The 115343-nt window shown below is 59.1% G+C and carries 110 protein-coding genes (2 of these 110 running past the window's edge); 33 read left to right on the top strand and 77 right to left on the bottom strand.

The genetic code is table 11. The features are described from left to right. Positions 1-1170 carry the 5' portion of a C4-dicarboxylic acid transporter DauA gene (gene dauA, locus ABD013_RS01060; RefSeq protein WP_343800950.1) on the bottom strand. The gene continues 564 nt to the left of window position 1, outside the view, so the window shows 1170 of its 1734 coding nt (coding positions 1-1170); its start codon is at positions 1168-1170; the stop codon falls past the left edge of the window. Positions 1171-1286: 116 nt separating this feature from the next. Here dauA and ABD013_RS01055 point away from each other — a divergent pair, with 116 nt between their 5' ends. The 8 genes from ABD013_RS01055 to ABD013_RS01020 all read left to right on the top strand — a co-directional run bounded on the left by ABD013_RS01055 (position 1287) and on the right by ABD013_RS01020 (position 8362). After that, positions 1287-1478: a CopG family transcriptional regulator gene (locus tag ABD013_RS01055; RefSeq protein ID WP_343800948.1), complete on the top strand. Its 192-nt coding sequence runs from the start codon at positions 1287-1289 to the stop codon at positions 1476-1478. An 81-nt stretch (positions 1479-1559) separates the two neighbouring features. Beyond that, positions 1560-1769 (top strand): DUF2788 domain-containing protein, encoded by a 210-nt coding sequence (locus tag ABD013_RS01050; protein ID WP_343800947.1) that lies wholly within the window; start codon positions 1560-1562, stop codon positions 1767-1769. Positions 1770-1843: 74 nt separating this feature from the next. After that, a complete protein-coding gene (locus tag ABD013_RS01045) occupies positions 1844-2416 on the top strand; it encodes a LemA family protein (RefSeq protein WP_343800944.1) in 573 nt (190 codons plus the stop codon). A gap of 6 nt (positions 2417-2422) precedes the next feature. Continuing rightward, positions 2423-3352: a GIDE domain-containing protein gene (locus ABD013_RS01040; RefSeq protein WP_343800941.1), complete on the top strand. Its 930-nt coding sequence runs from the start codon at positions 2423-2425 to the stop codon at positions 3350-3352. 70 nt (positions 3353-3422) lie between these two features. Next, positions 3423-3827, top strand: a complete 405-nt coding sequence (locus ABD013_RS01035) for a hypothetical protein (RefSeq protein ID WP_343800938.1) — start codon at positions 3423-3425, stop codon at positions 3825-3827. A gap of 35 nt (positions 3828-3862) precedes the next feature. After that, positions 3863-4711 (top strand): 3-deoxy-8-phosphooctulonate synthase, encoded by an 849-nt coding sequence (kdsA, locus tag ABD013_RS01030; RefSeq protein ID WP_343800935.1) that lies wholly within the window; start codon positions 3863-3865, stop codon positions 4709-4711. 96 nt (positions 4712-4807) lie between these two features. Continuing rightward, the gene (locus tag ABD013_RS01025; RefSeq protein WP_343800932.1) at positions 4808-6913 is read left to right on the top strand and encodes an SUMF1/EgtB/PvdO family nonheme iron enzyme; all 2106 of its coding nucleotides are present in this window, start codon (positions 4808-4810) and stop codon (positions 6911-6913) included. Between the two features lie 12 nt (positions 6914-6925). After that, positions 6926-8362 carry a DUF4139 domain-containing protein gene (locus tag ABD013_RS01020; RefSeq protein WP_343800930.1) on the top strand — a complete coding sequence of 479 codons (1437 nt, stop codon included), beginning with the start codon at positions 6926-6928 and terminating at the stop codon, positions 8360-8362. On the opposite strand, the gene ABD013_RS01015 is transcribed toward ABD013_RS01020, so the two are convergent. After that, on the bottom strand, positions 8352-8789 hold the full coding sequence (locus tag ABD013_RS01015) for a tetratricopeptide repeat protein (protein WP_343800927.1): 438 nt from the start codon (positions 8787-8789) through the stop codon (positions 8352-8354). The two genes, ABD013_RS01020 and ABD013_RS01015, sit on opposite strands and share 11 nt — an antisense overlap. Positions 8790-9019: 230 nt before the next feature. On the opposite strand from ABD013_RS01015, the gene cysK reads away from it, so the two are divergent. After that, positions 9020-9988 carry a cysteine synthase A gene (gene cysK, locus ABD013_RS01010; protein ID WP_343800924.1) on the top strand — a complete coding sequence of 323 codons (969 nt, stop codon included), beginning with the start codon at positions 9020-9022 and terminating at the stop codon, positions 9986-9988. Between the two features lie 79 nt (positions 9989-10067). Here cysK and ABD013_RS01005 read toward each other — a convergent pair whose 3' ends face one another. The 7 genes from ABD013_RS01005 to ABD013_RS00975 form a co-directional block, all read right to left on the bottom strand. Then, positions 10068-10265 carry a hypothetical protein gene (locus ABD013_RS01005; RefSeq protein WP_343800921.1) on the bottom strand — a complete coding sequence of 66 codons (198 nt, stop codon included), beginning with the start codon at positions 10263-10265 and terminating at the stop codon, positions 10068-10070. 114 nt (positions 10266-10379) lie between these two features. Continuing rightward, on the bottom strand, positions 10380-11267 hold the full coding sequence (locus ABD013_RS01000) for a patatin-like phospholipase family protein (protein WP_343800918.1): 888 nt from the start codon (positions 11265-11267) through the stop codon (positions 10380-10382). A gap of 128 nt (positions 11268-11395) precedes the next feature. Next, positions 11396-13342 (bottom strand): S8 family peptidase, encoded by a 1947-nt coding sequence (locus ABD013_RS00995; RefSeq protein ID WP_343800915.1) that lies wholly within the window; start codon positions 13340-13342, stop codon positions 11396-11398. 291 nt (positions 13343-13633) lie between these two features. Continuing rightward, complete coding sequence (locus ABD013_RS00990) at positions 13634-13852, bottom strand: VF530 family protein (RefSeq protein WP_343800912.1); 219 nt, start codon at positions 13850-13852, stop codon at positions 13634-13636. A gap of 20 nt (positions 13853-13872) precedes the next feature. Next, positions 13873-14298: a DUF3010 family protein gene (locus ABD013_RS00985; protein ID WP_343800909.1), complete on the bottom strand. Its 426-nt coding sequence runs from the start codon at positions 14296-14298 to the stop codon at positions 13873-13875. Between the two features lie 97 nt (positions 14299-14395). After that, positions 14396-15322, bottom strand: a complete 927-nt coding sequence (locus tag ABD013_RS00980; protein ID WP_343800906.1) for a Dyp-type peroxidase — start codon at positions 15320-15322, stop codon at positions 14396-14398. A gap of 24 nt (positions 15323-15346) precedes the next feature. After that, positions 15347-16624: a tryptophan--tRNA ligase gene (locus tag ABD013_RS00975; protein WP_343800903.1), complete on the bottom strand. Its 1278-nt coding sequence runs from the start codon at positions 16622-16624 to the stop codon at positions 15347-15349. Between the two features lie 160 nt (positions 16625-16784). Between ABD013_RS00975 and ABD013_RS00970 the strand changes: the two genes are divergently transcribed. The 3 genes from ABD013_RS00970 to yaaA all read left to right on the top strand — a co-directional run bounded on the left by ABD013_RS00970 (position 16785) and on the right by yaaA (position 18239). Continuing rightward, positions 16785-17063: a hypothetical protein gene (locus ABD013_RS00970; RefSeq protein ID WP_343800900.1), complete on the top strand. Its 279-nt coding sequence runs from the start codon at positions 16785-16787 to the stop codon at positions 17061-17063. Positions 17064-17148: 85 nt separating this feature from the next. Continuing rightward, positions 17149-17382: a DUF2789 domain-containing protein gene (locus tag ABD013_RS00965; RefSeq protein WP_343800897.1), complete on the top strand. Its 234-nt coding sequence runs from the start codon at positions 17149-17151 to the stop codon at positions 17380-17382. Between the two features lie 74 nt (positions 17383-17456). After that, on the top strand, positions 17457-18239 hold the full coding sequence (gene yaaA, locus ABD013_RS00960) for a peroxide stress protein YaaA (RefSeq protein WP_343800894.1): 783 nt from the start codon (positions 17457-17459) through the stop codon (positions 18237-18239). Between the two features lie 42 nt (positions 18240-18281). On the opposite strand, the gene ABD013_RS00955 is transcribed toward yaaA, so the two are convergent. The 5 genes from ABD013_RS00955 to ABD013_RS00935 form a co-directional block, all read right to left on the bottom strand. Beyond that, positions 18282-20432, bottom strand: a complete 2151-nt coding sequence (locus ABD013_RS00955) for a methyl-accepting chemotaxis protein (protein WP_343800891.1) — start codon at positions 20430-20432, stop codon at positions 18282-18284. Positions 20433-20630: 198 nt separating this feature from the next. Next, on the bottom strand, positions 20631-21500 hold the full coding sequence (locus ABD013_RS00950) for a Tim44 domain-containing protein (RefSeq protein ID WP_343800888.1): 870 nt from the start codon (positions 21498-21500) through the stop codon (positions 20631-20633). Continuing rightward, the gene (locus ABD013_RS00945; RefSeq protein ID WP_343800885.1) at positions 21488-22405 is read right to left on the bottom strand and encodes a DMT family transporter; all 918 of its coding nucleotides are present in this window, start codon (positions 22403-22405) and stop codon (positions 21488-21490) included. The genes ABD013_RS00950 and ABD013_RS00945 overlap by 13 nt, the downstream gene beginning before the upstream one ends. After that, complete coding sequence (locus ABD013_RS00940; RefSeq protein ID WP_343800882.1) at positions 22405-24105, bottom strand: potassium channel family protein; 1701 nt, start codon at positions 24103-24105, stop codon at positions 22405-22407. Before ABD013_RS00940 ends, ABD013_RS00945 begins: the two co-directional genes overlap by 1 nt. A 4-nt stretch (positions 24106-24109) precedes the next feature. Continuing rightward, entirely contained in the window at positions 24110-24493 is a 384-nt protein-coding gene (locus ABD013_RS00935) for a DUF6394 family protein (RefSeq protein ID WP_343800879.1), read from the bottom strand. 169 nt (positions 24494-24662) lie between these two features. Between ABD013_RS00935 and ABD013_RS00930 the strand changes: the two genes are divergently transcribed. Further along, complete coding sequence (locus ABD013_RS00930) at positions 24663-27503, top strand: insulinase family protein (RefSeq protein WP_343800876.1); 2841 nt, start codon at positions 24663-24665, stop codon at positions 27501-27503. 20 nt (positions 27504-27523) lie between these two features. Here ABD013_RS00930 and ABD013_RS00925 read toward each other — a convergent pair whose 3' ends face one another. Together ABD013_RS00925 and sbcB are read right to left on the bottom strand one after the other, a co-directional pair. Continuing rightward, the gene (locus tag ABD013_RS00925; RefSeq protein ID WP_343800873.1) at positions 27524-28030 is read right to left on the bottom strand and encodes a hypothetical protein; all 507 of its coding nucleotides are present in this window, start codon (positions 28028-28030) and stop codon (positions 27524-27526) included. A gap of 55 nt (positions 28031-28085) precedes the next feature. Beyond that, positions 28086-29540 (bottom strand): exodeoxyribonuclease I, encoded by a 1455-nt coding sequence (gene sbcB, locus ABD013_RS00920; protein ID WP_343800870.1) that lies wholly within the window; start codon positions 29538-29540, stop codon positions 28086-28088. A gap of 89 nt (positions 29541-29629) precedes the next feature. Between sbcB and ABD013_RS00915 the strand changes: the two genes are divergently transcribed. The 3 genes from ABD013_RS00915 to ABD013_RS00905 all read left to right on the top strand — a co-directional run bounded on the left by ABD013_RS00915 (position 29630) and on the right by ABD013_RS00905 (position 34013). Beyond that, positions 29630-30058, top strand: a complete 429-nt coding sequence (locus ABD013_RS00915) for a YchJ family protein (RefSeq protein ID WP_343800867.1) — start codon at positions 29630-29632, stop codon at positions 30056-30058. A gap of 66 nt (positions 30059-30124) precedes the next feature. After that, positions 30125-31264 (top strand): hypothetical protein, encoded by a 1140-nt coding sequence (locus tag ABD013_RS00910; RefSeq protein WP_343800864.1) that lies wholly within the window; start codon positions 30125-30127, stop codon positions 31262-31264. Positions 31265-31403: 139 nt separating this feature from the next. Beyond that, positions 31404-34013, top strand: coding sequence for a DUF349 domain-containing protein (locus tag ABD013_RS00905; protein ID WP_343800861.1), 2610 nt, complete (start codon positions 31404-31406; stop codon positions 34011-34013). A 101-nt stretch (positions 34014-34114) separates the two neighbouring features. Here the strand turns inward: ABD013_RS00905 and ABD013_RS00900 are convergent, their stop codons facing one another. Both ABD013_RS00900 and ABD013_RS00895 read right to left on the bottom strand, forming a co-directional pair. Then, entirely contained in the window at positions 34115-34447 is a 333-nt protein-coding gene (locus tag ABD013_RS00900) for a DUF7352 domain-containing protein (protein ID WP_343800859.1), read from the bottom strand. Positions 34448-34523: 76 nt separating this feature from the next. Then, the gene (locus ABD013_RS00895; protein ID WP_343800857.1) at positions 34524-35438 is read right to left on the bottom strand and encodes a LysR family transcriptional regulator; all 915 of its coding nucleotides are present in this window, start codon (positions 35436-35438) and stop codon (positions 34524-34526) included. 264 nt (positions 35439-35702) lie between these two features. Between ABD013_RS00895 and arsS the strand changes: the two genes are divergently transcribed. The 4 genes from arsS to ABD013_RS00875 are packed head-to-tail and all read left to right on the top strand — an operon-like array spanning position 35703 to position 40129. Further along, positions 35703-36668, top strand: a complete 966-nt coding sequence (gene arsS, locus ABD013_RS00890; RefSeq protein ID WP_343800855.1) for an arsenosugar biosynthesis radical SAM (seleno)protein ArsS — start codon at positions 35703-35705, stop codon at positions 36666-36668. After that, a complete protein-coding gene (locus ABD013_RS00885; protein WP_343800852.1) occupies positions 36665-38815 on the top strand; it encodes an FAD-dependent oxidoreductase in 2151 nt (716 codons plus the stop codon). The genes arsS and ABD013_RS00885 overlap by 4 nt, the downstream gene beginning before the upstream one ends. A 1-nt stretch (position 38816) precedes the next feature. Beyond that, complete coding sequence (locus ABD013_RS00880; protein ID WP_343800849.1) at positions 38817-39503, top strand: TIGR04283 family arsenosugar biosynthesis glycosyltransferase; 687 nt, start codon at positions 38817-38819, stop codon at positions 39501-39503. Beyond that, positions 39500-40129: a TIGR04282 family arsenosugar biosynthesis glycosyltransferase gene (locus tag ABD013_RS00875; protein WP_343800846.1), complete on the top strand. Its 630-nt coding sequence runs from the start codon at positions 39500-39502 to the stop codon at positions 40127-40129. The genes ABD013_RS00880 and ABD013_RS00875 overlap by 4 nt, the downstream gene beginning before the upstream one ends. Here the strand turns inward: ABD013_RS00875 and ABD013_RS00870 are convergent. Genes ABD013_RS00870 through ABD013_RS00850 form a run of 5 tightly spaced genes read right to left on the bottom strand, consistent with a single transcriptional unit; the run spans position 40126 to position 44692 of the window. Further along, positions 40126-40917 (bottom strand): alpha/beta hydrolase family protein, encoded by a 792-nt coding sequence (locus ABD013_RS00870; RefSeq protein ID WP_343800843.1) that lies wholly within the window; start codon positions 40915-40917, stop codon positions 40126-40128. The two genes, ABD013_RS00875 and ABD013_RS00870, sit on opposite strands and share 4 nt — an antisense overlap. Beyond that, the gene (locus tag ABD013_RS00865; protein WP_343800840.1) at positions 40914-41729 is read right to left on the bottom strand and encodes an ABC transporter ATP-binding protein; all 816 of its coding nucleotides are present in this window, start codon (positions 41727-41729) and stop codon (positions 40914-40916) included. The genes ABD013_RS00870 and ABD013_RS00865 overlap by 4 nt, the downstream gene beginning before the upstream one ends. A 16-nt stretch (positions 41730-41745) precedes the next feature. Further along, positions 41746-42771, bottom strand: coding sequence for a FecCD family ABC transporter permease (locus ABD013_RS00860; protein WP_343800838.1), 1026 nt, complete (start codon positions 42769-42771; stop codon positions 41746-41748). After that, a complete protein-coding gene (locus ABD013_RS00855) occupies positions 42768-43745 on the bottom strand; it encodes a FecCD family ABC transporter permease (RefSeq protein ID WP_343800836.1) in 978 nt (325 codons plus the stop codon). The genes ABD013_RS00860 and ABD013_RS00855 overlap by 4 nt, the downstream gene beginning before the upstream one ends. An 8-nt stretch (positions 43746-43753) precedes the next feature. Beyond that, positions 43754-44692: an ABC transporter substrate-binding protein gene (locus tag ABD013_RS00850; RefSeq protein ID WP_343800833.1), complete on the bottom strand. Its 939-nt coding sequence runs from the start codon at positions 44690-44692 to the stop codon at positions 43754-43756. A gap of 139 nt (positions 44693-44831) precedes the next feature. Here ABD013_RS00850 and ABD013_RS00845 point away from each other — a divergent pair, with 139 nt between their 5' ends. Both ABD013_RS00845 and ABD013_RS00840 read left to right on the top strand, forming a co-directional pair. Further along, positions 44832-45488: a GntR family transcriptional regulator gene (locus tag ABD013_RS00845; RefSeq protein ID WP_343800830.1), complete on the top strand. Its 657-nt coding sequence runs from the start codon at positions 44832-44834 to the stop codon at positions 45486-45488. Positions 45489-45720: 232 nt separating this feature from the next. Further along, positions 45721-47799 carry a TonB-dependent receptor family protein gene (locus ABD013_RS00840; protein ID WP_343800827.1) on the top strand — a complete coding sequence of 693 codons (2079 nt, stop codon included), beginning with the start codon at positions 45721-45723 and terminating at the stop codon, positions 47797-47799. A gap of 67 nt (positions 47800-47866) precedes the next feature. Here ABD013_RS00840 and ABD013_RS00835 read toward each other — a convergent pair whose 3' ends face one another. The 4 genes from ABD013_RS00835 to ABD013_RS00820 all read right to left on the bottom strand — a co-directional run bounded on the left by ABD013_RS00835 (position 47867) and on the right by ABD013_RS00820 (position 50260). After that, on the bottom strand, positions 47867-48379 hold the full coding sequence (locus tag ABD013_RS00835; RefSeq protein ID WP_343800824.1) for a M48 metallopeptidase family protein: 513 nt from the start codon (positions 48377-48379) through the stop codon (positions 47867-47869). 23 nt (positions 48380-48402) lie between these two features. After that, positions 48403-48708, bottom strand: coding sequence for an MTH1187 family thiamine-binding protein (locus ABD013_RS00830; protein ID WP_343800821.1), 306 nt, complete (start codon positions 48706-48708; stop codon positions 48403-48405). A gap of 197 nt (positions 48709-48905) precedes the next feature. After that, entirely contained in the window at positions 48906-49529 is a 624-nt protein-coding gene (locus ABD013_RS00825; protein WP_343800819.1) for a glutathione S-transferase family protein, read from the bottom strand. A 32-nt stretch (positions 49530-49561) separates the two neighbouring features. Then, on the bottom strand, positions 49562-50260 hold the full coding sequence (locus ABD013_RS00820) for a helix-turn-helix transcriptional regulator (protein WP_343800816.1): 699 nt from the start codon (positions 50258-50260) through the stop codon (positions 49562-49564). A 295-nt stretch (positions 50261-50555) separates the two neighbouring features. On the opposite strand from ABD013_RS00820, the gene ppiC reads away from it, so the two are divergent. Continuing rightward, complete coding sequence (gene ppiC / locus ABD013_RS00815) at positions 50556-50837, top strand: peptidylprolyl isomerase PpiC (protein WP_343800813.1); 282 nt, start codon at positions 50556-50558, stop codon at positions 50835-50837. A gap of 131 nt (positions 50838-50968) precedes the next feature. Here ppiC and ABD013_RS00810 read toward each other — a convergent pair whose 3' ends face one another. The 5 genes from ABD013_RS00810 to ampD all read right to left on the bottom strand — a co-directional run bounded on the left by ABD013_RS00810 (position 50969) and on the right by ampD (position 54437). Beyond that, the gene (locus ABD013_RS00810) at positions 50969-51622 is read right to left on the bottom strand and encodes an AraC family transcriptional regulator (RefSeq protein WP_343800810.1); all 654 of its coding nucleotides are present in this window, start codon (positions 51620-51622) and stop codon (positions 50969-50971) included. A gap of 106 nt (positions 51623-51728) precedes the next feature. Beyond that, positions 51729-52190 carry a carboxymuconolactone decarboxylase family protein gene (locus tag ABD013_RS00805; protein WP_343800808.1) on the bottom strand — a complete coding sequence of 154 codons (462 nt, stop codon included), beginning with the start codon at positions 52188-52190 and terminating at the stop codon, positions 51729-51731. Between the two features lie 177 nt (positions 52191-52367). Then, positions 52368-52646, bottom strand: a complete 279-nt coding sequence (locus ABD013_RS00800; protein WP_425543373.1) for a helix-turn-helix transcriptional regulator — start codon at positions 52644-52646, stop codon at positions 52368-52370. A 121-nt stretch (positions 52647-52767) separates the two neighbouring features. After that, complete coding sequence (locus ABD013_RS00795) at positions 52768-53823, bottom strand: ABC transporter ATP-binding protein (protein ID WP_343800805.1); 1056 nt, start codon at positions 53821-53823, stop codon at positions 52768-52770. Positions 53824-53882: 59 nt separating this feature from the next. Continuing rightward, the gene (gene ampD, locus ABD013_RS00790) at positions 53883-54437 is read right to left on the bottom strand and encodes a 1,6-anhydro-N-acetylmuramyl-L-alanine amidase AmpD (RefSeq protein ID WP_343800802.1); all 555 of its coding nucleotides are present in this window, start codon (positions 54435-54437) and stop codon (positions 53883-53885) included. Positions 54438-54524: 87 nt separating this feature from the next. Here ampD and nadC point away from each other — a divergent pair, with 87 nt between their 5' ends. Further along, entirely contained in the window at positions 54525-55370 is an 846-nt protein-coding gene (gene nadC / locus ABD013_RS00785) for a carboxylating nicotinate-nucleotide diphosphorylase (protein WP_343800799.1), read from the top strand. A 108-nt stretch (positions 55371-55478) separates the two neighbouring features. Here nadC and ABD013_RS00780 read toward each other — a convergent pair whose 3' ends face one another. The 19 genes from ABD013_RS00780 to mraZ all read right to left on the bottom strand — a co-directional run bounded on the left by ABD013_RS00780 (position 55479) and on the right by mraZ (position 78512). Next, a complete protein-coding gene (locus ABD013_RS00780; RefSeq protein WP_343800796.1) occupies positions 55479-56414 on the bottom strand; it encodes a Nudix family hydrolase in 936 nt (311 codons plus the stop codon). Positions 56415-56434: 20 nt separating this feature from the next. Then, positions 56435-57652 (bottom strand): bifunctional glutamate N-acetyltransferase/amino-acid acetyltransferase ArgJ, encoded by a 1218-nt coding sequence (argJ, locus tag ABD013_RS00775; protein WP_343800794.1) that lies wholly within the window; start codon positions 57650-57652, stop codon positions 56435-56437. Positions 57653-57686: 34 nt separating this feature from the next. Beyond that, the gene (gene secA / locus ABD013_RS00770) at positions 57687-60437 is read right to left on the bottom strand and encodes a preprotein translocase subunit SecA (protein ID WP_343803932.1); all 2751 of its coding nucleotides are present in this window, start codon (positions 60435-60437) and stop codon (positions 57687-57689) included. Between the two features lie 203 nt (positions 60438-60640). Continuing rightward, complete coding sequence (gene lpxC, locus ABD013_RS00765) at positions 60641-61555, bottom strand: UDP-3-O-acyl-N-acetylglucosamine deacetylase (RefSeq protein WP_343800791.1); 915 nt, start codon at positions 61553-61555, stop codon at positions 60641-60643. A gap of 97 nt (positions 61556-61652) precedes the next feature. Further along, positions 61653-62831 (bottom strand): cell division protein FtsZ, encoded by a 1179-nt coding sequence (ftsZ, locus tag ABD013_RS00760; RefSeq protein ID WP_343800788.1) that lies wholly within the window; start codon positions 62829-62831, stop codon positions 61653-61655. Between the two features lie 84 nt (positions 62832-62915). Then, positions 62916-64199 carry a cell division protein FtsA gene (gene ftsA / locus ABD013_RS00755; RefSeq protein ID WP_343800785.1) on the bottom strand — a complete coding sequence of 428 codons (1284 nt, stop codon included), beginning with the start codon at positions 64197-64199 and terminating at the stop codon, positions 62916-62918. After that, positions 64189-64947: a cell division protein FtsQ/DivIB gene (locus ABD013_RS00750; protein WP_343800782.1), complete on the bottom strand. Its 759-nt coding sequence runs from the start codon at positions 64945-64947 to the stop codon at positions 64189-64191. The genes ftsA and ABD013_RS00750 overlap by 11 nt, the downstream gene beginning before the upstream one ends. 4 nt (positions 64948-64951) lie before the next feature. Next, entirely contained in the window at positions 64952-65884 is a 933-nt protein-coding gene (locus ABD013_RS00745; protein ID WP_343800779.1) for a D-alanine--D-alanine ligase, read from the bottom strand. A gap of 11 nt (positions 65885-65895) precedes the next feature. Further along, on the bottom strand, positions 65896-67302 hold the full coding sequence (murC, locus tag ABD013_RS00740) for a UDP-N-acetylmuramate--L-alanine ligase (protein ID WP_343803928.1): 1407 nt from the start codon (positions 67300-67302) through the stop codon (positions 65896-65898). A gap of 41 nt (positions 67303-67343) precedes the next feature. Beyond that, complete coding sequence (gene murG, locus ABD013_RS00735) at positions 67344-68426, bottom strand: undecaprenyldiphospho-muramoylpentapeptide beta-N-acetylglucosaminyltransferase (protein WP_343800776.1); 1083 nt, start codon at positions 68424-68426, stop codon at positions 67344-67346. Beyond that, positions 68423-69655, bottom strand: a complete 1233-nt coding sequence (gene ftsW, locus ABD013_RS00730) for a putative lipid II flippase FtsW (protein WP_343800773.1) — start codon at positions 69653-69655, stop codon at positions 68423-68425. Before ftsW ends, murG begins: the two co-directional genes overlap by 4 nt. Beyond that, positions 69652-71001: a UDP-N-acetylmuramoyl-L-alanine--D-glutamate ligase gene (gene murD / locus ABD013_RS00725; RefSeq protein WP_343800770.1), complete on the bottom strand. Its 1350-nt coding sequence runs from the start codon at positions 70999-71001 to the stop codon at positions 69652-69654. The genes ftsW and murD overlap by 4 nt, the downstream gene beginning before the upstream one ends. 15 nt (positions 71002-71016) lie before the next feature. Beyond that, positions 71017-72099: a phospho-N-acetylmuramoyl-pentapeptide-transferase gene (mraY, locus tag ABD013_RS00720; protein WP_343800767.1), complete on the bottom strand. Its 1083-nt coding sequence runs from the start codon at positions 72097-72099 to the stop codon at positions 71017-71019. A gap of 4 nt (positions 72100-72103) precedes the next feature. Beyond that, a complete protein-coding gene (locus ABD013_RS00715) occupies positions 72104-73477 on the bottom strand; it encodes a UDP-N-acetylmuramoyl-tripeptide--D-alanyl-D-alanine ligase (RefSeq protein WP_343800764.1) in 1374 nt (457 codons plus the stop codon). Then, positions 73474-74988 carry a UDP-N-acetylmuramoyl-L-alanyl-D-glutamate--2,6-diaminopimelate ligase gene (locus ABD013_RS00710; protein ID WP_343800761.1) on the bottom strand — a complete coding sequence of 505 codons (1515 nt, stop codon included), beginning with the start codon at positions 74986-74988 and terminating at the stop codon, positions 73474-73476. Before ABD013_RS00710 ends, ABD013_RS00715 begins: the two co-directional genes overlap by 4 nt. Beyond that, positions 74985-76703, bottom strand: coding sequence for a peptidoglycan D,D-transpeptidase FtsI family protein (locus ABD013_RS00705; RefSeq protein ID WP_343800759.1), 1719 nt, complete (start codon positions 76701-76703; stop codon positions 74985-74987). Before ABD013_RS00705 ends, ABD013_RS00710 begins: the two co-directional genes overlap by 4 nt. Beyond that, positions 76690-77001, bottom strand: coding sequence for a cell division protein FtsL (gene ftsL / locus ABD013_RS00700; RefSeq protein ID WP_343800757.1), 312 nt, complete (start codon positions 76999-77001; stop codon positions 76690-76692). Before ftsL ends, ABD013_RS00705 begins: the two co-directional genes overlap by 14 nt. A gap of 98 nt (positions 77002-77099) precedes the next feature. Beyond that, the gene (gene rsmH / locus ABD013_RS00695) at positions 77100-78038 is read right to left on the bottom strand and encodes a 16S rRNA (cytosine(1402)-N(4))-methyltransferase RsmH (RefSeq protein WP_343800751.1); all 939 of its coding nucleotides are present in this window, start codon (positions 78036-78038) and stop codon (positions 77100-77102) included. 21 nt (positions 78039-78059) lie between these two features. Further along, a complete protein-coding gene (mraZ, locus tag ABD013_RS00690) occupies positions 78060-78512 on the bottom strand; it encodes a division/cell wall cluster transcriptional repressor MraZ (RefSeq protein ID WP_343800746.1) in 453 nt (150 codons plus the stop codon). A 518-nt stretch (positions 78513-79030) separates the two neighbouring features. On the opposite strand from mraZ, the gene ABD013_RS00685 reads away from it, so the two are divergent. Continuing rightward, positions 79031-80416, top strand: a complete 1386-nt coding sequence (locus ABD013_RS00685) for a dihydrolipoyl dehydrogenase (protein ID WP_343800743.1) — start codon at positions 79031-79033, stop codon at positions 80414-80416. A 39-nt stretch (positions 80417-80455) separates the two neighbouring features. Here ABD013_RS00685 and ABD013_RS00680 read toward each other — a convergent pair whose 3' ends face one another. The 16 genes from ABD013_RS00680 to ABD013_RS00605 all read right to left on the bottom strand — a co-directional run bounded on the left by ABD013_RS00680 (position 80456) and on the right by ABD013_RS00605 (position 95855). After that, positions 80456-82108: an electron transfer flavoprotein-ubiquinone oxidoreductase gene (locus tag ABD013_RS00680; RefSeq protein ID WP_343800740.1), complete on the bottom strand. Its 1653-nt coding sequence runs from the start codon at positions 82106-82108 to the stop codon at positions 80456-80458. Then, positions 82105-82758 carry a TetR family transcriptional regulator gene (locus ABD013_RS00675; RefSeq protein WP_343800737.1) on the bottom strand — a complete coding sequence of 218 codons (654 nt, stop codon included), beginning with the start codon at positions 82756-82758 and terminating at the stop codon, positions 82105-82107. Before ABD013_RS00675 ends, ABD013_RS00680 begins: the two co-directional genes overlap by 4 nt. A gap of 12 nt (positions 82759-82770) precedes the next feature. Then, a complete protein-coding gene (locus ABD013_RS00670; protein WP_239041784.1) occupies positions 82771-83526 on the bottom strand; it encodes an SDR family NAD(P)-dependent oxidoreductase in 756 nt (251 codons plus the stop codon). Between the two features lie 65 nt (positions 83527-83591). Then, complete coding sequence (locus ABD013_RS00665; RefSeq protein ID WP_343800734.1) at positions 83592-84797, bottom strand: acetyl-CoA C-acyltransferase; 1206 nt, start codon at positions 84795-84797, stop codon at positions 83592-83594. Positions 84798-84808: 11 nt separating this feature from the next. Beyond that, the gene (locus tag ABD013_RS00660) at positions 84809-85279 is read right to left on the bottom strand and encodes a MaoC family dehydratase (RefSeq protein ID WP_343800731.1); all 471 of its coding nucleotides are present in this window, start codon (positions 85277-85279) and stop codon (positions 84809-84811) included. A gap of 11 nt (positions 85280-85290) precedes the next feature. Then, positions 85291-86076: an SDR family oxidoreductase gene (locus ABD013_RS00655; RefSeq protein ID WP_343800728.1), complete on the bottom strand. Its 786-nt coding sequence runs from the start codon at positions 86074-86076 to the stop codon at positions 85291-85293. Positions 86077-86087: 11 nt separating this feature from the next. Beyond that, positions 86088-86972 carry an SDR family oxidoreductase gene (locus ABD013_RS00650; protein ID WP_343800725.1) on the bottom strand — a complete coding sequence of 295 codons (885 nt, stop codon included), beginning with the start codon at positions 86970-86972 and terminating at the stop codon, positions 86088-86090. A 71-nt stretch (positions 86973-87043) separates the two neighbouring features. After that, positions 87044-88198 carry an acetyl-CoA C-acetyltransferase gene (locus tag ABD013_RS00645; protein ID WP_343800722.1) on the bottom strand — a complete coding sequence of 385 codons (1155 nt, stop codon included), beginning with the start codon at positions 88196-88198 and terminating at the stop codon, positions 87044-87046. Beyond that, on the bottom strand, positions 88198-89259 hold the full coding sequence (locus ABD013_RS00640; RefSeq protein WP_343800719.1) for an acyl-CoA dehydrogenase family protein: 1062 nt from the start codon (positions 89257-89259) through the stop codon (positions 88198-88200). Before ABD013_RS00640 ends, ABD013_RS00645 begins: the two co-directional genes overlap by 1 nt. Positions 89260-89267: 8 nt before the next feature. Next, positions 89268-90434, bottom strand: coding sequence for an acyl-CoA dehydrogenase family protein (locus ABD013_RS00635; protein ID WP_343800716.1), 1167 nt, complete (start codon positions 90432-90434; stop codon positions 89268-89270). A gap of 8 nt (positions 90435-90442) precedes the next feature. Next, the gene (locus ABD013_RS00630; RefSeq protein WP_343800713.1) at positions 90443-91195 is read right to left on the bottom strand and encodes an enoyl-CoA hydratase family protein; all 753 of its coding nucleotides are present in this window, start codon (positions 91193-91195) and stop codon (positions 90443-90445) included. 1 nt (position 91196) lies between these two features. Continuing rightward, a complete protein-coding gene (locus tag ABD013_RS00625; protein ID WP_343800710.1) occupies positions 91197-92291 on the bottom strand; it encodes an NAD(P)H-dependent flavin oxidoreductase in 1095 nt (364 codons plus the stop codon). After that, complete coding sequence (locus tag ABD013_RS00620; RefSeq protein WP_343800707.1) at positions 92288-93244, bottom strand: enoyl-CoA hydratase; 957 nt, start codon at positions 93242-93244, stop codon at positions 92288-92290. The genes ABD013_RS00625 and ABD013_RS00620 overlap by 4 nt, the downstream gene beginning before the upstream one ends. Before the next feature lie 13 nt (positions 93245-93257). After that, on the bottom strand, positions 93258-94067 hold the full coding sequence (locus tag ABD013_RS00615) for a CoA-transferase subunit beta (protein ID WP_343800704.1): 810 nt from the start codon (positions 94065-94067) through the stop codon (positions 93258-93260). A gap of 14 nt (positions 94068-94081) precedes the next feature. Next, positions 94082-94954: a CoA transferase subunit A gene (locus ABD013_RS00610; protein ID WP_343800701.1), complete on the bottom strand. Its 873-nt coding sequence runs from the start codon at positions 94952-94954 to the stop codon at positions 94082-94084. 10 nt (positions 94955-94964) lie between these two features. Next, complete coding sequence (locus ABD013_RS00605) at positions 94965-95855, bottom strand: VOC family protein (RefSeq protein WP_343800699.1); 891 nt, start codon at positions 95853-95855, stop codon at positions 94965-94967. A 276-nt stretch (positions 95856-96131) separates the two neighbouring features. On the opposite strand from ABD013_RS00605, the gene ABD013_RS00600 reads away from it, so the two are divergent. The 4 genes from ABD013_RS00600 to ABD013_RS00585 all read left to right on the top strand — a co-directional run bounded on the left by ABD013_RS00600 (position 96132) and on the right by ABD013_RS00585 (position 99331). Then, positions 96132-96368 (top strand): helix-hairpin-helix domain-containing protein, encoded by a 237-nt coding sequence (locus ABD013_RS00600; protein WP_343800696.1) that lies wholly within the window; start codon positions 96132-96134, stop codon positions 96366-96368. Positions 96369-96420: 52 nt separating this feature from the next. Next, positions 96421-96849 (top strand): N-acetyltransferase, encoded by a 429-nt coding sequence (locus tag ABD013_RS00595; protein WP_343800694.1) that lies wholly within the window; start codon positions 96421-96423, stop codon positions 96847-96849. 18 nt (positions 96850-96867) lie between these two features. Beyond that, positions 96868-97263: a hypothetical protein gene (locus tag ABD013_RS00590; protein ID WP_343800689.1), complete on the top strand. Its 396-nt coding sequence runs from the start codon at positions 96868-96870 to the stop codon at positions 97261-97263. Positions 97264-97405: 142 nt separating this feature from the next. Next, positions 97406-99331, top strand: a complete 1926-nt coding sequence (locus tag ABD013_RS00585; RefSeq protein WP_343800687.1) for an FAD-dependent monooxygenase — start codon at positions 97406-97408, stop codon at positions 99329-99331. Positions 99332-99575: 244 nt separating this feature from the next. Here ABD013_RS00585 and ABD013_RS00580 read toward each other — a convergent pair whose 3' ends face one another. From ABD013_RS00580 to ABD013_RS00550, 7 genes are all read right to left on the bottom strand, one after another. Then, the gene (locus ABD013_RS00580; protein WP_343800684.1) at positions 99576-100508 is read right to left on the bottom strand and encodes a hypothetical protein; all 933 of its coding nucleotides are present in this window, start codon (positions 100506-100508) and stop codon (positions 99576-99578) included. Positions 100509-100619: 111 nt separating this feature from the next. After that, on the bottom strand, positions 100620-101492 hold the full coding sequence (locus ABD013_RS00575; RefSeq protein WP_343800681.1) for a hypothetical protein: 873 nt from the start codon (positions 101490-101492) through the stop codon (positions 100620-100622). 282 nt (positions 101493-101774) lie between these two features. Next, positions 101775-102707: a bifunctional OB-fold nucleic acid binding domain-containing protein/MaoC family dehydratase gene (locus tag ABD013_RS00570; protein WP_343800678.1), complete on the bottom strand. Its 933-nt coding sequence runs from the start codon at positions 102705-102707 to the stop codon at positions 101775-101777. Positions 102708-102710: 3 nt separating this feature from the next. Continuing rightward, positions 102711-103922 (bottom strand): thiolase family protein, encoded by a 1212-nt coding sequence (locus ABD013_RS00565; RefSeq protein ID WP_343800675.1) that lies wholly within the window; start codon positions 103920-103922, stop codon positions 102711-102713. Positions 103923-103939: 17 nt separating this feature from the next. Continuing rightward, positions 103940-105769 (bottom strand): long-chain-acyl-CoA synthetase, encoded by a 1830-nt coding sequence (locus ABD013_RS00560; protein WP_343800672.1) that lies wholly within the window; start codon positions 105767-105769, stop codon positions 103940-103942. A gap of 38 nt (positions 105770-105807) precedes the next feature. Next, positions 105808-106437 (bottom strand): nuclear transport factor 2 family protein, encoded by a 630-nt coding sequence (locus ABD013_RS00555; RefSeq protein ID WP_343800669.1) that lies wholly within the window; start codon positions 106435-106437, stop codon positions 105808-105810. 7 nt (positions 106438-106444) lie between these two features. Continuing rightward, positions 106445-107176, bottom strand: coding sequence for an SDR family NAD(P)-dependent oxidoreductase (locus tag ABD013_RS00550; RefSeq protein ID WP_343800666.1), 732 nt, complete (start codon positions 107174-107176; stop codon positions 106445-106447). Between the two features lie 225 nt (positions 107177-107401). On the opposite strand from ABD013_RS00550, the gene ABD013_RS00545 reads away from it, so the two are divergent. The 4 genes from ABD013_RS00545 to ABD013_RS00530 all read left to right on the top strand — a co-directional run bounded on the left by ABD013_RS00545 (position 107402) and on the right by ABD013_RS00530 (position 111976). Further along, complete coding sequence (locus ABD013_RS00545; RefSeq protein WP_343800663.1) at positions 107402-108232, top strand: alpha/beta fold hydrolase; 831 nt, start codon at positions 107402-107404, stop codon at positions 108230-108232. Between the two features lie 51 nt (positions 108233-108283). After that, complete coding sequence (locus ABD013_RS00540) at positions 108284-110413, top strand: oxidoreductase (protein WP_343800660.1); 2130 nt, start codon at positions 108284-108286, stop codon at positions 110411-110413. A gap of 251 nt (positions 110414-110664) precedes the next feature. Beyond that, entirely contained in the window at positions 110665-111375 is a 711-nt protein-coding gene (locus ABD013_RS00535) for a hypothetical protein (RefSeq protein WP_343800657.1), read from the top strand. Positions 111376-111610: 235 nt separating this feature from the next. Continuing rightward, complete coding sequence (locus tag ABD013_RS00530; RefSeq protein ID WP_343800654.1) at positions 111611-111976, top strand: DUF2846 domain-containing protein; 366 nt, start codon at positions 111611-111613, stop codon at positions 111974-111976. Between the two features lie 5 nt (positions 111977-111981). On the opposite strand, the gene ABD013_RS00525 is transcribed toward ABD013_RS00530, so the two are convergent. From ABD013_RS00525 to ABD013_RS00515, 3 genes are all read right to left on the bottom strand, one after another. Next, positions 111982-113655, bottom strand: a complete 1674-nt coding sequence (locus ABD013_RS00525) for a methyl-accepting chemotaxis protein (RefSeq protein ID WP_343800651.1) — start codon at positions 113653-113655, stop codon at positions 111982-111984. Between the two features lie 151 nt (positions 113656-113806). Beyond that, the gene (locus ABD013_RS00520) at positions 113807-114940 is read right to left on the bottom strand and encodes an acyl-CoA dehydrogenase family protein (protein ID WP_343800648.1); all 1134 of its coding nucleotides are present in this window, start codon (positions 114938-114940) and stop codon (positions 113807-113809) included. Beyond that, on the bottom strand, positions 114937-115343 hold the final stretch of the coding sequence (locus tag ABD013_RS00515; RefSeq protein WP_343800645.1) for an acyl-CoA dehydrogenase family protein. It continues 814 nt past the right edge of the window; only the last 407 of its 1221 coding nucleotides appear in the window; its start codon lies beyond the right edge, outside the window — the gene reads right to left on this strand; it ends in the stop codon at positions 114937-114939. Before ABD013_RS00515 ends, ABD013_RS00520 begins: the two co-directional genes overlap by 4 nt.

Here is a 115343-nt window from a genome sequence, read left to right as displayed (position 1 = left end):
GGCCACCATCAGCAACAGTGCGGCCATGCTGGCCATCGGCAGCCAGGCCAGCAGCGGCGCCAGCACCAGCAGACCGGCCAGCACCACCAGCGCATGCACCATGCTCGCCAGCGGCGAACGAGCGCCGGCACGGTAGTTGGCGGCCGAGCGCGCCAGCGCTGCCGTGGCGGTAAAACCACCCAAAAAGGGCGCCACCAGATTGCCCAACCCCTGCCCCAGCAGCTCACCGTTGGCATGGTGTCGCTTGCCGGTCATACCATCGAGCACCACAGCACAGAGCAGAGACTCGATGGCCCCCAGCATGGCGATGGAGAACGCGGCCGGAAGCAGCTCGCGCACCAGTGACCAGCTCATTTCGAGCGGCTCACCACCGGGACCGGGTCGATCCCAGGGCCAGGCCAGTTCAGGAAAAAACGGTGGAATGCCGGCACCCAGGGTGCCGTCCGGCAGCAGATAGCTGAAGCGACTGCCGATGGTTTCCACCGAGTGGCCCATAAGCCCGGCAAACCAGGCCACCGCCAGTCCAACCAGCAACGCCGGCAAGTGCCCCGGTATCGGCAGGCGCAGGCGCGGCCAGAGCACCAACACGGCCAGTGTCGCCAGCGCCACGGCCGTAGCCGCCGGGTCCAGTGCCGGCATCGCCGTAGCAAGGCTCGCCACTTTCTGCCACCAGTGCTCAGGCAGCCTATCCAGGCTAAGGCCAAAGAAATCCTTTACCTGCAGGGTCGCGATGACAATGGCGATCCCCGAGGTAAACCCCAGGGTCACCGGTTCGGGAATATATTCGATCAGCCGCCCCATACGGGCAAAAGCCAGCCCGAGCAGGATCAGCGCGGACATCAGGGTGGCAATCAACAAGCCGGCAAGCCCATAAGTCTGGGCAACGGGGTACAGGATCACCACAAAGGCGGCGGTGGGACCAGAAACGCTGTAACGCGAGCCGCCCGTCAGAGCGATTATGAAACCGGCAATAATCGCGGTATAGAGGCCGTATTCGGGCTTGACGCCACTGGCGATCGCCAGGGCCATAGACAAGGGAATGGCAATAATGCCAACACTGAGGCCGGCCATCAAGTCCTGAGTCAGCGCTCGGCGGTCATACCCCTCCTTCAGCGTTTCGCGCAACGCGCTGGCAAAGGAAAGGGAGTGGAGCCGGGCCTGCCTGGACATGGGGACGATCCTTCTCTGATCACGAATTGTCCACATACATTAACTGTTCATCATATATGATTCAATGTTAATATCATTAACATGCTATTCGCTCCCGCAATACAAGAGGTCCTATCATGGAAAACCGCACTGCCCGCCTGACCCTGTTGATCGATCCGAAAAAGAAAGCCACTTTCGAGCAACTCTGCAGTCAGCAGGACGTGACCCCCTCGCAGATGGTGCGCAAGTTCATTCGTGACTTCATCGAGCAGGAACTGGGGCAGGATTGGCAGGATCAGGTATTCGGCAAGGACGACACGCTCGGCTGAGGTTTTCCTTAGCATCCATCGGTATTTGTAACCGGCAAATTGATGTATCATCCGCTCATTATTTAATCAGGAGGTTTTTGCATGCGTCTCGCCGAAATCGAAGCCATCATGCTTAACGTGGGTCTGTTCGTCTTTGCCGGTGCCGTCTTCTTTATCATCTATGACCTGGCCAAGAAATCGAATGCGGGCCGCTTCGGCACTTTCATCCTGTTCTTCGCTCTGGGTTTGGGCCTGGCCGCATTCCTGATCAAGACGGTAGTCGTAGAGATGATTGGCGGCGGCGGCATCTGACCACCAGAGCCTGTTTCACTGTCAGCTAAACGCGGTATAGTGTCGGAAAGGATTCTGGCAAGGTAGCTCGCAACATGGATACCACACTGATCATTCTGCTGGCGATCATCGTCGTTGCCGCGCTCTACTTCATCTCCCTCTATAACCATCTGGTGCGCCTCAAGCACGGCGTCTCCCGCGCCTGGGCCAATATCGATGTACTGCTGAAACAGCGCCACGACGAACTGCCCAAACTGGTCGAAACCTGCAAACAGCACATGGGCTATGAACAGGCCACACTGACCGCCGTTATCGAAGCCCGGTCTGCTGTTGCCAGTGCTCGTGAACGTGGTGACATCGGCGCTCTGGGACAGGCCGAAACCCAGTTGAGGCTGGGACTGGGCAATCTGTTTGCCGTCGCCGAGGATTACCCGGAACTGACCGCCAGTGACAGCTTCCACCACCTGCGCAGCCGCATCACCGGACTGGAATCCGGCATCGCCGATCGACGCGAGTATTACAACGACTCGGTCAATCTGCTTAATGTGCGCATCGAGCAATTCCCGGACGTGCTCATCGCCCGTCGCTTCGGCTTCAAACCGTCCCAGTTGCTGGAGTTCGACGAGGCTGAAAAAGCCGATGTCGACATGCAACAACTGTTCAGCTGATCCGCCATGTTACTGGACCTGGCGCCCCTGGAAAGCGGGGAAAAACTGTTGTTCTTGCTGATCTGCATGGCCGGCACCCTGGCATCGCTCTGGTTCGTATTCAGCCGGATGACCCGTTACCGGCTGATCGCTGACACACCGACCGCCAAGGTACGCTCTGCCCCCCAAGGCTATGTCGAACTGATCGGCCATGTCATTGCCGGTGAGGATGGCATGCTGGATGCTCCCCTGTCCGGCCGCCCCTGCGTCTGGTACGACTACAAGGTCGAGGAGCTTGATGATGACGATGGACGCAAGCGCTGGCGCTCCGTACGCAGCGGTCGCTCCCAACACTGGTTTCAGATCAACGACGGCACCGGTACCTGCCTGATCGATCCGGAAGGGGCCGAAGTCAGCTCCCAGCACAAGCACAGCTGGCGTGGCCATAGTGCCTTCCCCGGCGGCCAGAGTCTGGACTCAAACGCGGTCGCAGCATTTTTCAGCACTCAGATTGGAGCCGGGCAGTATCGCTTTACCGAACGCCTGATCTTTGAGCATGAGCAGCTGTACGCCCTCGGTCACTTTCATACCGTTGGTGGCGGCCGCGACCAGCTGAACATCAAGGATGCCGTGCGCGACCGACTGCGCAGCTGGAAGCGAGACCCGGAGCAACTGCTGGAACGTTTCGACAGCAACGGCGACGGCAAAATCAGCCCTGACGAATGGCAGGCCGCACGCCTGGCCGCCGAGCAGGAAGCTCAACAAGAACAGCAGCACCTGCACGCGCTGCCCAGCATGAACGTGCTGACTGACCCTCAGGCCTCTCGCATGCCGTATCTGTTATCGACCCATGACGAAACACAGCTGATCCAACGCTATCGCTGGCTGTCAGCCGGCTGCCTGCTCGGCGCGATGCTCTTTTTCTGGTTTTTTCTCGAAGTCCTGCTGGCAAATTGAGCCAAAAGTGCTCAAGCTGTAACTAGAAACGCCGATAAATGAATTGTCATCTGCGTTTGAGGTTGGGATTATGATTGGCCCACAACGCTATCTGCAGCATCCAGAGCAGATCGAACTCGAATTAAGCCCCCTTCTCAAGGCACCCGCCGCCTCCAGCTCCTCTATACCTCTTGGACTCCTGTTGCACTGCCACCACTACTATCCCAGTGGCAAATGGCTGCGCATCCAGGCCCCCGCTCTAACCGAAGAGTTGAGCATCGATGCCCGCGTGGTTGATTGTGATCGAGGCCAGCAAGGCGATTACCTGCTGAAACTGGCTTTCCCGGATCAGGAGCAAATGTTCCGTGCCCGCATGCTGGAACAGCTGTGTCAGATCTGCATCTATCAACGACACGATCCGGACAAGGACCTGAATCAACAGGCGCTTGAGTGGATCGAAGCGGAGGCGGCACATTTCCCGTCGAATGGCTTATAATTGCAATTTTGCCAAGCCAGTGACGAGAGGTTGATATGCAGCAGAAGGTCGTACGCGCCGGATCCATCGAGATCGGCAACGACAAGCCGATGGTACTGTTCGGCGGTATGAACGTACTGGAGTCCCGTGATCTGGCTCTGAGCATCGCCGAATACTATGTCGAAGTGACCCAGCGTCTCGACATTCCCTATGTCTTCAAGGCCTCCTTTGACAAGGCTAATCGCTCTTCGCTGAACTCCTTCCGCGGGCCGGGCCTGGACGAGGGTCTGAAGATTCTCGAAGAAGTGAAAAACACCTTCAACGTACCGCTGATTACCGATGTACATGAACCCTACCAGGCCGCCCCCGCAGCCGAGGTGTGCGACATCATTCAGCTGCCGGCCTTCCTGTCGCGCCAGACCGACCTAGTCAGCGCCATGGCCGCTACCGGCGCCGTAATCAACATCAAGAAGGCCCAGTTCCTGGCCCCTCAGGAGATGAAGCACATCCTGCACAAGTGCGAAGAAGCCGGCAATGATCGACTGATCCTGTGCGAACGCGGTACCAGCTTTGGCTACAACAACCTGGTCGTCGATATGCTGGGCTTCAGCATCATGAAGGAGTTCGGCTATCCGGTGATGTTCGACGCCACCCACGCGCTGCAGATGCCCGGCGGGCGCGCCGACTCTGCCGGTGGTCGCCGCGCACTGGCGGCCCAGCTGTCCCGAGCCGGCCTATCCCAGGGAATTGCCGGGCTGTTCCTCGAAGCCCACCCAAACCCCGATGAAGCCAAGTGCGATGGCCCCTGTGCCCTGCCGCTGGATCGTCTGGAGCCCTACCTGGCGCAGATGAAGGCTGTTGACGAACTGGTCAAATCCTTTCCGCCACTGGACACCAGCGCCTGACCCGGTCGCAGTCCTGCCCTCCTGGCCGTTACCCCTGACAGGTGACGACCAGGAGTCCGGCGGCCCTGAATCAGGTTACAAGGAAGCAAAGGACTGATGAATACGCCTACCGATTCTGCTTACGCCGCTCTCAAGGAAGAGCTTGTCATCGGCCCCAGCCACCACCGCTTTCAACTGGTACGCCACCAACGCGACCACTTTATGGGCGCCATCTGGCTGGCCGAAGATATCTCCACCGCGTCCCGTACCGAAGTCAGCCTGCTGATCCTGCGACCAGAGCTGGTCCGCCAGCCGGGCTTTTCAGACAAGTTGCGCAAGCGCATCACCCGCCTGCGCCCAACCCTGGACTTCCCGCATATCGCCGCCTGTTACGGCTACTTCAGCTGGCGCGGCCTGGAATTTCTCTCCTACGAAAAGCTCAACGGGCAAACGCTGTCAGACCTGTTGGCGCGCAAGCAGGCCAGTAAACTGAAACCACTGCAGAAGCAGGGCCTGCTGACCCAGCTGGCCAAGGCACTGGACTATAGTCAAAACCGCGCTCACATCCCTCACGGCCTGTTGGCACCAGATCTGGTCTTTCTCAACACCGGGGGAGGCGTAAAGCTGCTTGGACAGGGATTGCGCGACCTGATCGAGCCCTTGCATACCCTGCTGCCCAAGGCACCCGAATACCCACGCTACCAACCTCCGGAAGCCTTCCACCAGCAGCCCGCTCATGCCGGGCACGATGTCTTTGCGCTGGCGGTGATCGCCTGGGAAGTATACAGCGACAAACAGGCCTTCCAGGCCAGTGATCCCGAATCCTCACGCTTTCAGCGCGAGCTCAGGGCCCCCTCAGGACTCAACAAACAGCAGTGGCATATTCTTTCTCGCGCCCTTAGCCCCGATGCCGAGCAACGGCCGTCAAGCTGCACTGAACTGGTACGCGAGCTGTATGCTCCCCCGGAGGAGCCTGCAGCAGAATTGATCGAAGAGGTGCTGAGCAGCATCTCGGAGGCAGAGGAGTCTGACTCAGAGACCACTCCTGCTCCCGGCGCTTCCCCACAGGGCACAACCTCGGAAGCGCCGCCCGAGCCAGCGACATCAGCCGAACCAGCCGCCACTACGAAACGCTGGCGACTGAGCAATCCCTGGCACGCCCTGAGCAGGCCGGCCAAACGCTGGTTGCTGGCAACGCTGATCTTCGGGCTTGGCTTTGCTGCCGGCGTCTGGGCCGCTCTGCTGCTGATGCAGGGGCAACTCGACTCGGTCAGCAGCCAGGCCCTGAGTCAAATGAAGAACAACCGTGAATTACGCGCCGCCTTCGAATCACTGGAGCAGGCCCACGAGCAGCTGCAACGTGCTCACGAAGCCAGCTTGAAAGCACAAGTGAACAAGCCCGCTGCCGCACCTGCACTCGATAACGACATCGAGTCAGCCGACGACCTGCGCGATGCACAGCAGCCAGCCGCCAACCTGACCCTGTTTCAGGATGAACTTAACGATGGCGGCCGTGGTCCACAGATGGTCATCATTCCGGCAGGCCGCTTCCGCATGGGTGACCTGCACGGCCAGGGGGACGATAACGAATACCCCGTCCATGAGGTGGTCATAGCCCACAGCTTCGCACTGGCACGCCATGAAGTGACCTTTGCCGAGTATGACCGCTTTGCCCAGGCAACCGGCCGCCCCCTGCCCGAAGATGAAGGCTGGGGACGTGGTCAGCGCCCGGTCATCAACGTCAGCTGGCAGGATGCCGACGCTTATACCCACTGGCTGAGCGAGCAGACAGGGCAACCCTACCGCTTGCCGACGGAAGCCGAGTGGGAATACAGTGCCCGCGCCGGTACCGAAACGATGTACTGGTGGGGCAACCAGGTCATGGACGGTTTCGCAATTTGTGACGGCTGTGGCTCCCAATGGGACGGTCAAAGCACCGCGCCAGTAGGCAGCACCCGGGCCAACCCCTGGGGGATACACGACCTGAGCGGCAACGTGGATGAATGGGTGCAGGACTGCTATCAGTCCGATTACCGGAACGCCCCCGGGGATGGCAGCGCCGAACAGGCAACCGGGTGCCATCAGCGCGTCATGCGCGGCGGCTCCTGGTTTGATATACCGCGATTGATCCGGCCGTCCAGCCGCTATCGGCACCCGGCGGATACTTCTCGTAACAGCTGGGGGTTCAGAGTTGCACTCGACCTGCCAGCCAGCATGCACTAAGGAGAGCCTCATATGCTGAACCACCCACGCACGCACTTTCTTTCTCTGCCGCTGGGGCTTGGCCTGGCTTTGTTGACTTCACCGAGCTGGGCAACCGAAACGGGAGGGCACTACCTGGATGAAACCACCCGCAACCAGCTGAGCTTGACGCTTTACCAGCAAAACCTGGCCCTGGTGGAAGAACAGCGCAAGATCCCCCGGCTGACCGCAGGTAGCCGCGTCGTGCTTCAGGGTATCAGTCCACTGATGCAGGCGGAGACGTTGCAGATCGCCGGTGCGGGTGTGATCACCGAGCAGAATCTGGAACAGAACCTGCTTAGCCTGGCGCAGCTGCTGCAACGCCACAGCGGTAAAATGATCACCCTGGCCCGATTCAACAGTGTTACCGGTGCTGAAACCCGGCAACAGGTGCGCCTGTTGAAAGCGGAAGGCAACCAGGCGATGGTTGAAAACAGCGAGGGCCAGATCGAAACCTTGCCTCTGAACCACAGCGGCTGGCGGATCATCTTCCCGGCCCCCGCTGAGGGCTATCAGCTCAAGCCCCGGCTTTCGTTTGTCAGTGAAGGACTGAGCCAGCCCGGCAGCGCGCGGTTGCGTTACCTGACCCATGGCCTCAGCTGGAGCATGGACTATGTCGTCAACCTGAACAAGGCAGGCGATACGCTTGGCCTGCAGGGTCTGGCAACCCTGAGCAACCAAAGTGGCCTGGCCTGGCCTGAGGCCAGCATCAAGCTGCTGGCCGGCAGCGTTAACCAGCCGTCAAACTATCCGCGCCCTGAAGCCTTTGGCCTCATGCGTGCTGCCGCCATGGACAAAACCGGCGGCCAGGCGGCCCCAAGCAGTGTACAGGACTACCACCTCTACACCCTGCCCCAACCACTGACCCTGAACGATCAGCAGCAGAAGCAGATACCGCTGATCGCTCGCGAGAAGATCCCCGCCGAAATTCGCTATCACCACCAGATCCAGGTCAACGCCCACCAGCAACTGCCACCGCAGCAGCATAAGGCCAGCATCCAACTGACCTTTGATACCCCGAAAATGGAAGGTGACAAGACGCCTTTACCGGCCGGGCAGGTGCGGGTATTCCGCCCCGATGCATCAGGGCAGATGCAGTTCATCGGTGGCAGTCACTTGAGCGCTACAGCGCCGGGGGACACTGCCCGCCTGCAGCTGGGAGAAGCCTTCGATGTGGGCGTAGAATATACCCAAACCGCGTTCAGGAAAGTGTTCGACGGCTACGAGGTCAGCTATGAGGTACTGCTGACCAATCGCTCTGACAAGGACAAGCCGTTCAACCTGAACGCGTTGATGCCGATGCCGTTCAGCCTGCAACAATCCAGCCTGAAGCCGGCGGAAGAAACCGCTGCATGGGTTGAGTGGGTGTTCGACCTTAAGGCCGGAGAAGAGAAAACGCTGACATTCAGCGCCAAACTGATCAGGTCCTGACCGCTTCCTCGGGCAGGGACGCCTGGCGCTTGCGCCAGCACTCTGCCCGCGCCGGATCAATCACCGCTCCCAATGCCCCCTCATCGTAGACCGCGATCATCCGCTTGACCGCCAGCGGGTGTTTCTGCTCGCCCGCCAGCCGATAGTACGCCAGCGCCTTGACCGGATCCGGCCGGAAATAATGCTCAAACCCCTGCTCATAGATACGTCCCATCTGATACTGAGCCTTGGCATCGCCCAGATCTGCCGCCCGCTCCAGATAGATACCTCCCTGAATACGGCTGGCGATATCTTCGCCACGAAAGTGCAGCAGGTGTCCGTAAGTAGCGAGTGCGGCACGGCTGCCATGCTCGGCCGCCCAGCGATAGAGGCGCATCGCCAATTGATGACGTCGGCGCGAACCGCGCCAGAAAGGAAGGTGAAACAACTGTCCGGCTAACCTATTGATCAGAGGCGCTGTTTGCCGCATCAGCCAGCCCATATATATCCCCTGGAAATTAATCCTGTTATTTTTATAACAATATGATAAAAATATCTCATATCGTCACGCAGTGACGGATTAACTCAACTATACCTGTTGTCAGCCAGGATACTGAAGTCCGTTCTGACATCTGAGAGTTTCAACAATCACCCAAGCAGCTTTGGAGCCTTCCCCTGATGAACATCTTCGAAGACAACGCACTGACGATCGGCAACACACCGCTGGTCCGCCTGAAGCACCTGTGGCCTGCCGGCAACCTCTTTGCCAAGATCGAGTCCCGCAACCCGGCCGGCTCAGTCAAGTGCCGTATCGGCGCCAACATGATCTGGGCCGCCGAGCAGGAGGGACGCCTCAAGCCGGGAATGACCCTGATCGAGCCTACCAGCGGCAATACCGGTATCGCGCTGGCCTTCGTTGCCGCCGCCAAGGGCTACAAGCTGATTCTGACCATGCCCTCCTCCATGTCGCTGGAACGCCGCAAGCTGATGAAAGCACTTGGCGCCGAAATCGAGCTGACCGAGCCGGCAAAGGGCATGAAGGGCGCTATTGAGAAGGCGCAGCAGCTGGTCGACGAAAACCCGGACACTTACCTGATGCTGCAGCAGTTCGAGAACCCGGCCAACCCGGCAATTCACGAACAGACTACAGGCCCGGAAATCTGGCGTGACACCGATGGTGGTGTTGACATTTTCGTTGCGGGTGTGGGGACTGGCGGCACCCTGACTGGCGTATCCCGTTTCATCAAAAAGACCCAGGGCAAAGCGATCACCAGCGTGGCGGTAGAGCCGGTCGACTCGCCGGTAATTTCTCAGACCCTGGCCGGTGACGATGTTAAACCCGCACCGCACAAGATTCAGGGTATCGGTGCAGGCTTTGTACCCAAAAACCTGGAACTGGACCTGGTCGACCAGGTGGAACAGGTTAGCAATGACGAGGCCATCGCGACCGCACGTGAACTGATGCAGAAAGAAGGTATTCTGGCTGGCATTTCCTGCGGTGCTGCCCTGACCGCCGCGCTGCGCCAGGCCCGCCTGCCGGAAAATGCGGACAAGCAGATCGTGGTAATTCTGCCTGACTCTGGAGAACGCTACCTGTCGTCCGTCCTCTTTGAAGGCATGTTCAGCGAGAACGAAACGGTGCAATAAGTACCCGCTGGCAATAACGAAAACAAAAACAGCCGCTAATAGCGGCTGTTCTTTTGTCAGCGGGTATACCTGAGAGCGATTAGCTCATCAGTTCACGTACCTGCTGGTGGCTGGGGAAGCTGCTCAAATCACGGACAACCGCCTTGTCACCACTACGGGTCAGGATGTAGGAGCTAGGCTTGCGCGCACTGCCCTGATAGACACCGCTCACTTCAAAGTTTTCGCCGTCCACACCCAGAATTGCAATCGTACGCTCTTGTTTGACCTGTACATCCATACTCGTTTCCTCCGCCCGTATTTTGTAGTTTTATTACAATAAGGATAGCCTAAAAGCAGAATTTGACAAGTATATGAGCGTTTTTTTGTCGTTTGATGACAGGATCGTCTAAGCTTATCGCTCGACCTTAAGGCACTCCTCGGCCTTTCTGTAGCCCAGATCAATCATCTCGGCCGCACGGTCGAATTCCAGCAACTGGCAAGCGTTGCGCGCCACTTCAATCACCAGGTCCGGCGGATACACCGCCAGCTTCTGCCGGGCAATACTGCTTTGCATGGTATCAAACGCCTGGATTGCCACTTCATAAGCTCCCCAGTCCCCCCCGCTGCTGCCAGCCTTGCTCTGTTGCCAGCGTTGAATGAAGCGGTTGATACGATCCCGTATTGGCGAGGCTGACACCTCTTCCGCCACCACGACCTCCTCTATCGGTTCTTCCCTGTCGGAGACCGGCGCGTTGAGATTGACCGCGAGCGTCATATCAGTGTTGTCATGAAAAGCAGGTGCGATGGGTACCGGGTTCAACACACCACCATCCACCAGCACATGCCCCTTGTACTTGAACGGGGTAAACAGCAGCGGTATGGCGATGGAAGCTCGAATGGCATCGAACAGCTTGCCGGAATTGATCCACACCTCCTTCTGAGAGTGCAGATCGGTCGCCACCGCCGTGAAATGAATCGGCAGATCTTCGATATGAACATCACCTACAAGGTCGATCAGGGTGTCGATCAGCTTATCACCACGTACCAGCCCACCCTTGTCCCATGTAAGGTCCAGCAGAGCCATGATATCCCGACGGGTGATTGAGCGAACCCATTCCTCATACTGATCCAGCTTGCCGGCGGCGTAAATACCTCCGATCAGGGCCCCCATTGAGCAGCCGGAAATGGACTCAATGCTGTAGCCGTGCTCCTCCAGCCAGTGAATAACACCGATATGAGCCAGTCCCCGGGCACCACCACTGCCCAGCACCAACGAAACGGTCTTGTCTGCGGACGTCATGTTCACCTCTTGCGATCCATCATGTTCAATGCTGCCCTGCCGGTTATCTACGCTGATACGCACCGGTCCCCGGAAGGACAGCGACTGATACCCAACATACAGCAGGAGAACACCACGTCCAAAACCACCTAGCATTGGCCTTTTTCCTGTTTCTTCGGAGGACAGTTGCCACCGCCCCCACTGTCATTACCACCACCCCCACCAGACGTGACGCTGCCACTGAGCTTCTGGTTGGGACGCTTCAGATTCAGAGTTACCGAGACGTTATCCGACTCATTGCCATCATCTGTTACCGTCAAAGTGACGGTGTAACTGCCCTTATTGACGTAATCATGCGCCACTGTCGCACCACTCCCGGCTGCACCATCCCCAAACAGCCACGCAAACACCAGAGTTCCTGTCCCCGTATCCGTGCCAGCCACAAAGGTACATAGATAGCCATCACAGCTGTAATCGAAGGCCGCAACAACAGGCGCAGATGGCGGAGGCTCAGGAGGAGGCGCCTGATCCAACAACGCCGCAGCCACATCCAGACGTCCATAGCGGGTCCAGTCTCGCAGGTCCTGCCCGCGTGCTCCGACAGCCGCCGCGCTGTTCTGCAAACGACTGCGTACCACCTGGTTACACGGCTGAGCATTGACCTCACATCCTCCTGCAGTATTGATAACCGCCAGCCCCTGTTCAAACAGATCCGCCCAGACCAGCGCCGCCCCTCCGGCAACCAGCGGGGCCGCCATGGAGGTGCCATCCCACCAGTCCACGCAGCTGTCGGTACCGGGCGCCAGCCCGCAGTTTGCGTCCGGCAGAATGCCGATAATGGCTTCGCCCGGGGCAGACAGGGACACCCAGGGATCCGAGGGCCAACTGAAGGTACTGAATGCGCTGCGGTCGTCATTGTGGTTGGAGGCAGCCACGGCGATCACTGTTGATTCAGGATTCTCCACCGCCCCATCAGTACAGGCCGCTGGATAAACACGGCCGGTATCGCCGTTATTACCTGCTGCAGCGACCACCAGCACACCGTTATTCCAGGCTGCCTCTATGGCATCGCACTCGCCCTCTGAAGGGCCAGTCGGGTAGATATTGCCCTCTTCGTCGATTAAATCGCTGCCGTAGCTCATGGTGATCACAGAGTAGCGGCTGCGCATCAGCTGACCACTGCTATCAAACTGATCCTGGGAGGCATTCAAAATAGCTTGAATGGAACCTGAAACCGGACACAGACCCACCTGGTAGTAATTGAAGCCATCAGTCACCAGCTCCTGGTAACAGGCTTTGAAAATGCCGAGGCTGGTATCCCAGCCAATACCGGCAATGCCTTCTCCGTTGTCGGTGTTGGCAGCGACTTCGGAGCTGACGAAAGTGCCATGCCCCAGGTTGTCACAGGCTGGATCGCTGGCCGTGCAGTAGTCAAAATAACCGACCGACAGGCCGACCAGGTTCACCTGCTCAATGCACTTGCCCTGCAGCTCCAGGGCATTGCAGTCAGCGCCGCTATCCAGCACAGCGACCTTGGGAGCATCCCGAGCAGCCGGGTCTGCCGGGTCTGTTGCCCGTCCCGTACTGAGATCCCAGGCCTCAGGCGCATTGATATCAGCCCCGGCACTGCCCTGCGTGCTGGCAAGCTGGCTGCCGAAAATCGTGGTACGCACATAGCTGTGTTTCTGGCCTTCGTTGTTCAGATACCACTGCTCGGTAAAGTAATCGAGGCCACCTGCCGGTGTGGGTCCGGGCTCTTCAGTGGGTAGCCTCAGCAAGCGATAATAATCAGGCTCGGCATACACCACATTGGGGTTGGATTTATAGATCTTGACCGCTGCGGGAACTGAGCCGCCGGGCACCTGAATCAGCTGTACACCGATGGAATCGAAGGTTTTCAGGGGACGACCACCAGCAGCCTGGTGCGCTCCCGCTCTGAGCTCCGCCGCGACACCGGGCTGGAACTTAACCAGCACCCGATCCGGGGCATAGGGCGCGGCCACCAACTCGCTCAACGCCACAGGGCCCGCATATGCGGGGCCAAATAGACCACTCAAAAAGAGTACCAGCAGCGTTGCATACAATCGGTAAAGCATGAGAGCGCCCTCCTGTCTATCCTGATTGTCAGGCCAAGGCGGGGGCGTACGGCGCAAGGCCTGTAAATGTCATTAAACTGAGTGACTAACTTTAGATATAGGTCAGTGGCTCATTCACTGCACACTGGCGCAGCGAGTGTAAACTGTCAGGCAGGGTTAACACTTGCCGGGAAATGATGTTGGAAATCAAGGCACTGAACATTGCCTGACCAGGCGGTGCGGGAAAGTGAAATTTATTACAGTTGACCAGCAGGATCAGGAGATTCTGTCATCCTGATCCCTGCTGCTCGGTCAGCAGAAGGTCGACAGGTACAGCTGTTCCACCTTGCTTCGCGCCCAGGGGGTCCGGCGCAGGAACTTAAGCGATGACTTGATGGAAGGATCGTTCTTGAAGCAGTTGATATCGATCATCAGCGACAGCTCATCCCAGCCATAATGCTCAACCAGCTGCGTCAGGATGGTTTCCAGCTTGAGGCCGTGCAGCGGGTTGTTCGGTTGCTCAGTACTCATAGGCTTCGGTCCGGTCTCACTCACTTCAGCATATGCGCGGCATAGGCAACGGTAAACGCCGGCTCCTGAAACACCTTCAACCCGGTTTCGGCAAAGGGGATCGGCAAGGGATTCTCTGACAGTACCGTCCTGATCTGCGCCGCGGACAACAGCTCCACGTCGACATCCGCAATCAGCTCGATGGCAGCTTCCAGCTTGAAGCTGATCGCACCACCGGCAAACTTGCCCTTGTGCATGCGCTCACGAATCACCACCTTGTCGACGCTGTAATCGCTCATCAGCTTGGCGAAGGCAAACTGAAACTGCTGCAGGTCTTGCCGTGTATGCCCTTTTTTCAGGGTGATCTTACGCACCCGACACTCCGGTATCAGAAACTGCCCCTGGTCCAGATTCAGAAGGCACACAACGGCATCACTGCCGGTCAATTCAACACCACAGATGTTCATCGTTATTCAATCTCTATTGCAGAGTCGATACCTGATACTCAGGCATCGACGCCAAGGATGGGCCGCACCTGCGCCAACGGCACAGGTGCGACCCCAGTCAGGCCAGTTGCGCCAGCCAGGCGTTGGAAGGCAGGAAGAAGGAGGCACCGGTCACGGCACGGGTAAACTCCAGCAGGCGATCAGCATGCCCCTCTTCATCACCTTCAACCATGCTTTTGAGCATCAGTTCGAAATGCTCCGGCGTACGACAGGTACTGATAAACACCAGCCCCTTACGCTGGCTGTCACCATAGGGCATGCTGTGGCGCAGAATCTCCATCGAGCTGCCGTCGGCATGCTTCAGCGAGGTGCGCTTGGTGTGCGCATGCAGAGACTTCTTGTCGCCCGGATACTCGACGTTATCCGCCTTGGTGCGCCCGTAGGTATCCTCCTGCTGCTTCAGCGACAAGCGCTGCCAGGCCGTCAGGTCATGCTCATAGCGCTGCAGGTGCAGGTAGCTGCCACCGGCGAATTCAGGATCTTCATCGCCAACCAGCGCCACATCCAGGCGATCATCACCTTCGGGGTTCTCGGTACCGTCCACAAAACCGGTCAGGTCACGCATGTCCTTGTATCGGAAGCCATGTACCTCTTCCACCAGTTCAGCCGCATCACTTAGAGCTTCGACAATCTCCTGCCCCAGCTCGAACACGGCATCATGCTGATCGGCCCGGACGATGAAGAGCAGGTCCACCGGGGTCGACGGCGCTACGCGCTCGCCGTTTTCCAGCGCCGGAAATCCGCGCAGCAGTGCTGGCCGCTCTTCCGGGTTCAGTCGGTCCCAGTAGGCCGAGCCAATGCCGACGACCAGGTGCAATCCAGCGTCAGGGTACTGCTCACGGAAACGTGCCAGCCGCTCGGGCATCGAGGCCAGTTCCTTGCGAACCACTTCAGTCGCGCCAGATTCATGAGTCTGATTAAAGGTCAGGAACAGCGCATCCTTGCTGGCTTCAGCAATCACGCCGGACTGGTAGGTGTCTCGCATGGCTTTCTCCTATGCCTTGGCCAATTACAGAAAGGCGGCCAACTCTTCGGTCAGCAGGTCCAGTTCATTCTGGGCCTTCTGACGTGCTTTCTTCTTCAGGGATTCCACTTCCGCGGTTTTTTCAGCCACCAGTGCCTGCGCAGCCGACGCCTTGTCTTCGGCCTGCTCCACCTGCTCCAGCAGCGGACGGATCTGCATCAGCACAGCACGACGACGTCCTTCCTCTGCGCGCGCGATCTCCTCGGCGGACTTTTCCTTCTCTTTCACCTCAGCCTTCTGTTTGGCTGTGCTGGTGTCGGTGAGTGAGCGGATACCAACCGCATGACGCACTTTGTCTAGGAAAGGCGCGGAGTATTCGCGGGCACGTTCAGCGCCCTTGTGCAGGATCGCTTCCACTTCACCGAGATCGTTCATCAGCTCATTGTAGCGGGCACGCGGCGCACTCAGCTGGGCATCGATGAATTCGAACAGTTCTTTCTTGGCATCGCCCCAGCCAATACCTTCAACGAAGCGCTGGCGCATCGCGGCACTCTCGGCTTCATTGGCAAAGCAACGATACAGGTGCATCAGGGTGTTGTCCGGATCCTTGGGTTCGCCCGGCTCACGGGTGTCGGTGACAATCTGATTGATCAGCTTGCGCAGTTCATTCGAGGAGCAGAACAACGGGATAGTGTTGTTGTAGCTCTTCGACATCTTGCGACCGTCCAGACCCGGAATCAGCTGGGTCTCTTCATCCACCTGCGCTTCCGGCAGGGTGAATAGCGGCTCGAAGTTGTGGTTGAAGCGGCCACCGATATCACGCGCCATCTCAATATGCTGAATCTGGTCCTTGCCTACCGGAATGATATCGGCGTTGAACATCAGGATGTCCGCCGCCATCAGGATCGGGTAGTTGAACAGGCCCATGGTGACACCGTCATCCAGGTCTTCCTTGCCCGCCTCACGGTTGGCATCGACTGCCGCCTTGTAGGCATGGGCACGGTTCATCAAGCCCTTGGAGGTCTGGCAGGTCAGGATCCAGGTCAGCTCGGTAATTTCAGGGATGTCGGTCTGACGGTAGAAGGTCGCCTTGTCGGTATCCAGCCCCAAAGCCAGCCAGGTCGCCGCGATTTCACGTGTGGAGCGTGCAACACGCTCGGGCTCCTGACACTTGATCAGGGCGTGAAAGTCGGCCAGAAAGAAGTAGCTGTTAAAAGCCGGGTTCTCGCTGGCTTCAATAGCAGGCTTGATGGCGCCGAGGTAGTTGCCGATATGCGGCGTACCGGTGGTGGTAATACCGGTGAGAACGGTTTTCTTACTCATCATTCACTCGTCAGTCGATTCATCCTGCCGGGGTCCCTGGCTAATGGATGACCCAGCGTGGCTCAAAAGGCTATGATACAGCTTGTACCACTGCTGTCCCAGTGTAATGGCCAACTGATACACACGAAAACATCTATCGCCACACAGGAGAGAGGATCTCATGGACGAACTGCTACCCTCATGGCTCACGCTGGCCGGCTTCATCCTGCCGGCACTGATTCTGATACTGAAGGAACACCCCCGCAACCTGGCGACGGTCAGTTACCTGATGGTGATCGCCGGCTTTTGCCTGCTCGGCGGACTGCTGTTTTCAGCCGCGCTGATCCACTGGCAACCGGGTATTGGTAAGCCCCTGCTGAGCTCTTCGCTGGTAGTGCTCGGCGCACTACTCAGCCTTGGCGGGAGAACACTCTGGTTACGCTGGCTAAAAGTTGACTAAAATAATCGGTTTTTTGACAAGCTAAAGTCCTCAGCCATAATAGAACCGAACCAAGTGCATGATTGCAGATCACACGGAGGACCACATGGATACATCCACGCACACCTTCTCGGCACTGTTTGAGCAGCTGGGCCTGGCCAGCGACAAGGACTCCATTGAGCAATTCATCCGTACCCACCAGCTATTCAGCAACGAAGTTGCGCTGCACGAGGCCTCCTTCTGGAGCGAGTCTCAGGCGACATTTCTGCAAGACGCCATCAGCAACGATTCTGACTGGGCCGAAGTGGTTGATGAGCTGAACAACAGCCTGCACACCTGATACACCCCGCTTCTATCGAGCGGGCCAGAGCGCCCGCTCGTTTCATTTGCCTCCAGACCAAGGGATTCACCCAGATGCTGACACTGGTTTCACCAGCAAAAACCCTCGATTACGAATCGCCTCTGACGACCCAGGTATATTCTCAACCGCGCTTTATCGAGCACGCCCAGGAACTGATCGCCACCCTGCGCCAGCTGTCGGTGCAGGATATCGCCGAGCTGATGAAGCTGAGCGACAAGCTGGCCAGCCTGAACGTGGCCCGCTACGAAAGCTGGCAAGCCGAACATTCACTGGATAACGCGCGCCAGGCGATTCTGGCGTTCAAGGGTGATGTTTATACCGGCCTGGAGGCCGAAACCTTCACCGCGGCTGACTTCGAGTTTGCCCAACAGCATCTGCGTATCCTGTCCGGCCTCTACGGTGTACTGCGCCCGCTGGATCTGCTCGAACCCTACCGCCTCGAGATGGGCACCAAACTGAACAACCCGCGCGGCGACAACCTCTACCAATTCTGGGGCGAGCGCATCACCGAGTCACTCAACGACGAACTGGCCGAACAGGGAGCCGATGTCGTGGTGAACCTGGCATCCAACGAATACTTCAAGGCGGTCAAACCCAAATCACTGCAGGCGCGCCTGATTACACCGGTGTTCAAGGATCTCAAGAACGGCCAATACAAGATCATCAGCTTCTACGCCAAGAAGGCACGCGGCCTGATGAGCCGCTACCTGATCCAGAACCGGATCGAGACACCCGATGCGATCAAGCAGTTTGACCTTGAGGGCTACTACTTCAGTGCCGAACAGAGTAAGGGAGACACCTGGGTCTTCCTGCGCGACGAACCGCCGGCGAAGTAAGCATGTTCATGCCAGGCCCGGCTTCTGGCCGGGCCTTTCGACTCATTTGGCGGCGCTGACCTCAAACGCCCCCACCAGCTGCTGCAGCTTGGCGGCGGTACCTTTCACCTGATCCGAGCTCATTTGCAGCTCCCCCACCGCTCTGTTCATCCGGGTGGTGATCTCGGCCACCGAACGGGCATGACCACCATGGGCCTGGCTGTGCTGATCCAGGTGTTTGATGATATCGAACATTTCAGCCACGGAGTCGTGTAACGCGGAGTTGTCCGAGGTGGACTGTTCAGCCAGTGTCAGGCTGCGATCTACGTCCTCGACACCCGACTCCATAAAGCGCACCGCTTCCTCGCTTTCAGCCTGAATACGGCCAACCCGCTCGCCGATCTCCCGTGCTGCCTGCTCAGTACGCGCCGCCAACCCTCGCACCTCATCAGCCACCACCGAGAAGCCTCGACCATGCTCGCCCGCCCGTGCCGCTTCAATCGCCGCATTCAGCGCCAACAGGTTGGTCTGGGCAGTTATATCGGTGATCAGGGTCACGATCTCGTCGATCTCGGTCGTACGAGAGTTGAGTGTCTGCACTCGCTGAGCGGACGTCTGCACGATATCGCGGATCGCCTGAGTACCCGAGCGTACCGATTCATACTGCTCCCGTGCCTGCTCAACGACCTGCTCCATCGCCGACTTCATCACCTCGGCCGTAGAGGACGCACGTCCAATGCCTTCCAGCTGAGCTTCGACCAGCCCCAGCATGTGCTCGGCGGCGGTATCCACCGAGGTCGCGGCTTCCAGCGCGACATGATTACGGGTCTGCATCAACTGGCTGTTCTCGCCCACATCCCCGGCGGCGCGGATCACCTGGGCAACGATATTGTCCAGGTTGTCGACGAAGCTGTTGATCCAGCGGGCCAGATCGCCGGTTTCATCGGCGACGATTCCCTCCCGATCCAGTCGTTGACTGAGGTTGCCCTCGCCTTCGGCCAGGTTGCGAATCACCTCGGTCATATCCCCGAGGCGACGCGACAACGGCCGGAGTCCAATGCGCCAGAACAGCAGTACCGACAACGTCACGAACAGGAAGTTGAGCAGCATGCCTGGCAGTGCATCCAATGCCAGCCAGTACTGCAGGCCGTAACTGGCACCCAGACCGACGGCCAGGGACCCTGCCAGGCTGGTAAACATGCGTACGCTCAGCGAGCGACGCCGGTACACTTCCTCCAGATCCGATTCGCACATCATGCCCCAGCGATCCCGAGAACCAGGCAGGGTGAAGGTCACGCCTTTGCCGATCACCGGTATATGTCGGTAGTCGGAATAGCCCGGATAGGTGACAAACAGGTTTTCCCCCTTGCGGATCGTCTCCCGTACGCCCGGATGCAGTTGACCGGTGGCCGGATCGGTGAAGCGAATCTCGAACTCGGTATGACGGTTGACCCTGACGGCCCCCCACTGTGTATGGATGCCGCTTTTCAGGTTTTCGCCATGGGAGAAGGTATCGTCCTCGAAACGGGAGCGGGACAGGGCCACCCCCTGCTCGATGCTCGGATCGAAGCGGGAATCCACCATGAACAGGTAATTGTCTCCGGATTCCGGGTAGATGTGCCCGGCCTCACGCTGAATCAGGTCTCCCAGCACGTCATTGGGCACTCGGGCGCAGAGCAGGCCAAGGGTGCGACCTTCCCGTTGCACCGGCTGGTAAAACATCAGTGTCACGGCATCATGAAAACGGGACGAGCTTGGCCCCAGCTGCTGGGTCACCGGGTCCACATAGGGACCATGCAGGAAAGGTGCACGACACCCTTCGCGCACGGCTGCCGGGTTCAGATCACTGACGCCGATGCGGGAAGGTGCCGTCGAATAGAGCACCCGACCCTCGGTATCGAGACAGGCCAGTTCGGACCAGTCCACTGCCTGACGCAGCTTGTAGTCAAACAGGGTGGCGGCATCCGCGGGCGATTCCACATCGACCTGCTCAGCCAGCGCAGCCAACAATTCCCACTGAGCCTGTGCCCACTGGGTCAACAGGCGCACCCGAATTTCGGCGATGCTCTCGAAGGTCTGTTCCACCAGCGGCAGGGTTCTCCGGTTCAGCCAGCAGGATTTGCGCATGGCCAGCTTGCCGGTCGCGCCCCACCAGGGTAACCAGTGCCGTTCCGCGCTGGACAGCTGCATCTGAGAACTTTTCAGGACTGACATCAACTCTCTCCCTCAATACGTTGAGAGAGTCGAAGCAATAAGTGCGCCAAAGCAGGGCAGCACAAAAAAGATGCTACTGGATGGCGACATTTGAAATATCGATCGCACTAAAAGCGTGCAATCTTCCAGTTACAGCCGTACAGCTGCACCAGATATGAGCAGAGCGACCGCGCAGTGTGCACGGTCGCTGCAGAGGGGTCAGCTGGTCTGTTCGATACCGACGATCTTCCAGTCTGCACCCGCAGCCTGCATGTCACGGGTCAGGTGCCAGACTTCGCTGAATTCGCTGGTCGGCTGACCGGACTCGGCGATCCAGCCATAGAAGTGAATGCTCGCCACCACATGATCACCTTCATCAATGAAGTTGACCAGTTCAGCCATTACCGAGTCAACTTCGGTATGCTGCTCGGCCGACAGTTTGGCGCGCTCCTGCTGCAGAGCGGCAAACATCTCGTCCGACATGTAGTCACGGATCTCGCTCCAGTCCTGAGTATCCCAGGCCTTCTGCAGGTGAATGAAGTGCTTCTGTGCGCCGTCAACAAACGCTTTCTCGTTGAACCATTCCGGCAGGTTCAGTTTGGCGGCCGCCAGACCCACATTACTGGCACCACCGAAGGCAGGTGCCTGAGGAGCAACCGGCTGTGGCTCCGGCTGCTGGCGCATCATGCCGCCACCAGGCGTCGCATAGGCCGGCTGCGGTTGCTGTACCTTGCGACGAGCAAACAGCTTGAACAGGACAAAACCGATCAAGGCAATCAGCAGGATATCCATGATCTGGATGCCGTCGAAAGCACCGCCCATGAACAGCGCCGCCAGCAGACCACCCGCCAGCAGGCCGCCGAGCATGCCACCGAAGCCCTTCGAGCGGGTGCCCGTGGTCGCGGTGCCGGTTTTGCCGGTTGTAGTGGTAGCCGTCTGATCCCTGCTCGGTGAAGGCGCCACCCGCGTCGGGGTTGTGTAGCTCTTGCCCAGGCTGGAGCCGCCGCCCAGGCGCTTGGCTTCTGCCATATCCGGCATCATGACCAGACCCAGTAACAGGGCAAAGCAGGTGGTAATCAAGGTTCGCATTTCGTCTCCTCAAGTGGTTTTGCCAACCGGCGCAGAGATTGTGCCAGTATTGCGATATAGAGTCCGGTAAAGATCAGCAGAATCCCGACCAGGTGATACAGTCCCAGGCTTTCGCCCAGAAAAACGGTTGCCAGCAGCAGACCGAACATCGGCATCAGGTGGATAAAAAGCCCCGCTGTCGGTGCCCCCAAGCGTTCGACCCCCAGGTTCCAGAACAGGAACGACAGGATCGACGGAAATATCGCCATATAGAGTACGGTCAGCAGAAAGGGTTCCGTCGTCGGGACAGAGAATTGCCCGCCCTGCTCCCACAACATCAGTGGCAGCAGCACAACCACGCCAACCAGCACGGAAAAACCGAAGAACGTCAGACCATCCAGCGCAGCCGGGCGCCAGCGCAGCGTGATGGTATAGAAAGACCAGCTCAGCATCGCCAGGAAGATCCACAGATCGCCTTCATTGAAGGCAAAACCGGTCAGTACCTCCAGCTGTCCCCGGCTGATCAGCACCAGTACACCGCCCAGCGACAGGACAACACCCAGCCACTGACGCCCGCTGGCGCGTTCGCCAAACATCAGCGCCCCCAGCAACAGGATCATCAGCGGCACGGCAGACTGCATCAACATGGCATTGGAGGCCTGGGTATACTGCACCCCGAAATAGACCAGGGTATTGAAGCAGGCCACACCGAGAAAGCCCTGCAAAAACAGCATCGGCAAGTTGTCTAATAGCACCTGCCGCAAGCGCCAGGCACGCGGCAACCACCAGGGTGCAATGATCACCAGTGCCAGAGTCCAGCGCAGGAAGGCCAGGGTAAAGGGCTGCATATCCAGATGAATAGCACGCGCCAGCACAAAGTTGCCGGCCCAGAACAGGGTCGTCAGAATCAGTAACAGATAGGGCATCAGGCGCTCTCTTGGTCGCTTCGGCGCAGCAGTCTGGCCAGCAGTGTGTCGGGGGGATCTTCGCCGGTAAGCAGGTAGTGCAGCACGTTATAGTTGTTAACGCTCCACTCCATCTGCCGTTTGGCCACGCCGAGACCGCAGAACAAAAGTTCATCTCCAGCCTGCAGCTGGTGCAGTTCGCCCGGCAGCAGGTGAACACCCTCGGCCGTTTTCAGCAGCAGCGGGAAACAGGGCAGCATCCGATCACGCTGACGCGGATCCTTGTTCAGATAGCGCAAGGCCACTGGCCGCTGCGCCATCATAGTGCTCACGGCGGGCGCCGTTTCAGGCGTCACCTGTACCGACCAGCTGTCCAGCTCACGATCACCAACCACGCTGCTCATCCGGTTGATCAGAGTATGCGCCCAGACATCGTCCTGCTGCTGCAACTGCTCCAGAAACAGCGGCAACAGTGGCGTTTTCAGCTGAGCCAGGATGCGATTGGCAATGATCCTTCCCGGCTCCATGACAAAGTCACAACGGCTGTTGCGGAAAATCAGGGCATTCTGGTGCAGGTTCTGACGCACAACCGTGGTCAGCTTCGGGTTCAACTCCCGCGCCGTCATGATGACCGAAAGATTGTCGGCATCATTGTCGGTGCCTGCAATGATGCCCACCGCTGACTCCACGCCGGCCTCCAGCAGCGTATGCGCTTCGGTCCCCACACCCACTACCCCGTTCTTCAGTGGCGCCAGATTTCCGGGGCTGGGATCGATGATGGTCATTTCCATCTCTTCAGCGGAGAAAGCCGTCGCCAAAGCTCGACCAAAGCGGCCATAGCCGCAGATGATCCAGCGCCCCGGGGCATGCTTGTAGGCGCTGGAAAGGGTGCGATGATGCGGGTTCATCAGCCAATCATAGGCCAGCAGCTTGTGCGGCGAACGCGCCGCCAGGGCCATGTAGTCGGCATAGGCACGGAAGGGGTCAACAATCATGTCGGTGCCGAAGGAGGCCATGTTGGCTGTCGTCACTTCGGAATTGGTCCGGGTGATCACCTGACGCCGAGGTGCCAGCAACTTGCTGGCGATGGCGATCGACAAATTGACATTGTCGTTGTTGGTCAGCGCCAATACGCCGATACATTGCTTGTGCTGCAACCCGGCGTGGTCAAGGATATCCGGCAAAGAGGCATCGGCACAGAGCGAAGGCACTGGAATCACCAGGTTATCCAGCTCCAGCGCATCAATACGATCCTGCTCGATATCCACCACCACCACGCGGACACCGCGATCGATCAACCGCTTGACCACGATACTGCCGGTAACCCCGTAGCCACAGACCAGATAGAAGGGTTCACGCAGGTTACGTACGTGAGACGTGAAACCGCGCAGCCGCATCAGCCGACCGAACATGGGCTCCTGCAGAACCGCCAGGGTCTGGCCAATCCCGTACAGCCAACTGATCACCGTGGCGTAGATCGACAGGGTCACCCACATGCGCTGGGCATCGGTAAACTCGTAGGGTACTTCACCAAAGCCGATGGTCGTTCCCATGAAGGAAACGAAATAGAAGGCATGGAAGAAGTCCATGTACCAGACGTTGCCGTCGGCATCGCGCCCGGGAATCAGCGTCATGCCGAACACCGTGATCGCATAAACCGTGATCAGGGTAATCAGCGGCGCACGCAGGCGCCGCATGAATAGAAAAACCAGGTTATTCATGCGCTCAGCGCCGTATCAGTGCGGTTTCCACCACCAGCAGGATGACGGAGATCAGGTTGGCCACCGCGGCACCGGCAGCAAAGGACACGACACTGGCCATGATTCTCGGCGTCATACCGGCCGCAGCGATCTGCTCTCCGTAGCCCCAGAAACCCGCGGCGATGATCAACTGCAGATCGGCCACCAGGCTGGTCGCCAGCATCAATGCCCCCAGGTGGGTGCGGTCACCGAATTTGAGCACGGTGCAGATCAGGCTGACCACCAGCGCGGCAAACAGCTCGAAGACATCGTGATGAGCGGCATTGTCCAGATCCCCCAGTACAAAACCGAAGTTAAGCGTCAGTGCCAGCACAATGAAAAACGCAAAGATCACCTTTTCACGGTTCATCCGTTAGTTTCCTATCCTGTAAACTCTGGCTGATTGTATCGACTGTCCGCGTCCTCTGCACCCAAGTGGCAGCATTTCCGCCAGAGCCACTCAACAGGGCTCGATTGAACTGCTGCTCAGCGCCGGTGTCCCATGTCGTCTTGAGGCCGTACAACACTAGTGAGGGAATATGCTCCGTCTACATCGTCCGCTGGCTTTCATGCTGCTGCTTTTGCTGTCCTGGCTGGCTCTGCCGCTGCGGGCCGAAATCATTACCGGTCCGCTGGACACCCGCGAATACCGCTACCTGCAGCTGGATAATGGTCTGCGTGCAGTGGTGGTCTCTGACCCGCGCGCCGATAAGGCGGCGGTGTCGATGAATGTGGATGTGGGCTCCAATGCCAACCCCGAGCAGCGCCCCGGGCTGGCCCACTTCCTCGAACATATGCTGTTTCTCGGCACCGAGAAATATCCGCAGGCGGACAGCTACCAGCAATTCATCAGCTCCCACGGCGGCAGTCACAACGCTTTCACCGCCTATGAAAACACCAACTATTTCTTCGACGTCGAAGCCAGCGCCCTGCCCGAAGCGGTCGATCGTTTTGCCCAGTTTTTCATTGCCCCGCTGTTCACCGCCGAGTATGTGGATCGCGAACGCCATGCGGTGCACTCCGAGTATCAGGCCAAGCTGAGGGATGACGGCCGTCGCAGCTTCGAGGCCCAAAAGCAGGCCTTCAACCCTGCTCACCACTACAGCCGTTTCGCTGTCGGCAGCCTGCAGACCCTGTCCAACTCGGATGACAGTCATATTCGCGAGGAGCTGATCCGTTTCTACGAACGGTATTATTCCGCCAACCTGATGACCCTGGCCGTGCTCGGCCCGCAGCCACTGGACCAGCTCGAGTCACTGGTGCGCCAGGCATTCGGCGCGGTGGAAAACCGCCACGCCAGCCCCTATGTGGACCAGGCGCCCCTCTTTGTCGAGGGCAGCCTGCCCGCCCAGCTCAATATCGAGACCCTGCGTGAAACCCGGGTACTCAGCCTGAGCTTCCCGATGCCGTCGGTTCGCACACACTGGCAGCAGAAACCGCTGTACTACCTGAGCAGCCTGATCGGTTATGAGGGCAAGGGCAGCCTGCTGTCCCTGCTCAAAGCGAAGGGCTGGGTACGCAGCCTCTCGGCATCACCAGCGATGGACCTGCCCGAACAGGCGATGTTCCGCATCGAGATGGAGCTGACCGAGGCAGGCTGGGCCGCCATCGACCAGATCACGGCGGATACCTTCGCCTTCATCGAGACGCTGCGCCTGGAAGGCGTTAACGCCGAGCTGTTTGCCGAAGAGCGCCAGCTGTCCGAGATCCAGTTCCGCTACCGCATGCCCGGCGACCCCACGCACGAAGTGATGCGCCTGTCGCAGGCGCTGCAGCACTACCCGACGCCCTACCTGCTCAAGGCCGACTATTACTTCGGTGACTTCGATGCCGAGTTGATCCAGCGCTATCTGGAGCAGATGCGCCCGAACAACTTGCTGCTGACACTGGAAGGACAGGAACTGCAGACCGATCAGGTTGAAGCACGCTACCAGACCGCCTACTCGATTCAGCCGATCGATGAAGCGCGCCTGGCGCAATGGCAGACACCGAGCATCGACGCGCGCCTGCATGTACGCAAGCGCAACCCCTTCATCGCTGAAAACCTGGCACTGATCAGCGCCGAAGACTATCCGCACCCGCAGGCGATCTGGTCCAAACCCGGTTCAGTACTCTGGTACCTGCCGGACAACGAATTCCAGCGCCCCAAGGCTGATTTCTTCTTCAGCCTGCTGTCTCCTGTGGCCAACCAGTCGGCGCGTAACACCATGCTGGCCCACCTCTATACTCGTATGGTGCTGGACCAGCTCAATGAACCCCTGTACGACGCTGCCCTGGCGGGGCTGGGTGTCAGCTTGTACCCCCACATGCAGGGTCTCAGCCTGAAGCTCAGCGGCTTCAGCGACAAGCAGCCCCTGCTGCTGACAACGCTGATGACAGCGATGCGCAACCCCGAGTTCGATGCGGAGCGCTTTGCCCGCATCCGTGACCAGCTGCGCGAGGAACTGGAAAACGCGGCCCAGGAAAAGCCCTACAACCAGGCGTTCAATCACCTGTACAACCACCTGCTGGGCAGCTGGACTCGGGAGCAGAAACTGGCAGCGCTGAACACGCTCAGTCTTGATGACCTGAAAGGCTTCTATCCCGGACTGCTGGAACCTGCTGGCCTGCGCCTGCTGGCTCATGGCAACCTGGCAACCGACACAGCCATTGCCATGGCGCAGCAGGTCAGTCATACCCTGCAGCCGGCACAGCTGGGCTGGCTGGCAGAGCCTCCGCATGTGCTGTCGCTGCCGCTCAACGAGCCGATGATCGACACCTTCCTGACCGAGCACAGCGATGCCTCTACTCTGCTCTATCTGCAGGGACCGAACGAGGACCTGCGCACCCGGGCAGCCGTGGCCCTGATCAGCGAGATCGCCTCCACCCCCTTCTATTCGCGCCTGCGTACCGAAAAGCAGTACGGTTACATTGTCTTCGCCAACTTCATGCCGATCCGTGAGCGGGCCGGCCTGACGCTGGTGGTACAGTCCCCCAATACCGACCCCTTCGTACTTGCCAGTGAATATACCCGTTTTCTGGAAGACACCCGGGCACGACTGGCCGCCCTCGGTGATGAAGAGCTGGAACGCTACAAGCAGAGTTTGCTGTCACGCATTAACCAGCGCGACACCGACCTTAATGAACGGACCAGCCGTTACTGGCGCGAGCTGGATCGTGACAACCTGGCATTCGACACCCGTGAACGCCTCAGCGAATACACCCGTGGGCTGAGCCGTGAGGATCTGAGTGCGATGATGGATAATCTGATGGCCCGCCAGCTGCTGATTCGCAACTTCGGCGGCACCGTGGAGGCGGCCGTCAAGCAGCAGGCGCAGCAGGATGATGACGCACGCCTGAACGCCCTTAAGCAGGAGCAGCTGGGCGTCCCCGCACTGTGATTGCCGCGCTTTGAGTAAATTCAGCGCGTCTCGGCGGGTTCTTCGACGAAGACCCGCCCCGGCGCCCGGTTGCCCGGCCCTGATGGCAGAGGGGCTTCGGCCGGACTGTCTTCACTGATCACTTCCAGCACATCATCCGCACGCCCGGTCCAGTCCTCGTCCCCCGACAGCTCATTCCCCAGGTAGACGCCCGGAATCGCCTTCACCTCTTCGGTACAGATATTCTGGAAAATACAGCGCTGGATATCCAGATCCAGGCGGACCTGATCAAAGATCTTGTCTTCGCCGACCAGAGCGACTTCGGGTTCAGACCGAACCACCACCTGGTGCACCGGTGGCGGTGCCGAAGGGTACACCACCTGCACGGGGTACTGCCGTTTCTTATGATCAGCATAGCGAACTTCAGGCATTGGCTCCCAGTCCGGGTCGCCGCGTCCCTTACCCTCATAGGCATCACGACCGTGAACCCGGCCAGCGGAAAACTGGTCGACCTCCGTCACCGCATAGGGGATCGGTTCAGCAGCCATCACTCCCGTGGCAAAAGACAGCCCCAGCAGGCAAGCCCAAGCCTGGCAATAGCGCCTAGAAGTATTCTCCCGGGTAGATCGACTCGGCATAGAGCGCCAGTTCCTCCAGTATGTGGCGGTCGCGATCCGGCAACTGCGGATCCTGAGCAAGTTCGTTCAGGTCCTTGAACAGCTGTGGCAGGCTGTAGCCGCCGCCCTCTCCCTGCAGCAGCTTGCGGCTGCGGTACTCCTCCCAGCGCTGGGCTTCATCTTCGCTCAGCGTGTATTCAAAATTCCGTGCCTTGTAGCGCAGCAGCATCTCTTCCAGACGGGCATCCTGGAACGGCAGATCCAACTCGGCCAGTGCCATCGGCTCGGCGGCCCGCACCTGCTCCATCAGAGCCCGGTCGTGATCGGAGAAGAAGCCGCCGCTGTAGAGCATATGGTCCGGATCCCCGTCCGACTGGGGACCGCCATCACTGAATATATCGGCCACTTTCGCCGCCACTCCAGCTTCATTGCGCAACATCTGCAGATGGCGACGACAGGTATCGCCGTCAATCGACAAGCGATCGGCCTCCACCTTGGTCAGCATGCCGGCAGGCGCGATGATCGGACACTTGTTCGCCAGCACCTGCTTGAGCGCAATGCGCGGCGCCCCAGCCGGCAGTTCATCGTGGCGGGTATAGATCAGTTTGCGCAGTTCATCCACACCCAATTCGAACAGCGGGGTCGGGTCCTCACGCAGGTCCCAGACCAGGGTGCTGTTGCGGTTGCTCGGGTGGCTGGCCACCGGCGCCACGATGGCGGCATTGCCCCACTCGGTCGGGTATTTGGACGAGATATGCAGCACCGGTTTCATGCGCACTACGTCCAGCTGGGCCTGCACGGCCCGCTTGCCACGGTTGCGCAGCACGAAGTCGAACAGTTTGGGCTGACGCTCCTTGATCAGCTTGGCCACCGCAATGGTCGCGTAGACATCGGACAGGGCATCATGGGCATGGCCGTGATCGATGCCGTTGGCCTTGGTCAGATCCTCCAGACGCAGGCTGGGGCGGCCATCTTCGTATTCCGGCCACTCGATACCCTCAGGGCGCAATGCCCGGGTCAAACGCAGCATGTCGATGATGTCCCAGCGCGAGCAGCCATTCTGCCACTCGCGGGCATAGGGGTCGTAGAAGTTGCGGTACAGGGTATAGCGTGTAATCTCGTCATCGAACCTGAGGCTGTTGTAGCCCACGCCACAGGTGCCCGGCTGTGCCAGTTCGGCGTGAACCCGCGCGATGAACTCCGCCTCACTGACCCCTTCCTGCAGGGCGGTCTGCGGCGTAATACCGGTCACCAGGCAGGCCTGAGGATGCGGCAATACATCCTCGGAGGGACGGCAGTAGATCATCAGCGGTTCGCCGATGATATTGAAATCGGCGTCGGTACGGATACCGGCAAACTGCAGGGGGCGATCCCGGGCCGGGTCGATACCGGTGGTTTCATAATCGTGCCAGTAAAAGGTTTCGTTCTGCTCGCCCGCCATCGGTTCTCTGTCTCGACTTTTCGTAAGGGGAATGGTTAGATCCAATTGAACCCGTCAGATTAACATCTCACCTTCAATGGATCATCCGTATGCTGACCGATAACAAGGATTTGGACACCCGCTGCCCCTGCGGCTCGGGCAAGCCGTTCAGTTTCTGCTGCGAACCGGCGATTTCCGGACGCAAGCCGGCAGCCACCGCCGAAGCGCTGATGCGCTCCCGGTATACCGCCTTCGCTCTGGGCGCGGTGGACTATCTGATTAACACCACCGCCTCCCGTAAACGCGGCCCTCATGACGCCGAGCTGTTATCGGAACAAACCCAGGTTACCACCTGGACCGGGCTGAAGATTCTGGATACGAAAGCGGGCTCGGCCAGCGATCAGACCGGCATCGTCGAATTCAAGGCGTCCTTTGACAGCCCGGAAGGCAGTGGCATCCTGCACGAGCGTTCGAACTTCGAGCGGGAACAGGGGCTTTGGGTCTATACCGATGGCGACGTTGAGTTGTTGCCCGCTTGAACAGCTGACTAAATTTCATCCCGCATTGGCCGATACCCCTTGCAGTCACATTCAAGGGCCCGGCCGATGCATATACAGAACCACAACCTGCAACTGGGCAGCGAGCGCAGCTACAACCGCAGTGAGTCAGAGCAGGAATCTCTGCGCGTGGGCCGTGTCAGTACTGATGCCGTAACCGGTAACCGGCGTGTTGATGTGGTCTTCGAGGCCGCTGCGGTCAGCGAACGGGAACTGTCCCTCTACAGCGCACAGGCATTGCGCGCTCAATCCGCCAATACGTTGCCCCCTGCCGCCAATGCGTCTGTCGACACCGGATTCGAAACAGCCTCATCCACCGAGGCCAGCGAGAGTCCACTAGAGCAGCTGCCTGCAGAGGACAGACTCAAGCTGGACCTGATCGCCCGCCTGCACAAGGCGATCACCGGCAAGGAAATCCGGATGACGCTGATGGACCCCGGTGTTCTTGAAGCCCATGCGAATATTGACGCCCCAAAGCCCCCGGCATCTGCCGCCCCACCGGCTGCTCCAGCGCAACCGGCTATCGGCCTGGAGTATCAGCGCTCGCTCAGAATCGACGAGTCCGAACAAACCCGCTTTACCGCCAGCGGCCGCGTAACAACGGCTGATGGTCAGCAGATCAACATCGAGCTGGAACTGCAGATGGCCCGTTCGATAACCGTAGAACAGCATCAAAGCCTGCGGCTTGGCGCGCGCCTGTCTGACCCTCTGGTGCTCAATTTTGACGGCATCGCCGCTGAACTGAGTAGCACTCGCTTCCAATTTGACCTGGATCTCGACGGTACAGAAGACAGTGTACCGACGCTTGCCGGTAACAGCGCCTTTCTGGTGCTGGACAAGAACGTGGACGGCAAGATCAATGATGGCAGCGAGATGTTTGGGGCACGCAGTGGCAATGGCTTTGCCGAACTGGCGCAATACGATGACGACGGCAACGGTTTCATCGACGAAGGGGACGATATTTTTTCCCGCCTGCGACTCTGGTCACCCACCGCCGATGGCCAGGGCGATATGCTGAGCCTCACCTCACAAAATGTTGGTGCCATTTATCTGGGTAGCGCCGACACCGAGTTTTCATTGACGCCCAACCTGCAGGAAAATCGCCTTGGGGTGATCCGATCCAGCGGCATCTACCTATCTGAAGAGGGTCGAGTCGGTAGCGTCCAGCAGCTGGATTTGAGCATCTGATCACAGCCAAACCGAACTGCTTGACGCCATTCAGCGTCTGTCAAGGCTTTTCCTTGCACTCCCCTGACCGGTAGAATGTCGACCCGCCCGCTCATCTTCGATAACGGATGCCGGGACTCTCCTCTGGTAGTGGTGACCGATGTTTGCAAACCTGTTCAAGCCCAAGTGGCGTCATTCAAATCCGGAAGTGCGCGTTTCGGCTGTCAGTAAACTGTGCCCGGACCAGCCTGAGCAGGCCGGTATTCTGTGCCAACTGGCGCTGAGCGACAGTAATCGTCAGGTACGCTTGCAAGCCGTGCGCAGGTTGACCGATACCGATTCACTGCTGACCGTACTACGCCAGTCAGATGATGCCGAGATCCGTGAACAGGCCGGCATCCGGGTCAGCGAGTGCCTCAGCGGCAGTGAGGACTCGAATAGCCTCTGCCAGCTGCTGGAGCTGATCAACGATGATTCAGCGCGTACCCAGATCATTATCAACACCAATGCTCAGCTGGAAACCCAGATGCTCAACAGCATCAACGATGAGTCCGTACTGCTGCAGATTGCCCTGCATGCGCGCCTGGCGAATATCCGTAAGGAAGCCGCCCAGCGTATCGAGGATGCCGAACTGCTGGAACAGGTACAGCGTGCCAGCCGTGGGCGCGACAAGGCGGTTCATCGAATCAGCCGAGACAAGCTCAACAGCCTGCGTGAGCAATCACGCCTGCAGGCAGAAGCCAGTCTGCGCCGCCAACAGTTGCTGACCCAGCTGCACCAGTTGGCCACGACCGAGGATATCCAGTTCCTTCAGGCTCGCGCCCAGGCGCTCTATCAGGAATGGCAACAGCTGCCAGACATCAGCACTGACGAGCAGCACACCTTCGATAACCTGAAGCAGAGCATCGAGCAGCGTCTGCAACAGCAGGCCGATGCCGAAGCCGCAGAAGAGCAACTGCGCCAGCAGCAGCAGGCCCGAGAAGAACAGGCAGCAGCCCTGCTGACTCGACTTGAAGCCGCCATCGCCCTGCCCAGCAATCAGATCCAGTCGGAACTGAGCAACCTGCAAGCTCAGTGGCTGCCGTTGGCCGAAACACTGTCCAATAAGTGGCAGCAGCAGTGGCAAAAGTGTCTCTTCCGTGGCGAAGCCCTGGCAGCTGCCCAGGCACGCCTGGAGCAGCACAACGACAGCCTGCAGACACTGCTGACACAGGCTGAACAACCCCTGCCTCAGCGACTGCGCAAGGTCCGCCAGCTGCTCGACCTGCTTGACTGGCCCGGCAAGGAACCCCTCCCTGAGGCTGTGCAGCAACTGCAGGCACTGGCGGAGCAGCTGAAACAACAGCAAAGCGAACTCAGCCAGGAAGCCCGTCAGCAGGAAAGCGAGATTCACCAGCAGCTCGACCAGCTGGAACAGGCGATCGACAGCGGCAACCTGAGTGAAGCCAACCGCTTGCACCAGGCGCTGGGCAAGCGACTGGACAAGCTCAATGCCGTGCTGTCTGACACGCTGGAAAACCGCTATCGCCAACTGCATGCCCGCCTGGCCGAGCTGCACGACTGGCAGGGCTTCGCCGTTGCCGGCAAAAAGGATTCGCTGTGCGAGCGGATGGAAGCCTTGATCGATGCCGAACTGCCGCCGCAAGAACTGGCCGACCAGGTCAGGGCACTGCAGCAGGAATGGAAACAGATCGATGCGACTGACTCGGTACACTCGCAGAAACTGTGGAAGCGCTTCCAGGAAGCAGGCGAAAAAGCCTATGCCCCCTGTCAGACCTGGTTCAAGGCCCAGCGTCAGCAGCGTGAGTTCAACCTGACCCAGCGCCAGCAGATCTGCAGCCAACTAAGTGCCTACCTGCAGCAGATGGACTGGAGCCAGGCCGACTGGCCAGCCGTGGAGGCTGTCAGCCGCACTGCCCGGGAAGAGTGGCGCCGCTACACCCCGGTCGACCGTGCGCCCGGTAAGCCTCTGCAACAGGAGTTCAACACCCTGCTGCGGGAGATGGATCATCAGATCAAGGAGCACCGCCAGCACTGTGCCGAGGTTAAGGAGCAGCTGATCGCCCGCGCCGCGGAGCTGGCTGAAGCGGAAGATATCGATGCCGCCGCCGACGAAGCCAAGCAGTTGCAGAAGCAGTGGAAAGCGGCCGGCCCCACCTTCCGCAGCCGTGAACGCGCCCTCTGGCAGGCCTTCCGTGAACAGTGCGACCTCATCTTCGGTCGCCTCAAGGACGCACGCAAGGCTCAGGCACGGCAGGAACGCCAACAGGCGGCGGAGCAGGCACGTCAGCCGCTGGCTGATAATGCCGTCGCAGCGCTGCAGCGCCTGGCCCTGCTGGCCGAGCAGGCCGAGGAAGAACTGGCGGCCAACGGCAGCAGCGAGACCCTATCAACCCTGCTGACCGAAGCCATCACCGGCCCGTCACCGGGCGAACACTGGCGCGAGCGTATCGGCCAGCGCCTGGAAGCGATCCGCCTGATCAGCGCCGGCACCCGCAGCATCGAGCAGCAACTGACACTGTCAGAGCGTCAGGCGCGGGAACTCTGTATCCGTCTGGAGATTCTGCTGGGCATCCCGTCACCGGAAAGTGACGAAGCGCTGCGGATGGAATATCAGATGGAGCGTCTGAACCAGGCCCTGGCGCAACAGGACGACGAGCCAACGCCGGCCGCCCTGCAGGCGCTGGAACTGGAATGGCTGACACTGCCCTTCGCCTGGCAGTTCGGTGAACTGCACGAGCGCTTCCTGAGCCAACTGCAGGAGGCCTGAAACGGCTTCGGCTTTTGGCAATAAAAACCCCGGATGGCAAACCATCCGGGGTTTTTATTTTCTCGACAAAGCGCGCTCAGCACATCAGTTTGTGCCAAGAATCAGGCCGCTTCGTGTTTCACCAAATGCGGTTTTGGCTGCGCCGGATGCGTACTGACCGTTTCGACCCTGAACAGGTGGTACGCCTCGGGACCGAAGGGGTCCAAAGCGGTATCCATGTACTCGTAGTCCATCGACACCGGTTTACCTGTCATGGCGACCCTGAAGCTGGCTTCACAGAGCGGCACATCGGCTCGCAGAGGCTCTTCGACCCACATGAAGAGTCCTTTTTCAGCCACCAGATACTCAAACCGTACGACCCGGTAACCTTCTTTCAGATGCAGATTGTTCGGACTGTCGGACGCTTCGAGACGGTATTTATGAATCGCTTTCATGATCGGACTCCTCGTCTTTTGATCTCGAGTTCATGATGGACAAGGAACACACAAGAAAAAAGCAGATTTCTTAATCTCAACCATCAGCTTTTTTCGAACAGTCTTCCCATCGACTCTGACAGATCGCCTGCACCGCCGGGTGTGATGGCTGGGCGCCTCGAGTAATGGCATAAAGGCGGTCCTGTGCCGTCTTAACCTCCCCGATCCATACAACCTGATACTGCCGGCACACCTCGTCCGCGATCACCGAGGGTGCTGCAAAGAACCCCATGCCGTGGTGACCGAATACCTTGATCAGCGCACTGTCATCGACCTCGGCGCGCATCGAGACCCGCACGCCCACGTCATCAAACCACTGCATCAGTTGACTCACATAGGGTGCATCAACGGCGTTGGCCAAAAAAGGTTGACCATCGAGACTGGCGGGAAAATCGATCTTGAGCGTGCGGGCAAGCTCAGGGGCGGCAAACAGGCTCATTGGCGAACGAACCAGCTCATGCAGATGCAATCGGGTTTCGGTATCCAGTACCGGGGGGCGGTCCGTCAGGACCAGATCGAGATCGTGGCGCTTGAGGTCTTCCAGCAGATTGGGGGTGCGCCCGGTTTCGCAGCTGAGACTGAGCTCTCGATCCAGATGCAGTGCGGGCTCAATCAGACGCCAGGCGATCAGCTTGTGAATCGAAGCAGAGAGCCCCACGGCAAGCCGCAAAGGGCGCTCATCCGTTGGCATGTCCAGCACCTGTTGCAGCGCCTCGGCGGCATCGAAGATCTCATCCGCATGACGCTGCACGGTAAGGCCCAGCTCCGTCAGTCGCAACCCCCGTCCTTCACGTCGAAACAGCAGGCCGCCGATTTCGCTTTCGAGGGTCGCCACCTGACTGCTGAGCGTCTGCGGTGCCAGCTCGAGTACCTGACTGGCCCTTGCCATACTGCCCTCCCGGGCCACCACCCAGAAATGATACAGGTGACGAAAATTGAGTTTGTTCAGCATCCGACACTCCCCTTGCCTGAATGCTGAACAGTCTAACTCAGGCAGCCACCATCACCACCCCGGTCAGGGCAATGGCGCCGCCGGTCAAATGACGGAACAGGCTGGCGCGGGCTTCAAGGAAGTTTTTAATACCAGCCATTCTTGCGTCAAGCGGCATGAACACGTAACGGCTGACGCGGAAAAAACACAAACCAGTTGTAAGGAAGTGAGGTCTTGGCTTGACTGACAACTAACACAAGCGGATTTCATTAGCAGGAGCCTGACATGCTGTCTACGATCAAACTGCTTGAAGTGACTGACTTCCCCTCCATTCGCCGTGCCAAGACGGATACCTTGCAGGTAAATCTGGGATACCGTTGTAACCAGACCTGCGTGCACTGTCACGTCAATGCTGGCCCCAACCGTACGGAGATGATGGACGACGCGCTGATCGAGTTGATCCCCCAAGTGCTGAAGGCCCGCAATATAGGGACCCTCGATCTGACCGGGGGCGCACCGGAACTGCATCCCCGCTTTCGCCAACTGGTAAGCGAGGCCCATCAGCTTGGCGTCAGAGTCATTGACCGCTGCAATCTGACCATTCTGTTCGAGGAGGGTCAGGAAGGACTTGCCGAGTTCCTGGCCGCACAGAAGGTCGAGGTGGTGGCTTCACTCCCCTGTTACTCAATGGACAATGTAGACAAGCAGCGCGGTAAAGGCGTTTTTGACCTCAGCATTGCTGGACTGCAGAAACTGAATGCTCTCGGCTATGGCCAACCTGATTCAGGCCTGGTATTGAATCTGGTCTACAACCCGCAAGGGCCTTTTCTGCCACCGCCGCAACAGGCTCTGGAAGCGGATTACCGACGCGAGCTTGAGCTGCATTTCGACATCTGCTTCAACCAGCTTTTCACCATCACCAATATGCCGATCAAGCGATTCGGTTCCATGCTGCTCTCCAAGGGCCAGTTCGAACCCTACATGCAGTTGCTCAAGGATAACTTCAGCCAAAGCAACCTGGACAACCTGATGTGTCGTACCACCCTGAGTGTGGACTGGCAGGGCCGGCTGTATGACTGCGATTTCAATCAGCAGCTTGAGATGGCCATACCCGGCAACGTACGTACGCTGGAAGAGCTGCTCAACACTGATCTGACCGACAACAACCTGATCTGCACTGCCGATCACTGCTACGGCTGCACAGCCGGTCAGGGCAGCAGCTGTGGCGGCGCGCTGGGTGAATCGGCATGAAAAAGCTGCTGATACTGGCCGTCATTGCCGCAGTGGCCATCGCCTTCTTTATACTGGACCTGCACCATTGGCTGACTCTGGACGGCCTTAAGTCAGGGCTGGAACAGTTTGAATACTGGCGCAGTCAGGCCCCCTTGCTGACGGCGGGCGGCTTTTTTCTGCTTTACATCATTGTGACCGCCCTCTCATTGCCTGGTGCGGCCGTGATGACGCTGGCCGGTGGCGCGCTGTTTGGACTAGGGCAGGGCCTGCTGCTGGTGTCCTTTGCCTCCACCATCGGGGCGACTCTGGCCTTTCTGGTATCACGCTACCTGTTACAGAACTGGGTGCAATCCCGCTTCGGTAACCGCCTGGACGCCATCAACCGAGGCATCGAGCGTGACGGCGCCTTCTATCTCTTCACCCTGCGCCTAGTGCCCGCGTTTCCCTTTTTCCTGATCAACCTGCTGATGGGGCTGACGCCGATCAGGGCCTGGACCTTCTACTGGGTAAGCCAGGTTGGCATGCTGGCGGGCACTCTGGTGTACGTGAATGCCGGTACACAGATTGCCCAGCTGGAAAGCCTGTCCGGCATTCTGTCACCGGACCTGCTGATCTCTTTCGCGCTGCTGGGCCTGTTCCCGCTATTGGCCAAAAAACTGATCGGCTGGATTCAACGGCGCCGCGTCTATGGCCGCTGGCAAAAGCCGGCCCGATTTGACCGCAACCTGATCGTGATTGGCGCCGGTGCCGGCGGACTGGTATCGGCCTATATTGCCGCTGCCGTCAAAGCGAAGGTGACCCTGGTCGAAGCTCACAAGATGGGCGGTGATTGCCTGAACTATGGTTGCGTGCCCAGCAAGGCGTTGATCAAAAGCGCTCGGGTGGCTCACCAGATGAGGCAGGCGGAGCGTTACGGCCTGGATGTGACCGCACCCCGATTTTCGTTTCGTGCTGTTATGGCCCGTATCCAGACAGTCATACATAAGGTAGAGCCCCATGACAGTATCGAGCGCTACACGGGCCTGGGGGTTGAGGTGCTGCAAGGCCACGCCACTCTGATTGATCCCTGGACCGTAGAGATACGCCTGCATGAGGGCGAAACCCGACGCCTGACTGCACGCAGCATTATTCTGGCAACGGGGGCCAGCCCGGTCGTACCGCCTCTGCCAGGACTGGATGAAACCGGCTATGTCACCAGCGATACGCTCTGGGACAAATTTGCCGAGCGGGATACTCCCCCGGAACACCTGGTGGTACTGGGCGGCGGTCCCATCGGCTGCGAACTGTCGCAATGCTTTGCGCGACTGGGCTCTAAAGTTACTCAGGTTGTTCGGGGAGAGCGCTTGATGACGCGGGAAGATACCGAGGTTGCTGAACTGGTTCAGGCCTCGCTGCAGGATGAAGGAGTGGACGTGCTGACGAATCATGCCACCTTGCGGGCGAAGCAGCGCGATGGATGCAACTACCTGATCTGCGACCATCAGGGACAGGAAGTAGAGCTGCCGTTCGATGAGCTGCTGATCGCCGTTGGTCGACAGCCACGCCTGACCGGTTATGGGCTGGAAACCCTGGGGATTGAAACGCACCGTACCCTGACCACCAACGCCTACCTGGAGACCTTGTACCCCAACATCTACGCAGTCGGTGATGTAGCCGGGCCCTACCAGTTCACGCATACCGCTGCCCACCAGGCATGGTACGCCGCCGTCAACGCTCTCTTTGGTCAGTTCAAGCGTTTCCGTGCCGACTACCGCGTCATTCCCTGGACCACCTTTACCGACCCGGAAGTGGCACGGGTCGGATTGAGTGAGCAGGAAGCGATTGAACGCGGCGTTGCGCATGAAATCACTCGTTATGCCCTGGATGAACTGGACCGAGCCATTACCGAAAGCGAGCCTAAAGGCTTCGTGAAAGTGCTGACCGAGCCGGGCAAGGATCGCATTCTGGGCGCCTGCATCGTCGGTGAACATGCCGGTGAGCTGCTGGCAGAATTTGTACTTGCCATGAAGCACGGGCTGGGGCTCAACAAGATTCTGGGCACCATCCATACCTACCCGACCTGGGCGGAAGCCAACAAGTATGCTGCCGGTGAATGGAAAAAGGCACATGCACCGGAAGCGGCCCTGAAGTGGCTTGAGCGCTATCACGCATGGAGAAGAGGCTAGAATGAGCACACGGTTTGAGTGGGCAATCGTCGTGCCGGTTTTGAACGAGATCGACACCCTGCCCGCATTGCTCGACCATCTGCGAACCTGGCAACAGCGCGGGGCTGAAATACTGCTGGTGGACGGCGACAGCCGGGATGGCACGGCGGCGGCGGCCCGTGCTCATGGTTTCACGGTTCTGGACGCTCCACCGGGCCGCGCCAGCCAAATGAACGCAGGCGCCCGACACAGCCAGGCGCCCAACCTGGTGTTTCTGCATGCGGATACCCGCCTGCCCAACAACGCGGATCAACTGATACAGGCCGCTCTTGCCGACTCATCCCTGTCATGGGGTCGCTTCGATGTCCGTATTGAAGGGCGCTCCCGCCTGCTGCCGGTCGTTTCCTACCTGATGAATGTGCGCTCGCGCCTGAGCGGTATTGCCACGGGTGACCAGGCCATGTTTATGACACGAGAATTGTTCGACCACGTGGGTGGCTTCCCCTCTCAGCCACTGATGGAGGATATTGAACTCAGTAAACGGCTGAAGCAGGTCAGCGCTCCGACCTGTTTACGCACCCGGGTCACAACCTCAGGGCGGCGCTGGGACCACCACGGCAGCTGGCGCACAATCTTGCTGATGTGGCAGTTGCGCTGGGCCTACTGGCGCGGCACATCGGCCCAAAAGCTGGCGGAGCGATACAGATGAAGACAACTCGTATCATTATCATCGCCAAGGAACCCCGACCGGGATTTGCCAAAACACGCTTGATACCAGCACTGGGACCGCTGGGAGCATCAGCCCTGGCAGACCGTCTATTACGCCACACGCTCGCCCAAGCGCTGGCAGCCGATATAGGCCCAGTCGAGCTATGTGTCGCCCCCGAGATGGAAGCAGAATACTGGCAGCCATGGCGCAGACAAGACCCGATTGAGCTGACACAGCAGGTTGAAGGCAACTTGGGTGTACGCATGATGAGTGCAGCGGAACGTGGTCTCCAGCACGGTCACCCGGTGATGCTGATTGGCACAGACTGCCCGGCCCTGAACGCTCATCAGCTACGCGCCATGTCAACGACACTGGCCCGGCATGATGCCTGCCTGTGTCCGGTCAGCGACGGTGGCTACGCGCTGCTGGGCTTACATCGAGCTCATGCTGACCTCTTTACAGACATCCCATGGAGCACCTCAGAGGTGGCTCGACTAACGCGAGTGCGACTTGCCCAACTCAACTGGAAGTGGGCCGAAAGCCCCGCCCTGTGGGATGTGGATGAGCCTGGGGATTTGATGAAGCTGAAGACTTTTTATCCTGAGATTGTCGCTGAAAGGTTTTAATAGTCCGCATTAGCCTGGTATTGCTCTCCACTGCCATCGGGCAACAACAACCGTGCAAAGAAACGCTGGCCCGCCGGCAGCAGCGCAAAACCGTCATGGGCTATTCCGGGGACCTCGTCCAGCTCTACTCCAATCCCCTGCTGCTCCCATGCTTCACACAGTTCCAATAATAGCGTCCGGCGAGAACGTCCCTGGTTATCGGGCATTTCAGGCTGAATGCTGTGGGTATCCTCGCAACCAACAGCCATGTGTACCCTTACGTTCCGGAGCATCTCCATGTTAGACACATCGAAGAACGGCCCGATGTTGTGCGGCAAACATATCTGACCGGGTGCATGGATGGAGACAGCTTTCAGGCGTCCGGGGTGTAGGTATGCAAACCGATGCGCAAACTGTGCGCCTCCTGAGAAACCATAAAGATAGAACTCCCGCGCAGTCCGATATTCAGCAGCAACTTCTTCAATAATTGACAGCAGTACCTGATCATAGCGATAGCCAAGCGGAGGCTGAAGCTTGTAGCCATCCGGCTCGTCAGCGCTGACCGCACCTCGCGGAAACAGGGGCGCCAGCACCACACAGCCATGCTCTTCGGCAAACTCGATAAAGGCATCCCGAAACCCTTCGGCCGTACGCCCCGAGCCATGTACAACAACCAGCAGTGGAGCCTCTGCCTGCCTCTGCTCCAGATGGCAACTCGGCACATACAGACAATATGAAAAACGGGGATCAGCCTGACAGGCCGTAAACGGGATGCGCCCCCGCTGGTAACGTTTTTGCAGTTCCCTCACACAGCATCCTTCATCCATTCCGGTGCCCGACACCGGTTCATTGATCCCTTTGCCAGACAATAGGGCTTACCATCGGCACGGATTTCCACGTCGGCATCAACATTGAATACGCTTGCCAGCATCTCGGTTTCGATGACCTCTTTTGGAGCCCCCGCTGCCAACAGAGTCCCCTGCTGCATGACCAGTACATGGTCAGCAAACTGTGCCGCCTGGTTAAGGTCATGCAGAGACATCACAACGGTCAGTTTCTGCTCACGATTGAGTTTGGCCAACAACTCCAAGACCTCAAGCTGATGCCCCCAGTCGAGAAAGGTAGTGGGCTCGTCAAGCAACAGGATGTTTGCCTGCTGTGCGATTGCCATGGCGATCCAGACCCGTTGCTGCTGGCCGCCGGACAAGGCCTGTACCGGCTTTTCCGCGTAACCGGCGACGCCCGTTTGCTCCATCGCCCAGGCCACGACCGCCCTGTCCTCCCGGCTGGCACCGCGCATGAGCCCCTGATAGGGAAAGCGCCCGTACTCGACCAGCTCACGCACCCGAATGCCTTCGGGAGCCACCGGCTTTTGCGGCAACATGGCAACTTCAAACGCCAACTCCCGACGCGGCCAGCTTTCCAGTGAGCGACCATTCAGCTCAATACCACCACGGGTTGGCCTGAGCAGGCCGGCCAGACCTTTCAGCAGCGTACTCTTGCCGCAGCCATTGGGACCGATCAGAGCCGTCACCTGCTGCATGGGAACCTCTACGCTCAGGTTCTCGATAATGGTGCTGCCGTCATACCCCAGCTGCACCTGTTCCGCGTTCAGGCTCATTTCATTCCCCATAACATCAAGGCTGCTGTTTCAGCAGATACAGAAAGGCGGGCACACCGATCAGGGCACAGAGCACGCCCACGGGCAGTTCGAAAGGTACCACCAGAGTACGCCCAGCCAGATCAGCCACAAGCACCAGTAAGGCGCCCAGCAACGCCGAAATGCCCAGCTGATGGAGCAGCGCTCCGGGTACCAGCCAGCGCGCCATATGCGGCACCACCAGTCCAACGAATCCAATCGGACCGGCCACTGCAACGGCACTGGCCGCCAGCAGCGTGGCCACCAGTAAAACCAGCAGACGCCAGCGCCCCAGATTAACCCCCAGGCTCAGTACCTGCTCATCATTCAGGCGCAGCACGCCCAAGGGTTTAACGATCAAAGCGGCCCCGGTCAGCCCGAGCAGAGTCCAAGGCAGAATCACCCATATATAGTGCCATTCACGCCCGTGCAGACTGCCTGCCAGCCAGGCCACCAGGGTTTCAGTATGGGCCTGTCCCCAAAGTGCCAACCCCCCCGTCATCAGTGCATTGAGCACGGCAGCACATACAACACCGGTCAGAATCAGCCTGAGCGGGGTCAATCGGCCCGCCCCGCTCAGTCGATATACCCCGGCTGCAGCCAACACACCGCCAGCCAAGGCTCCCAGAGGCAGCCAGGCCAGCAGTTGCTCACCTTGCAAATAGAGACTGGCCCCAGCCGGCAGCATCGCACCCGCAACCACCAGCAGCACCGCCGCCAGGCTTGCGCCCGCAGAGATCCCCAGAATCCCGGGGTCTGCCAGGGGGTTGCGGCTAAGCGCCTGCAATATGAAGCCCGAAAGCGCAAAGTGCAGCCCGACAACGGCGGCCAGCAACGCTCTGGGCAAGCGTAAATCCCAGACCACCCGTTGGCCATGCTCACTCCCGGTGCCTGTCAGCGCTGCGAAAACCTGCTCAGGACTGAGTGAAGCGGCTCCGAGACAGAGGCTCAGCAGCAAACTCAACCCAATAACCAGAGGCAACAAGATCCAGCAGGCCAGGGGCGCAATCCCGATTCTGTTCATCCAACCCTCCCGAAATCCTTGCGCATCAGCAGGATCAGCCAAGGGCCACCCAAAAGCGCTGTCACTACACCCAGCGGAATTTCCTGTACTGCCACCGGCAAGCGTGCCAACACATCAGCCGAGAGCAACAGCAGCGCACCCAGCACAGCATTCAGCGGCAGCCAGCCAAGGGACTGTTCAGAAAGCAGCTGCCGCGTAATATGGGGTACAACCAAACCAATAAAGCCGACCGGCCCGGCTACTGTTACCGCACCGGCCGTCATCCCCACCGCCAGCAACATGAACACCAGTCGCCAGCGAGATACCGATACGCCCAGACTGCGCCCCATGGCATCATCCAGCAGTAACACCCGGAACCGCCGGGCCAAAGCCACGACCAGCAACAGGGGCGGTGCAATCCAGATGATGACCTGCTCAAGCTGCTCCCAGCCACGACCGCTGATACCACCGGCAAGCCAGAAGAAAAGCTCGCCCGCCTCGGCCCCCGAGAACACCAGCAAGCCGGTCATCACAGCGACACACACCGCACTTATAGCCACACCGGCCAACACCACACGAACCGGCATCAATCCGTTTTTCCAGGCCAGTACAAACGTCAGCCCTCCTGCCAGCGCACCACCCGCAATCCCGGCCAGCGGAAACCAGGCCGCATCCACCGATGCCAGTGTACTCAGGATCACCACCAGGCATGCGGCTCCGGCAACGACGCCGGTCAGATCAGGCGCTGCCAGCGGATTTCGTGTCACGCCCTGCATGATGCCACCGGCCGTCGCCAGCGCAGCGCCCACCAGCAGCGCCAGCAGGGTACGTGGCAGACGCAGCTCCCAGAACAGGATCCCCTGCACCGGCTCTCCAGCGCCCTGGGCGAGCCGCCAAAGATCCACAGGGGTAAAGACCTGAGCACCAGTCATCAAGGACAAGGCTATCAGCAGCAGACAAAGCGCAGCTGTCGCGGCAATTGGTTTGATAATCACGGACAGGCCTAACGATAAGGCTTGCTGCGCAGCGAGACGGGCACGTCAGGCATGGCAAAAAGATCGGGGTAGAGCCTGTGTGCCATCTCCTGCACTACCAGTGAGCGGGCGACCGGACCCGCCGCTTCCTTCCAGTGCTGTCCTACTTCGTACACCTGCCCCTGACGAACGGCTTTCAGATAGGGCCAGATCGGGTTGTGGGTGAAGGCACGCTGCTTGTTGGACGCGAACAGAAAAATCACATCGGGGTCCTGCTTCAGCAGGTCTTCAAGGCGCATGCGGTACCCCAAAGGCAAGCCCTGTTCGGGATTGACCAACTTGCCCCCCACATTTGTAACATTCAGCCAGCTGAGCAGCTCAGCCGTCAGAAAATGATCGTAGTAGATGAAAGGTACTTCTCCCCCGGTCACCAGCAGAGCGGCTGAAATCCCGCCGGGTGCTTGCTCGCGGTAGCGTTCCAGCTGCTGCTGGAACTGACGATTCATCTCTTCGGCATCCTCTGTCCGGCCCACCAGCTTACCGGCAATGGATACCGCCCGGATGCTATCATTCAGCGTTACAAGGTTAAGTGCGGCATAGGGCGCGATCTCGGCAAAACGACTGGCATCCTTTTCGGTATAACGACGAATGGCCAGCACCAGATCCGGGCCTGCTTCCGACAGCAGCTCCATATTGACCTGTGAGCGACTGCCAATAACGGGAACGCCATCCAGCCTGTCACCAAGATAATCCGGCTGGGCAAAAGGACCAAAGCGAGTAATGGCAGCCGGTTTAATACCGAGCGCCAATAGCAGGTCGGCACCAAAAGTTGAAATGCTGGCGACCCGCTCAGCAGACCGGGTCAACTGAACCTGCTCGCCACGGTCGTCTGTTACCGTAATGGCCGCCGCCACCAGCGGCACAGCCGCCAGACATATCAGCAGCCTGCGGAGTAGCCTTATCGCCATTAAGAAAACCTAATCAGAATCATTCACATTAAGGTGGCGCATTATGGCATAATTGGCGCCAAAATCGATCTTTTTTCGATACCCTCATCACCGGTATCAAAACATGGACAGGATTCAGTCATCACTGACAGGGATACATATGAGCAGCAAAGGTAAATCGATTTCCGACCAGGCATCCCGGGCCCTGGTCAGCAAACTCAAGCAGGCCATCGGCTCGGGCCATTACCGTCCGGGTGAGTGGCTTAAACAGATTGATGTAGAGGAAACCTACAACGTCAACCGCTTCACCGTACGCGCGGCGCTGAGCGAGCTGCATAGCAGTGGTTTCCTGCAGCATGTGCCCTACAAGGGCTACAGAGTCATCGAACATTCCCTGCAGGAACGCATGGCCATTACCGAAGCGCGCGAACTCATCGAGTGTGCGATCGCGGCCAAAGTGATGCTCAACATGGACGAGACAGGCCTGAATCAACTGACCGCCTTCGCTCAGGCCTTCCGCAACGCCGTTCAAAACCAGGACCAGACCCGCATGATGGAGCTTAACTTCGCTTTCCATCGCTGCTTCAACGAATACTGCCGCAACCCTCACCTGTCCCGTATGGTCGATGAGATGCGTGAGCGCGGTGTCGGCAGCGCCGACCGTGGCTGGACCAAACGCAGTACGCAAGAGGCCAGTGCGCAGGACCACCTGGATATGGTCGAGGCGCTGAGAGAGAAAAACCTGATTCGGCTGCAGGCGCTAATTCACACCCATCTCAACCGCTGGCGTGAAAGTTATACCGAACTGAACGCCTGATTGCTGCGACTGATTTCCTGCCCGGCCAGCGCCACCCTCACGCAAATATAGAATACGAAGACCAAGTGATAATTATTATCATTATGTTGTAATGGCGCCAATATGCTTTTATGATCCCGCCCACATCGTATCGAGTACCCGCTGCAGGACAGGCTTCTCCCTCACTCAAACAGCCTAAACCGCGCCCAACGACTCGATGCTTGTGTCTTAACCAATTCGGGAACGCAGTTTGATGAGCACAAAGAGCACGTCACCAAAACACCCTTTTGCCCGCAAGGCCCTGTACTGCAGCTGCCTGCTGGCCAGCTTCTCTGTAATGGCCCAGGCCGAGACCACTCAGGACACTCTGGTGATTACCGGTGACTGGCTGGGTAACGCCAGCGAGGAGGAGATCAGGGTCTACCCCGGTTCACGCAATCTGATTACCGAAGCAGAACTGCATGAGCGCGGTGCACTCAACCTGGAAGATGCCTTGCGCGGCACGCCCGGCCTGCAGATTCTGGATGAAACTGGCACCGGTATTCTGCCCAATATCGGTGTACGCGGCATGAACCCGTTGCGCAGTGAGCGTGTTCAGTTCCTGGTGGACGGCTACCCCATCGCCATCGGTCCGTACACCAACGTGGGCGTCTCCCTGTTTCCGGTCACCTTTCCCAGCATTCAGAGCATCGATGTGGTGCGCGGCGGCGCCGCCGTTCATTATGGCCCCAACAACCTGGGCGGTGTGATCAACCTGCACACGCGGGCTATTCCCAATGAGCTGTCGCAGACCATCCGTGAACAGGTTGTCATCAGTGAAGAAACCGGCAACCTGATGAATGACTTCTATTACCGTGTCGGTGGCGCGGTCAATGAGCAGCTGGCCCTGCAGCTGCAGGTCAACATGCAAAACGGTGAAGGCGCTCGCAAAAACTCTGACACCGACGTGAGCAACGTGATTCTGGACGCACGCTACACCCCCAACCTTGAGCACGAAATAGCCGCCCAACTGCAGTACTACGATGTCGATGCCAGCCTGCCAGGCGCTCTTAGCCCCGCAGCCTACGAAGACGACCTCACCCAATCCCAGCGCCCGTTTGACGGCTATAACGCTGACATGCTGCGCGGCACCGTCACCTGGACCTATACACCAAACGACGATGTCGAGTTCCAGTGGCGCAACTTTGCCCACGACGCCGATCGCACGTTCTATTTCGGCCAGCGCCTGGGCACCGGTGACCACTGGGCCGACCCGGCCCTGCCATCAACTCATCTGGCAGACTCGCCAAGACTGTTCACTGTCTACGGCACCGAGCCGCGACTGACACTGCGTCAGGACAACCATACGATCACCCTGGGTGCACGCTATATTCGTGAGGAAGTAGAGTTCGACGTCAATCGACTTGAGTTCGCATCTGACAACTATTCCAATGTGCGCGACTGGCACTTTGAGACTGACGCCTGGGCCGCTTATGCCAGCGACACCATCAGTCTGATGAACGGTCGTCTGGATGTAACACCCGGTATCCGTTATGAAAACGTGAAAACCGACTACAACGATGGCATTTCGGGTGCAGTCGACGAGAACAGTGTCAGCAAGTGGTTGCCGGGCCTGACCATCGGTTATCAGGCCACCAACGATCTTTTCGTCTACACCAACGCCCAACGCTCGCTGGTGCCGGTACAAACCGCTCAGGTGACCAAGCCCGGCGAAGTGGGCAACGAGTTGGCCTGGAACTACGAACTGGGCGCTCGCCTGCAAGCCACACCTGATCTGTCTGCCGGCGCGACGCTCTTCCTGATCGATCACGAAGACCTGATTCAGTACGACAAGCCCAGCAACACCTACATCAACCTGGGCGAAGCCCGCTCTCAGGGCGTCGAGCTGAGCAGCGACTGGCAAGCCAGCAACCGGCTCAAACTGGGCCTCAGCTACACCTACCTGGATACCGAGCAACGCAGTGGCGACAATATCGGCAATGACTTGCCAAACGCTCCGCATCATCATTGGGGGGCCAACGTGGTTTATCAGCACAACCAGTGGCAAGGCAGCCTGACCGGTACCTATGTCAGCAGCAGCTTCAGCGATGCCGCCAACACCGAAACGGAAACAGCCAATGGCAGTGCTGGCAAACTGCCAAGCTACACGCTGATCAACGCCCGCGTTGCACGAGACTTCAACCTGGGTAGCGACAAGCAGCTTCAGCTGGCCCTTTCAGCCAACAACCTGCTGGATGAGGACTACTACTTCCGTGGTGCCGATGTAAGCCCGGTGGGCCGCCTGCCCGGCCCGGGTCGTGCATTCATCCTGAGTGCCCAACTGGATTTCTAATCCGGTTTGAGACAACGCCTTCAGCCGGGCTCCTGCTCTTTGTGGCCCGGCTTTCTCCCCTCGCCTTTCACCACAGATCGCCAAAGCGATCGCGATGACACAGGTACAGGCGCAGCTCAAACTCCAGCTGGTGGTAATCCGGCTCCATATAGCAGCAGAGCTTGTAGAACGCCTTGTCGTGCTCCTTCTCACGCAGATGCGCCAGCTCATGCACCAGAATCATGCGCAGGAACGGCTCCGGTACCTTGCGGAACAGGGAGGAGATCCTAATCTCGTTTTTCGATTTCAGCTTCTTGCCTTGAACCCGTGACGCATAGGTATGCAACCCCAGCGCATTGTTGATGATGTGGATCTTGTCGTCATAGATCACCTTGCTGATCGGCGACGAGCTGCGCATGAACCGGTTCTTGATGCCCTGGGCGTATTCATACAGGGCCTTTTCCGAGGCCAATTCATGCGCCTGAGGGTGCTTCTTCAGCAGCCAGGCAGCGGATTTTTCGTTATCCAGCAATGCCTGCGCCTGCTGCTGAACCTGAGGGCTGTAGCAGCTGAGGTAGTTGGATTTTTTGGGCTTGCTCATGGCGTCATCATTCACCGTACCGCTCAATCCGCGGCCAGCTTGTCGGTCACACTCTGAATTTTATCCTGAATGCTCTGCTCCCGGTCCGTCCGGGTGCCCAGGCGCATGGACGAGCTGATACGCGAAGCTCCCATCTCGTGTACCACCTCGTGACAGCGCTTCACCGCTGCCATGACCTCATCCCAGTCACCCTCTATGTTGGTACCGTAGGCATGCATCTGATGCTCAAGACCGGCTTCTTCAAGCACCCGCTGACAGGCCGTGACATACTCGGATACCGAAACGCCAACGCCGATAGGGATGACACAGAGATCAATCATGACTTTCATATGCGCTCCGATTTGAAAGTTTTGGGAGTGTTATGGCGTCTATGTTACCTCTCTCCCTGACCGACAGTAAAAGGCGCCTGTGGTCAGGAAACGGTACTGAGCAAGCACTGAAGAGCTGGAATGGACAGTACTGCCCACCAGGCCTGCGCCGGGAACCGGGCCACCGAGACAGTGGCCCGGGAGCGCTAAGCTATTGCCTAGACGCCCTGTGCCATCAGCCCCTGAATCATGGCATCGGCCCGCTTCTTGGCGGGACGCTCCAGTAACGGGGCGACATAGGCTTCAAATTCCGGTTTTCGCGGAATAAGGTTGAAGTCCATCCCGAGGTTGAGCAGCGAAGCTACATAGACATCCGCCGCACTGAACCGGTCACCGGCCACATAGGATCGTCCGGCCAACCAGCCCGCCAAAGTGTCGAAGGTCATCTCGAATGTGCCATAGCCAATACTACGCTGCAGGTCGGCAGTATCGGCTTTCCAACCAGCGGCATTATCGAACATTGCAGGCTCTCCGCAGGCCGCCGCGAAGAACAGCCATCGATAATACTCGCCCCGGTTTTCCAGTGCCGGGGCAAGGCCTGCCTGCGGGAATGCATCGGCCAGATAGGCACAGATAGCCGCAGCCTCGGTCACAACCACATCACCATGCTGGATAGCGGGCACCTTTCCCATTGGGTTGATGCCCAGGTATTCAGGCGTTTTCATGGTAGTGTCGTACTCCAAGACCCGGACCGAATACGGCTGGCCGATTTCCTCTAGCATCCAGTGCACAATGGCCCCACGGGATTGGGGGTTGGTATAGAAAATCAATTCCTTGGTCATGCGTTTCTCCTTTCACTTGGTGTATGGAGACTTTAATGCCCGCCACTGTCAGTTTCTGTCAGTAGTGTTTTCCGCCACTCCTTCATCATCTGGAAACGACGTTTGGGTGTCTTCTCGGAAAGTACCTGGGCCTCCAGAATACGGTCTATACGGAAGTGGCGGTAGTCATTGCGCAGTTCACACCAGGCCGCCAGGACCTGGACCGAATCAAAGAAACCGACGGTCACCGGCCAGACCACGCGATCGGTCCTTGCCCCGCTCTGGTCCGTATAGTGGAGGGAAAGCTTGCGTTCCTCGTTGAGGGCTTGACGAATCAACGGCAGATCCTCACGCTGCGGTGGCCTCCTGCAGGGAACAATCACCAGAGCATCGTCATCGAAGCGCTGACGCAGTTCCGGTGGTAATACGGCTTCAAGTTTAGCCATGGCGTCCCGCGCCGCCTGCCCCATGGGTCCATCAGTACGCTCCCCGGCCCATTTCAGCCCCAGCGCCAGGGCCTCAATCTCCTCGGGCGAGAACATCAGCGGCGGCAACAGAAAGCCCGGCTTCAACGCATAGCCCAGCCCGGGCTCACCATCGATCTCCGCCCCCATCGACTGGAGCGTAGCGATATCACGGTAGAGCGTACGCAGGGAAATCCCGGTTTCCTCTGCCAATACGGCGCCTCTCACCGGCCGACGGTGGCGGCGGAGGATCTGCAGGATGTCTAAAAGACGTTCGGTACGGGACATAAGGCTCGGCTACAGGAGTGGTAATGTACGCTTGGCGATTGTGCCCCACCCCGTTCACCAGTAAAAGCGAGTCCTGCACATCCACCTTTTCTCAGTGCACCCACTAACTGATGGGATTGGGGAACATCTTCTAAACGCTCGGTTTTATCGAAAGACTCTTCAACCAAGCAACTGGCTTCAGCAAGATGATTCAGAGTGATTTACTCAGCGATGGTATCCCGTTCCTGCTGTACTTGTTCTGACCAGCTTAGGATAGAATAACGGCCTATTTCCGACCTGATCAGCGAGACACGATATGGCGACAGCATCCGCAGTGCACATACTGGTAAAGACAGAGAAAGAAGCACTGGAGATTCTTGACCAGTTGAAGCGCGGCAAAAAGTTCGATGCCCTGGCCAAGCGCCATTCCATCTGCCCGTCCGGTAAGCGAGGCGGCGACCTGGGTGAGTTTCGCCGCGGCGATATGGTAAAAGCCTTCGATGACGTGGTGTTCAAGCGCCCCCTGTACAAGGTACACGGGCCGATTAAAACCCGCTTTGGCTATCACCTGATCAAGACGCTGTACCGAAATCCCTAAGCCCAGCCTTCCCTCATATCCCAGGGTTAACAGCGCCTGCGACTATAGCTGAACGTCCGGGTACCCCTAGCCGCCCCCGATTGGTTCCATAGGCATGCAACAGATGCGCAAGCCCCCTCTTCCAGCACCCGTCACACCTGCCGTGGGGTGATACGGGCAATCGTGCGGAACTCCCGGGTCATATGGGCCTGATCACTGAACCCAAATGCATAAGCGACATCAGCCAAGTTGGCGTTTTTATGCCCCCGCAGAAAACAGATCGCCTGTTTTATCCTCAAGATACGCTGATAGTGTTTGGGCGTCATACCCAGCCAGGAGCGGAAATGACGCTCGATCTGGCGCTGGCTCAGCGGTGCGCTTTCGCTCAGTTGGCCAGGCGAGTCACCCTGCTCGATCGATTCAAGCGCTGTTTCAAGGCAGTCTGGAATCACATTGGTAAAGTCCAGGTTATGGTGTGCCCACTGAGAAAGGGCTTCAACCTGACGCGTGTTATCCTGCGTCATCAGTTGCAGCTCCGTGAACATTTTATAGAGATGGTACAGTTGATCATCTGCCGGCAATAACAACGTCGGCTTATCGTAGTGCCGCCCTAAAACACCGTAGCCAATCGCCGGATGAAAACGAATACCGGCCAGCCGTGCCCCCGGAGACATGACAATCTTCTCTGCCATTTTTTTCACCGGCAGCATGATCACACCTTCCGGCAGGGCGGCATCCCCCATGGTGACCTCGCCACATAGATTGAACAGAATGCCACTGCCGGCATCGGCATAAAGCGGCTTCACGAGGGGGGCGGGCTGCAGAACAGAAGCCGACCATACCCCCTGCACCAATGCGGACAGTGGACCTGAAGGCTGGAACAGTAAAAAACTGAACGCCTGTTGAATGGGTTTATCGCGGTTTATAACTGCCGACCTCTGGTTTGAACGCCTTGACGATTCGGTTCCAGCTATTGATGGCATTGACGGCAATGGTCAAATCCACCACGGCTTGCTCACCTAGTGACTGAACGGCCTCCTGGTGACGAATATCGTCCACCCGTTGCCCCGTCGTCAAATGCTCCCCCCACTCCAGAGCCGCCCGTTCAGTCCCGGAGTACATCGGCATGTCACGCCATGCACTCAAGCCAATGATACGTTCCGGGGTTTCTCCCTGACTCATCAGCTCCTTGCTATGCATATCAACACAGAAGGCGCACTGGTTGATCTGCGATACTCTTAGCTTGACCAGCTCCCAGGTGCGCTTCGTGACAGTGTCTGAAGCCGCAAACTGCTCAGCCAGATAGTCTTCCTGGCTCATCAGAATATGAATCGCCTTAGGTGCCAGCTCGAAGTAATTTGTGCGTAGTGCCATGTTGTGTCTCCTCATAGATTGAGTATGAGAAGGTAGCGAATGCCTGAGGATGGATATTGAATGTTTTCGACATAAGCGCTATTCCATCTGCCCACCCGGCAAGCGCGATGGCGAGATTCCTGACATCGATCCTCCCCCAAGGGCAACAACGCTGTAGTGTCGTTCAGATCATCGGCTTCAAACACTTTCCTCAGGGCAGCTTCTCTCCCGCACCATGATCCGCAGTGCCACGCCTGCCGCTGCGGTGCGATTTTCCACTCCCAGTGCCGGATACACCTGCTCCAGGTGCTTGTTGACTGTTCTCGGGCTCATACCGAGGATTTTGCCAATCTCCTGGTTGGTCTTGCCATTGGCGATCCAGTAGAGCACCTCGGCGGCACTGGCCGTAATCCCGAGCTGGGTTTGGAGCAGTGCAGGGCCGGTTATGAAGATCCCCGGGGCATGAACCAAAAGCATGCAGGCGAGCGTGAGCCGGCACTCAATACACTGCTGGAGTAGAAAGCACCCAGAAATTAGCCCTATATCAGGGCATTTAACAGGAATTAGGCAGGCTCCGTGCCAGAACCTGCTATCAGGATCAGCGGGTCGGGCAGGAGGAAAAAATGATCGGTCGGTGGGCGGTCACATGAACACTCAGGCGCTCGCCCTCGGGGTAGCGGTGCAGCCCCTGCTCCAGTACTTCGACTTCACGCCCTGAGCCTAGCCGGACGCGATAAAGTGTCTGACTCCCCTGGAATTCGGATCCGACAATTTCACCCGGTACTCCACCGTCGTGACTCAGGTAAAGGTCACCCGGTCGCAGGAACAGCTGAACATCACAGCCACCGTCAACGCCCAGCGGTTCGGCAAACTCCAGCAGCCCCAGTTCGGTCTCTACCGCCATGACTTCGTTCACCTTGCCGCCGAACAGCTCGCCCTTGCCGACGAACGCGGCCACTTCCGGGGTCGCTGGCTGGTAATACAGCTGCTCGGGCGTGCCCCACTGCTGTACCTTGCCGGCAGAGAGGATGCCGATCTTGTCACTGATGGTGAAGGCTTCCTGCTGGTCGTGGGTCACCATGATGGCGGCGATGCCACGCTGCTTGAGAATATCGCGCACTTCCTGCGACAACTGGCGGCGCAGATCGGTATCCAGGTTGGAGAAGGGTTCGTCCATCAGCAGCAGACGGGGATCGGGCGCCAGCGCGCGTGCCAGCGCCACACGCTGCTGCTGACCACCAGAGAGTTCATGCGGGTAGCGGGTACTCAAGTCGGGCAGCTCGACCAGGTCCAGTACTTCCTGAATCCGCTTGCGCTTTTCGACACGTCCCAGACCGCTGAGACCAAAGGCGATGTTGTCGGCAATGCTCAGGTGCGGAAAGAGCGCATAGTCCTGAAACACCATGCCCATGCCGCGCTTTTCCGGCGGCACCACCTGATCAGGACTGCTGATCACCTGCTCACCCAGTCGTACCTGTCCCGCCAGAGGACTGATAAAACCGGCAATCGCTCTGAGTACCGTGGTCTTGCCACAGCCACTGGGCCCCAGCAGGCAGGCGATCTCGCCCTGCTCCATCGACAGAGCAACGCCATCCAGCACTGTCTGCGATTGGTATGCACATTTGAGACCTTCAATACTGAGCAAAGCGGCCATGCTGTCCTCGGAACGCAAGAAAATCGGGGTCGATATAATAATTGAAAACCATTCTCAAATCATCCAAGCGCATCAATAAAACGCGCCCAGTCGAACGCCGGACCGGGATCGGTCTTGCGACCCGGGGCGATATCGCTGTGACCAGTGATCCGATCGCGGGTCAGGCCCGGGTAGGCCTGTAGCAGTGCTTGGGTAACCGCGACCAGTGCCTGGTACTGCGCATCGGTATAAGGCACTTCGTCGGTCCCTTCCAGCTCGATACCGATGGAGAAGTCATTGCAGGCTTCGCGTCCCTGGAAACAGGACTTGCCCGCATGCCAGGCCCGGCGATCAAAAGGCACAAACTGGGTCATCTGGCCGTCACGCTCAATCAGTAGATGCGCGGATACTTCCAGCCCCTCGATCTCTTTAAAGAAAGGGTGCCCGTTCGGATCCAGACGATTGGTAAACAGTTCGGCAATATGACCACCTCCGAACTGCCCGGGAGGCAGACTGATATTGTGAATCACCAGCAGCGAAATCTCGCCCTCTGGACGCTCGTTGCAATTGGGCGAAGCGAGGCGTCGCGTGCCCTCGATACAGTGGTCAATGATGGTCAAGCGCGTCTGGTCCAAAGGGTGTACTCCGACAGCATACTCAGGCTGCCCTATTTCCGGTAAAATGCGCGCTCCATAGTACATCATAGGGACAGGCCCGCCACCATGCTGACGCTGACCGAGCTCAAACCGATCATTGAAGAGAATGTTCGCACCGCCCTCAAAGAGGATGTAGGCAACGGCGATATCACCGCTGAGCTGATTCCGGCCAGCGACCAGAAAAAGGCCCGGGTGATCTCGCGCCAGACCGCTGTCGTGTGCGGCCAGGCCTGGGTGGACGAAGTCTTCCGCCAGGTGGACCCAAGCGTCAAGATTGAATGGCTGGTCAAGGATGGCGAGCTGGTAGAGCGAGATCAGGTACTCTTCCGCCTGGAAGGTTCGGCTCGCTCCCTGCTTACCGGTGAGCGTGCGGCACTGAACTTCCTGCAAACACTGTCCGGCACTGCGACCGTCAGCCACGAATATGCCCAGCGTGTCGCCGACACACCGGTTACCCTGCTGGATACCCGCAAGACCATTCCCGGCCTGCGCATGGGGCAGAAATACGCGGTCAGCTGTGGCGGCTGCTCCAACCACCGCATCGGTCTCTACGATGCTTTCCTGATCAAGGAAAACCACATCATGGCCTGTGGTGGTATCGAGCAGGCGATCGAAACCGCACGCCAGAATCACCCTGGCAAGCCGGTTGAAATCGAGGTAGAAACCGAAGAGCAGCTGGAACGCGCACTGATGGCCGGAGCCGATATCGTCATGCTGGACAACTTCAGTCCGGAGCGGATGGTCGCCGCTGTGGCCCAGACGGCCGGTCGCGCCAAGCTGGAAGCTTCCGGAAACATCACCGACGAAACCCTGCTCGACTATGCCAACACCGGCGTCGATTACATCTCCATCGGTGCGCTGACCAAGCACTGCCGTGCGGTGGATCTGTCGATGCGCATCATCGAAGACTAAGTAGAAGACTTGAAACAAAAAAACGGCACCTCGGATGAGTGTGCCGTTTTTTATGCCTGCGACTAAAAAGCCGATAACCAACTGGCTCGTTGCCGTAATGCCTGTGTTTTACCACCAGGCCGAGATGGCCGCTATTCCCTGTGCTCCATGTTTTCGCGCCCTGGCCAAATCATCTTCACCCAATCCGCCGAGGGCATAGACCGGCAGGGTAGATTCCGCGACCAGTTCGGCAAACTGCGCCCAGCCCAGCACCGGCTCCCCCGGATGGGATGAGGTCGCCTGCACCGGTGACAGGGTAATGAAGTCGATGCCCTTCTCTTCCGCCATACGGATCTGCTCGGCGTTGTGACAGGACGCACTGAGCCAGCGGCCGCTGAACTCGCTGCGGCAAGCCAGCGCCTGCAGGCGCTCAGAGGTCAGGTGCAGATGCTCGGCAGCGAGCGTATTGGCCTGTTCGACCGAGGTATTCACACCCAGCAAGGCGCCCTTCTGTTCGCACAGTGGCAGCAGTGATCGGTAGAGGTCGGCAAACTCATCCTCGGAGAGTGCCTTGGCCCTCAGCATCACCTGACTTACCCCCTGCTCCAGAGCCCCCCGCAGGCACCCCGCGTACTCCTCTGGCGAAGCAGCAGAGCCGGTGATCAGCAAGCGCTCAGGCAATCGGGCCGCCGCCACTATCGGCGTATTGGCCGCCGGGAAGGTGTAGTCATCGAGCTCTTCCGGCGCAACCCAGCAGACCGGCTGGCCTTCGGCACCATGCGCCTCACCGTCAAAGCCGTCCACCTCCCAGACATCCAGCAGCACCGATTTATCGGGATAGTGATGGGGAATCAGGATCAGTGGACGGGCGGAGGTGACGCGGATACCCAGCTCTTCGTGCAGCTCGCGCGCCAGCGCATCGGCAACCGGCTCACCGGGCTCTACCTTGCCCCCGGGAAACTCCCAGAGGCCACCCTGGTGCTTATCGTCAGGACGACGGGCGATCAGAATACAACCGCGGCGGTCACGAATGACGGCCGCGGCAACGTGGATCAGTTTGGACATATCAGTTTGGGCAGGTCAGATCAGCTGCGGTAGTCCGCGTTGATGCTGACGTAGTCGTGGGACAGGTCGGTGGTCCAGACGCGCTCGATCACCTGACCGCGGTTCAGAACCACACGGATCAGGATCTCTTCGCCGTCCATCACCGCCTGACCGGCTTCCTCGGTGTAGCTGGCCGCGCGGCCGCCGTTCTCGACGATGCAGACATCGTTGAGGTAGATCTGCAGCGCATCCAGGTCCAGGTTGTCGATACCGGCACGACCGACACAGGCCAGGATACGGCCCCAGTTGGGATCGCTGGCGAACAGCGCGGTCTTGACCAGCGGCGAGTGCGCGATGGTGTAGGCCACATCCAGCGCTTCCTGGCTGGTACCGGCGGATTCGACACAGACTTCGACGAACTTGGTCGCACCCTCACCGTCACGGACGATGGCCTGCGCCAGATCCAGCATGACCCGCTCCAGCGCTTCGGTGAACAGCGCCGCCAGCTCGTAGTCGGAGCCGTCGATACGCACGCCGCTGGCACCGGTGGCCACCAGCATGCAGGAATCGTTGGTCGAGGTATCGCCGTCAACCGTGATGCGGTTGAAGGAACGGTCTGCGACTTTGCTCATCCACTGCTGCAGCAGTGCCTGCGGCACTTCGGCATCGGTCGCCACATAGCCCAGCATGGTGGCCATGTTGGGCATGATCATGCCGGAACCCTTGGAGATACCGGTCAGGGTGATGGTCTTGCCCTGGTATTCGATCTGCTCGCTTGCAGCCTTGGGACGGGTGTCGGTGGTCATGATGCCCCATGCCGCCTGTTCCCAGTTGTTCTCGGACAGGTCGGCTTTGGCATCTTCCAGCACGCTGACGATCTTGCTCACCGGCAGCGGCTCACCGATAACACCAGTGGAGAACGGCAGCACCGCTTCGACCGGCACCTCGCAGCGCTCGGCCACGGCCTGGCAGCAGGTCATCGCATCGGTCATGCCCTGATCGCCGGTACCGGCGTTGGCATTGCCGGTGTTGACCAGCAGGTAACGCGCCGGTGACACTGCCAGGTGCTGCTTGCAGATACGTACCGGAGCGGCACAGAAGGCGTTCAGGGTGAACACACCCGCGACGGAGCTGCCTTCGGCCATCTCCATCAGCACCACATCACGTCGGCCCGGTTTCTTGATCCCCGCCGATGCAATACCGAGACGAAACCCGTTTACCGGATGTAATTGAGGCAAAGTAGCCGGACCAACTGCCATGATGCTGTTTCCTTAAATCGTTATCGGACGTTGATTAACTGAGTTTACCGTGACACTGCTTGTACTTCTTGCCGGAGCCGCACGGACAGGGGTCGTTACGGCCCACCTTCGGCGTATCACGCTTGAACGGCTCGGGGTTTTCGCCCTGGTCGTTCTGCTCGGCACCAGCCTGCCCGTCTTCGCCCATGCTGTTGCTCTGGGCATGTTCGAAGTTCATCTGCTGGCGCTCGGCCTGAGCACGACGTTCCTCTTCCATACGCTCAACCTCTTCCGGCTGGCGTACCTGAACGTGACTCAGGATACGAACCACATCTCGCTTGATGTTCTCCAGCAGGTCCTGGAACAGGGCAAAGGCTTCACGCTTGTATTCCTGTTTCGGGTTCTTCTGCGCGTAGCCACGCAGATGAATACCCTGGCGCAGCAGGTCCATGGTCTGCAGGTGCTCTTTCCACAGCGTGTCCAGAACCTGCAGCATCACCTGCTTCTCGAACATGCGCAGGGTTTCGGCACCTACCGCATTTTCTTTCGCCTGGTAAGCCGCCAGGATCTCGCCGCGGATCTTCTCGCGCAAGCTCTCCTCGTGCAGAGAGTCGTCCTCATCCAGCCACTGCTGAACCGGCAGCTTGAGCGCGAACTCGCTTTCCAGTGCCTTTTCCAGCGCCGGCACATCCCACATCTCTTCCAGGCTCTGCGGCGGGATATGTTCGCTGATACTGGTGTCGATCACCTCGTCACGGACCGATGCAATGGTCTCGGAGATATCGTTCGACGCCATCACCTCGTTACGCTGATCATAGATCACGCTACGCTGGTCGTTGGCTACATCATCATATTCCAGCAGCGACTTACGGATATCGAAGTTACGGCCTTCCACCTTGCGCTGAGCTTTCTCGATGGCGTTGGTCACCATCTTATGCTCGATCGCCTCACCCTTCTCCATGCCCAGCGCCTGCATGAACGAACGTACGCGCTCGGAGGCGAAGATACGCATCAGGTCATCTTCCAGTGACAGGAAGAAGCGGGAAGAGCCCGGGTCGCCCTGACGGCCGGCACGGCCACGCAGCTGGTTGTCGATACGGCGGGATTCATGGCGCTCGGTACCGATGATGTGCAGACCACCGGCTTCCAGCACCTGCTCGTGACGCTGACGCCACTCTTCACGGGCCTGGTCAACCTGAGCTTCACCCGCGTCTTCACCCAGCGCAGCGATTTCGGCTTCCAGCTTGCCGCCCAGCATGATGTCGGTACCACGACCGGCCATGTTGGTGGCGATGGTCACCGCACCCGGACGACCGGCTTCGGCGATGATATCGGCTTCGCGACCGTGGTTCTTGGCGTTGAGCGTGTTGTGCGGAATCTTCTCCTTGTTCAGCAACGCAGAGAGCAGTTCCGAAGATTCTACTGACGCCGTACCGACCAGTACCGGACGGTTGTGCTCACGGCAGTAGCGGATCTCCTTGACGATCGCCTGGTACTTTTCTTCCATGGTGAGGAAGACGATGTCGTTGTAGTCCTTACGCTGTACCGGGCGGTTGGTCGGAATCACCACCACGTCCAGACCGTAGATCTGACGCAGTTCGTACGCTTCGGTATCGGCCGTACCGGTCATGCCGGACAGTTTTTCATACAGGCGGAAGTAGTTCTGGAAAGTCGTGGACGCCAGCGTCTGGCTTTCCATCTGGATCTGTACACCTTCCTTCGCTTCCACCGCCTGGTGCAGACCTTCGGACCAGCGACGGCCCGGCATGATACGACCGGTGTGCTCGTCAACGATGACGATCTGGCCATTCTGGACAATGTAGTCCTTGTCACGCTGGAACAGGTAGTGCGCACGCAGACCCGCCAGCACATGGTGCAGCAGGTTCAGGTTCTGCGGTGCATAGAGGCTTTCGCCCCCCTGCAGCATGCCGTGCTCGATCAGCAGGTCCTCGACCAGCTGATGGCCTGCTTCGGTCAGTTCAACACTGCGGTTCTTTTCATCAACGACAAAGTGCTCGTCGATGACCTGAGTGGTGTCCTTGGGATCGATCTCGCCGTGGAACTGCTGCAGGCTGGGAATGAGCTGATTGATCTTGTGATAGGTCGCCGAGCTGTCTTCGGCCGGACCCGAGATGATCAGCGGCGTACGCGCTTCATCGATCAGGATGGAGTCCACCTCGTCGACCACGGCAAAGTGGAAATCGCGCTGCACCTTGTCAGTGATGCTGAACGCCATGTTATCGCGCAGGTAGTCGAAGCCGAACTCGTTGTTGGTACCGTAAGTAATGTCGGAAGCATAAGCCGCACGCTTGGACTCGGGGTCCTGGCCAGAGAACACCACACCAACACTCAGTCCAAGAGATTCATACAACGGACGCATCCACTCGGCGTCACGCTGAGCCAGGTAGTCGTTCACGGTGACTACATGGACGCCCTTGGCCGGCAGCGCATTGAGGTACACGGCCAGCGTCGCCACAAGGGTTTTACCCTCACCGGTCTTCATCTCGGAGACCTTGCCATCGTTCAGCACCATGCCGCCGATCAGCTGGACATCAAAGTGGCGCATGCCCATGACACGCTTGGAGGCTTCACGGACCGCGGCAAAGGCTTCGGGCAGCAGCTTGTCCAGCGCCTCGCCCTGCTCAAGCCGTTCACGGAAAGCAACCGTCTGTCCCTTGAGGTCAGCATCGGAAAGCGCTTCGAAGCCCGCTTCCAGCTCATTGATCTGCTTGACGACCTTACCCAGTCGCTTCAGCTCACGATCGTTTTTACTTCCCAGTATCTTCTTGAACAGTGACAGCATAATTCGACTTTTAACCGGTTGAATGCAAAGACCTGCTTCTGCGCTGCAGCGTTCTTTGCCAGAAAAATGGATACGACATTCTACCTGTATTGGGGCAGATAATTGAATGTCAATGGTGAGGAATTTTGATCTGCCTCGACCACCGCCTTACCGATGGCCCAGAAACGCAAAAGCCGGCTTTGGCAAGCCGGCTTTCGAAGAAGGGATCAACCCGCCGCGACAGGGCGGTGGTAGGAAATGGGCACGGGAGTGTCCTGATCCTCATAGGTGACGGTTTCCCAGGCACCTTCGGTCGCCAGCAGTTTGCGCAGCAACAGGTTGTTCAGGTAATGACCCGACTTGTGGCCATAGAATTCGCCAATCAGGCTCTTGCCCAGCAGGTAGAGATCGCCGATCGCATCCAGCACCTTGTGCTTGACGAACTCGTCTTCGTAACGCAGACCGTCTTCATTCAGGATCTTGAAGTCATCGACCACGATGGCGTTTTCGAAGCTGCCACCCAGCACCAGATTCTGTGAGCGAAGGTACTCGATATCACGCATGAAACCAAAGGTACGCGCGCGGCTCACTTCCTTGACGAAAGAGGTGCTGGAGAAGTCCAGTACCGCTTCCATGTTGCGGTTGGCGAACGCCGGGTGATCGAACTCGATGCAGAAACCGACCTTGAAGCCGTTGAACGGCTTGAAGGTCGCCGTCTTGCCTTCGTGGCTGACGGTGACTTCCTGCTTTATGCGGATGAATTCCTTCGGCGCATTCTGTTCTTCGATACCGGCAGACTGAATCAGGAACACGAACGGCGCAGCGCTGCCGTCCATGATCGGGACTTCTTCTGCGCTCAGCTCGACGTAGGCATTGTCGATACCCAGACCCGCCAGGGCGGACAGCAGGTGTTCAACGGTAGCGACACGAACGCCATCACGCGCCAGATTGGTCGACAGAGTAGTGTCGGCAACATTGTCGGCACGGGCCTCGATCTCGAAGACAGGATCCAGGTCCACTCGACGGAACACGATACCGGTATCAACCGGTGCCGGTTTCAGCGTCAAGTACACCTTCTGGCCCGTGTGAAGACCGACGCCGGTGGCCTTGATGCTGTTTTTGAGTGTGCGCTGTTTGATCATCCGCTATGCCAACCTGAATTTACAAAAATATCTTGAAATTTTAACAAACCCGACGCCAATTATTCAATCGGCGCACGCCCATTGGGCTGACTATTTTTTAGTCAGCCTGGCGACGCAGAAAGGTCGGGATGTCGAGACTGCCATAGTCGTCGCGCTGGCCTGACTGGTCGGCGGCTTCCGGCTTCGGCTTATCCACCAGCGCTTCCTCACGCTGACGACGCAGAATGGTCGGCAACTCAATCTCGTCCAGGTTCAGGGAGCCATCAGGCTTGCGGCTGTTACTGCTGTTGCCCTGTACGACGGTCATTTCCGGCTCACGGGTACGGTCCAGGCCGGTGGCCACAACGGTCACTTTCAGCTCGTCACCCAGAGTCGGATCGATCACGGTACCGACCACAATGGTCGCGTCTTCGTCAGCGTACTGCTCGACGATGTTACCCACCTCGGTGAACTCACCCAGGCTGAGGTCTTCACCGGCCGCAATATTGACCAGAATGCCGCTGGCACCACGCAAGTCGATATCTTCCAGCAGCGGGCTGCGGATCGCGGCTTCGGCCGCCTCTTCGGCACGGCTGTCGCCACGGGCGATCGCGGTTCCCATCATCGCCATGCCCATTTCGGACATCACGGTGCGCACGTCGGCAAAGTCGACGTTGATCATACCCGGACGGGTAATCAGGTCGGCAATACCCTGTACCGCGCCCTTGAGTACGTCGTTGGCAGCGCTGAAGGCGTTGACCAGGCTGCAGTTCTTGCCCAGCACCTGCATCAGTTTCTCGTTCGGGATGATGATCAGCGAGTCCACCGCATCGCGCAGCTCGGCGATACCGGCTTCAGCGATCTTCATGCGCTTGCGACCTTCGAAGGGGAAGGGACGGGTCACCACGGCGACGGTCAGAATGCCCAGCTCACGGGCCACCTCGGCCACGATCGGCGCGGCACCAGTGCCGGTACCGCCACCCATGCCCGCAGTGATGAACACCATATCAGCACCGGTCAGGGTTTCGGCGATCCGCTCGCGATCTTCCAGCGCTGCCTGACGACCAATTTCCGGATTGGCACCGGCACCCAGGCCCTTGGTCAGCTCACCACCGATATGCAGCGCCGTACGAGCGGCATTGCGGCTCAACGCCTGAGCGTCGGTATTGGCGCAGATAAACTCCACACCTTCGACTTCGGTATCCACCATGTACTGTACGGCGTTGCCACCGCCACCACCAACACCAATCACCTTGATCAGCGCGCTCTGCGTTACGCTTTCGACCAGTTCAAACATCTTCCCCTCCTGTCCGGACGCCTGTTACTACCTTCCGGCCTTTCCGGCATTAACTTGAAAATTGAGTACGTAAAAAACGAATACTTAAAAGTTGCCCTGCAACCAGGACTTGAACCGCTTCAGATAGTCACCCATTCCCGGCCGTGGCTCACGCTCCACAACCGGTACCAGCTCCTGAGCCGACTCCGCCGCAATCGGGGCCATGGGTACTTCATGGTCCTGTCGAGCGTAGTGCAGCAAGCCGATGCTGGTCGCATAGATCGGGTTCCCCAGCTGGGCCTCCATGCCTCGAATGCCTTGCGGCTTGGCCAGCCGAACCGGCATATGGAAGATCTCTTCCGCCAGCTCAACTGCACCCTCCATTTTGGAGGTACCGCCGGTCAACACGATGCCCGCGGCCACCAGATCCTCGAAACCACTGCGGCGCAGTTCAGCCTGCACCAGGGTAAACAGTTCCTCGTAACGCGGCTCGACCACTTCAGCCAATGCCTGTCGCGACAGATCCCGTGCCGGTCGGTCCCCCACACTGGGCACCTTGATCATCTCGTCCGCCTGCGCCAGCTGCGCCAGCGCACAGGCATACTTGATCTTGATCTGCTCGGCATGCTGCGTCGGCGTACGCAACGCCATGGCAATATCGTTGGTCACCTGGTCGCCAGCGATCGGAATTACCGCCGTGTGACGAATGGAGCCAGCGGTGAAGACGGCAATATCGGTGGTGCCGCCACCGATATCAACAATGCACACACCCAGGTCCTTTTCGTCATCGGTCAGCACCGAGTAGCTGGATGCCAGCTGCTCCAGCACCACTGCGTCGACTTCAAGGCCGCAGCGGCGAATGCATTTCTCGATGTTCTGGATCGCGTTGATCGCACCGGTTACCAGGTGCACTTTGGCCTCGAGACGGACACCCGACATGCCGAGAGGTTCCTTGATCCCCTCCTGGTTGTCGATCAGATACTCCTGCGGCAGGATGTGCAGGATCTTCTGGTCCGCCGGGATCGCCACCGCACGCGCCGCGTCGATCACACGCTCCAGATCGTAGTCGGAGACCTCACGATCCCGCACCGCCACGATGCCGTGGGAGTTGAGGCTGCTGATATGGCTGCCGGCGATACCGACGGTCACGCCATGCACCTTGCAGCCCGCCATCAATTCGGCCTCTTCCACTGCCCGCTGAATCGAGCTCACGGTGGATTCGATATTGACCACGACCCCGCGCTTCAAACCACGCGACGGGTGGGAGCCCACACCGACAATCTCGATCGTGCCCTGGGGTGTCACTTCACCGACCAGGCAGACCACTTTCGAGGTGCCAATATCGAGCGCAACAATCATGTTGCCTGCCATGTCACCCTTAACCTGCATTATTATTTCCTGCTCCTGCGCGCCAACTCACGGCCACGCCATTGGTATAGCGAATATCAACCTGTTCTATCTGCTCCGCCCGGCCTGCCAGACTCTGCTGATAGATGCGAATAAATCGTTTCAGTCGCGGCACCAGCTCCTCGCGCCCCGCGATCACTCGAATGCCATTGTCCAGTTCCAGCGTCCAGGCCCCGCGTGACTCCAGCATCAGTCCGGTCAGGCGCAGCCCTGCGGCAGAGAACATCCGGTTCAGGTCATGGTACTGCTGCATGATCCTGACCGTTTCATGCGCCGGGCCGGTTAACTTCGGCAGCGCCGCATATTCGGGTTTCAGCTCAGGCCAGAAAATATCGCCCTGGTGATTGAGCAAGCCCTTGTCTCCCCAGCGCGCGACCGGCACCTCTTCTTCCAACTGGACTTCCACCGCCGGTGGCCACTGCCGACGCACACTGGCACTGTGTACCCAGGGCTCCTGTACCAGTCGCTCCTGTACCGCCTTTAGATCCAGCTGCAGCAGCGGTCGATCCAGCCCTGCCGCCAGGGTCTGCGCCAACGCGTTCTTGTCCAGATGGCGGGTTGCGCCTCCCACTCGCACCTCGGCGACCGGCTGATTGAGCCAGTGCCAGAGCTCGCGCAGCAGGGAGCTGCCCACCCCTACAAATACCACCAGCAGAGTCAGGATGACCACGGCCCGCCAATGGCGGTCCAGGCCGTTACCTGCAGTTTCCTGAATCTCTGCCTGTGTCATGCGCTTACGCCTCGGCGATACTCAGAATCTCGACCACCAGCTGTTCAAAGCTGATACCGGCCTCTCGTGCCATCATGGGCACCAGGCTGTGATCCGTCATGCCCGGTGCGGTATTAACCTCCAGCAGCTGGAAATGGCCATCGGCATCCATCATCGCATCAACACGCCCCCAGCCGCGGCAGCCCGCCACGTTGAACGCCTGCAGCGCCAGCTGCTGCAGGGTGTCCGTCTGCGCCTCGGTCAGGCGGGTATCGAAATGGTAATGGGTATCGGCCGCCGCATACTTGGCATCGAAGTCATAGAAATCGTGCGGTGTTTCCAGCCGAATCACCGGCAACGGCTGACCATTCAGCAGCGCGATGGTGAACTCGGGACCATTGACCCACTGCTCGGCAATGACACAGCTGTCGTACTCTCGAGCAGCCGAAAACGCACTTTCCAGCTCTTCCCGGTTGCGCACTTTGCTCATACCGATGCTGGAGCCTTCATGTGCCGGCTTGACCATCATCGGGTACCCCAGCTGAGCCTCGACAACCCCCAGATCGGTATCGGCATCCAGCACCGCGAACGCCGGTGTCGGCAAGCCTGCCCCCTGCCACAGCTGCTTGCAACGCAGCTTGTCCATGCCCAGCGCAGACGCGGCCACACCACTACCGGTGTAGGGCTTGCCCATCATCTCCAGCACGCCCTGAATGGTGCCGTCCTCGCCACCACGGCCGTGCAGAATCAGGAAGGCGCGATCAAACTCGCTGTCCAGCAGCTGAGCAACGGGATTGGTACCGGCACAGCCCAGATCGATACCGAAAGCATCCACCCCGGCAGACTGCAGCCCCTTGAGCACCTCGTTTCCGCTGCGCAGAGAGATCTCACGCTCGGCGGAGGTCCCGCCCATAATTACCGCAACTCGTCCGAAAGCCGCCATGTCTGTTGTTTGCATCTGATCACTCATCATTCTGCACCCTTGGGTTCTCGCACCAGGGATTCGTTGACCAACTGGTGAGCCAGGCTGGTGATATTGCCGGCCCCCTGAGTCAGCAGCAGGTCGCCCGGCTGCAGCACATTGCGCAGGATTTCGGCGACCCCTTCAGGCCCTTCGACATACACCGGCTCAACGCCACGCTGACGGATACTGCGGCACAGGCTGCGTGAGTCGGCTCCCGGAATAGGCTCCTCACCGGCCGGGTAGACTTCCATCAACAGCAGCAGGTCCACTTCCGACAGCACCTTGACGAAATCTTCATAGAGATCGCGGGTACGGGTATAACGGTGCGGCTGATGAATCATCACCAGGCGCCGCTCGGGCCATCCCTCACGGATCGCCTTGATCACCGCCTGCACCTCGGTCGGGTGATGACCGTAATCATCCACCAGGGTTACCTCGCCACCGGCCACCGGCAGTTCACCCAGCACCTGGAAGCGACGGCCTACGCCCTCGAAACGATCCAGTGCACGCACGATGGCTCCCTCATCGATACCCTCGTCCAGCGCCACGGCGATGCAGGCCAGTGCATTGAGTACGTTATGCCGGCCCGGCATGTTGACGCACACGTCCAGCGGCGCCTGACTCCCCGGGCGCTGCACTGTGAAGCAGGTTCTCATGCCCTGCTGGCGGATATCCACGGCACGGTAATCAGCACCCTCATGGAAGCCATAAGTCAGTACCGGTCGGCTGACTTCAGGCAGAATCTCGCGTACCACCGGGTCTTCGGTGCAGAGCACCGCCAGACCATAGAACGGCAGGTTGTGCAGGAAGCTGACAAAGGTCTGCTTCAGCTTGCCGAAGTCACCGCCATAGGTATCCATGTGGTCGGCATCAATATTGGTAACGATCGCCACCATCGGCTGCAGATGCAGGAAGGAGGCATCGCTTTCGTCCGCCTCCGCCACCAGGTAGCGACTACCGCCCAGCTGCGCGTTGGTGCCGGCACTATTGAGGCGGCCACCGATGACGAAGGTGGGATCCAGCCCGGCTTCCGCCATGATGGAAGCCATCAGGCTGGTCGTCGTGGTCTTGCCGTGGGTACCGGCAACGGCGATGCCGTGACGGTAACGCATCAGTTCAGCCAGCATCTCGGCACGGCGCACGATCGGAATGCGCGACTCACGTGCCGCTACCACTTCCGGGTTATCAACCTTGACCGCGGTCGAGGTCACCACTACATCGGCCCGGCTTACATTGCTTTCAGCGTGGCCAATGAAGATTTCGGCGCCCAGCGCCTGCAAGCGTTCGGTGGTTGCCGAGGGTCGAATATCAGAACCGGTGATTTCGTAGCCCTGGTTCAGCAACACCTCGGCGATGCCGCACATGCCAACACCACCGATACCGACAAAGTGGATCCGACGGATACGGCGCATTTCAGGCACTTCATATACTTTCACACTGCGGTTCACCGCTTTCACTGCATAACCTCCAGGCAGACCGCTGCTACCCTGTCACTGGCATCAGGGCGCGCTTGCTGTCGTGCGCGCCGGGCCATATCCAATAATGTGTTTCGATCGTTCAGCTCAGTCAGCAAAGCCGACAGGCGAACGGCATCCAGTTCAGTCTGTTGAATCACCTGAGCCGCACCCGCTGCCTGCAGATGCTGAGCGTTGGCGGTCTGGTGGTCATCCACCGCGTGCGGGAAAGGCACAAACACCGCGGCAAGGCCGGCAATCTCGATCTCGCTGACCGTCAGCGCACCGGCGCGGCAGAGCACCAGGTCCGCCCAGCCATAGGCCTTGTCCATACGATCGATGAACGGCACCACACTGGCTTCAACACCAGCATCTGCATAGGCCTGCTGGGTCACTTCCAGGTGGCGCTTGCCGGTCTGGTGCCATACCTGCGGGCGCTGCTCAGGCGGCAGTTTTGCCAGCGCCTGCGGCAGCACCTGGTTGATCGCCAGAGCGCCCAGGCTGCCCCCCACGACCAGCAATCGCAGCGGCCCGTCCCGCTCAGCCATTCGCTGCTCAGGCGCGTCCAGCTCAAGAATGGGACCACGCACCGGGTTGCCGGTAGTTTCCACCCCCTTGCGGCCGGCGAAGGCCTTGGGGAATGCCTGCAACACGCGCTTGGCGAAGCGGGCCAGTGTCTTGTTGGTCATGCCCGGAATGGCGTTCTGCTCATGCACCACCAGCGGCGTGCGCAACAACCAGGCCGCCAGGCCTCCGGGGCCAGACGCAAAACCGCCCATGCCCAGCACCGCATCGGGACGCACCCGGCGCAGCACCGCCAGTGCCTGCCCTAATGCATTGGCAAGGCGGAAGGGTGCCAGCAGCAAGCTTAACCGCCCCTTGCCACGCAGCCCGGTTACGGAAATTCGATGCAGCGGAATGCCGGCCGCCGGTACGATCTCGTTCTCGATCCCGGTGCGACTGCCCAGCCATTCGACCTCAATGCCCTGCTGCTGTAGCTTCTCGGCCGTGGCCAGCGCCGGGAATACATGCCCACCGGTGCCGCCGGCCATGATCAGCACTTTACGTGCCCGGGTGCTCATTCCGCTTTCTCCTCAATTCTCAACAACCGCCTCAACCAGGGCAGCTCATGCGGCTGCATCTTCAGCCGCTGGCATTTCAATTCGTAATCAACCCGCAGTACGATGGCGATCATGGTCGCGCACACCAGCAGACTGGAGCCGCCATAACTGAGCAGCGGCAGCGTCAGCCCCTTGGTCGGCAGCGCACCGACATTCACGCCGATGTTGATCAACGCCTGACCGGCGATGATGAAACCAAAGCCGTAGGTCAGATAGGCCATGTAAAAGCGCTGCTGCTTCTCAGCCTGGCGCCCGATGCGGAACATGCGCGCCACCATCAGCACATAGAGCCCGATAATCAGCAGCGCACCGACCAGGCCCAGCTCCTCGGCCAGCACGGAGTAAACGAAGTCCGTGTGCGCTTCGGGCAGGTAAAACAGTTTCTGCACGCTGTTGCCCAGACCGGTGCCGAACCAGTCACCACGACCAAAAGCGATCTGCGCCTGCGACAGCTGATAACCGGCGCCATAGGGATCGGCCCAGGGATCGGTAAAGCTTTTCAGGCGTTCCAGTCGATAGGACTGGGAAAACGCCAGTGCCGCAATCAGGCCACCGCCACCCAGCACCACAACCACCAGCTGGGCGAACTGCATGCCGCCCAGAAATACGATACCGGCCACGGTGCCAACCATCACCACCAGCGCACCGTAATCGGGCTCCGCCAGCAGCAGCGCACCGTAGATACCCATGGGGATCACTGGTTTGATCACGCCCCACCAGCTGTTACGCACCTCATCCAGACGACGCATCAGGTAGCCGCTGACGAAGATCACCATGCACGCCTTGGCGATCTCGGAGGCCTGCAGGTTGACCGGCCCCAGGCCGATCCAGCGCCGGGAGCCGTTAACCTCACGACCGATACCGGGCACCAGCACCAGAATCAGCAGCAGCAGACCGAACACCAGCAGCGGCACGCTGTACTTCTCCCAGGTGCGCACTGGTATAAAGGCTGCGGCTGTGGCACAGAGCAGCGCCAGCAACACGAAGCTGCCATGGCGAATGATAAAGTGGGCCGAGGAACCGAAGTCGCGCGCCGCCACATCCATGGACGCCGAAGTAATCATCACCAGACCGGTCAGCATCAATGCCAGCGCGCAGCACAGCAGCAGCGGGTCCATCGGGGCAATCCCCTCTGGCACTCGCATCCGTGCCGGCAATGCCGGTATTGGCAGCCTCAGGCCCAGTTTCACGTCAGCGCCTCCACGGCCTGAACAAAGCGCTCGCCCCGCTCGGCATAACCGGTGAACATATCGAAGCTGGCACAGGCCGGTGACAACAGCACGATATCACCTTCGTGCGCCAGCTCGTGCGCCAGCGCAACGGCGGACGGCATCGAAGCGGCAAAGTGCGTCTGCGCCGGCGATACCTCCGCCGCGATCAGCTCCGCATCGCGACCGATCAGGACCAGGTCGCGACTGAAACGCTGCAGGGGTGCATTCAGCTCGGCAAAGGACTGATCCTTGCCGACACCACCGGCGATCAGAATCAGTTGCGCCCCCTCTGCCAGGGTTGCACCCAATCCTTCCAGTGCCGCCAGGGTTGCCCCCACGTTGGTGCCCTTGGAGTCATTGAAATAGCTGACCCCCTCAATCTCGGCAACCCACTGGCAACGATGTTCCAGCCCGGCAAAATTCTGCAGCGCTTCCAACGCCGCGGCGCGCGGAATGGCAACCGCATCAGCCAGCGCCAGTGCAGCCAGCGCATTGGCCAGGTTATGGCGACCACGGATTTTCAGTGCCGATTCCGGCAACAGGCAATCCAGGCCGCAGGCAAGCCAGATTTCACCGTCCTGCTCACGCAGCCCGTACTGTTTCAGATCCGGTTCATTGAGCCCGAAACTGCGCAGCTCAACCCCCTGTGCCAACAGCGGCTGGGTCAGTGCATCCTGACGATTCGCCACCACCACGGCCGCGCCGCGATAGATACGCTGCTTGGTCAGGGTGTAGTCCTGCATGCCTTCGTAACGGTCAAGATGATCCGGGCTGACATTGAGTACGGTTGCCGCCGCCGCACGCAGCTCATGCGTCGTTTCCAGCTGGAAACTGGACAGCTCCAGTACATAGAGCTCCGTGGGCTGCTGCAGCAGATCCAGTGCCGGCGTACCAATATTGCCGCCCACACCAACCTTGATGCCGGCCTGCTCAGCCATCAGTCCGACCAGGGTGGTGACGGTACTCTTGGCGTTGGAGCCGGTAATCGCCACGATCGGCGCCTCGGCTTCGCGGCAGAACAGGTCGATATCGCCGATCAGCGCGGCACCGGCAGCCGTCGCCGCCTGGATGGCGGGGTGGCGCTTGTCGATTCCGGGGCTGATCACCAGCTCCTGTGCCTGACTGAGCCAGTCACTGTCCAGCTCGCCCAGGCGCAGCTCCACGCCGGGAAATTCGGCACGGAACGCCTCTGCCGCAGCCGGTGCCTCGCGGGTATCACAGACTGCAAAAGGCACACCGGCACGACGAAAATAGCGTGCGCAGGAGAGCCCGGTCTGGCCCAGACCGATGATGATGCGCTGCTTGTCAGTGGTGATCAGGCTCAATCCTCTGCTCTCCCGTTAGCGGATTTTCAACGATGCCAGACCGATCAGCACCAGTACCACGGTGATGATCCAGAAACGTACGATCACGCGTGGTTCCGGCCAGCCCTTGAGCTCGAAATGGTGGTGAATCGGCGCCATACGGAAGATGCGGCGACCGGTCAGCTTGAACGATGCCACCTGCAGGATCACCGACACGGTTTCCATCACGAACACGCCGCCCATGATCACCAACACCAGTTCCTGGCGTACGATCACGGCGACAACACCCAGTGCAGCGCCCAGCGACAGGGCACCCACATCACCCATGAATACCTGGGCCGGATAGGTGTTGAACCAGAGGAAACCGAGCCCGGCACCGACGATGGCGCCGCAGAAGATGATCAGCTCACCGGAACCGGCTACGTAGGGAATATGCAGGTAATTGGCAAACTGGGCATGGCCGCTCAGGTAGGCAAATACCGCCAGCGCGGCCGCCACCATGACCGTCGGCATGATCGCCAGACCATCGAGACCATCCGTCAGGTTGACAGCGTTGGAACTGCCCACAATGACAAAGTAGGTGAATACGATGAAGAAGATTCCCAGGTCGATCGCCACGTCCTTGAAGAACGGCAGGATCAGCTGGGTTTCTACCGGCGATTGCGCCGTCATATAGAGCACGACTGCCGCTCCGATGCCGCCGATCGACTGCCAGAAATACTTCCAGCGTGCCGGCAGGCCTCGCGGGTTCTTTTCGACCACCTTGCGCCAGTCATCGACCCAGCCCACGGCGCCAAAGATCAGGGTTACGATCAGCGTTACCCAGACGTAGCGACTGCTCAGATCACTCCACAGCAGCGTACTGATGGCGATCGACAGCAGGATCAGGGCACCACCCATAGTGGGCGTACCGGCTTTGCTCAGGTGCGACTGGGGACCGTCATCACGCACCGCCTGACCAATCTGCTTGGACTTCAGCTGACGGATCAACCAGGGCCCCAGAAACAGCGAAATCCCCAACGCGGTCAGAATACCCATGATGCCGCGCAGGGTGATGTAGCGGAACACCCCGAAGCCGGAATAGAACTGGGACAGGTAATCGGCGAGTAGCAAAAGCATGGTGTCAGTGTTCCCCTTCAAGCAGGGCTGTAACCACCCTGTCCATCTGCGCGCTGCGCGATCCCTTGACCAGAATCGTGGTTTCGGGTGCCAGCAGTGTTTTCAATCGTTCAATCAATGTCGCTTGTTCCGTAAAGTGTTCTGCGCCCACCCGGAGTGAAGCGAACGCATCCGCTGCTGCCTGCATTTTCGGCCCGGTCACCAGCAGGCGCTCGATGCCACGCTCAGCCGCATAACGGCCAACCTCGGCATGCAAACGCGGGGAGTCCTCACCCAGTTCGGCCATGTCACCCAGCACCAGAATCCGCTGACCCGGCAGCTGCGCCAGCAGGTCAGTGGCCGCCTTGATCGCATCGGCATTGGCGTTGTAACTGTCGTCAATCACCAGTGCCCCGCTGCTCAGGCGGTGCGGGCTCAAACGACCGGCCACGGGCGTGAACCGGTCCAGCACACCGGCGATCTGCGGTAATGGCTGACCAGCAGCTACCCAGGCGGCGGCCGCCGCCGTGGCGTTGGCCACATTGTGCCGACCGAGAATCTGCAGATTGACCGGCAGCTGGTCGGTACCGTCATCCAGCACAAAGCGCCAGCTGCCATCGACATTCATCTGCAGCCGGCTGGCACTGATATCCGCCGCCCCGTTTTCAACGCCGAAGGTGAACACCCGGCGCTTGAGTCGGTGCAGGCGTTCAATCCAGGCTGATGCGTGGGGTGAATCCAGGTTCACGACCCCGACACCGCCCTCACGCAGTCCGCCAAAAATCTCGCCCTTGGCCCGGACAACGCCCTCGAGACCGCCAAAACCTTCCAGATGCGCACCCATGGCATTGTTCAACACGGCCACATCCGGTCGCGTGAACGCGACCGTGCGCGCAATTTCGCCCTGGGCACTGGCACCCAGCTCGATCACCGCCGAGCGGTGCTCCGGCGCCAGACGCAACAGGGTCAGTGGTGCACCAATCTCGTTATTGAGATTGCCCTCGGTGGCCAGCACCTCCCCCCGAGTGGCCAGCAGACCGGCCAGCATTTCCTTGACCGTGGTTTTGCCGCCACTGCCGGTGACCGCAAAAACCGGTGCGCGGAACAGCGAGCGGTTGTAACCGCCCAGCTGCCCCAGCGCCTTTAAGGTGTCGGTGACAACCAACTGGGGCAGCCGGGTGTCGACCTTATGGTCCACCACGACCGCCGCAGCCCCCTTCAACTCGGCAGCACCGACAAAATCGTGCCCGTCAAAACTCGGGCCTTTCAGTGCAACGAAAAGATCGCCCGGCGCCAGAATACGACTGTCGGTCACGACCCGTTGCAACGAGCAATTTTCACCCAGCTGCTGCGCACCCAGCACCTGCTGGAGCTCATTCAGCTCGAAGGCGCGCATCATACATCAGCTCCTTCCTGCAATACATGCCAAGCCTTTTGACAGTCATCAAAAGGCTCCTTGACTCCCTTGATCTCCTGGTAGGCCTCATGCCCCTTGCCGGCAATCAGCACCAGGTCTTCAGCATTCGCGTGATTGATCGCCCATCGAATCGCCGCTTCCCGCTCTACTTCCACATGGGCCGCCGCATCAGGCAGCACACCCGCCAGGATCTCCTTGATAATTGCCTGCGGTGACTCGGAACGGGGGTTATCGCTGGTGATCACCAGCTGATCCGCCAGCTCGGCAGCAATGCGCCCCATCTCCGGACGCTTGCCAGCGTCGCGATCACCACCACAGCCAAACACGCAGATCAGCTGCCCCTGCGCCGGGCGATGCAGGCGAAGCGCCTGCAGCGCCTGCGCCAGCGCATCGGGTGTATGGGCAAAATCGACGACAACGGCCGGGGCATGTGCCACTGCCGGCAGCGCCTGCATGCGACCTGCGACCGGTTTTACTCTGCCCAGCACCTCTGCAATCCGCGCCAACGGATAGTCCAGCAACTGCAGCAGGCTGGCACAGAGCAGCAGATTGCTGACGTTGAAGCTGCCCATCAGCGAGGTTTTCACCTCGGCACGTTCCTGATCACCAACCAGGGTGAATGCAGCACCTTCCGGGGCGAAACTCAGCCCATCAACGCCCAGATCAGCACCCGGCTCACTCACGGCGAAACTGAGGACTTTTGCCTTGGCAGGCTTCAGGCGCTGCCACAAAGTACGGCCAAACACATCGTCGACATTGATCGCCTGCAGCGCAGGCGCATGATCGATGAACAGCTTCGCCTTGGCATCCCCATAGGCCGCCATGTCACCGTGGTAGTCCAGATGATCACGGGTCAGGTTGGTAAACCCGGCCGCGGCAAAACGCAAACCGGCAACCCGCTGCTGATCCAGTGCGTGGCTGGACACCTCCATCACCACATAATCGGCTCCCGCCTGCTTCAATTCGGCCAGCAGCGCCTGCAATGCGATCGCATCCGGCGTGGTATGGGTCGCAGACTGGAGGTCATCGAGAAAACCGTTGCCCAGGGTACCGATTACGGCGGCACGCTGCCCCAGCTGTTCCAGCGCCTGAGCCAGATAGTTGCTGCAGGAGGTCTTGCCATTGGTGCCGGTAATGCCGATGACCTTAAGATGATGGCTGGGGTTACCGTAAAAACGGCTGGCCACTTCACCCACCACGGCGTCCAGATCGGTCACCTCGAGCAGTGGCACCCTGACTTGCGCCCGCTCTGCCGCGCTCAGCTCATCACGTTCAACAACGACCGCAACCGCCCCCTGCTGCTGGGCATCGGCGATAAAGTCCGCGCCACGGCAGGACACACCGTTGCGGGCAAAGAACAGATCACCCGGCTTGACCTTTCGACTGTCCAGCGTCAGACCGGACACCATCACCGGCGTTTCAATCGGCAAAGCCGCGAGCGTCGAGGACGCTTGCGGCAACAGGGTCAGCAGGGACTGGGTATAAAGACTCATTGCATCGCCACCTGTGAAGACGCGGGTTCAGGCCACTTATCCGGCGGCACATTTAGCAGCCTTAATGCCCCGCCCGCGATCCTTGAAAAGATCGGCGCGGCCACCAGGCCCCCGTAATATTCCTGCCCCTTGGGGTTGTCTACCATCACGGCAATCACAAAGCGCGGATTACTGATCGGCACCACTCCGGTGAATACGGAGACATATTTATCTTCGGCATAGCCACCGCCGCTGGCCTTGTGCACGGTGCCGGTCTTGCCGCCGACTCGGTAGCCTTCAACAGCGGCGCGCCGCCCGGTACCGGCCGGCCCGATTACCGTCTCCATCATTTCCAGCACCTGGGGTGCGACCCCTGGCGGCATAACCCGCATTCCCGCGCTTGGCTGAGTCTGTTTCAACAGGGTGGCCGGACGGAAAACGCCGTCCGCCGCCAACGGCACATAGGACTGCGCCAGCTGAAGCAAAGTCGTGGACAGGCCATAACCGTAGGACATGGTGGCCCGCTCGACCCGCTGACGCTCATTCAGGTAGGGCAGCACGCCCGTGCGTTCACCCGGAAACCCGGTACCGGTGTCCTTGCCCAGCCCTACATTGGACAACAGATTGCGGACAGTATCCGGCCCCATATCCAGCGTCAGCTTGGTCACACCAACGTTGCTGGATTTGGTGATGATGCCAGTCAGACTCAACTCACCGTAATCACGGTGATCCTTGATCGTCGCGCCAGACACGCGAATGTAGCCCGGAGAGGTATCGACAATGCTGTCACGGGTGTACTTGCCGCTCATCATCGCCGCCGCCACGGTAAACGGCTTGATGGTGGAACCGGGCTCGAACAGGTCGGTCAGCGCCCGATTGCGCAGCGCTGACGTTTTCAGTTCGGAGCGGTCGTTAGGGTTGTAGGAGGGCTGATTGACCAGCGCCAGCACTTCACCGGTGTGGGCATCCAGCACAACAGCCGAACCGGAGTCTGCCTTGTGTACCTCGACCGCCGCTTTCATCTCGCGATAGGCCATGTACTGCACACGCAGGTCGATACTCAGCTGCAGATCCTCACCGGGATCGGCATCCTGCAATGAGCGAATATGCTTGATGGTGCGACCCACCCGATCCTTGAGTACCAGCTTGCGCCCGGGCTCGCCGCGCAAGCTGTGGTTGTAGGCCAGCTCCAGTCCCTCCTGACCTTCTCCATCCACATTGGTAAAGCCAACCAGGTGAGTACTGACTTCGCCGGACGGGTAATAGCGCTTGTACTCGCGATCAACGTGAATGCCGGTCACGCCAAGCGACTCGACCTTTTCAGCCAGCTCCGGTGTAACCTGGCGCTTGAGATAGAGAAAGCGGCGCTCACGATTGGCGGACAACTCTGCCTTGAGCTCATGCGGGCGCTTGCCCAGCAATTGAGCCAGGCGAGTCAGACCGGCATGCTGCAGGTCAGCCTTGAGCGGATCGGCCCAGACGGTTGCCACCGGTGCACTGACCGCCAACGGCTCACCGTTGCGATCGCTGATAACACCTCGGTGGGCCGGGATCAGCATGGTGCGCAGTGAGCGGGCATCCCCCTGACTGCGCAGAAAGTCCTGATCATTGGTATAGAGCGAGAAGAGTTTTGAAGTGATTGCAGCCACAATCAGGGCGAGCAGCACCACGACCAGCCAGATTCGCCAGCCCCGCGCTGCTTGATTCTGAATGTCACTCGCTTTATCGCTGCTCATTGCGCACGATCTCGATCGCTTCGGTTGCAGGCACTACCATGTTCATTTTGTCCGCGGCCACTGCCTCGACCCGGTGATGTGCGGACCAGACACTCTGCTCCAGCAGGTACTGCCCCCACTCCACCTGCAGATCATCCCACTGCTGCACCAGAACCTGGTGCTGGTTGAACAGCCGGCGGTACTCATATGCCGAGAAGATCACCGCCATGGCGCTTCCCATCACCATCAGGGTAAGCAACAAACTGGTCGCAGCAGGTACGAACACCTCACTACCACTCAGCATCCTGCTCGGTTGCATCGTGTCCTTTCTCGCCGGTCTGACCTGAGGCAACTTTGCCTTCAGTGCCTGCGCCCAACTGCCGACGTCGGGACGCTTGACCTTGAACCGGGGCAGTTTCATGCCAGCTTGATCGCCGCTCGCATAACGGCACTGCGTGCGCGCGGGTTGTTGTTCAGCTCATCCTTACCCGCCTTCACTGCCTTGCCGGCGGATTTCAGTCGCCGCTTCAGCATCTCATCGGTCACCGGCACGCCCGGCGGCAGATGCTCGTCACCTTTCACATGGCGACGGATGAAGCGCTTGACGATACGGTCTTCCAGCGAATGGAAGCTGATCACCACCAGCCGACCGCCGGGCGCCAGCACTTCCAGCGCCTGGTCCAGACAAGCTTCAACATCTGCCAATTCACGGTTGATATGGATGCGAATCCCCTGGAAGGCACGGGTAGCCGGGTGCTTGCCCTTTTCCCAGCGGGGGTTGGCTTCGGAGATAATCTTGGCCAGGCGCGCGGTCGTGGTGATCGGTTCCTCTTCACGCTCAGCCACGATCGCCCGCGCCATCCGGCGGGAAAAGCGCTCTTCGCCGTACTGATAAATCACATCGGCGATTTCGGTTTCGGAGGCGCGATTGATCCAGTCGGCGGCACTTTCACCGGAGGTGGTATCCATGCGCATGTCCAGCGGACCGTCGTTGAGGAAACTGAAGCCACGCTCGGGATCATCCAGCTGAGGTGAGCTGACGCCAAGGTCCAGCAGCACGCCACTGACCTTACCCACCAGACCGCGCTGCTCGACAAATGACTGCAATTGAGCGAAGGAACCGTGCTCAATACTGAAACGCGATTCGCCGGCAAAGCGTTCGTGGGCGTGACGGATCGCTTCCGGATCCTTGTCGATCGCCATCAGGTGCCCCTGCTCCGACAGCTGCTCGAGCACCAGCGCACTGTGACCGCCGCGCCCGAAGGTTCCGTCGATATAAAAACCGTCGGGATCCTGGACCAGTTCCTTAACCGCCTCGTTAAGCAGTACGGTAATATGACTGAATGTCTGACTCATGTTGTTCCGTCGTTATGTCCGTTAGAGCGACAGACTCTGCAGTTCCGGCGGGATCTCGTCCTCGCCATCCACTTGCAGGTACTCGTCGCGCGTACTGTTCCAGAGCGCCTCACTCCAGATCTCGAATTTATTCCCCTGGCCAAGCAGAATGATCTTCTTGTCCAGCTCGGCGTAGTCACGCAGAGGCGCCGGCAATAACATGCGTCCGTTCGCGTCCAGCTCCAGGTCCGTGGCATGTCCGGTCAGCAACCGCTGAATCCGTCGCACCGCCTTGTTGAAACTGGGCAGCGCATCGATCTTTGCCTGGATTTCATCCCATTCGGGCTGTGGATAAAGCAGCAGGCACTGGTCTTCGGTATCAATCGTGACCACCATCCGGCCTTCACAATGACCGTGCACCGACTCGCGATAGCGAGCCGGCAGGGCCATGCGGCCTTTGGCATCCAGATTGATCGGATTGACTCCGCGGAACATGACGCCCACCGCAACCCCCAAATTAACCCACTTTTATCCACTTTTTCCCACTAGGCGACACTATAGGTAGTCAAAGCCATAGATGCAAGGCGATGTAAAGCGGGGGTGACAGTTTTAAGCCGCGCTTTGGATCCGCGATTAAAAAACAGAATTATCCTTGTTTAACAGACACTTAACAAACTTAAAAAAGAAAGAAAAAAGTCTGGAAGCGGCAGTTTTTTCGTGAGCCTGGACTTGAGTTTCACTAATGTAACAGGGGGGCGTTTCATGGCTGAATCAGGGCATACCGCAGTAAATCAACCGTTTAAAAAAGCGTCTACTCAAAACACGTGGAACGATGCTCCAGAAAATTCATACTGAGCGTATCCCTGAATAAAAATTTTGGGGGGCCTTTATCGCCAAACATAAGCAGAACCTAAAACAGATAATACATATATAGATAGGCGTATTATTTTGTAAACAACGACTCTTCGCGGGATCTCTTCCAGATTCCCCCTTTCTGAACAAGGAGAGGTTTCATGCGACATGTAAAGGTGGCCATCATCGGTGCAGGTTCAGCAGGCCTGACCGCTTACCGACAGGCCCGGCAGCATTCGGACTCCGTTGTACTGATCGACTCTGGTCCACTGGGCACAACCTGCGCTCGAGTCGGCTGCATGCCGAGCAAACTGCTCATCGCCGCGGCCGATATCGCCTGGCACGCCCGTCACGGCGCCACCTTCGGCCTCGACATCCCTCAGATCCACGTGGATGGCAAAGCGGTCATGAACCGGGTGCGCAGCCTGCGCGACCGTTTCGTCGGCAAGGTACTCAAGGGAATGGAAGGCATTCCGGCGGAAGATCGGATCAGCAGCCGCGTCCATTTTGTGTCTGATCACGAGCTGCAAACGGAGACCGGCGAGCGGCTGCAGGCGGAGCGCATCGTCATCGCCACCGGCTCACGCCCCAGCATCCCCGGCTTTCTTCATGCCGCCGGCGACCGCCTGCTGATCAATGATGACCTTTTTGAGTGGGAAGAGCTGCCCGAGTCCGTTGTCGTCTTCGGGCCCGGGGTCATTGGTCTGGAGCTGGGCCAGGCGCTAAGCCGCCTGGGTGTACGTATTCGCATGTTAGGCGTCGGCGGGGCTATCGGCCCGATTGAGGATGGCGAGATTCGCCAGGCGGCTCATCAATGCTTCAACGGCGAATTCCCGCTTGATGCCGACGCCTCGGTATCGGCCATTCGTCAGGTGGGCCCGGGTGTCGAAGTCGACTTTCTCGACACTGATGGTACGCCTTGCACCGAGACATTCGATTACCTGCTGGCCGCCACCGGTCGACGCCCCAATGTGGACAACCTGGGACTGGGCAACACCGCCCTGAAACTCGATGAGCATGGCATCCCCCTGTTCGATCCAACGACCCTGCAATGCTCGCTGCCGCATATTTTCATCGCCGGCGATGCCAATAATCACCTGCCGCTGCTGCACGAAGCCTCTGACGAAGGCGCCATTGCCGGACGCAACGCCGCCCGCCTGCCGGATGTGGAGCCCGGACATCGCACCACGCCGCTGGCGGTGGTGTTCTCCGATCCGCAGATCGCTACTGTCGGCCTGCGCCCCTCACAGGTCGAGCAGCAGTATGCGAACCACTTTGCCGTGGCCAGCTTCAACTTCAACGAGCAGGCACGCGCCAAGGTGCTGGCCAAAGACCGGGGGCTGATGAAAATCTGGGCTGAGAAAGACAGCGGCCGCCTGCTCGGTGCCGAGATTCTGGGACCGGATGCCGAGCACTTGGCCCACCTGCTGGCCTGGTCGATGGAGCAACATCTGTCCGTCGACCAGCTGTTGGCGATGCCCTATTACCATCCAGTTATCGAGGAAGGGTTGCGCAGCCTGCTGCGAGACTTGAAGACACTGATCTAGACAGAAAGGGGCGACAACTCGCCCCCCCTTTATCTCGCATTACATGTTGGGGTAGTTCGGTCCACCCGCGCCTTCCGGCACCACCCAGGTGATATTCTGCGCCGGGTCCTTGATGTCGCAGGTCTTGCAATGGACGCAGTTCTGGCCGTTGATCTGGAACTGGGGTCCGTTTTCACCCTCCACCACTTCATAGACGCCCGCCGGACAGAAGCGCTGCGCCGGTTCGGCGAACCTGGGCAGGTTCTGAGCGATCGGGATGCCGGCATCCTTCAGCTGCAGATGACAGGGCTGGTCCTCTTCGTGGTTGGTGTTGGACAGGAACACCGACGAGGGCTTGTCGAACGACAGCACGCCATCCGGTTTCGGGTAGTCAATTTTCACGGACTGATCCGCCGGCTTCAGCTGGGTGTAATCATGTTCGGTGTCATGCAGCGTGACCGGGATCTTGCCGCCGAACCAGTTCTGATCCACATAGTTGAACGCGCCGCCCAGCCAGGTACCCAGCTTGTGCATCGCCGGGCCGAAGTTGCGCGAGCGGTAGAGCTCGTCGTACAGCCAGGACGCCTTGAACGCATCGGTGAAAGCGGACAGATCACGCCCTCCCTCATCACCGGCCAGCAGTGCTTCGGCCACCGCTTCCGCCGCCAGCATGCCGGATTTCATCGCCGTATGGGTGCCCTTGATCTTGCTGAAGTTCAGCGTGCCGGCATCGCAGCCGATCAGCAGCGCACCGGGCATGGTCATCTTCGGCAGTGCATTGAAGCCGCCCTTGGCGATGGCGCGGGCACCGTAGGAGACGCGCTTGCCACCCGCCAGCACCTGGCTGATCTCCGGGTGATGCTTCATGCGCTGGAACTCGTCGAACGGGCTCAGCCATGGGTTGGCGTAGTTCAGGTCGGTGATCAGTCCCACCACCACCTGGCAGTCATCTGTGTGGTAGAGGAAGAAGCCACCACTGGCACCCGCTTCACTCAGCGGCCAGCCGGAGCCATGCACCACCAGGCCGGGCTGGTGCTTGGCCGGGTCGATATCCCAAAGCTCCTTGATACCGATGCCGTAGTGCTGCGGATCGGCGTCCTGATCCAGCTTGAAATGACTGATCAGCTGCTTGCCCAGATGACCGCGGCAGCCTTCGGTAAACAGGGTGTATTTGGCGTGCAGCTCCATGCCGGGCATGTAGTTGGGGCCCTGCTCGCCGGCGGCAGTAACGCCCATATCACCGGTGGCGATACCCTTGACGCTGCCATCGGCGTTGAACAGCACTTCGGCTGCGGCAAAGCCAGGGAAGACTTCCACGCCCAGGGCTTCGGCCTGCTCACCCAGCCAGCGGCAGACATTCCCCAGGCTGACGATATAGTTGCCGTCGTTGTGCATCGGCTTGGGCACCAGGGCATTGGGCAGCACGGTGACGCGCTCAGCATCCTTGAGCATTACCACGCGGTCTTCGGTCACAGCCGTATTCAGTGGTGCCTCCAGCTCTTTCCAGTTAGGGAACAGCTCATCCAGCGCACGGGTTTCCATCACTGCACCGGAGAGGATGTGGGCGCCCACTTCGGAGCCCTTCTCCACCACACAGACGGTCAGTTCCTGCTCGTTGGACTGCGCCAGCTGCATCAGCCGGCAGGCCGCGGACAGACCGGCAGGGCCGGCCCCCACGATGACCACATCAAATTCCATCGATTCACGACTCATACTTCACATACCTCATCATCGACAGAGTCCGGAACAGGCTGTAACGCACTCAGACTGGCGATCACCGTATCCACAAACACGTCTGCATTACTTGAAATCGAAAAATAGCTGGTCCGCTGCAGCCAGCTGGAAACGAAGCCGTCGACCATCGCCTTGATCAACCAGGATGCGGCTTCAGGATCAACACTGACCGGCAACTGGCCACGGCGGATGCCGTTACGGATCACGCTGAGTCGGCGCTGGTGCTGGTAGTCCATGAAGCGGGCCACGGGATCGGAGACCTCGCGTTCACCGACACCCGAACTCTCGCGGATAAACATCAGCATCATCCGCCGGAAGCTGGCGTCATGCTCGATCCGGCTGAGCAGCGTCACCAGCAGCTGACGCAGCTTGCCCAGCGGGTCCTGTTCCTGATCGGACAGGCAGGCATCACTGAGCGCCTTGAATGGCCGGGAATAGTGTTCGCTGATCGCCTCGAACAGATCCCATTTGTTCTTGAAGTGCCAGTAGATCGCCCCGCGGGTGAAGCCGGCTTCCCGGGCAATATCACTCAACCGGGTCGCCGCCACGCCCTGCTCGGAAAACAGCTCAAGGCCCTTTTCCATGATGGCCAGGCGCGTAGCTTCAGCTTCTTCGCGGGTACGACGCATGACACTCTTACCTCAGGAGGTGATGGAACCACCGTTGAGCGGCAGCACCTGACCCGACATCCAGGAGGCTTCACGGGATGCCAGATAGGCCACCGCAGCACCCACGTCTTCCGGTGTTCCGGTACGGCCCACGGCAGTCGCCTTGGCATACTCGGCATAGTCACCGAAGTTGTTCATCGTGCCCAGCGATACCGCATTGGCCGTGATGCCCTTGCGTCCAACCTCATGGGCCAGATGACGCATGAAACCCAGCGCAGCCGACTTGGCAGCTGCATAGTTGGTCAGGCCAAACTGCAAGCCCTGACGCCAGGATTCGGAACTGATAATGATGATGCGACCAAAGCCCTGCTCCACCATGCCATCAACGACACGACGGGTCAGACCCAGAATGGCGCGCAGGTTGAGGTCCAGTTGACGCTCGAAATCCTCGTCGGCCAGATCCTTGAAGTGACGCAATGAATCCGGCATGCCCGGCGGGACACCGGCGTTATTGACCAGAATGCTGACCGGCCCGTACTCGCGTTCGGCGGTGGCCACGATGCTTTCACGTACCTCGGCATCGGTGATATCACCCGGCGCAGCGCAGACGTCAAAGCCTTCTTCACGCAGCTGAGCCACGGCGTTCTCGGCACGCTCGGCGTAATAGTCATTGATCACGACCTTGGCACCCTGAGTCGCCAGCGCGCGAGCAACACCCAGCCCCATTCCCTGGCCGGCACCGGTCACCAGTGCCACCAGGCCTTCAAGTTCAAACAGTTTCTGGCTCATTTTCTTGTCCTTGTATTAGAGCGTTTCTCAAGACAAGGCGCCCCGCAGGACGCCTTTGCTGTCGATCAGGGGCAGACTTCGAACAGACCCGCTGCGCCCATGCCTCCACCGATGCACATGGCGATGACGACATACTTGACGCCACGGCGACGGCCTTCGATCAGGGCATGACCCACCATGCGCGCACCGGACATGCCGAACGGATGGCCGATGGAGATGGCTCCACCATTCACGTTCAGGCGATCATTGGGGATGCCCAGAGTGTCGCGGCAGTACAGCACCTGACTGGCAAAAGCTTCGTTGATCTCCCACAAACCCACATCGTCCACTTTAAGGTTGAAGCGCTCCAGCAGCTTGGGAATGGCATAGACCGGGCCGATACCCATCTCTTCCGGCTTGCAGCCGGCCACGGCGATGCCCTTGTAGATGCCCAGCGGCGCGATGCCGCGACGGTCCGCTTCCTCACGGCTCATCAGCAAGGCAGCGGAGGCGCCGTCGGAGAACTGGGACGCGTTACCGGCGGTGACATGCTTGCCTTCCGCGATCCACTGACCGTCCTTCCACACCGGCGCCAGTCCGGCCAGGCTTTCGTAGGTCGTTTGCGGACGGTTGCACTCGTCACGATCCGCCACCACTTCCTTATGACCGGCCGGCTTGCGATCGGCATCGAACACCAGCTGCTGAGCCGTCAGCGGTACGATCTCGTCATCGAACAGACCCGCTTCCTGTGCGGCAGCGGTGCGCTGCTGGCTCTGCAGGGCATAACGATCCTGTTCCTCACGGCTGATGCCATAACGCTCGGCCACGATCTCGGCGGTTTCGATCATCGGAATGTAGGCGCTGGGCACCACTTCCTTCACCGCTTCCGACTGCGCACGGTAGGTATTCTTGTGCTTGGTCTGGGTCAGCGACAGCGACTCGACACCACCGGCGATGGCCACGTTCATTTCACCGGCCATAATGCTCTTGGCCGCCACCCCGATGGTCATCAGGCCGGAGGCACACATGCGGTCCAGCGCCATCCCCGGCACCGTATCCGGCAGACCGCCGGTGTACGCGCACAGACGGCCGATGTTGTAGGCCTGGGTGCCCTGCTGCACCGCCGCGCCCATGATCACGTCTTCCACCGCTTCCGGTTCGATACCGGCGCGCTCAACAACAGCACGGACCACATGGCCGCCCAGTACCGGCGCTTCGGTATCATTGAAGGAGCCGCGGAACGACTTGGTCAGCGCGGTACGCGCCGTAGATACAATGACTGCTTCGCTCATCTCGATTCTCCTTACTGAGCCGGATTGAAGGTGTAGCGGCTGATGGTGTCGATGACGCAACCGGGGCGGTCACTGCCTTCGATCTCGACGGTCACGCGCACGCAGGCCTGCACCGCCTGTTTGATCGCTTCCACGGCGATCACTTCACCGCGGCCACGGATGCGGCTGCCCACCGGCACCGCCGCCGGGAAACGCACCTTGTCGCAGCCGTAGTTGACACCCATCTGCAGGTTTTCCACGGCCATCAACTGCGGCAGAAACAGGTTCACCAGCGACAGAGTCAGATAGCCGTGGGCGATGCATTTGCCGAAGGGACCTTCGGCGGCTTTCACCGGATCGACATGGATCCACTGGTGGTCACCGGTCGCCTCGGCGAAGAGGTTGATCCGCTCCTGGGTGATCTCCAGCCACTCGCTGCAGCCCAGATCCATCCCTTCGGCGGCCAGCAGAGCCTCGGCGCTGCTGAATGTCTGGTTTGCCATCCTCTATCTCCTTAGGCGTGCTGAGAGCTGACCGAGAGCACTTCACCGGTCATGTAGGACGAGTAATCGCTGGCCAGGAACATCATCACGTTGGCCACTTCCCAGACCTCGGCCGCACGACCGAAGGCCTCGCGGCTGGCCAGCTGCGCCAGCAGCTCTTCGCTGGAGGCTTTCTTGAGGAAGTCATGCAGCGCGATCGACGGTGACACCGCATTGATGCGCACGCCATGCTCGGCGGCTTCCAGTGCACTGCAGCGGGTCAGCGCCATCACCCCGGCCTTGGCCGCGGCGTAATGCGCCTGTTCCTTCTGCGCACGCCAGCCCAGTACCGAGGCGTTGTTGACGATGGCACCAGCGCCGCGTGCCTGCATGTGCGGCAGCATGGCACGGGTCATCCGGAAGGTGCCGGTCAGGGTGATATCCAGCACCCGGTGCCACTCGTCATCGCTCATCTCGACCACGGTTTTCTGACCACCGAGACCGGCGTTGTTGATCAGCACATCGACGCCACCCAGTTTGGCTTCCGCCTCGGCAACCAGCGCCTGGACTTCCTCTTCCACGGTGACGTTACACAGCTGACCGTAGATTTCGTTCAGACCGGTCTCCTGTTTCAATGCGGCAACCGCCTCTTCCAGACGACGCGGATGGATGTCGGAGATCATCAGCGCACGGCAACCTTCTTCGGCGGCACGCTTGGCGGCCGAAAAGCCGATGCCCGCCCCAGCAGCAGCGGTAATCAGCACGGACTTGCCCTTGAGCAGACCGTGACCTTCAACGTATTTCGGAATAGTGCTCATGTGCGTTCTCCTCAGCTGCCCCAGACTTTCTGTGCCGGAACGGCGTCTTTAATCAGTTTGTGGACCACTTCTCCCAGCTCGGACGGCTCCCAACGATCGCCCTTATCCACGCCTTCAGTGGTGCGCCAGCCGTCACAGATACAGATGCGACCGCCTTCGGACTCGAACACCTTGCCGGTGACATCGCCCGCTTCCTCGGAGGCCAGCCAGGCCAGCAACGAAGAGACGTTTTCAGGTGCCCAGTAGTCGAAACTGCCATCTTCCGGCTTGGCCATACGGGTAGCCATGGCTTCCACAGCGGTCGTCATGCCGGTACGCGCCGCCGGCGCGACCGCGTTGGCGGTGATGCCGTAACGGGCCAGCTCGGCGGCCTGGTTCAGCGTCAGCGCGGCGATACCGCCCTTGGCAGCGGCGTAGTTGGACTGACCGATGGAGCCCTGCAGGCCGGCACCGGAGGTGGTATTGATGATGCGTGCGGCTACCGGCTTGCCCGCCTTGGCCTGGTCACGCCAGTAGTGCACGGCATGGGAAGAGATGCAGAAGTGCCCTTTCAGGTGCACCGCCATGATGGTGTCCCACTCCTGTTCGGTCATGGACGCGAACATACGGTCGCGGTTCACACCGGCGTTGTTCAGCACGATATTCAGATCACCGAAGCTCTCGATGGCCTGTTTGACGGCATTGGCGCTGTCTTCGTAGTTGGTGATATCAGAGGTGTTCACAATCGCCTTGCCGCCGGCCGCCGTGATCTCGTCCACCACGGCCTGAGCCGCGGCTTCATTGATGTCGTTGACAACAACGGCGCAGCCTTCCGCCGCAAAAACCCGGGCATGCGCGGCACCCAAACCACCGCCGGCACCGGTAATGATGGCCACTCGGCCCTGAAGAATAGACATAACTCTCCCCTGGACCCGCCGCAGCGGGTCAGTCAATTCAAGTACGGATAGCTAGAAAAGGATGTTGGCTATCAACCTAAGCGTTCGATAATGGTCACATTGGCCTGGCCGCCGCCTTCGCACATGGTCTGCAGACCGTAACGACCGCCCCGACGCTCCAGTTCATGCAGCAAACCGGTCATCAGACGCGCACCGCTGGCACCCAGCGGATGACCCAGCGCGATGGCGCCGCCGTTGACGTTGGTCTTGTCATGGCTGTAACCGGTTTCCTGCAACCAGGACATCACCACGGAGGCGAAGGCTTCATTGATCTCGACCAGATCGATCTGATCCAGGGTCATGCCGGCTTTCTTCAGCGCGGCTTCCGTGGCCGGAATGGGCGCACGCAGGTGCCAGATGGGATCGTCACCGCAGACACTGATGTGATGGATGCGGGCGCGCGGCGTCAGGTTGTAACGCTTGAGCGCATCTTCCGACACCACCAGCAGCGCAGCGGAGGCATCACAGGTCTGGCTGGATACCGCCGCGGTGATCGACGGATAGGTCGGGTCTACCGGTTCCAGCTCAGCCATTTTTTCCAGTGTGGTCTGACGCGGGGTTTCGTCACGGGTCACGCCTTCCAGCGGCACGATTTCACGGTCGAAATAACCCGCTTCAATGGCATGCAATGCGCGGCGATGACTTTCCAGCGCAAAGGTCTCCATGTCGGCGCGGCTGATGCCCCAGTGGTCGGCGATGCGCTGAGCGGCATAGAACTGGTTCACCGGCGCATCACCGAAACGCGCCTGCCAGCCCTTGCTCTCGGCAAAGGGCGTGGTGAAGCCGTAGGACTGACCGGCCAGCATGGCGGCCGAGATCGGGATCTGAGTCATGGTCTGGACGCCGCCCACGGCGATCACGTCCTGAGTGCCGCTCATCACGGCCTGAGCCGCGAAGTGCAGCGCCTGCTGTGACGAACCGCACTGGCGATCCACCGTGGTGCCCGCCACGTTCAGCGGCAGGCCCGCGGCCAGCCAGCTGGTACGGGCGATATCACCGGCCTGAGAGCCGATGGTATCGACACAGCCGAAGATAACGTCGTCATACGCATCGGCCGGAACGTCGTTACGTTCCACCAGCGCCTTGAGCACATGCGCACCCAGATCGATGGCGTGAACATGAGACAACCCTCCCTTGCGGCGCCCGGTGGGCGTGCGCAGGGCATCGACAATATAGGCTTCAGCCATCATGACCTCCCGAATGTCTGACCCGGGCCCAGGGGCGCGTCGTCAGCAAAGATGGCGGCGCTAATGCGCGCCTTGTGGAAGGCACGGTCACCCCAGGAGGATTCCAGTGCCCAGGTGCGTTTCATGAACATCTGCAGATCCACTTCCCAGGTGTACCCCATGGCACCGTGAACCTGAATGCCGTGGCGTGCCGCCAAGTGGGCTGCTTCTGCACAGGCGATATGAGCCTGAGAAATGTGCAGAGCGGCATCGGCATCGCCGTGCTGCAGTGAATAGCCCGCGCGATAGAGCACCGGCTTGGCGAATTCGATCTTGCTCGCCACGTCGGCCAGGTGATGCTTGACCGCCTGGAAGCTGCCGATCGGCTTGCCGAACTGCTTGCGTTGGGCCACATAGTCCACCGACAGGTCCAGCATGCGCTGCGCCAGACCCAGCAACTGACCGGCCACCGAGAGCGCACCACGGTTCAGCGCTTCTTCCCAGATCGGCGCACCGGTTTCAGCATCGACGATGCGGGTCGCGCTGCTCGGCTCCCACATCACCCGGCACAGGCGACGGGAAGAGTCGATGCTGGCGTTGTGTTCCACATCGATCAGCGAACGCGGCACCGCATGGATCTCGCCCTCATGATTGAGCAGGCTGAAGTCAGCCAGGTGTGCATCGGCCACCAGCGGGTTGATCGGATGGCCGACAGCAATGCGGATGCTGCCCTCGGCAATCTGCTCCAGCCAGCCGTTGCGGTCCGCAACGATCTCAGGCAGGGCCGCAATCAGACCGGCACTGACATAGGCGGTATCCGCCAGAGAGTCAGGAATGCCGTAGTAACCCAGCTCCTGAGTCATCAGGGACCAGACCACATCGCCCATCCCCAGGCCGCCGGCTTCTTCCGGAATCGACAGCGCGGTCAGGCCCTGCTCTGCCATCTTGTTGCGCAGGTCCGGCGAACGGCCCGCATCGGTTTCCCAGATTTCGCGCAGCGCTTCCGGAGCCGCTTCGGTCATCAGGAAGCGGCTGATTGCATCCTGAAAGGCGCGTTCGTCGTCAGTAAAAGTGAAGTCCATGGCGCACCTCAGGCTTTCGGCAGACCGAGCATGCGCTCGGCGATAATGTTGCGTTGAATCTCGTTGGCACCGGCATAGATCGGACCGGCCTGGGCAAAGAGGAAGCCCTCCAGCCAGCCGTGATCATCCTGGTTCTGCGGCGCGCTGGAGAGCAGTTCACCCCGGGCACCCAGAATGCGCATTGCCGTTTCATGGATTTTCAGATCCAGCTCGGACCAGATGATCTTGTTGATGCTGGACTCGGCACCGATCTTCTCGCCACGGGCCAGGCGACCCACGGACTGGTAAGCGGACAGCGCGTAGGATTCGGCACCGGCCCAGACCTCCATCACGGCATCGCGGATGCTCGGATCTCGGTCGGCGGCTTCCCGGTTGGCCTTGTAAAGCTCGACCAGCTTGCGCACCGGCTGTTGGAAACGGGCCGGTGATCGCAGCAGCAGGCCGCGCTCGAAACCGGCGGTGGCCATGGCCACATGCCAGCCACTGCCCTCTTCGCCAATGCGGTTTTCCACCGGCACGCGCACGTTGTCGAAGAAGATTTCGGCAAAGGCATCCTTGCCGTTCAGCGCCTTGATCGGGCGGATGGTCACGCCCTCGGCATCCAGCGGCACCATCAGGAATGACAGGCCGTGGTGACGCTTGGAATCGGCATCGGAGCGGAACAGACCAAAGGCCCAGTCGGCGTAGATGGCGCGGGTAGACCAGGTTTTCTGGCCATTGATGACGTAGTGGTCACCGTCGCTGATCGCCTTGGAGGAGATCGCCGCCATATCGGAACCGGCATTGGGTTCGGACCAGGCCTGAGCCCACATGTCGTCGCTGGCCGCCATACGCGGCAGAAAGCGCTTCTTCTGTTCCTCGGTACCGAACTCCATCAGCGTCGGGCCCAACAGCAGCTGGCCGTTCTGGTTCACGCGCATGGGCGCGTCGGCACCGTAGTACTCCTCTTCGAAGATCAGCCATTCGGTCAGGTCGCAGCCACGGCCACCCAACTCTTCCGGCCACATCACCATCGACAGGCGCGCATCAAACAGCTTGCGCTCCCATTCACGGTGCTGCTCGAACCCTTCGCGGGTGTCATAACTGGCCAGCTTTTCGGCCGGCAGATTGTCCTTGAGCCAGGCTCTGACTTCCGCACGGAAAGCCTGCTGGCGGGGGGTATAATTCAGATCCATGGCGAACCTCAGAAACTGGCGTCACGTTTTTCGACAAAGGCCCGGCGGGTCTCGGCCGAGTCCGGGCTGGTGTAGGCCTGCAGCGTGAAGCCCTGCTCCCAGCGATACTTGTCTTCCAGATTGCCGTCCTCGATACCGTTCAACGCCTCTTTGGCAATACGGATCATGGCCGGGCTCTTGGCCGCGATCTTGGCGGCAGTCGCCAGCGCGGTTTCACGCAGCTGTTCCTTGGGCACGATCGCTTCGATGAAGTTGTAGCGGTCGGCTTCCTGCGCGGTGACGGTTTCACCGGTGAAGAACATCTGACGCACTTTCTGCACCGGGAAGAGGCGTTGCAGGTGAGCACCGCCGCCCATGGCACCGCGGTCCACTTCCGGCAGCGCAAAGGTTGCGCACTCGGATGCGAAGACGATGTCGGCTGCGCCGGTAATACCGATGCCACCACCCAGCACAAAGCCATGTACGGCCACGATTACCGGCACTTCACAGCGATGCACCGCCTTGAAGGTGGCGTAGTTGCCGCCGTTGACGGCGACGATGCGCTCGGGGTGCTGATCCAGTTCCTTGATGTCGACGCCCGCGCAGAAACCGCGGCCTTCGGCACGAATCAGCACCACACGCACCTCGGGGTTGCGGCCCAGCGACTCGATGCCTTCGGCCAGTTCGAACCACTCGCGGCTGTCCAGTGCATTCACCGGCGGCTTGGCGATCACCAGTTCGGCGATACCATTTTCAATTTGGGTCGTAAAAGCAGTACTCATATCAGGAAGCCTCCTCCAGAGCCTGACCGTTGGCGCGGGCACAGAGCGCCTCCAGGCAGGTTTCAGCTTCACCGGCGATCGACGCGATCAACTCCGGTGCGCTAATCAATTCATTGATGGCGGCGGCCACCTGGCCGCTGGGCAGAATGCCCTCGTCAGGGAAGCCCTGAACCATGGAACGCTGCAGCAGGACCGGCTGGTTGGCGGACATCACCACCTGCGACATCTGCGCCGGGTCCTCTTTCACAGCCTTGAAGAATGTTTTCAGCATGTGGCCGAAAGTCATGCCGGTTTCGCGCTTCCACTGGCGCGCGCTGCTCAGCGCAATCCACAGCTTGCGGATCGGGCTGGCCCCTTCCAGCTTGTGGATAAAGGCGTTTTCGACCATGCGGTGGCGCATGCCGTCCACCGCCAGGGTGACGCGGATCTTCTGCGGGTCCTGCACCGCCAGATAGCGCGCCAGCGTCTGCTGAGGCGTCGGCGAGTCGGACGTCATCATGAAGCGCGTACCCATGGCGATCCCGGCGGCACCGGCCGCCAGTGCCGAGGCCAGACCACGACCGGTGGAATAACCACCCGCCGCAATCACCGGCACGTCTACGGCATCGAGCACCTGCGGCAGCAGGATGGTGGTAGGAACACCGCCGGTATGGCCACCGCCTTCACTACCCTGGATGGTGATCATGTCCGCCCCCAGTTCCACCGCCTTGATGGCGTGTTTCACCGCGCCCACGGTGGGAATGCAGAGCACACCAGCCGCTTTCAGCCGCGCGATGGTCTGCTTGTCCGGACCACGGCCGTAGCTGACCGCTTTCAGGCGGTACTGGATCGCCAGTTCCACGCACTGCATGGCGTTTTCCTGGAACATGTGGAAGTTGAGGCCGAAGTTGCTGCCGCCGTTGGCGTCGATCACCTTTTTTATCTCACCTTCCAGCTGAGACGCCTCGATGGTGGCACCGGCCAGAAAGCCGAAGCCGCCGCCTTTGGTAGTCGCGATCACCAGATTGGCGTCCGACACCCAGCCCATCGCGGTCTGGATGATCGGATACTGGCAGCCCAAACGGCGGGTCAGCTCGGTCTGCAACAGCGGACTCATGCTTTCTCTCCGTTGGACTGCTCAGCATTAGAGGCAGCAGCCTCAGCCTTGTTGGCTTTCACCATGCCCTTGGCGTCATAGCCACCGAGCAGGTCGCCGGAGATCTGTTCGTTATGCACATGGGCGAAATGGTGCCAGGCAAAGGCCGCTTCCATTCCGGTGCGCTTACCGGCCAGATCTTCCACGTGGTTGATCACCTGCTTGGTCAACGCCAGCCCCATACGCGGCTGACGTGCGATTTTCGCAGCGATGTCATAGGTGGCTTCGGCCAGTTCGTCACGGCTGAAGACGCGGTTCACCATGCCCATCTCGCGGGCACGTTCGGCGCTCATGCGATCACCCAGGAACAGGAACTCCTTGGCGATACGCGGGTTCAGCTCGTAGGGATGCGCGAAGTACTCCACCCCCGGAATGCCCATGCGCACTACCGGGTCCTGGAAGAAGGCGTCATCGCTGGCGATGATCAGGTCGCACACCCAGGCCAGCATCAGGCCACCGGCGACACAGGCGCCCTGGACCATGGCGATGGTCGGCTTGGGCAGATCGCGCCAGCGACGACACATGCCCAGATAGACTTCCTGCTCACGGGCGTAGAGGTATTCTCCGCCGGGCTTGTTGGTGTGATCCCACCAGAGAGTGCTGCGATCAAACTCCTTGTTGATATCGCGCCCCGGAGTGCCGATGTCATGACCGGCGGAGAAGTGCTTGCCCTCGCCGCGCAGCACGATCACCTTGACGCTGTCGTCATCAACGGCCTGACGGAAAGCCGCGTCCAGCGCGTAGGTCATCTGCGAGTTCTGCGCATTGTTGAAACCGGGACGGTTCATGGTGACGGTGGCAATACCGTTCTCCACGCTGTACAACACCGGCTGCTCGGTCTCGTAGACGGCCTTGTCTTCGCGCTGCACGAATTCCTGCTGAGTCTTGTTTGCCAGATGGTCTGCTGCTGTCATGACAGGCTCCTGTTTACTGGTCGTTGGACGCGCCGCGGATACCCGGCGGGTTATCCTTGAGCTGACGAGCGCGGAGGTTGTGCGGGTCCAGCTGGGCGATGATCGCCAGCTGCTCGGCGGTCGGATGTGCGGTTTCGCCCATGTCCGGTGCCTTCAGCAGTTCAAAGCCGGTGTTCGCCTGCACTTCTTCAAAGGTCACGCCCGGATGCAGCGAACGCACACGAATGGCGTGGTCCGGACCGCCAAAATCCATCACGCAGAGGTTGGTGACGATATGGCGGATTTCCATCAGGTCCTGGCGCATGTTCTTGCTCCAGCGCGCCGGGTTGTAGCCAACGCCGGAGACCATATCCACCTCACCCTCTACGAAGGCGCGTGTGTTGTGGCTGGGCACGAACAGGGAGTTGATATGGTTGATGCTGTTGCCCGGCAGACCGCGCACACCCAGCATCGCCACCTTCGGCTTGTCGTAGTCACCGACCACGGACAGGTTGGTCTGACCGAAACGGTCGATCTGAGTCGGGCCGATCATGGCGTGGCGCTTGCCGCCCCAAACGCATTCGAACACGCGCTCGAACGACATATAGCCGGAGTACTTGGGCACATAGTCGCCGCGCGGACCCACCGGGATCGGCTCTTCCACCAGCAGGGATTCGCTGTCGGTCATCATCAGTTCCGGCGCATGAGTCATCTTGGCCAGGCTGGCCCCCAGACGCGGAATGATGCCCAGGCCCGAGGCCAGGATTTCGCCATCGCCCCGGAAGGCTTCGGAAGCGGCCACAATCATCAGTTCGGCCAGCGTAAATTCACAGTTGGTCGTCATTGTTGTGACTCTCCTCAGAATGTCGGCACGGGCAGCTGGCTTATGGCGTCGGCGCCACCGTTGGCGGCCTGATAGGCGTCTTCACCACCGTTGACGAACTCGTCCAGATAGATGGTCCAGCCATCCTCCTGAGTGGCACTGGCGGCGTAACGCTTCATATGGGCCAGATCCCAGCCGTAGTCCGGGGCACACATGGTGGGATGGGCACCCTTGGGAGCATGCACCACGCCCTGTACCAGATAGCGTTCGAAGGTATTGAAGCGTGCAGTGGCGGCGTCCAGTTCCAGCTTGTCGACCACCTCTTCGGCAGAGACAATGCAGCGCTCGGCAGCGCGAGCGACCAGATGATCGAAGTAAGGGTCACTGCCGGTAATCAGGGTGTTACCCAGCTTGTCCGCCTTGTTGACGTGAACAAAGGCCATATCCAGATTCAGCGCCGGCATCGCCAGCAGCTCTTCGCCATCGTCGTAGGGCGACTGAATTGTGCGCAGGTCGTTGTGCTTCATCACATCGGTAGCCAGACCACAGCGGGTCGGCAGGAACGGCAGACGCATGCCGGCGGCACGCAGGCCCCACTGGAACATGCCCTCGTCCAGCTCCATCACTTCGATTTCACCGGCCTGACGCACCTTGCGGAACCAGGGTTCCAGCGGGATCGCATCCATGGTGGCGAAGCCGAATACCAGCTTCTTCACCTTGCCGGCCGCGCAGAGCATGCCCACTTCAGGGCCGCCGTAGGACACAACGGTCAGATCCTTCACATCGGAGCGCAGAATCTCGCGCACAATCGCCATCGGCTTGCGCCTTGGGCCCCAGCCACCGAAGCCGATGGTCATGCCATCACGCAACTTGGCTACCGCTTCGGCGGTTGTCATCAGTTTGTTCATTACTTGCTCCTTACTTGAAACCGACCGAGAAGTCGTGACCCCAGACGCTGACACGGGTGAACTCGAACGCGCTGTGCTCATCCCAGTCCACCTGCAAACCGCCGAAGCCGTACTCCATATCGAAGCCGGACGGAGTCTTCATGTAGAACGAGGTCATCTTGTCGTTGAGGTGTTCACCCAGAGTCGCGGACAGCTTGACGTCGTTGGAAACCATGCGGTCATGAGCACGCCCTACCTCGGTCATGCAATCCACTTCCACCATCGCGTGGACACAACCGGTTGGAACAGGGAACTCGGCAATGGCAAGACTGTGATGACGGGCGTTATTGCAGTGCATGAAGTGGATGCGCAGCGGGTCGGCATCCGGGGCCGGTTTGTGATTCATGATGTCGGAGAGACCGAAACCGAGGACGTTCTTGAGGAAGTCACGGGTTTCGTCGAAGTTGGGCGCCGGCAGCACGATGTGGCCCAGGCCCATGTCGCCGGTAACAAAGCGCGGCACACCCTGCGGCGAGACGAACGGCAGGAAGTCGGAACGATGGCCCCAGTACAGCTCGTGACGGTTACCCGCCGGGTCACGTACAATTGCCAGCTGCTGAACACCGCGCTGGTTGCACAGATTCGCATCGCCCGCTTCCCAGGCCACGCCCTTCTCATCCAGCTCGGCGGTCGCCGCAGCGAAAGCCTCCTCGGACGCCAGTTCCCAGCCGGAGGCGAGATAGCGATTCTCGCTGCCTTCCAGAATCAGCATGCGGAAGGGGCGTTCGTCCATCTTGACGTAGAGGCCGCCTTCCGGCGCTTCCGATGTCATCATGCCGAGCACATTCTCGGCATAATCCTGCCATTCCTTCAGGCTTTCGGCCTGAGCCACAAAGTAGCCCAACTCGCGAATATCGATCATCACATCCCTCCGGGGTCTTGTTCTTTTGCCCATTATCAGGAGGGTGGTACAGCGCCTCATCGTCCATTGAGACTAAACAGAATTTGGGAAAATGAATGGGGAGGAAGAGTGGGTTACGACCTTTGAGGCTTCGCAGCTTTGGAGTTGCAGGGTTTCAGAGGTAGTTGGCTGATCGTCAGGTATCGACCTGTCCTGCCTGAATCAGCTCTACTCTGTAAGCACTCTCAAATTAACGGTAACCTGTCACACAAGCCCCCAACTCAAAGAACAGAAAAGATGAAGTTTTCAACTCCAGAACGGGAAGCCCTGCTAGCCATCAAAGGCGTAGGCCCCACCGTTATCAAACGCTTCGAAGAGATAGGTATCAGCTCCTTTACCGAGCTGGCCACTTACAAGGCTGAAGCGATAGCCGAAATGGTAGCCTCCATGCTGCGCACCACCTGCTGGAAGAATAGTCCTCAGGCCAAGGCAGCAATTGAGGCGGCGATAGCGAGAGCCAAAGAGGGCTTGTGATGCCCCTTTTGACACATCCACACAACTATCGAATCAGTACTGGAAACACCTAATGATCAGACCCCGCAAGGATAGCGACATTGAAGCCATACTGGATATTTGGCTTAAGGCATCCATCAAAGCGCATGACTTTGTCGCGCCGGAATTTTGGCAGGCTCAGGTCGAGAATATGCGCACTCTCTACATCCCCGCTTCCGAAACCTTCGTGTTCGAACAGGACTCAGGCGTGGTCGGCTTCTACTCTCTGCATGAAGACACGCTTGCCGCCATTTTTGTGCGGCCCGAGCGGCAGGGCCAAGGCATCGGCAAGCAGTTGCTGAATCATGCCAAGGCGCAAAGGCCCACGCTTACCCTCTCCGTGTATAGCGAGAATGAGGCCAGCTACAGGTTTTACCTGTCACAGGGTTTTCAGGTTGTCAGTGAGCAGATTGATGAGCACACGGGGCACCCTCAATACACTATGATTGCAGGCACTGCTTAACCACCAAAGGACGACAAGATGCCAAGACGGCTCACGCAAACCAAACCCGGCACGCACCAAGCGTTGAAGAACACCTCTTATGAGAGCATGGTGGTCAGTTGGCTGATGCAGGATGGCTGGCAAGTGTTCCTGCCGATTCTGGACCACGGGCACCAGACCGACATTCTGATTTCAGACGGGCCGAGCTACTACCGCATTCAGGTGAAAACCGTTGAAGCCAGTGGCGAGGATCATGTGGTGCATAACGCCTGGAAGGGCAGCAATGTGGATGTGGTGGTGTACTTTGCCCGCAACTCCAACTGGGGTGTGATTGCACCCGCCTTTGATGATGAAAAACGCCCTTTGAACCACGAAGAGCACCGCAAGTTTACGCAGGATCGCAAAGAGTTCCTGCGGGAGTTTCATCAGGTTTAAACCTCAGCACGGGTTCTGCTCCCTGTCCCCATTTTCAGGTGACAGGCTCACCTGACGTATCCACGTAGGCTTTAACCATCAGTAAACGCAATAAACACTAGAGTAATAGTGATCCTGATAATAAGGCCAAGAGGATTCTGTGATGCAATATCATCTTAACGGTTTTAAGCCCGGCAACTACGAGATTCCGGATGCCGCCCGTGAGCCCGCCGCTATCCCCCCTATAGTGGACCTGCCCCGGGAAGTGGATGTCCTGATTGTCGGCTGTGGCCCTGCCGGGCTGGCGCTGGCGCGTCAGTTATCCGAGTTTGCCGATATCAAAACCTGCATCGTTGATCAGAAAGACGGTCCCCTGCTCTTTGGCCAGGCCGATGGTATCTCCTGCCGCACCATGGAGATCATGGAAGCCTTCAACTGCAGCGAGATGATGGTGAAAGAGTGCTACCAGCTGCACCAGAACGCCTTTTGGGAGCCTGATACCGAGCATCCCGAAAACATCAAACGTACGCACAAGGTACGCGATGCACGCCTGGGCCTGTCCGAATTTGTCCACGGCGTCGTGAACCAGGCCCGTCTACACGAGCTGTTGCTCGAGGGGATGGAGCGTTCGGTCACCCACCTGGTGCCCCATTACAGCCGCCGCCTGCTCGAGCTGGAAGTCGACGAGAGCCTGACCCAGGATCTGAGTGCTCACCCGATCACCGCCACCTTCGAGCGTATCGACTCGACCCAGTCAGCCAAGGTCGAAACCATCAAGGCACGCTATGTGGTTGGCTGTGACGGCGCGCGCAGTGCGGTGCGCAAGAACCTGGGCATTCAGCTGGAAGGCGACTCGGCCAACAAGGCCTGGGGCGTGATGGATGTTCTGCCCGTGACTGACTACCCGGACATCCGTGTAAAAAGCTTTATTCAGTCCAAGGAAAACGGTGCCGTCATGATCGTCCCCCGCGAGGGCGGTTACCTGGTTCGCCTCTATGTCGAACTCGACCTGCTGGACAAGGATCAGCGCGCGTCACAGCTTGATCTGACGGCCGATGACATCATCGCCAAGGCGCAGCTGATCATGAATCCCTACAAGCTGGATGTGAAGGAAGTCGCCTGGTGGTCCATCTATGAGGTGGGTCAGCGTGTCGCCGATCGCTTTGACGACACCCCGGTGGGTAACCCGGAAAGCCTGATTCCGCGTGCGTTCGTGGCCGGTGATGCCTGCCACACCCACAGCCCCAAAGGTGGCTGGGGCCTGAACACCTCCCTGCCCGACACCTTCAACCTGGGCTGGAAGCTGGCAGCAGTATTGCAGGGCAAGGTTGATCCCAGGTTGCTGCAGACCTATGAAGCCGAACGCCGAAAGGTCGCATTCATGCTGATCAATGCCGACCGTGAAATGTCCAAACTGGTGGCCACGCGTCCTACGGCCAATCAGGATGAGCAGCCGGCGAAAAAGAGCACCGCTGATATCGAGAAATTCATCGCCCGTCAGAACGGTTTCATTGCCGGTACCTCCATTGGCTACGATGAGTCATACCTCTGCACCGGTCATGAAAACCAGGGCCTGGCGACCGGTTTCCCGATTGGCCAGCGCTTCCACTCCGCCGAAGCGGTGCGCGTAGGCGATGGCTGCCCGGTGCATCTGGGCCACCTGGTGAAAGCCGACGGCCGCTGGCGCATCTTTATCTTCGGTAACGAGCAGAGTCCTCTGGATGCGAGCTCCGAGTCCAGCAAGCTGGTCGAGTTCCTGGCCAACGCTGAGACCTCTCCGGTGAAGAAATATACGCCTGCCGGTGCCGATATCGACTCAGTCATCGATACCTATGCGGTATTCCAGCAGCAGGATCTGGCAATCGAGGAGATGCCCGAGTACCTGTGGCCAGCCAAGGGCAAGTACGGCCTGAGGGATTACGAGAAGGTCTTCCGTACTGACGAAGGCCTGGATATTTTCGAGCAACGCGGAGTTGATCGTGCACAGGGCTGTATGGTCGTGGTTCGCCCTGACCAGCATATTGCTACCATCCTGCCGCTCAATGCGCATGAAGAACTGAGTGCGTTCTTTGATGCGTTTATGATCTGATCAAGCCGATGTAAAAAAAGAGCGCCTCTTGAAACAAGCAATGCGTTTCAAGAGGCGCATGGTCTCTGATTTGGGGCTGGTTTTGGCACAGAGCAGACCCTAGGCAAGATGTGACTCAAGCAAAGTATTAGCCATAGCTGTCGTTTGGCTTATCAGCATGCTGCCCCCACTAGCTGATGATTCGCTGGTATTATTGAATTAATTACTAAGATTCTGATCAATTCAAGAACACTGTGTGTCAATCCTAAACCAGGTCGAGTACTACGTACTGCCGGTCAGAATAAGGAGACGTAACGTACTTTGCATCAGGCTTACCAAGGATTGCTACCAAGACCCGACATATTATATTTTCCATCTGCAAGATAATCCCATCGTCATCTGGCTGGGCATTACCTCCAAATACTGAGAATCCTAACGGCTCATCAAAAAACAACCCCTCATGGATAGAGTTGTTTCTGGTCGTACTGGATAGGGAATCCATAGTTCTGCCTTGTTTTGTTGCCCATGGCGGTACCACCATATTGAATTGGTTGCAGAGCCATTCAATTCTTTTGTTGTGATTGATATCGTGTCTCTCTTTGGTCCTCGGTCCGAACACTTGGCGATAACAGGCATCTAAAGCCATATACAGATACTGAAACCTCTCAAAGCACAAAGCTTGTGGATTCTGAGCCATAAACAGAGCATGAATAATGGCTTCAATACGTTTCAGTGAGCGGGCATCACAAGTGTGCTTATCGACGAATCGTATCGCGAGGTTTACACCGGCTTTAATTGAAGGCTCCCCGGCATAAAAATCGTTAAGCTTTCTTCTTTCGATAGGTGTGGCGTCTATAAAACCGCATTCCTCTGTTGTGAGCCTTAATCCCAGGAAAAAAGATAAGCACCAAATAACGAACTTCACCTCATCCTCATTGGCAACATCGGTAATAGTGATCATGTGCGTTCTGGGGAGTCCAAATATTCTCCCTGGTGGAACAATTATCTCCCCGCTTTCGCCTCGGCGCTCCATAAGCGATGCGTAGAACCATCCATTGATTGCGGCGCTGTTGTTTCTGACATTACTGACGCGTTTCTCCCTGTCGGGATGAGATGTTATCGAAAAGCGTGTATCGGTTAGATCAAGACCGAGAGGATAAAAGCCGAATTCCATGCTCATTTTATTTTTTCTCGCCATAGCGCTTCATCCTTTCTTTTCGATGCATTCGAATCGCCGTAAACCCTATCATCTCATCATTACCAAACTTCAAAAAATAGCGGACCTGAACTATTTTGATTGAAGACGATATTAAATATCGGAGTCATCATATACGACCGTTCTTAACAGAAACGTCGAGCTTTTGGGTCGATCTTTTCCTACAGGGACAACGCCAACGGCTATAATTTCGGTTTTATCATCGTATCCCTCATAGGTTTCAATGTATTTCCAACCTTCGTCTTTGTTTGGGTTTACCTCATCTGGAATTTTTTCGAGTTCATAAAAAGCCAAATCTAAATCAAATATAGGACAAAGGGAGTTTTCCTGAGCTTTACTCTTTAAGTGATCTTTAATTTTATTTTTATTAAAAGACCATGATCCATCATTATTAAATTGACCAGTTTTTTTCCAATTATTACCATAAGGAGAATTGGAACAATCCATTTCAAGCTGATGACACCCAAAAATATTATAATATCCTCTTGAAATTGACATATCATCACTTTCATAACAAAAGGTATCCTTTTGTGATGAAATACAGTATTTCTTAAAGCAGCGCAAACAACGCTTCTTCAAATCCGAGCCTGTTGATAAAAATCCATTTATGTATAGCTTAGTGCTCTTTAGCGAGGACACTAACTTATGAAGTCTTATCACGTCATCCAAATCAAATATTGAGAAATTTGCTGTTATGCATTTATCAGAACCATCACCTTTAACTTCAACACTTTTCCAAGAATTACAGAAATTCTCCCCCATAGTGAAGCTATTTGTTTTACTATAGGAAAATGTTAATCTGATGAAGTCATGTCTATTTGGGTCTTTATTTTTGGCCTCAAAAAAATCACCGCATTCTGAACAATACTTATTTAATTCTTCCTGTTCACTATTACATTTCTTACATATTTTCATTTTAGACTCATCTAACCTTATTATACTTTCGAGCTTATTTAGATAGTTCATTATGCTCTGATACTGAGCAACTTTATCTCGTATTGCCAGTCACAATTTGGCATGGCTAAGTGAAAAAGTAAGTACTGAGTGCGTCATGCTCTCTATAGACTGTATAGAATCACCGAAAATTAGCATACCTTATCCTCATACTCCCTCTGACTAAGACGATAGTATATTCCCATTAACGTCCGCTTCGTGCGCGTAGCTAACTTTGCAGCACTCCAAAAACCAAAAAAGCCGCCCCTCTCGCTAAGGGCGGCAAATCAAAGCACAGCATGAACAAAACGCTGATCAGCGATACAGGATCACCAGATCGTTGATCACTGAAGGGCGGTCATTACCCACCACGTGGATATTGACCTCAAGCGTCAGCGCAGTGCCCTTGCGGGACTGCTGCACCGACTTCACCCGCGCCCGGGCCTGGATCTCGGATCCGGCCGGAACGGGTGACGGGAAGCGCAGACGGTCAGAGCCGTAATTGACCATGGTCTGGAATCCCGTAATTTCGAACGGCAGCGCAAAGTTCAGGCGCGACTGCAGCACTTGCACCAGCGAACCGTGGGCGATGGTGGTGCCGAAAGGACTCTCCTTGGCGGCACGCTCCGGATCGGTGTGGATCCAGTAGTTGTCGCCGGAGAGTTCGGCGAAGGTGTTGATCAGCTCCTGATCCACCACCAGCGTGTTGCTCCACTCGGTGAACTCGTCGCTCACCAGTGCCTGCAACGCCGCCGGGTTATCCACGCCGACCTGTACCTGGCCCTTGTCGTTGCGCGGCAGGCTGTCCAGCGGATTCACATACGGCAGGCTATCCAGGGCCTTGTCCGCAGCAGTGAAGCGCAGCAGGGTGTTGCCCTTGGCATCGACCTGATCCAGCACCGGCTTCAGCGCCATGCCGACCTTGATCTCGTCTTCGGCCAGCCCCACCAGCGTAGTGTTGACGCGCACGCCCTGTTCCAGCTCAACCACCGCCAGTGCCTGCGGCATTTCGTCGGCGAATTCCGGCAGCGTCGGGATGCGGGTCAGCGTGTAGCTGTACAGCGTGCCCTTGCCGGACACCGGCTTCCACTCAAGATCATGGGCCAGGCAGTGTGTGCAGTGACGGCGCGGGTAGAACACCCAGCCCTCACAGGCGTTACATTGCTGGATACGGATCTCGCCTTCGTTCAGGCCCTGCCAGAAGGGCTTTGAGATCTCGGTCATCTCTGGCATCGGTTTCAGACTCATGACTTAGCCCCCCTGCAGAATCAATGCACCCTGTTCACTCATCACGCCGCCGGTTCCGGAGACGAACACCTGATCGCAGCGCTTGAGCTGACGTGCATCGGCACGACCGGCGATCTGGGTGTAGGCTTCGATCACCTGCGAGAAGCCACCGGCACTGCCGGCCTGACCGAAGCTGAGCTGACCGCCGTGGGTGTTCAGCGGGAAGTTGCCCTTGAAGGTCAGGTCGTTCTCCTTGATGAAGCGCATTCCCTCCCCTTTCGGACAGAAGCCGGCATCCTCCAGCGACAGCAACACGGTGATGGTGTAGCAATCGTAGATCTGCGCCGCGTCCATATCCTGCGGTTTGACGCCTGCCATTTCGAAGGCGCGCTTGGCGGCTGCCGCCACCGGGGTCACGGTCATGTCCTTGGCATAGGACGGTGACTTGAACGACAGACGCTCGCCAAAGCCTTTCACGAACGCCGGGCGGTGTTTGGTCTTGGCCGCCAGCTCCTTGGAGGTGACGATCACGGCGGCACCACCGGCCACCGGCATGACGATTTCAAGCACGTGCAGCGGATCAGCGACCATCTTCGAGCCGAGGACGTCCTCGACCGTCAGCGGCTTGCCGAAGAACATGGCGTCCGGGTTGGCCAGAGCATTGGTACGCTGATCGACACAGATTTTGGCCATCGCGGCCTGATCATAGCCGTACTGCGCCGCGTAGCGCTGGGCGATCATGGCATAGCCGGTGTTCTGGCCCATGTGACCGTAAGGCAGATCGAATTCCGCTTCCGGTGCACCGAAGGCGGTGCTGTGACCACCAAAGCGCATGGCACGGGCCATCCATGCCGGATCTTCGCTCGGGCCGAACGGTGCAAGGCGCATCGGAATCACGCAGAGCACTGCTTCACACAAACCCATTTCGATGGCCGCAGCCGCGCGCCATACCATGCCCACCGGGGTGCAGCCCCCCAGGTCAACCACTTCCGCAAAGTTCAGCTCAATGCCCAGATACTCGGCCGCCATGGCCGGTACGAAGACAGATGCTTCGTGGAACTGGGGACCGTTGATCACCAGACCATCCAGATCACTGGCCTTGAGACCGGCATCTCCCAGTGCCTGGGCCGCCAGATCGGCCACCTGTTCAAGGTGGAACATCTGCGGCGCCGTGGCATATTTTTCAGGCTTGTACTGCGCCGCGCCCACAATCGCGGCATCTCCTCTCAATCCCATTGTCATCTCCCGACGCCTTATTGGTATTCGAACGGTGGCAACCCGACTTCGGCCAGTACCTCGGCCGAATAGGGCCGGTAGGTGCCCGCCTTGTCATCGCGCACATAGAGCGGATCCTTGCAGTGTTCAGGTGCATAGCCCTGACGCTGCAGGTCCACCTTGCGCAGCTTGAAGGTGGTGGTCATGTCCGCCGCTTCGCTGACCCGGACGAACTGAGGTGCGGCATAGCGCGGCACACGTTCCTCGGTCAGATCGTACAGTGCCTGCGGATCGAAGCTCTGCCCTGCCTGCATGACGATCGCCGCCATACCGGCACGGCCTTCATGCTGAGGCACCTGCACACCGTAGATGTTGATCAGCTCGGCCCCCTTGAAGTCGTCCAACGCACTGGCCACTTCCTGGGTGGAGACGTTTTCGCTCTTCCAGCGGAAGGTATCGCCGACACGGTCGACGAAGTAAAAATAGCCGTCTTCGTCGTAACGCAGCAGGTCACCGGAGCTCCACCAGCTGTCGCCTTCACTGAATACATCGCGAAGAATTTTCTGCTCGGTGGCATCCGGGTTGGTGTAGCCCTCGAAGCGACCACCGCCGATCTCGGGGTGGTTGATGATCATGCCGATCCCTTCACCCACTTCACCCGGTTCGCACTGGATACAGAATCCCTTGTCGTCACGCAGATGCATGTCGTTTTCGACATCGTAGCGGATCAGGCGGAAGTTGGTCTTGTTCCAGTCCGGTACTCGGCCACAGGAGCCGATATGGTTATCCAGGTTGATCAGGTTGGTGTTGGCTTCGGTCGAGCCCCAACCCTCATAGACATCCACCTCGCCGAAGCGATCGATCCAGCGTCGCCAGGTCTCGGCGGTCAGGCCTGCGCCCATCATGCAGCGCAGGCGGTGTTTGCCGGCGTCCGCATCCTGATTGAGCAGATAGCGGCAGATTTCGCCGATGTACTGGCAGACGGTGACACCGTTGTCGCGCACATCCTGCCAGAAACGGCTGACGCTGAACTTGCGGCGCACCAGAATGGCGGACCCCGCCTTCAGCGCGGTCGAAGTCACCGAGGTGGCGGCCGCACCGTGATACAGTGGCAAACAGCAGTAGAAGACATCATCCGGCCTGGCATCGATGGTCACATGCATGACATCACCGGAGCAGAGCCAGCGCATATGGCTGTAGATCGCCGCCTTCGGCAATCCGGTGGTGCCGGAAGTGAAGATCAGCAGCGTCGGCGTTTCTGCCGTGATGCCCTCGCGGTAGCAGCGATCAACCTGAGCGGTCGATGCCTGCTCCAGCGCGGTGACGAACTCGCTGCCCAACCCTGCCAGATCAGCCTCGACAGCCGGTTTTTCCGCATCCGGCAGCAGCCACAGCGGCGTTTTGATATCCGGCGTCTGAGCGAAGTTGTGCGCGCACTCTTCACCCACGATGGCGGCCCGCGCCTTGGTTGACTCCAGCGCGTGCTGGAGTGGCTTGCCGTTAATCTGGTTGTTGATGAAGGCCACTACCACACCGATCTTGGTCAGGCCAAACCAGGTGGTGAAGAACTCGGGACGGTTTTCCATCGCCATGGCACAGACATCACCGGGCTTGAGGCCACAGGCCAGGGCGGCATGGGCCACCTGGTTGGCACGGGTGTCGACCTCGGCATAGCTGAGCCGGGTATCGCCGTAGATGATGAACGGATGCTCACCCAGCTCCGCTGCCTGCTGTTCGATACGATCAGCCAGGGTGTAGTAATCCAGCGGCTTGATCAGTGCAGCCGCCTGCGAGCGGCGGTCCAGCTTGCGCTGGGTCTCCTCGCGCGGCACCACCGCCGGTGATGGCGCAGATTGTATGGCACTCATGCGCTTCTTCCTTTTGGTTTTGTTGCGAGCCGCTGTCGTCAGCGTACCCGGATTTTCGGCGCCGGTGTATCACCGCGCATGGTCTGCAGGAAGCGGTCTACCGGCGCCGGGGCCGCCACCTGCGGCAGCTCGCCTTCGGGCGGGCGCTGGCTCCAGAACTTCTGCCAGGACGGGAACAGACCGTGGAAGGTGCCCTCGTAGGGCTCACGGCCCGGCCAGCGCATCTTCATATCGCCGATGGGCGGCTTGTTCAGGTCAGTGGCGTACCAGTAACAGGGCAGACGACGGCGGAAATACCACTGGCCGTCGATGCGCTCATAGTCGTCCCAGTAGAGCATCTGCATGATCACCCACTCGGGGCCGGTCTCATGCTCGTTCTTGGAATACACCACGCCGATCGCATGGTCGGCGTCGATGAACTCGATGATGTGCTGCCCCAGGTGATGGGAGGTCCCGGTGAACTGATCCCGCAGCGTGGTATCCACCCAGGCCTTAAGATGTTCACGTCCCACCCTTTCGCGGCCGACACGGATATCGGGCGCAAACAGGTTCACGTGCGCATCCAGATCCCGCATGTCCAGCGACAGCGAATACTTGCCCGCCAGCTGGCGGATCGCCTCGGTGGACTCCAGACGGTCGATGCGCTGTTCCAGTGTCATCTCAGCCATAACCACCTCAGATGAAGACCATGCCGCCGTTGACGGCGATGTTCTGACCGGTGACAAAACCGGCATCATCGCTGGCCAGGAAAGAGGCCACCTTGGCCACATCTTCCGGCTCGGCCATGCGGCCCATCGGGATGCCGTTGATCATCTGCTGCATCCACTCTTCCGGGATGCCCTGCATCATCGGCGTGTTGGTTGCACCCGGCACCAGGGTGTTGACGCGAATGCCGTTCGGCGCCAGTTCGCGGGCGATGCTGCGCGTCAGGCCCATGACACCTGCCTTGGATGCAACATAATGGCTCGGGCCTTCGCCAGACATGACGGCAGAGCTGGACACGTTGATGATCGCGCCGCTGCCGTTTTCGGCCATCAGGCGTGCGCCTTCGCGGCAGCACAGGAAGGTGCCGGTCAGGTTAACGCCGATCACGCGCTCCCAGTTTTCATCCGGCGTGTTGAGAAACTCGTCCACGGAACCGATGCCGGCGTTGTTGACCACCACATCCAGGCGACCAAAGGCTTCCTTCACCTGCTGCATGGCGCCCTTGACGGATTCGCTGTTGGAGATGTCACAGGCGATGGCGATCACTTCACCTTCGCAGGCGGCTGCCGTTGCTTCGGCTGCGTCCTTGTTGATATCGATGGCGGCAACCCTGGCGCCTTCAGCGGCAAACTGCTTGACCACCGCCTGACCCATGCCCTGGCCAGCGCCGGTTACGAATACCACCTTACCCTGATGTTTCATCACACATCCTCCCACGCCCCCTTGGGCGCATCGCTTTCAGGTTCTTGTTGTGTGATGCATATTCGGCCAGCCCCGCAAGCGCGACATCGTCCATCAAGACTAAGTTGATACCGAAGGGACAGTGGTCTGAATGGACGATGTCTGAGCTGGGACACGATTGGAGGATAAACGGGACTCGATCTATCTGCGGTGCCTCATATTGCCGCGCATAATAAGGAGAACATCATGGATCATCAGGACCTGCCCCTGCCGATCGGCCAGTATGCCCAACTCGAAAACGGCCTGACACTGCACTATCTGGACGTGGGCGAAGGCCCGGTCGTGCTCTGGCTGCATGGCAGCGGTCCCGGCGCCAGCGGCTACAGCAACTTCAAGACCAACTACCCGGTATTCGCTGAAGCAGGCTACCGCAACATCGTGCTCGACCTGCCCGGCTTCGGCCGTTCCAGCAAGCCGGAAGACGCTCACTACAACCTGGATTTCTTCGTCGAGTGCCTGAACCAGTTCCTGCAGGCGACCGGTATCGAGCGTTGCACCCTGCTGGGCAACTCCCTGGGCGGCGCCATCGCGCTGGGACAGGCGCTGGCGCATCCGGCCACGGTTGAGCGCCTGGTGCTGATGGCTCCCGGCGGGGTCGAAGAACGGGAAACCTACTTCCAGATGGAAGGCATAGTGCGCATGGTCGAAGTGTTTGGCCAGGGTCCCATGGGCGTGGAGGAGATGCGGCAGGTGATGCAGCTGCAGCTGTTCGATGCATCCCAGTTGGATGAAGACCTGCTGAAAGAGCGTGCCGCCGTGGCCGTTACCCAGCCGGCCAACCTGTTCTCCACCATGATGGTGCCCAACATGACCGAGCGTCTGGGCGAGCTGACCTGCCCGATTCTCGGTTTCTGGGGCAGCAATGACCGCTTCAACCCGGTCGAGGGCGTGTTCAAGTTCCTCGACAAGGCCCCTGAAGCACGCTTCCTCATGCTCAACCGCTGCGGTCACTGGGTTCAGGTCGAACACACCGACCTGTTTAACCGCACCTGTATCGATTTTCTGCAACAGGGTTGAAGCCGCCACTGCCGCGACTTCATACTCTGAACAGATTCAGGAGTGATGCCTATGGCCGCTTATCAACACCTTTTCACCCCGGGGAAGATCGGCTCACTGGAGCTGAAAAACCGGATACTCATGGCCCCGATGGGCTCCAACTATGCCGAGTCCGATGGCCGCTGCGGCGAGCGCATCCAGGCGTTCTATGAAGCCCGAGCCAGGGGGGGCGCCGGGATGCTCACCATGGGCGTGTGCTCCATCGCCTATCCGGCAGGCACCGCCGAACCGTTTCAGGTAGGGGTCTCGTCTGACGATTTCATCCCCGGGCTCAAGCAGCTGACCGACCGTGTTCACAGGCATGGTGCCAAGATCGCCATGCAGCTTCAGCATGCGGGCAAAACCTCGGTGCGCGACCTGGCCGAAGGCCGCGAGCTGTGGGTGCCGTCCATGCCGCCGGCCGCCAATACCGACATGTTCGCGTCCCTGACGCAGTCAGAGCTGGGCCGTTTCATCAGTTCGTCCAAGGGCCGGGAAAAGTCCGGCGTGCGCATCCGCGTGATGGACAAGGATGATATCCAGAAGATGGTAACCTGGTTCGCCGATGCGGCAGAGCGGGCGAAAAAAGCCGGTTTTGACGGGGTCGAGATCCACGCCGGTCACACCTACATTATTGCCGGTTTCCTCTCGCCCTATTACAACAAGCGCGACGATGAATATGGCGGCCCGCTGGAAAACCGTGCTCGTCTGCTGCTGGAAGTGATCCACGCGGTTCGTGAGCGCGTGGGTCGGGACTACCCGGTATGGATGCGGATGGATGCCATCGAACTAGACCTGCCCGGCGGCATCAGCCTGGATGATGCGACCCGTACGGCGCAGATGGCACAGGACGCCGGTATCGATCTGATCAGCGTTTCCGCCTACGCCAACCTGACCAGCGGCAACGCCTTCACCAAGGCGCCGATTCCCCAAGAACGCGCCATGTTCCTCGACTGGGCAGCGCATATCCGCAAGCAGCTGAATATCCCGGTCACAGCCGCCGGTCGCCTGGACCCTGAAGTGGCCGACAAGGCAGTTGCAGATGGCAAGTGCGACTTCGTTGCCATGGGACGCAAGCTGCTGGCCGATCCGGAACTGCCCAACAAGCTCAAGGAAAACCGCGCGGCCGACGTGCGTCCCTGCATTTACTGCTACGCCTGCGTCAGCCAGATCTTCGTCAACGAGCGGGTCAAATGCGCCGTCAATCCGCAGACCGGCCATGAATCCGAGCTGCAGCTGATCGCCAGCGACAGTCCAAAGAAAGTACTGGTGGTTGGCGGTGGCCCGGCCGGTCTGGAAGCGGCTCGCGTCAGTGCCCTGCGCGGTCATCAGGTGACTCTGGTGGAGCGCAGCGGTCGCCTGGGCGGTACCCTGTTCTTCGCCGCCCTGGCCTATCCGGAAAACGGCGCCCTGCTCGACTACCTGATCAAGCAGGTCCGTGATCTGCCGATCGATGTCCGTCTCAACACCAACGCCGATGAAGCGCTGGTCAAGGAGCTGAAGCCGGATCAGGTGATCGTTGCCGTGGGTGCGCGCCGCAACGCGCCGGATATTCCCGGTGCCGATCAGAAGCATGTCTGGTCCGGTGACGAATTACGCAAGCTGATGACCGGCGAAGGTGCCGACATCGCCAAGCGCAAACTCAGCGTCACCCAGCGCATGATGATGAAATCCGGTTCACTGGTGGGCGTCACCAACAGCACCGAGGCGATGCAAAGCCTGTCCAAACTGTGGATGCCGCTGGGCAAGAACGTTGCCATTATCGGTGGCGGGCTAGTCGGCCTGGAACTGGCCGAGTTCCTCGTTGAGCGTGGCCGAAACGTCCACGTACTGGAGCCGGGCCCGGATCTGGGCGCCGAGCTTTCCATCGTGCGCCGCTGGAAAGTGCTGCACAACCTGCAAAGCCACGGTGTACGCATGGAGAAAAACACCCAGGTACACACCATCGGCAAGAAGACGCTGAACTACTCGGATGCCGAGGGCAACAGCCACGAGCTTGCGACGGATTCGGTGGTTCTGGCCATCGGCGCCGAGACCAACCACTGCCTCAGCCGTAGCCTGGAAAAACATGGCATTGAGGTGGTCAATATCGGCGATGGTGCCGAAGTGGCCTACATCGAGGGCGCGCTGCGCTCGGGAATGAAGGCGGCTGCGAGCCTCTGAACATTCGGGAGCCACAAGGCTCCCGAACTTTTTTACTCACCCTTCCAACTGCTGCAACTGAAATGCAGCACCTCCAAGCTTCCGCAAGGTATTGGGAACACTTGATTATGACCGGGAGAAGGCGTACCTGCTGGTGGACAAGGCCTACCAGGAAAGCTGAACTCTCTCGAACGCCTTCTCTCCCACGTTCTCGATCTTGGCCCGTATTTTGCCTTGTCCCTTTTTACATGGACCAGGAAAGGGAGAGCGTGATGGCGATTCAATTCGGTAACGCCCAGAGTTACCTCAGTATTTTCAGCAAAACCACTCAGGGAGTGGACGCCAGTAGTCGCCAAGCGGCGGCAAATCCGCTCCTCAATACCGGCAACACTGCGGAAAAAGCTGACCGCACGACCCAGATTTCAGCCCTCGGACAAACCGTTGCGGCGGCGGAAGATGTTTACCCGATGGATACCGGCAAAGGGGAACGAAACCTGAGCCTGAGTACCTATTTCGCCGGTGGCTATTCCGGACCCGGCCTGTCGCTGGAGGGCCTGCTGATGCCCACCGAGAAGAACGTAAGGGCTCTGCAGAATCATATCTCCAAGGTGTTTCCCGACTTTCTGGCCGACAACGGCATTCCCGAAGCCCCGGACAGCATCCGCTACGACTCCAGCGGCAATATGGTGCTGCCCGCCGATTACCCCTATGCCGATGAGCTGAAAACGGCACTGGAGCAAGAACCGGCCATGGCACGCGCGCTGAGCACGACCAATGCGCTGTCCTCGCACTTGGCCGCACTGAAAGAACTGGAGCCCTTCAACGAGGAATATGCTCAGGCGCAGAGCCAGGCCGAGATTGATGCTGTCATCGAGAAGTACAGCCACCTGCTGACTGACAATCGCCGTTACCCTGAGATCACCCTGCTCTTTTCCGATGACGGCAAGTTGACTATCGCCGCGGACGGGACAGCGCTGGCCTGAAGGTCTCTCGTGGAATTGGGACCGTCCTCTACTGCTATGCTATGAGGGCATCCCGGTCTCGCTTTATGTCAGCAAGCCAGGCTGTTTTGGATGCTTTCTGACGCATCATGAACCATTATTCCTGTACATTCACGATACGGGCACACTATCTATGAATTCCCTCCGCCTTATTCGTTTTTTACCCTTCTGTCTGCTGCTAATACTGGGCGGTTGCGCCAGCGTGCCCATGGACTCGATGGATAGCGACCACGCATCCAAGCAGTTCAATACACCACCCGACAAGTCCAGCATCTACCTTTACCGCAACGAAAATTTTGGCGGTGCAATCCTGATGACCGTGACCCTGGATGGCCGGGTAGCGGGCCAGACCGGACCCAAGACCTATTTCCACTGGGTGGTCGATCCGGGCCAACACGAGATATCCTCGATTGCGGAGAACACCTCGACGCTGATACTGAATACCAAGCCGGGTGAAAGCTACTACATATGGCAGGAGGTGAAGATGGGGCTGTGGATGGCGCGATCACTGCTGCAGCAGATGGATACCCCCACCGGGCAGGCGGGGGTGCTGGAATGCAAGAAGGCACATTCCAACCTGTAACGGCACTAGACCTTGAAGGTCATCACCAGTTTGCTCAGACGCTGCTCCAGCTCGCTCATGCCGGCAGTGGTATTGGCCAGAATGCCGGCATTGTGATCCGCCTTGTCGGCGAGCCCGGCCACCGCCTGGACGCTGGCCTCGATCTCGTTAGCGACTGCCGTCTGCTGTTCGGCGGCACCGGCGATCTGGGTGTTCATCTCGCTGATGGTCGCCACCGATGCGGTGATCTGCTGCAGTGACCCCGTGGCATCTGCAGCCCGCTCGCTGGTAGCCGTGCTCTGCTCACGGCTGTTGGCCATCACCGCGACGGCTTCCCGTGCGCCTTTCTGCAACCGCTCGATCATGCGCTGAATCTCTTCGGTACTCTGCTGGGTCCGGCTGGCCAGCGTTCTGACTTCATCGGCCACCACCGAGAAACCACGGCCCTGATCACCGGCACGGGCCGCCTCAATCGCGGCATTGAGCGCCAGCAGATTGGTCTGCTCGGCAATATCACTGATCACCGAGACCACGCTGCCGATCGCGTCGGCATCCTTGCCCAGACGCATGATTACCTCCGCCGAACGGTGAACATCCTCGGCCAGGTGCGTGATGGACTCGATGGTTTCAGCTACTACCCGGTCACCGTTGAGAGCATCACTGTCCGCCTGGCGCGCGGCTTCGGCCGCCAGGGCGGCACTGGACGCCACCTCCTGAACAGCCGTCACCATCTCCTGAATGGCGGTTGCCGTTCGCGCCGTATCCTCGCGCTGCTGACGGCTGTCATTCTGGGTCTGGCTGACCACCTCAGTCATCGACTCAGTGGAGCGGCTCAGCGACGCCACGGCCCCCTGCACCTCCCTGACCAGTTGATGGATCTTGTCGACGAAGCCGTTAAAACCGCGCGCCACGTCACCGACCTCGTCACGGCTGTGCACGTCCAGCCGGCGGGTCAGATCCCCCTCGCCTTCGGCGATATCGAGCAGAGCCTGAGCCGTCTGCTGCAGCGGTCTCAGCATGCGTCGTGACAGCAACAGATTGACGGCGCTGACCAGCAGCGCCAGTGCCAGGCCTGACGCGAGAATCCAGATCATCATCTGGGTGACGATATGGGCAATACTGGTTTCACGACGCGCCACTTCGGCGTCGATGTCATCGATGAAGAACCCGGTCGCAATGACCCAACCCCAAACTTCGATCTCGCGGGAATAAGTCAGGTGCGGTGAGGGTTCGCTGCCGGCCTCGCGTGGCCAGCGGAACTGGACGAAGCCGCCGCCATTCAGTGCCGTGTCGATGATATCCCTGACAAAGGGTTTGCCGTCCGGATCGGTCAGCGCCAGCACCGACTTGCCGATCATGTCGGCATTACCGGAGTGGAAGACAATGTTACCGTCCAGGTCATAGCCATAGATGAAGCCATGTTCGCCGAAAGTCATGCCATTAAGCACTTCCTTTGCCTGGGCGATTTTTTCTGTATAGCGCATGTCGAGGCGATGCTGCAGCGGCCGGATCGCACCCATCGCCATATCGATATAGTTCTGCAGCTCCTGCTGGCGGGCCTCCAGCATTTCCGTGCGAATGGTGCCAACTTCCTTATCCTCCAGCTGTTGCAGCTGCCACTGCACCACCAGCATGACCGCCAGTACCACCAGCATCATGGGGACTATGGAGAGGGTGAGGAATTTTGTTCTTATTTTCATATCCGTCTCTCATCTTAGACACCCGATATTTGAAACCAACAAAGCCCCTGCCACAGCGGCAAAGGTCTCAACGGATGTCTGAAAATTCGGGAATTGAATGCAGCCAGGCTACACAACAGGCAGGGAGACGGACGCCTCCCTGCCGACAGGCTCAGGCCTCCTCGAGCAGCGGGGCCGCCCGGTTGAGGTGATAATCTGCATCACCCAGCAACGCCTGAAGCACACGGATGCGCTTGAAGTAGAGGCCTACATCCAGCTCATCGGTCACGCCGATACCGCCATGCATCTGCACCGCTTCGCTGCTGACCTTGTCGGCCATCTGCCCGACCTTCCACTTGGCCAGGCTGACCAACTGGGCGGTCTGGGCATCACCGGAATCGATCGCATCCAGTGCTGCCATCAGGCAGGAACGCGCCAGTTCGATATCCACATGCATCCAGGCGGCGCGATGCTGCAGCGCCTGAAAGGAGCCGATCGGCACATCGAACTGCACGCGGGTACGCAGGTACTCCAGCGTGGTCTTGAACAGTTCTTCGCAGGCGCCCTGCAGTTCGGCTGCGATACAGGCGCGGCCTCGATCCAGTGCGCTCTCCAGAATTAAAGCCCCCTGATCCAGTTCTCCGATCAGCTGCTCCGGCGCCACCTGCACATGGGTAAAGGTCAGGCGAGCCGTGTTGCGAGAGTCGATCAGGTTCTGGCGCGACTGCTCAACGCCCGCCGTTCCGGCAGGGACGATAAACAGACTGATTGCGTCTGCAGCCTGACCAGTACGGGCGGCGACGATCCAGCCATCGGCCTGGAAGCCGTCCACCACTATCACCTTCTGACCATCAAGCTGGAAGCCGGTATCGGTGCGCACGGCGCTCAGCTCGATCTGCTGCGGGTTATGGCGCACACCCTCATCAACGGCCAATGCCAAACGCTTGCTGCCAGCGATAAGCTCCGCCAGCCAGCTTTTCTGCTGGGCAGCACTGCCACCCTGCTCGAGAATGGAACCGCAGAGCACGACCGAAGACAGCAGCGGCGAGGCACTGAGATGGCGACCGGCCGACTCGAACACCGTGCCCATGCCCTTGTAACCGAACGCCAGGCCACCCAGGTTTTCCGGGAAGGGAATGGCGGTCCAGCCCAGTTCGGTCATTTCCTGCCAGAGTTCGGGCTCAAACCCCAGCTCATCCTTGCGATCACGCAGTGCCCGCAGGGCCGACACCGGGCTGCGCTCGGCAAAGAACTCCTGCGCCGTGTCCAGCAGCATGCGCTGCTCTTCGTTATAGATCAGGTTCATTTGGCGCCTCCTTTGGGAGTATCAGGCAGGTCCAGCACCCGCTTGGCGATCACGTTCAGCTGCACTTCGGACGAGCCGCCGGCGATGGTCTGGGTGTAGCTCATCAGCCAGGCCTTGCTGATCGCCAGTTCCTGCTCACTGAATTCGTCGCCATCCCAGCCCAGGGCGCGGTGACCCATGGCATCCACCAGAATCTCGAACTTCTGCTTTTCCTGCTCGCTATGCACCAGTTTCATAATCGCCGCGATACCGCTGACATCCTGTCGCGCGCGCGCCTGCTGTCCCATGCGCTGTACGGTCAGGTTGTACGCATGTTCATCCAGTGCACAGGCCTGGGCACGGGCGCGCAGGGCAATGTCGGACGGACTGTCCGGCTCACCTTCAGATCGGGGCAGGTAATCAC

The organism is Marinobacterium maritimum (genome assembly GCF_039523155.1).
GTDB lineage: Bacteria > Pseudomonadota > Gammaproteobacteria > Pseudomonadales > Balneatricaceae > Marinobacterium > Marinobacterium maritimum.
This window is presented reverse-complemented; position numbering and strand designations above follow the sequence as displayed.

Excerpts from the sequence above, each read along its gene's own strand:
- ABD013_RS00910 (WP_343800864.1), top strand. The coding sequence starts at position 30,125 with ATGCATATACAGAACCACAACCTGCAACTGGGCAGCGAGCGCAGCTAC.
- ABD013_RS00980 (WP_343800906.1), bottom strand. The coding sequence starts at position 15,322 with ATGCGAGACACCTACCAGTCCGGCGTGATTGCTGAAGCCAGCAAGGAT.
- ABD013_RS00540 (WP_343800660.1), top strand. The coding sequence starts at position 108,284 with ATGGCCGCTTATCAACACCTTTTCACCCCGGGGAAGATCGGCTCACTG.
- argJ (WP_343800794.1), bottom strand. The coding sequence starts at position 57,652 with ATGGCAGTTGGTCCGGCTACTTTGCCTCAATTACATCCGGTAAACGGG.
- ABD013_RS00615 (WP_343800704.1), bottom strand. The coding sequence starts at position 94,067 with ATGACGACCAACTGTGAATTTACGCTGGCCGAACTGATGATTGTGGCC.
- ABD013_RS00640 (WP_343800719.1), bottom strand. The coding sequence starts at position 89,259 with ATGGACTTCACTTTTACTGACGACGAACGCGCCTTTCAGGATGCAATC.
- ABD013_RS00850 (WP_343800833.1), bottom strand. The coding sequence starts at position 44,692 with ATGGCGATAAGGCTACTCCGCAGGCTGCTGATATGTCTGGCGGCTGTG.
- ABD013_RS00935 (WP_343800879.1), bottom strand. The coding sequence starts at position 24,493 with ATGAACCGTGAAAAGGTGATCTTTGCGTTTTTCATTGTGCTGGCACTG.
- ABD013_RS00945 (WP_343800885.1), bottom strand. The coding sequence starts at position 22,405 with ATGCCCTATCTGTTACTGATTCTGACGACCCTGTTCTGGGCCGGCAAC.
- ABD013_RS00600 (WP_343800696.1), top strand. The coding sequence starts at position 96,132 with ATGAAGTTTTCAACTCCAGAACGGGAAGCCCTGCTAGCCATCAAAGGC.
- ABD013_RS00990 (WP_343800912.1), bottom strand. The coding sequence starts at position 13,852 with ATGAGTACTGAGCAACCGAACAACCCGCTGCACGGCCTCAAGCTGGAA.
- ABD013_RS00545 (WP_343800663.1), top strand. The coding sequence starts at position 107,402 with ATGGATCATCAGGACCTGCCCCTGCCGATCGGCCAGTATGCCCAACTC.
- ABD013_RS00865 (WP_343800840.1), bottom strand. The coding sequence starts at position 41,729 with ATGAGCCTGAACGCGGAACAGGTGCAGCTGGGGTATGACGGCAGCACC.
- ABD013_RS00530 (WP_343800654.1), top strand. The coding sequence starts at position 111,611 with ATGGATAGCGACCACGCATCCAAGCAGTTCAATACACCACCCGACAAG.
- ABD013_RS00660 (WP_343800731.1), bottom strand. The coding sequence starts at position 85,279 with ATGGCAAACCAGACATTCAGCAGCGCCGAGGCTCTGCTGGCCGCCGAA.
- ABD013_RS01005 (WP_343800921.1), bottom strand. The coding sequence starts at position 10,265 with ATGGATGTACAGGTCAAACAAGAGCGTACGATTGCAATTCTGGGTGTG.
- ABD013_RS00820 (WP_343800816.1), bottom strand. The coding sequence starts at position 50,260 with ATGTCCCGTACCGAACGTCTTTTAGACATCCTGCAGATCCTCCGCCGC.
- ftsZ (WP_343800788.1), bottom strand. The coding sequence starts at position 62,831 with ATGTTTGAACTGGTCGAAAGCGTAACGCAGAGCGCGCTGATCAAGGTG.
- ABD013_RS00685 (WP_343800743.1), top strand. The coding sequence starts at position 79,031 with ATGCGACATGTAAAGGTGGCCATCATCGGTGCAGGTTCAGCAGGCCTG.
- ABD013_RS00950 (WP_343800888.1), bottom strand. The coding sequence starts at position 21,500 with ATGCGAACCTTGATTACCACCTGCTTTGCCCTGTTACTGGGTCTGGTC.
- ppiC (WP_343800813.1), top strand. The coding sequence starts at position 50,556 with ATGGCGACAGCATCCGCAGTGCACATACTGGTAAAGACAGAGAAAGAA.
- ABD013_RS00930 (WP_343800876.1), top strand. The coding sequence starts at position 24,663 with ATGCTCCGTCTACATCGTCCGCTGGCTTTCATGCTGCTGCTTTTGCTG.
- yaaA (WP_343800894.1), top strand. The coding sequence starts at position 17,457 with ATGCTGACACTGGTTTCACCAGCAAAAACCCTCGATTACGAATCGCCT.
- ftsA (WP_343800785.1), bottom strand. The coding sequence starts at position 64,199 with ATGCAGGTTAAGGGTGACATGGCAGGCAACATGATTGTTGCGCTCGAT.
- lpxC (WP_343800791.1), bottom strand. The coding sequence starts at position 61,555 with ATGATCAAACAGCGCACACTCAAAAACAGCATCAAGGCCACCGGCGTC.
- ABD013_RS00840 (WP_343800827.1), top strand. The coding sequence starts at position 45,721 with ATGAGCACAAAGAGCACGTCACCAAAACACCCTTTTGCCCGCAAGGCC.
- ABD013_RS01040 (WP_343800941.1), top strand. The coding sequence starts at position 2,423 with ATGTTACTGGACCTGGCGCCCCTGGAAAGCGGGGAAAAACTGTTGTTC.
- ABD013_RS00645 (WP_343800722.1), bottom strand. The coding sequence starts at position 88,198 with ATGGCTGAAGCCTATATTGTCGATGCCCTGCGCACGCCCACCGGGCGC.
- ftsL (WP_343800757.1), bottom strand. The coding sequence starts at position 77,001 with ATGCAACCGAGCAGGATGCTGAGTGGTAGTGAGGTGTTCGTACCTGCT.
- ABD013_RS00895 (WP_343800857.1), bottom strand. The coding sequence starts at position 35,438 with ATGCTGAACAAACTCAATTTTCGTCACCTGTATCATTTCTGGGTGGTG.
- ABD013_RS00780 (WP_343800796.1), bottom strand. The coding sequence starts at position 56,414 with ATGTCCAAACTGATCCACGTTGCCGCGGCCGTCATTCGTGACCGCCGC.
- ABD013_RS00905 (WP_343800861.1), top strand. The coding sequence starts at position 31,404 with ATGTTTGCAAACCTGTTCAAGCCCAAGTGGCGTCATTCAAATCCGGAA.
- ABD013_RS00535 (WP_343800657.1), top strand. The coding sequence starts at position 110,665 with ATGGCGATTCAATTCGGTAACGCCCAGAGTTACCTCAGTATTTTCAGC.
- ABD013_RS00565 (WP_343800675.1), bottom strand. The coding sequence starts at position 103,922 with ATGGGATTGAGAGGAGATGCCGCGATTGTGGGCGCGGCGCAGTACAAG.
- ABD013_RS00880 (WP_343800849.1), top strand. The coding sequence starts at position 38,817 with ATGAGCACACGGTTTGAGTGGGCAATCGTCGTGCCGGTTTTGAACGAG.
- ABD013_RS00835 (WP_343800824.1), bottom strand. The coding sequence starts at position 48,379 with ATGAGCAAGCCCAAAAAATCCAACTACCTCAGCTGCTACAGCCCTCAG.
- ABD013_RS00830 (WP_343800821.1), bottom strand. The coding sequence starts at position 48,708 with ATGAAAGTCATGATTGATCTCTGTGTCATCCCTATCGGCGTTGGCGTT.
- ABD013_RS00520 (WP_343800648.1), bottom strand. The coding sequence starts at position 114,940 with ATGAACCTGATCTATAACGAAGAGCAGCGCATGCTGCTGGACACGGCG.
- ABD013_RS00610 (WP_343800701.1), bottom strand. The coding sequence starts at position 94,954 with ATGAACAAACTGATGACAACCGCCGAAGCGGTAGCCAAGTTGCGTGAT.
- ABD013_RS00575 (WP_343800681.1), bottom strand. The coding sequence starts at position 101,492 with ATGAACTATCTAAATAAGCTCGAAAGTATAATAAGGTTAGATGAGTCT.
- cysK (WP_343800924.1), top strand. The coding sequence starts at position 9,020 with ATGAACATCTTCGAAGACAACGCACTGACGATCGGCAACACACCGCTG.
- rsmH (WP_343800751.1), bottom strand. The coding sequence starts at position 78,038 with ATGAGTCAGACATTCAGTCATATTACCGTACTGCTTAACGAGGCGGTT.
- ABD013_RS00750 (WP_343800782.1), bottom strand. The coding sequence starts at position 64,947 with ATGACACAGGCAGAGATTCAGGAAACTGCAGGTAACGGCCTGGACCGC.
- ABD013_RS00705 (WP_343800759.1), bottom strand. The coding sequence starts at position 76,703 with ATGAGCAGCGATAAAGCGAGTGACATTCAGAATCAAGCAGCGCGGGGC.
- ABD013_RS00625 (WP_343800710.1), bottom strand. The coding sequence starts at position 92,291 with ATGAGTCCGCTGTTGCAGACCGAGCTGACCCGCCGTTTGGGCTGCCAG.
- ABD013_RS01000 (WP_343800918.1), bottom strand. The coding sequence starts at position 11,267 with ATGACGTCCGCAGACAAGACCGTTTCGTTGGTGCTGGGCAGTGGTGGT.
- ABD013_RS00805 (WP_343800808.1), bottom strand. The coding sequence starts at position 52,190 with ATGGCACTACGCACAAATTACTTCGAGCTGGCACCTAAGGCGATTCAT.
- ABD013_RS01025 (WP_343800932.1), top strand. The coding sequence starts at position 4,808 with ATGAATACGCCTACCGATTCTGCTTACGCCGCTCTCAAGGAAGAGCTT.
- ABD013_RS00745 (WP_343800779.1), bottom strand. The coding sequence starts at position 65,884 with ATGCAAACAACAGACATGGCGGCTTTCGGACGAGTTGCGGTAATTATG.
- ABD013_RS00675 (WP_343800737.1), bottom strand. The coding sequence starts at position 82,758 with ATGCGTCGTACCCGCGAAGAAGCTGAAGCTACGCGCCTGGCCATCATG.
- ABD013_RS00875 (WP_343800846.1), top strand. The coding sequence starts at position 39,500 with ATGAAGACAACTCGTATCATTATCATCGCCAAGGAACCCCGACCGGGA.
- ABD013_RS00655 (WP_343800728.1), bottom strand. The coding sequence starts at position 86,076 with ATGAGCACTATTCCGAAATACGTTGAAGGTCACGGTCTGCTCAAGGGC.
- kdsA (WP_343800935.1), top strand. The coding sequence starts at position 3,863 with ATGCAGCAGAAGGTCGTACGCGCCGGATCCATCGAGATCGGCAACGAC.
- nadC (WP_343800799.1), top strand. The coding sequence starts at position 54,525 with ATGCTGACGCTGACCGAGCTCAAACCGATCATTGAAGAGAATGTTCGC.
- ABD013_RS01055 (WP_343800948.1), top strand. The coding sequence starts at position 1,287 with ATGGAAAACCGCACTGCCCGCCTGACCCTGTTGATCGATCCGAAAAAG.
- ABD013_RS00975 (WP_343800903.1), bottom strand. The coding sequence starts at position 16,624 with ATGAGTAAGAAAACCGTTCTCACCGGTATTACCACCACCGGTACGCCG.
- ABD013_RS00900 (WP_343800859.1), bottom strand. The coding sequence starts at position 34,447 with ATGAAAGCGATTCATAAATACCGTCTCGAAGCGTCCGACAGTCCGAAC.
- ABD013_RS01045 (WP_343800944.1), top strand. The coding sequence starts at position 1,844 with ATGGATACCACACTGATCATTCTGCTGGCGATCATCGTCGTTGCCGCG.
- murC (WP_343803928.1), bottom strand. The coding sequence starts at position 67,302 with ATGCGCCGTATCCGTCGGATCCACTTTGTCGGTATCGGTGGTGTTGGC.
- ABD013_RS00925 (WP_343800873.1), bottom strand. The coding sequence starts at position 28,030 with ATGGCTGCTGAACCGATCCCCTATGCGGTGACGGAGGTCGACCAGTTT.
- ABD013_RS00885 (WP_343800852.1), top strand. The coding sequence starts at position 36,665 with ATGAAAAAGCTGCTGATACTGGCCGTCATTGCCGCAGTGGCCATCGCC.
- arsS (WP_343800855.1), top strand. The coding sequence starts at position 35,703 with ATGCTGTCTACGATCAAACTGCTTGAAGTGACTGACTTCCCCTCCATT.
- ABD013_RS00955 (WP_343800891.1), bottom strand. The coding sequence starts at position 20,432 with ATGTCAGTCCTGAAAAGTTCTCAGATGCAGCTGTCCAGCGCGGAACGG.
- ABD013_RS00680 (WP_343800740.1), bottom strand. The coding sequence starts at position 82,108 with ATGAGTCGTGAATCGATGGAATTTGATGTGGTCATCGTGGGGGCCGGC.
- ABD013_RS00995 (WP_343800915.1), bottom strand. The coding sequence starts at position 13,342 with ATGCTTTACCGATTGTATGCAACGCTGCTGGTACTCTTTTTGAGTGGT.
- mraY (WP_343800767.1), bottom strand. The coding sequence starts at position 72,099 with ATGCTTTTGCTACTCGCCGATTACCTGTCCCAGTTCTATTCCGGCTTC.
- ABD013_RS00555 (WP_343800669.1), bottom strand. The coding sequence starts at position 106,437 with ATGGCTGAGATGACACTGGAACAGCGCATCGACCGTCTGGAGTCCACC.
- ABD013_RS00825 (WP_343800819.1), bottom strand. The coding sequence starts at position 49,529 with ATGACCAAGGAATTGATTTTCTATACCAACCCCCAATCCCGTGGGGCC.
- ABD013_RS00970 (WP_343800900.1), top strand. The coding sequence starts at position 16,785 with ATGGACGAACTGCTACCCTCATGGCTCACGCTGGCCGGCTTCATCCTG.
- ABD013_RS00670 (WP_239041784.1), bottom strand. The coding sequence starts at position 83,526 with ATGAGCCAGAAACTGTTTGAACTTGAAGGCCTGGTGGCACTGGTGACC.
- sbcB (WP_343800870.1), bottom strand. The coding sequence starts at position 29,540 with ATGGCGGGCGAGCAGAACGAAACCTTTTACTGGCACGATTATGAAACC.
- ABD013_RS00620 (WP_343800707.1), bottom strand. The coding sequence starts at position 93,244 with ATGACAGCAGCAGACCATCTGGCAAACAAGACTCAGCAGGAATTCGTG.
- ABD013_RS00635 (WP_343800716.1), bottom strand. The coding sequence starts at position 90,434 with ATGGATCTGAATTATACCCCCCGCCAGCAGGCTTTCCGTGCGGAAGTC.
- ABD013_RS00915 (WP_343800867.1), top strand. The coding sequence starts at position 29,630 with ATGCTGACCGATAACAAGGATTTGGACACCCGCTGCCCCTGCGGCTCG.
- ABD013_RS00580 (WP_343800684.1), bottom strand. The coding sequence starts at position 100,508 with ATGGCGAGAAAAAATAAAATGAGCATGGAATTCGGCTTTTATCCTCTC.
- ABD013_RS00585 (WP_343800687.1), top strand. The coding sequence starts at position 97,406 with ATGCAATATCATCTTAACGGTTTTAAGCCCGGCAACTACGAGATTCCG.
- ABD013_RS00525 (WP_343800651.1), bottom strand. The coding sequence starts at position 113,655 with ATGAAAATAAGAACAAAATTCCTCACCCTCTCCATAGTCCCCATGATG.
- ABD013_RS00845 (WP_343800830.1), top strand. The coding sequence starts at position 44,832 with ATGAGCAGCAAAGGTAAATCGATTTCCGACCAGGCATCCCGGGCCCTG.
- ABD013_RS00965 (WP_343800897.1), top strand. The coding sequence starts at position 17,149 with ATGGATACATCCACGCACACCTTCTCGGCACTGTTTGAGCAGCTGGGC.
- ABD013_RS00570 (WP_343800678.1), bottom strand. The coding sequence starts at position 102,707 with ATGAGTCTGAAACCGATGCCAGAGATGACCGAGATCTCAAAGCCCTTC.
- ABD013_RS00715 (WP_343800764.1), bottom strand. The coding sequence starts at position 73,477 with ATGATGCGCGCCTTCGAGCTGAATGAGCTCCAGCAGGTGCTGGGTGCG.
- ABD013_RS00860 (WP_343800838.1), bottom strand. The coding sequence starts at position 42,771 with ATGAACAGAATCGGGATTGCGCCCCTGGCCTGCTGGATCTTGTTGCCT.
- ABD013_RS00605 (WP_343800699.1), bottom strand. The coding sequence starts at position 95,855 with ATGATCGATATTCGCGAGTTGGGCTACTTTGTGGCTCAGGCCGAAAGC.
- ABD013_RS01050 (WP_343800947.1), top strand. The coding sequence starts at position 1,560 with ATGCGTCTCGCCGAAATCGAAGCCATCATGCTTAACGTGGGTCTGTTC.
- ABD013_RS01020 (WP_343800930.1), top strand. The coding sequence starts at position 6,926 with ATGCTGAACCACCCACGCACGCACTTTCTTTCTCTGCCGCTGGGGCTT.
- ABD013_RS00985 (WP_343800909.1), bottom strand. The coding sequence starts at position 14,298 with ATGAACATCTGTGGTGTTGAATTGACCGGCAGTGATGCCGTTGTGTGC.
- ABD013_RS00560 (WP_343800672.1), bottom strand. The coding sequence starts at position 105,769 with ATGAGTGCCATACAATCTGCGCCATCACCGGCGGTGGTGCCGCGCGAG.
- ABD013_RS00940 (WP_343800882.1), bottom strand. The coding sequence starts at position 24,105 with ATGAATAACCTGGTTTTTCTATTCATGCGGCGCCTGCGTGCGCCGCTG.
- ABD013_RS00800 (WP_425543373.1), bottom strand. The coding sequence starts at position 52,646 with ATGCTTTTGGTTCATGCCCCGGGGATCTTCATAACCGGCCCTGCACTG.
- ABD013_RS00630 (WP_343800713.1), bottom strand. The coding sequence starts at position 91,195 with ATGAGTACTGCTTTTACGACCCAAATTGAAAATGGTATCGCCGAACTG.
- ABD013_RS00595 (WP_343800694.1), top strand. The coding sequence starts at position 96,421 with ATGATCAGACCCCGCAAGGATAGCGACATTGAAGCCATACTGGATATT.
- ABD013_RS00550 (WP_343800666.1), bottom strand. The coding sequence starts at position 107,176 with ATGAAACATCAGGGTAAGGTGGTATTCGTAACCGGCGCTGGCCAGGGC.
- ABD013_RS00650 (WP_343800725.1), bottom strand. The coding sequence starts at position 86,972 with ATGTCTATTCTTCAGGGCCGAGTGGCCATCATTACCGGTGCCGGCGGT.
- ABD013_RS00665 (WP_343800734.1), bottom strand. The coding sequence starts at position 84,797 with ATGAGCGAAGCAGTCATTGTATCTACGGCGCGTACCGCGCTGACCAAG.
- ABD013_RS00710 (WP_343800761.1), bottom strand. The coding sequence starts at position 74,988 with ATGAGTCTTTATACCCAGTCCCTGCTGACCCTGTTGCCGCAAGCGTCC.
- ABD013_RS01035 (WP_343800938.1), top strand. The coding sequence starts at position 3,423 with ATGATTGGCCCACAACGCTATCTGCAGCATCCAGAGCAGATCGAACTC.
- ABD013_RS00590 (WP_343800689.1), top strand. The coding sequence starts at position 96,868 with ATGCCAAGACGGCTCACGCAAACCAAACCCGGCACGCACCAAGCGTTG.
- ABD013_RS00795 (WP_343800805.1), bottom strand. The coding sequence starts at position 53,823 with ATGGCCGCTTTGCTCAGTATTGAAGGTCTCAAATGTGCATACCAATCG.
- murG (WP_343800776.1), bottom strand. The coding sequence starts at position 68,426 with ATGAGCACCCGGGCACGTAAAGTGCTGATCATGGCCGGCGGCACCGGT.
- mraZ (WP_343800746.1), bottom strand. The coding sequence starts at position 78,512 with ATGTTCCGCGGAGTCAATCCGATCAATCTGGATGCCAAAGGCCGCATG.